Source organism: Methanobacteriaceae archaeon (assembly GCA_030656015.1).
Taxonomy (GTDB): domain Archaea; phylum Methanobacteriota; class Methanobacteria; order Methanobacteriales; family Methanobacteriaceae; genus UBA349.
The window spans coordinates 346,028-461,370 of the sequence record JAUSNX010000004.1 but is presented as its reverse complement, the minus strand read 5'-3'; the positions used below and the strand labels follow the sequence as shown (position 1 = coordinate 461,370).

General features: G+C 32.9%; 110 protein-coding genes and 1 tRNA gene (2 of these 111 running past the window's edge). 64 read left to right on the top strand and 47 right to left on the bottom strand.

Annotated features, from left to right (window positions below):
• The 8 genes from Q7I96_05405 to Q7I96_05370 all read right to left on the bottom strand — a co-directional run.
• On the bottom strand, nt 1-1,092 hold the 5' portion of the coding sequence (locus Q7I96_05405; protein MDO9627050.1) for a 2-oxoacid:acceptor oxidoreductase subunit alpha. It extends 33 nt beyond the left edge of the window; the window shows 1,092 of its 1,125 coding nt (coding positions 1-1,092); it begins with the start codon at nt 1,090-1,092; its stop codon lies beyond the left edge, outside the window.
• The gene (locus Q7I96_05400) at nt 1,085-1,291 is read right to left on the bottom strand and encodes a ferredoxin family protein (GenBank protein ID MDO9627049.1); all 207 of its coding nucleotides are present in this window, start codon (nt 1,289-1,291) and stop codon (nt 1,085-1,087) included. Before Q7I96_05400 ends, Q7I96_05405 begins: the two co-directional genes overlap by 8 nt.
• Nucleotides 1,292-1,552: 261 nt before the next feature.
• A complete protein-coding gene (locus Q7I96_05395) occupies nt 1,553-1,921 on the bottom strand; it encodes a dihydroneopterin aldolase family protein (GenBank protein MDO9627048.1) in 369 nt (122 codons plus the stop codon).
• Between the two features lie 134 nt (nt 1,922-2,055).
• Complete coding sequence (locus Q7I96_05390) at nt 2,056-2,778, bottom strand: class E sortase (protein ID MDO9627047.1); 723 nt, start codon at nt 2,776-2,778, stop codon at nt 2,056-2,058.
• Between the two features lie 223 nt (nt 2,779-3,001).
• Complete coding sequence (locus Q7I96_05385; protein ID MDO9627046.1) at nt 3,002-3,916, bottom strand: hypothetical protein; 915 nt, start codon at nt 3,914-3,916, stop codon at nt 3,002-3,004.
• Nucleotides 3,917-4,024: 108 nt separating this feature from the next.
• Nucleotides 4,025-5,434, bottom strand: a complete 1,410-nt coding sequence (locus Q7I96_05380; GenBank protein ID MDO9627045.1) for a DUF515 domain-containing protein — start codon at nt 5,432-5,434, stop codon at nt 4,025-4,027.
• Nucleotides 5,424-6,152, bottom strand: a complete 729-nt coding sequence (locus Q7I96_05375; GenBank protein ID MDO9627044.1) for an archaetidylserine synthase — start codon at nt 6,150-6,152, stop codon at nt 5,424-5,426. Before Q7I96_05375 ends, Q7I96_05380 begins: the two co-directional genes overlap by 11 nt.
• A gap of 213 nt (nt 6,153-6,365) precedes the next feature.
• On the bottom strand, nt 6,366-7,034 hold the full coding sequence (locus Q7I96_05370) for an archaetidylserine decarboxylase (GenBank protein ID MDO9627043.1): 669 nt from the start codon (nt 7,032-7,034) through the stop codon (nt 6,366-6,368).
• Nucleotides 7,035-7,879: 845 nt separating this feature from the next.
• Between Q7I96_05370 and Q7I96_05365 the strand changes: the two genes are divergently transcribed.
• The 14 genes from Q7I96_05365 (at nt 7,880) to hemA (ending at nt 21,416) form a co-directional block, all read left to right on the top strand.
• The gene (locus tag Q7I96_05365) at nt 7,880-8,509 is read left to right on the top strand and encodes a hypothetical protein (protein MDO9627042.1); all 630 of its coding nucleotides are present in this window, start codon (nt 7,880-7,882) and stop codon (nt 8,507-8,509) included.
• Nucleotide 8,510: 1 nt separating this feature from the next.
• The gene (locus Q7I96_05360) at nt 8,511-9,584 is read left to right on the top strand and encodes a rod shape-determining protein (GenBank protein MDO9627041.1); all 1,074 of its coding nucleotides are present in this window, start codon (nt 8,511-8,513) and stop codon (nt 9,582-9,584) included.
• A gap of 282 nt (nt 9,585-9,866) precedes the next feature.
• Nucleotides 9,867-10,496, top strand: coding sequence for a ribonuclease HII (rnhB, locus tag Q7I96_05355; GenBank protein MDO9627040.1), 630 nt, complete (start codon nt 9,867-9,869; stop codon nt 10,494-10,496).
• Between the two features lie 356 nt (nt 10,497-10,852).
• Nucleotides 10,853-11,692, top strand: a complete 840-nt coding sequence (locus Q7I96_05350; protein ID MDO9627039.1) for a MotA/TolQ/ExbB proton channel family protein — start codon at nt 10,853-10,855, stop codon at nt 11,690-11,692.
• Nucleotides 11,693-11,806: 114 nt separating this feature from the next.
• Nucleotides 11,807-12,202: a biopolymer transporter ExbD gene (locus Q7I96_05345; protein ID MDO9627038.1), complete on the top strand. Its 396-nt coding sequence runs from the start codon at nt 11,807-11,809 to the stop codon at nt 12,200-12,202.
• Between the two features lie 112 nt (nt 12,203-12,314).
• Nucleotides 12,315-12,917, top strand: coding sequence for an IMP cyclohydrolase (locus Q7I96_05340; GenBank protein MDO9627037.1), 603 nt, complete (start codon nt 12,315-12,317; stop codon nt 12,915-12,917).
• Nucleotides 12,918-13,003: 86 nt separating this feature from the next.
• Nucleotides 13,004-13,765: a coenzyme F420-0:L-glutamate ligase gene (locus Q7I96_05335; GenBank protein ID MDO9627036.1), complete on the top strand. Its 762-nt coding sequence runs from the start codon at nt 13,004-13,006 to the stop codon at nt 13,763-13,765.
• Nucleotides 13,766-14,028: 263 nt separating this feature from the next.
• Entirely contained in the window at nt 14,029-14,934 is a 906-nt protein-coding gene (cofD, locus tag Q7I96_05330) for a 2-phospho-L-lactate transferase (protein MDO9627035.1), read from the top strand.
• Nucleotides 14,931-15,683: a GTP cyclohydrolase IIa gene (locus Q7I96_05325; GenBank protein ID MDO9627034.1), complete on the top strand. Its 753-nt coding sequence runs from the start codon at nt 14,931-14,933 to the stop codon at nt 15,681-15,683. The genes cofD and Q7I96_05325 overlap by 4 nt, the downstream gene beginning before the upstream one ends.
• A gap of 251 nt (nt 15,684-15,934) precedes the next feature.
• On the top strand, nt 15,935-16,645 hold the full coding sequence (locus Q7I96_05320) for a tRNA-dihydrouridine synthase (GenBank protein MDO9627033.1): 711 nt from the start codon (nt 15,935-15,937) through the stop codon (nt 16,643-16,645).
• A gap of 270 nt (nt 16,646-16,915) precedes the next feature.
• Entirely contained in the window at nt 16,916-18,511 is a 1,596-nt protein-coding gene (gene atwA / locus Q7I96_05315) for a methyl coenzyme M reductase system, component A2 (protein ID MDO9627032.1), read from the top strand.
• Nucleotides 18,512-18,789: 278 nt separating this feature from the next.
• Nucleotides 18,790-19,263, top strand: coding sequence for a methanogenesis marker 9 domain-containing protein (locus Q7I96_05310; GenBank protein ID MDO9627031.1), 474 nt, complete (start codon nt 18,790-18,792; stop codon nt 19,261-19,263).
• A gap of 159 nt (nt 19,264-19,422) precedes the next feature.
• Nucleotides 19,423-20,187 carry a bifunctional precorrin-2 dehydrogenase/sirohydrochlorin ferrochelatase gene (locus Q7I96_05305; protein ID MDO9627030.1) on the top strand — a complete coding sequence of 255 codons (765 nt, stop codon included), beginning with the start codon at nt 19,423-19,425 and terminating at the stop codon, nt 20,185-20,187.
• Nucleotides 20,184-21,416: a glutamyl-tRNA reductase gene (gene hemA, locus Q7I96_05300; protein ID MDO9627029.1), complete on the top strand. Its 1,233-nt coding sequence runs from the start codon at nt 20,184-20,186 to the stop codon at nt 21,414-21,416. Before Q7I96_05305 ends, hemA begins: the two co-directional genes overlap by 4 nt.
• Nucleotides 21,417-21,556: 140 nt before the next feature.
• On the opposite strand, the gene Q7I96_05295 is transcribed toward hemA, so the two are convergent.
• Nucleotides 21,557-22,279, bottom strand: a complete 723-nt coding sequence (locus Q7I96_05295) for a DUF4013 domain-containing protein (protein ID MDO9627028.1) — start codon at nt 22,277-22,279, stop codon at nt 21,557-21,559.
• A gap of 197 nt (nt 22,280-22,476) precedes the next feature.
• A complete protein-coding gene (locus Q7I96_05290; GenBank protein ID MDO9627027.1) occupies nt 22,477-23,601 on the bottom strand; it encodes an AAA family ATPase in 1,125 nt (374 codons plus the stop codon).
• A gap of 374 nt (nt 23,602-23,975) precedes the next feature.
• On the opposite strand from Q7I96_05290, the gene Q7I96_05285 reads away from it, so the two are divergent.
• From Q7I96_05285 to Q7I96_05270, 4 genes are read left to right on the top strand one after another with little or no spacing between them, the layout of a single operon-like run.
• Nucleotides 23,976-24,245: a hypothetical protein gene (locus Q7I96_05285; protein ID MDO9627026.1), complete on the top strand. Its 270-nt coding sequence runs from the start codon at nt 23,976-23,978 to the stop codon at nt 24,243-24,245.
• Nucleotides 24,246-24,303: 58 nt separating this feature from the next.
• Nucleotides 24,304-26,337 carry a ferrous iron transport protein B gene (gene feoB / locus Q7I96_05280; protein ID MDO9627025.1) on the top strand — a complete coding sequence of 678 codons (2,034 nt, stop codon included), beginning with the start codon at nt 24,304-24,306 and terminating at the stop codon, nt 26,335-26,337.
• Nucleotides 26,334-26,516, top strand: coding sequence for a DNA helicase PriA (locus Q7I96_05275; GenBank protein ID MDO9627024.1), 183 nt, complete (start codon nt 26,334-26,336; stop codon nt 26,514-26,516). Before feoB ends, Q7I96_05275 begins: the two co-directional genes overlap by 4 nt.
• A gap of 2 nt (nt 26,517-26,518) precedes the next feature.
• Nucleotides 26,519-27,247: a metal-dependent transcriptional regulator gene (locus Q7I96_05270; protein ID MDO9627023.1), complete on the top strand. Its 729-nt coding sequence runs from the start codon at nt 26,519-26,521 to the stop codon at nt 27,245-27,247.
• Nucleotides 27,248-27,512: 265 nt separating this feature from the next.
• Here Q7I96_05270 and Q7I96_05265 read toward each other — a convergent pair whose 3' ends face one another.
• From Q7I96_05265 to eif1A, 7 genes are all read right to left on the bottom strand, one after another.
• The gene (locus tag Q7I96_05265) at nt 27,513-28,346 is read right to left on the bottom strand and encodes a TIM barrel protein (protein ID MDO9627022.1); all 834 of its coding nucleotides are present in this window, start codon (nt 28,344-28,346) and stop codon (nt 27,513-27,515) included.
• A 163-nt stretch (nt 28,347-28,509) separates the two neighbouring features.
• Nucleotides 28,510-29,523, bottom strand: coding sequence for a phosphorylating glyceraldehyde-3-phosphate dehydrogenase (locus Q7I96_05260; protein ID MDO9627021.1), 1,014 nt, complete (start codon nt 29,521-29,523; stop codon nt 28,510-28,512).
• Nucleotides 29,524-29,860: 337 nt separating this feature from the next.
• Complete coding sequence (locus tag Q7I96_05255; GenBank protein MDO9627020.1) at nt 29,861-30,916, bottom strand: DNA topoisomerase IV subunit A; 1,056 nt, start codon at nt 30,914-30,916, stop codon at nt 29,861-29,863.
• The gene (top6B, locus tag Q7I96_05250) at nt 30,909-32,483 is read right to left on the bottom strand and encodes a DNA topoisomerase VI subunit B (GenBank protein ID MDO9627019.1); all 1,575 of its coding nucleotides are present in this window, start codon (nt 32,481-32,483) and stop codon (nt 30,909-30,911) included. Before top6B ends, Q7I96_05255 begins: the two co-directional genes overlap by 8 nt.
• Before the next feature lie 324 nt (nt 32,484-32,807).
• A complete protein-coding gene (locus Q7I96_05245; protein MDO9627018.1) occupies nt 32,808-33,374 on the bottom strand; it encodes a KH domain-containing protein in 567 nt (188 codons plus the stop codon).
• 313 nt (nt 33,375-33,687) lie between these two features.
• Nucleotides 33,688-34,455: a serine protein kinase RIO gene (locus Q7I96_05240; GenBank protein MDO9627017.1), complete on the bottom strand. Its 768-nt coding sequence runs from the start codon at nt 34,453-34,455 to the stop codon at nt 33,688-33,690.
• 222 nt (nt 34,456-34,677) lie between these two features.
• Nucleotides 34,678-34,977: a translation initiation factor eIF-1A gene (eif1A, locus tag Q7I96_05235; protein MDO9627016.1), complete on the bottom strand. Its 300-nt coding sequence runs from the start codon at nt 34,975-34,977 to the stop codon at nt 34,678-34,680.
• Nucleotides 34,978-35,238: 261 nt separating this feature from the next.
• Here eif1A and Q7I96_05230 point away from each other — a divergent pair, with 261 nt between their 5' ends.
• The gene (locus Q7I96_05230) at nt 35,239-36,471 is read left to right on the top strand and encodes a molybdopterin-binding protein (protein MDO9627015.1); all 1,233 of its coding nucleotides are present in this window, start codon (nt 35,239-35,241) and stop codon (nt 36,469-36,471) included.
• 217 nt (nt 36,472-36,688) lie between these two features.
• On the opposite strand, the gene cobK is transcribed toward Q7I96_05230, so the two are convergent.
• The 3 genes from cobK to Q7I96_05215 form a co-directional block, all read right to left on the bottom strand.
• The gene (cobK, locus tag Q7I96_05225) at nt 36,689-37,498 is read right to left on the bottom strand and encodes a precorrin-6A reductase (GenBank protein MDO9627014.1); all 810 of its coding nucleotides are present in this window, start codon (nt 37,496-37,498) and stop codon (nt 36,689-36,691) included.
• The gene (locus Q7I96_05220; protein ID MDO9627013.1) at nt 37,499-40,015 is read right to left on the bottom strand and encodes a calcium-translocating P-type ATPase, PMCA-type; all 2,517 of its coding nucleotides are present in this window, start codon (nt 40,013-40,015) and stop codon (nt 37,499-37,501) included.
• Nucleotides 40,016-40,295: 280 nt separating this feature from the next.
• Nucleotides 40,296-40,679 (bottom strand): UPF0146 family protein, encoded by a 384-nt coding sequence (locus Q7I96_05215; protein MDO9627012.1) that lies wholly within the window; start codon nt 40,677-40,679, stop codon nt 40,296-40,298.
• A 19-nt stretch (nt 40,680-40,698) separates the two neighbouring features.
• Here Q7I96_05215 and rimI point away from each other — a divergent pair, with 19 nt between their 5' ends.
• The 8 genes from rimI (at nt 40,699) to Q7I96_05175 (ending at nt 50,923) form a co-directional block, all read left to right on the top strand.
• Complete coding sequence (gene rimI, locus Q7I96_05210; protein ID MDO9627011.1) at nt 40,699-41,193, top strand: ribosomal protein S18-alanine N-acetyltransferase; 495 nt, start codon at nt 40,699-40,701, stop codon at nt 41,191-41,193.
• Nucleotides 41,194-41,408: 215 nt separating this feature from the next.
• Nucleotides 41,409-42,491, top strand: coding sequence for a glutamine-hydrolyzing carbamoyl-phosphate synthase small subunit (gene carA / locus Q7I96_05205; protein ID MDO9627010.1), 1,083 nt, complete (start codon nt 41,409-41,411; stop codon nt 42,489-42,491).
• Nucleotides 42,492-42,624: 133 nt separating this feature from the next.
• Nucleotides 42,625-45,810, top strand: a complete 3,186-nt coding sequence (gene carB / locus Q7I96_05200; GenBank protein ID MDO9627009.1) for a carbamoyl-phosphate synthase large subunit — start codon at nt 42,625-42,627, stop codon at nt 45,808-45,810.
• Nucleotides 45,811-46,062: 252 nt separating this feature from the next.
• A complete protein-coding gene (locus tag Q7I96_05195) occupies nt 46,063-47,757 on the top strand; it encodes a PKD domain-containing protein (GenBank protein ID MDO9627008.1) in 1,695 nt (564 codons plus the stop codon).
• Nucleotides 47,758-47,971: 214 nt separating this feature from the next.
• Nucleotides 47,972-49,138, top strand: a complete 1,167-nt coding sequence (locus tag Q7I96_05190; GenBank protein ID MDO9627007.1) for an amidohydrolase family protein — start codon at nt 47,972-47,974, stop codon at nt 49,136-49,138.
• A 4-nt stretch (nt 49,139-49,142) separates the two neighbouring features.
• Nucleotides 49,143-49,574: a universal stress protein gene (locus Q7I96_05185; protein ID MDO9627006.1), complete on the top strand. Its 432-nt coding sequence runs from the start codon at nt 49,143-49,145 to the stop codon at nt 49,572-49,574.
• Between the two features lie 70 nt (nt 49,575-49,644).
• On the top strand, nt 49,645-50,481 hold the full coding sequence (locus Q7I96_05180) for a CBS domain-containing protein (GenBank protein MDO9627005.1): 837 nt from the start codon (nt 49,645-49,647) through the stop codon (nt 50,479-50,481).
• Nucleotide 50,482: 1 nt separating this feature from the next.
• Nucleotides 50,483-50,923, top strand: a complete 441-nt coding sequence (locus tag Q7I96_05175; GenBank protein ID MDO9627004.1) for a hypothetical protein — start codon at nt 50,483-50,485, stop codon at nt 50,921-50,923.
• Between the two features lie 141 nt (nt 50,924-51,064).
• Here Q7I96_05175 and larE read toward each other — a convergent pair whose 3' ends face one another.
• From larE to ercA, 6 genes are all read right to left on the bottom strand, one after another.
• Nucleotides 51,065-52,117, bottom strand: coding sequence for an ATP-dependent sacrificial sulfur transferase LarE (gene larE, locus Q7I96_05170; GenBank protein MDO9627003.1), 1,053 nt, complete (start codon nt 52,115-52,117; stop codon nt 51,065-51,067).
• Between the two features lie 185 nt (nt 52,118-52,302).
• On the bottom strand, nt 52,303-52,947 hold the full coding sequence (locus tag Q7I96_05165; protein ID MDO9627002.1) for a TfuA-related McrA-glycine thioamidation protein: 645 nt from the start codon (nt 52,945-52,947) through the stop codon (nt 52,303-52,305).
• A 214-nt stretch (nt 52,948-53,161) separates the two neighbouring features.
• Nucleotides 53,162-54,361: a YcaO-related McrA-glycine thioamidation protein gene (locus Q7I96_05160; GenBank protein ID MDO9627001.1), complete on the bottom strand. Its 1,200-nt coding sequence runs from the start codon at nt 54,359-54,361 to the stop codon at nt 53,162-53,164.
• A 39-nt stretch (nt 54,362-54,400) separates the two neighbouring features.
• Nucleotides 54,401-54,991 (bottom strand): site-2 protease family protein, encoded by a 591-nt coding sequence (locus tag Q7I96_05155; protein ID MDO9627000.1) that lies wholly within the window; start codon nt 54,989-54,991, stop codon nt 54,401-54,403.
• Between the two features lie 171 nt (nt 54,992-55,162).
• Nucleotides 55,163-56,650 (bottom strand): PAS domain S-box protein, encoded by a 1,488-nt coding sequence (locus Q7I96_05150; protein ID MDO9626999.1) that lies wholly within the window; start codon nt 56,648-56,650, stop codon nt 55,163-55,165.
• Nucleotides 56,640-57,800 (bottom strand): alcohol dehydrogenase-like regulatory protein ErcA, encoded by a 1,161-nt coding sequence (gene ercA / locus Q7I96_05145; GenBank protein ID MDO9626998.1) that lies wholly within the window; start codon nt 57,798-57,800, stop codon nt 56,640-56,642. The genes Q7I96_05150 and ercA overlap by 11 nt, the downstream gene beginning before the upstream one ends.
• Before the next feature lie 205 nt (nt 57,801-58,005).
• On the opposite strand from ercA, the gene Q7I96_05140 reads away from it, so the two are divergent.
• From Q7I96_05140 to Q7I96_05120, 5 genes are all read left to right on the top strand, one after another.
• Nucleotides 58,006-58,470, top strand: a complete 465-nt coding sequence (locus Q7I96_05140; protein ID MDO9626997.1) for an HIT family protein — start codon at nt 58,006-58,008, stop codon at nt 58,468-58,470.
• 122 nt (nt 58,471-58,592) lie between these two features.
• Entirely contained in the window at nt 58,593-59,603 is a 1,011-nt protein-coding gene (locus tag Q7I96_05135) for an aminopeptidase P family protein (GenBank protein ID MDO9626996.1), read from the top strand.
• A 392-nt stretch (nt 59,604-59,995) separates the two neighbouring features.
• Nucleotides 59,996-60,928, top strand: a complete 933-nt coding sequence (locus Q7I96_05130) for a type II secretion system F family protein (GenBank protein ID MDO9626995.1) — start codon at nt 59,996-59,998, stop codon at nt 60,926-60,928.
• Nucleotides 60,929-60,937: 9 nt separating this feature from the next.
• Nucleotides 60,938-61,129 (top strand): class III signal peptide-containing protein, encoded by a 192-nt coding sequence (locus Q7I96_05125; GenBank protein MDO9626994.1) that lies wholly within the window; start codon nt 60,938-60,940, stop codon nt 61,127-61,129.
• 118 nt (nt 61,130-61,247) lie between these two features.
• Entirely contained in the window at nt 61,248-62,660 is a 1,413-nt protein-coding gene (locus tag Q7I96_05120) for a lactaldehyde dehydrogenase (protein MDO9626993.1), read from the top strand.
• A gap of 210 nt (nt 62,661-62,870) precedes the next feature.
• Here Q7I96_05120 and Q7I96_05115 read toward each other — a convergent pair whose 3' ends face one another.
• Nucleotides 62,871-63,596 (bottom strand): tRNA-binding protein, encoded by a 726-nt coding sequence (locus Q7I96_05115; GenBank protein MDO9626992.1) that lies wholly within the window; start codon nt 63,594-63,596, stop codon nt 62,871-62,873.
• 366 nt (nt 63,597-63,962) lie between these two features.
• On the opposite strand from Q7I96_05115, the gene Q7I96_05110 reads away from it, so the two are divergent.
• From Q7I96_05110 to Q7I96_05095, 4 genes are all read left to right on the top strand, one after another.
• Entirely contained in the window at nt 63,963-64,286 is a 324-nt protein-coding gene (locus Q7I96_05110; protein MDO9626991.1) for a PRC-barrel domain-containing protein, read from the top strand.
• Nucleotides 64,287-64,539: 253 nt separating this feature from the next.
• Nucleotides 64,540-65,304: an aspartate dehydrogenase gene (locus Q7I96_05105; protein ID MDO9626990.1), complete on the top strand. Its 765-nt coding sequence runs from the start codon at nt 64,540-64,542 to the stop codon at nt 65,302-65,304.
• A gap of 84 nt (nt 65,305-65,388) precedes the next feature.
• Nucleotides 65,389-66,213, top strand: a complete 825-nt coding sequence (locus Q7I96_05100) for a tRNA(His) guanylyltransferase Thg1 family protein (GenBank protein MDO9626989.1) — start codon at nt 65,389-65,391, stop codon at nt 66,211-66,213.
• A gap of 132 nt (nt 66,214-66,345) precedes the next feature.
• Nucleotides 66,346-66,777 carry a Mov34/MPN/PAD-1 family protein gene (locus tag Q7I96_05095; protein MDO9626988.1) on the top strand — a complete coding sequence of 144 codons (432 nt, stop codon included), beginning with the start codon at nt 66,346-66,348 and terminating at the stop codon, nt 66,775-66,777.
• Between the two features lie 144 nt (nt 66,778-66,921).
• Here Q7I96_05095 and serA read toward each other — a convergent pair whose 3' ends face one another.
• Nucleotides 66,922-68,493: a phosphoglycerate dehydrogenase gene (gene serA / locus Q7I96_05090; protein MDO9626987.1), complete on the bottom strand. Its 1,572-nt coding sequence runs from the start codon at nt 68,491-68,493 to the stop codon at nt 66,922-66,924.
• Nucleotides 68,494-68,766: 273 nt separating this feature from the next.
• Between serA and Q7I96_05085 the strand changes: the two genes are divergently transcribed.
• From Q7I96_05085 to Q7I96_05075, 3 genes are all read left to right on the top strand, one after another.
• Nucleotides 68,767-69,102, top strand: a complete 336-nt coding sequence (locus Q7I96_05085) for a heavy metal-binding domain-containing protein (protein MDO9626986.1) — start codon at nt 68,767-68,769, stop codon at nt 69,100-69,102.
• A gap of 138 nt (nt 69,103-69,240) precedes the next feature.
• Nucleotides 69,241-69,990: a hypothetical protein gene (locus Q7I96_05080; GenBank protein ID MDO9626985.1), complete on the top strand. Its 750-nt coding sequence runs from the start codon at nt 69,241-69,243 to the stop codon at nt 69,988-69,990.
• A gap of 72 nt (nt 69,991-70,062) precedes the next feature.
• Nucleotides 70,063-70,581, top strand: a complete 519-nt coding sequence (locus tag Q7I96_05075; protein ID MDO9626984.1) for an N-acetyltransferase — start codon at nt 70,063-70,065, stop codon at nt 70,579-70,581.
• Between the two features lie 140 nt (nt 70,582-70,721).
• Here Q7I96_05075 and Q7I96_05070 read toward each other — a convergent pair whose 3' ends face one another.
• Nucleotides 70,722-71,729 carry a transcriptional regulator gene (locus tag Q7I96_05070; protein ID MDO9626983.1) on the bottom strand — a complete coding sequence of 336 codons (1,008 nt, stop codon included), beginning with the start codon at nt 71,727-71,729 and terminating at the stop codon, nt 70,722-70,724.
• Between the two features lie 19 nt (nt 71,730-71,748).
• On the opposite strand from Q7I96_05070, the gene Q7I96_05065 reads away from it, so the two are divergent.
• The 15 genes from Q7I96_05065 to Q7I96_04995 all read left to right on the top strand — a co-directional run bounded on the left by Q7I96_05065 (nt 71,749) and on the right by Q7I96_04995 (nt 87,522).
• Nucleotides 71,749-73,047 carry a tRNA(Ile)(2)-agmatinylcytidine synthase gene (locus tag Q7I96_05065; protein ID MDO9626982.1) on the top strand — a complete coding sequence of 433 codons (1,299 nt, stop codon included), beginning with the start codon at nt 71,749-71,751 and terminating at the stop codon, nt 73,045-73,047.
• A 137-nt stretch (nt 73,048-73,184) separates the two neighbouring features.
• On the top strand, nt 73,185-74,636 hold the full coding sequence (locus Q7I96_05060; GenBank protein ID MDO9626981.1) for an MmgE/PrpD family protein: 1,452 nt from the start codon (nt 73,185-73,187) through the stop codon (nt 74,634-74,636).
• Between the two features lie 298 nt (nt 74,637-74,934).
• Nucleotides 74,935-75,846, top strand: coding sequence for a peptidase (locus Q7I96_05055; protein ID MDO9626980.1), 912 nt, complete (start codon nt 74,935-74,937; stop codon nt 75,844-75,846).
• 145 nt (nt 75,847-75,991) lie between these two features.
• Nucleotides 75,992-76,834: a fumarate hydratase gene (locus Q7I96_05050; protein ID MDO9626979.1), complete on the top strand. Its 843-nt coding sequence runs from the start codon at nt 75,992-75,994 to the stop codon at nt 76,832-76,834.
• A gap of 339 nt (nt 76,835-77,173) precedes the next feature.
• Nucleotides 77,174-78,022, top strand: a complete 849-nt coding sequence (locus Q7I96_05045) for a citryl-CoA lyase (GenBank protein MDO9626978.1) — start codon at nt 77,174-77,176, stop codon at nt 78,020-78,022.
• Nucleotides 78,023-78,381: 359 nt separating this feature from the next.
• On the top strand, nt 78,382-78,696 hold the full coding sequence (ahaH, locus tag Q7I96_05040) for an ATP synthase archaeal subunit H (GenBank protein ID MDO9626977.1): 315 nt from the start codon (nt 78,382-78,384) through the stop codon (nt 78,694-78,696).
• Nucleotides 78,697-78,707: 11 nt separating this feature from the next.
• Nucleotides 78,708-80,681: a V-type ATP synthase subunit I gene (locus tag Q7I96_05035; protein MDO9626976.1), complete on the top strand. Its 1,974-nt coding sequence runs from the start codon at nt 78,708-78,710 to the stop codon at nt 80,679-80,681.
• 5 nt (nt 80,682-80,686) lie between these two features.
• A complete protein-coding gene (locus tag Q7I96_05030; GenBank protein MDO9626975.1) occupies nt 80,687-81,172 on the top strand; it encodes a V-type ATP synthase subunit K in 486 nt (161 codons plus the stop codon).
• 13 nt (nt 81,173-81,185) lie between these two features.
• Complete coding sequence (locus Q7I96_05025) at nt 81,186-81,809, top strand: V-type proton ATPase subunit E (GenBank protein MDO9626974.1); 624 nt, start codon at nt 81,186-81,188, stop codon at nt 81,807-81,809.
• Nucleotides 81,810-81,824: 15 nt separating this feature from the next.
• Entirely contained in the window at nt 81,825-82,982 is a 1,158-nt protein-coding gene (locus tag Q7I96_05020; GenBank protein MDO9626973.1) for a V-type ATP synthase subunit C, read from the top strand.
• Nucleotides 82,979-83,302, top strand: coding sequence for a V-type ATP synthase subunit F (locus Q7I96_05015; protein MDO9626972.1), 324 nt, complete (start codon nt 82,979-82,981; stop codon nt 83,300-83,302). The genes Q7I96_05020 and Q7I96_05015 overlap by 4 nt, the downstream gene beginning before the upstream one ends.
• Complete coding sequence (locus Q7I96_05010) at nt 83,299-85,053, top strand: ATP synthase subunit A (GenBank protein MDO9626971.1); 1,755 nt, start codon at nt 83,299-83,301, stop codon at nt 85,051-85,053. Before Q7I96_05015 ends, Q7I96_05010 begins: the two co-directional genes overlap by 4 nt.
• 2 nt (nt 85,054-85,055) lie before the next feature.
• On the top strand, nt 85,056-86,456 hold the full coding sequence (locus Q7I96_05005; GenBank protein MDO9626970.1) for an ATP synthase subunit B: 1,401 nt from the start codon (nt 85,056-85,058) through the stop codon (nt 86,454-86,456).
• A gap of 29 nt (nt 86,457-86,485) precedes the next feature.
• Nucleotides 86,486-87,130, top strand: coding sequence for a V-type ATP synthase subunit D (locus Q7I96_05000; protein MDO9626969.1), 645 nt, complete (start codon nt 86,486-86,488; stop codon nt 87,128-87,130).
• Nucleotides 87,130-87,522, top strand: a complete 393-nt coding sequence (locus Q7I96_04995; GenBank protein ID MDO9626968.1) for a DUF22 domain-containing protein — start codon at nt 87,130-87,132, stop codon at nt 87,520-87,522. The genes Q7I96_05000 and Q7I96_04995 overlap by 1 nt, the downstream gene beginning before the upstream one ends.
• Before the next feature lie 230 nt (nt 87,523-87,752).
• Here the strand turns inward: Q7I96_04995 and Q7I96_04990 are convergent, their stop codons facing one another.
• Complete coding sequence (locus tag Q7I96_04990) at nt 87,753-88,187, bottom strand: hypothetical protein (protein ID MDO9626967.1); 435 nt, start codon at nt 88,185-88,187, stop codon at nt 87,753-87,755.
• Between the two features lie 586 nt (nt 88,188-88,773).
• On the opposite strand from Q7I96_04990, the gene Q7I96_04985 reads away from it, so the two are divergent.
• Nucleotides 88,774-88,923: a hypothetical protein gene (locus Q7I96_04985; GenBank protein ID MDO9626966.1), complete on the top strand. Its 150-nt coding sequence runs from the start codon at nt 88,774-88,776 to the stop codon at nt 88,921-88,923.
• A gap of 47 nt (nt 88,924-88,970) precedes the next feature.
• Here Q7I96_04985 and Q7I96_04980 read toward each other — a convergent pair whose 3' ends face one another.
• Both Q7I96_04980 and Q7I96_04975 read right to left on the bottom strand, forming a co-directional pair.
• Nucleotides 88,971-90,161 (bottom strand): ATP-grasp domain-containing protein, encoded by a 1,191-nt coding sequence (locus tag Q7I96_04980; protein ID MDO9626965.1) that lies wholly within the window; start codon nt 90,159-90,161, stop codon nt 88,971-88,973.
• 265 nt (nt 90,162-90,426) lie between these two features.
• Nucleotides 90,427-90,498 (bottom strand) — tRNA-Gln (locus Q7I96_04975).
• Nucleotides 90,499-90,888: 390 nt separating this feature from the next.
• On the opposite strand from Q7I96_04975, the gene Q7I96_04970 reads away from it, so the two are divergent.
• Nucleotides 90,889-91,053 (top strand): hypothetical protein, encoded by a 165-nt coding sequence (locus Q7I96_04970; protein ID MDO9626964.1) that lies wholly within the window; start codon nt 90,889-90,891, stop codon nt 91,051-91,053.
• A gap of 108 nt (nt 91,054-91,161) precedes the next feature.
• Here Q7I96_04970 and Q7I96_04965 read toward each other — a convergent pair whose 3' ends face one another.
• The 9 genes from Q7I96_04965 to Q7I96_04925 form a co-directional block, all read right to left on the bottom strand.
• Nucleotides 91,162-91,794, bottom strand: coding sequence for an exopolysaccharide biosynthesis protein (locus tag Q7I96_04965; protein MDO9626963.1), 633 nt, complete (start codon nt 91,792-91,794; stop codon nt 91,162-91,164).
• 418 nt (nt 91,795-92,212) lie between these two features.
• A complete protein-coding gene (locus tag Q7I96_04960) occupies nt 92,213-92,692 on the bottom strand; it encodes a hypothetical protein (GenBank protein ID MDO9626962.1) in 480 nt (159 codons plus the stop codon).
• Between the two features lie 275 nt (nt 92,693-92,967).
• On the bottom strand, nt 92,968-93,165 hold the full coding sequence (locus Q7I96_04955) for a hypothetical protein (protein MDO9626961.1): 198 nt from the start codon (nt 93,163-93,165) through the stop codon (nt 92,968-92,970).
• 118 nt (nt 93,166-93,283) lie between these two features.
• Complete coding sequence (mcrD, locus tag Q7I96_04950; protein ID MDO9626960.1) at nt 93,284-93,727, bottom strand: methyl-coenzyme M reductase operon protein D; 444 nt, start codon at nt 93,725-93,727, stop codon at nt 93,284-93,286.
• Nucleotides 93,728-93,920: 193 nt separating this feature from the next.
• Nucleotides 93,921-95,069, bottom strand: coding sequence for an aldo/keto reductase (locus tag Q7I96_04945; protein ID MDO9626959.1), 1,149 nt, complete (start codon nt 95,067-95,069; stop codon nt 93,921-93,923).
• Between the two features lie 277 nt (nt 95,070-95,346).
• Nucleotides 95,347-95,802: a DUF1284 domain-containing protein gene (locus tag Q7I96_04940; protein MDO9626958.1), complete on the bottom strand. Its 456-nt coding sequence runs from the start codon at nt 95,800-95,802 to the stop codon at nt 95,347-95,349.
• Nucleotides 95,771-96,433, bottom strand: coding sequence for a biotin transporter BioY (locus tag Q7I96_04935; GenBank protein MDO9626957.1), 663 nt, complete (start codon nt 96,431-96,433; stop codon nt 95,771-95,773). The genes Q7I96_04940 and Q7I96_04935 overlap by 32 nt, the downstream gene beginning before the upstream one ends.
• 354 nt (nt 96,434-96,787) lie before the next feature.
• A complete protein-coding gene (gene phrB / locus Q7I96_04930) occupies nt 96,788-98,164 on the bottom strand; it encodes a deoxyribodipyrimidine photo-lyase (GenBank protein ID MDO9626956.1) in 1,377 nt (458 codons plus the stop codon).
• A 104-nt stretch (nt 98,165-98,268) separates the two neighbouring features.
• The gene (locus tag Q7I96_04925) at nt 98,269-99,225 is read right to left on the bottom strand and encodes a DUF1722 domain-containing protein (protein MDO9626955.1); all 957 of its coding nucleotides are present in this window, start codon (nt 99,223-99,225) and stop codon (nt 98,269-98,271) included.
• Between the two features lie 414 nt (nt 99,226-99,639).
• Between Q7I96_04925 and Q7I96_04920 the strand changes: the two genes are divergently transcribed.
• The gene (locus tag Q7I96_04920) at nt 99,640-101,085 is read left to right on the top strand and encodes a histidine kinase dimerization/phosphoacceptor domain -containing protein (GenBank protein ID MDO9626954.1); all 1,446 of its coding nucleotides are present in this window, start codon (nt 99,640-99,642) and stop codon (nt 101,083-101,085) included.
• Nucleotides 101,075-102,169 (top strand): histidine kinase dimerization/phosphoacceptor domain -containing protein, encoded by a 1,095-nt coding sequence (locus Q7I96_04915; protein ID MDO9626953.1) that lies wholly within the window; start codon nt 101,075-101,077, stop codon nt 102,167-102,169. The genes Q7I96_04920 and Q7I96_04915 overlap by 11 nt, the downstream gene beginning before the upstream one ends.
• A 90-nt stretch (nt 102,170-102,259) precedes the next feature.
• Here Q7I96_04915 and Q7I96_04910 read toward each other — a convergent pair whose 3' ends face one another.
• The 4 genes from Q7I96_04910 to Q7I96_04895 form a co-directional block, all read right to left on the bottom strand.
• The gene (locus Q7I96_04910; GenBank protein ID MDO9626952.1) at nt 102,260-103,129 is read right to left on the bottom strand and encodes a tyrosine-type recombinase/integrase; all 870 of its coding nucleotides are present in this window, start codon (nt 103,127-103,129) and stop codon (nt 102,260-102,262) included.
• A 360-nt stretch (nt 103,130-103,489) separates the two neighbouring features.
• Nucleotides 103,490-105,019 (bottom strand): ATP-binding protein, encoded by a 1,530-nt coding sequence (locus Q7I96_04905; protein ID MDO9626951.1) that lies wholly within the window; start codon nt 105,017-105,019, stop codon nt 103,490-103,492.
• A 218-nt stretch (nt 105,020-105,237) separates the two neighbouring features.
• Nucleotides 105,238-106,377 (bottom strand): DNA primase DnaG, encoded by a 1,140-nt coding sequence (gene dnaG / locus Q7I96_04900; protein ID MDO9626950.1) that lies wholly within the window; start codon nt 106,375-106,377, stop codon nt 105,238-105,240.
• Between the two features lie 108 nt (nt 106,378-106,485).
• Nucleotides 106,486-106,902 (bottom strand): toprim domain-containing protein, encoded by a 417-nt coding sequence (locus tag Q7I96_04895; protein ID MDO9626949.1) that lies wholly within the window; start codon nt 106,900-106,902, stop codon nt 106,486-106,488.
• 480 nt (nt 106,903-107,382) lie between these two features.
• Here Q7I96_04895 and Q7I96_04890 point away from each other — a divergent pair, with 480 nt between their 5' ends.
• The 5 genes from Q7I96_04890 to Q7I96_04870 all read left to right on the top strand — a co-directional run bounded on the left by Q7I96_04890 (nt 107,383) and on the right by Q7I96_04870 (nt 111,139).
• Nucleotides 107,383-107,673 carry a DUF211 domain-containing protein gene (locus Q7I96_04890; GenBank protein ID MDO9626948.1) on the top strand — a complete coding sequence of 97 codons (291 nt, stop codon included), beginning with the start codon at nt 107,383-107,385 and terminating at the stop codon, nt 107,671-107,673.
• A gap of 5 nt (nt 107,674-107,678) precedes the next feature.
• Nucleotides 107,679-108,491 carry an RraA family protein gene (locus tag Q7I96_04885; GenBank protein ID MDO9626947.1) on the top strand — a complete coding sequence of 271 codons (813 nt, stop codon included), beginning with the start codon at nt 107,679-107,681 and terminating at the stop codon, nt 108,489-108,491.
• 118 nt (nt 108,492-108,609) lie between these two features.
• A complete protein-coding gene (locus Q7I96_04880) occupies nt 108,610-109,698 on the top strand; it encodes a UPF0104 family protein (protein MDO9626946.1) in 1,089 nt (362 codons plus the stop codon).
• A 212-nt stretch (nt 109,699-109,910) separates the two neighbouring features.
• Complete coding sequence (locus Q7I96_04875; GenBank protein MDO9626945.1) at nt 109,911-110,210, top strand: Gar1/Naf1 family protein; 300 nt, start codon at nt 109,911-109,913, stop codon at nt 110,208-110,210.
• The gene (locus Q7I96_04870) at nt 110,207-111,139 is read left to right on the top strand and encodes a transcription initiation factor IIB (GenBank protein MDO9626944.1); all 933 of its coding nucleotides are present in this window, start codon (nt 110,207-110,209) and stop codon (nt 111,137-111,139) included. The genes Q7I96_04875 and Q7I96_04870 overlap by 4 nt, the downstream gene beginning before the upstream one ends.
• A gap of 182 nt (nt 111,140-111,321) precedes the next feature.
• On the opposite strand, the gene Q7I96_04865 is transcribed toward Q7I96_04870, so the two are convergent.
• Nucleotides 111,322-113,235, bottom strand: coding sequence for a glycosyltransferase family protein (locus Q7I96_04865; GenBank protein MDO9626943.1), 1,914 nt, complete (start codon nt 113,233-113,235; stop codon nt 111,322-111,324).
• A gap of 123 nt (nt 113,236-113,358) precedes the next feature.
• Nucleotides 113,359-114,402 carry a hypothetical protein gene (locus tag Q7I96_04860; GenBank protein MDO9626942.1) on the bottom strand — a complete coding sequence of 348 codons (1,044 nt, stop codon included), beginning with the start codon at nt 114,400-114,402 and terminating at the stop codon, nt 113,359-113,361.
• 570 nt (nt 114,403-114,972) lie between these two features.
• Here Q7I96_04860 and Q7I96_04855 point away from each other — a divergent pair.
• Nucleotides 114,973-115,343, top strand: the beginning of a protein-coding gene (locus tag Q7I96_04855; GenBank protein MDO9626941.1) for a sulfite exporter TauE/SafE family protein. It continues 460 nt past the right edge of the window; the window shows 371 of its 831 coding nt (coding positions 1-371); the start codon lies at nt 114,973-114,975; the stop codon falls past the right edge of the window.

Here is a 115,343-nt window from a genome sequence, read left to right as displayed (position 1 = left end):
AGGTTTATGAATTTCCCCACCTATTTTAGGCATTAATTCAACTTCAGCATTTCCTGCAGCAACTCTCTGAACTTCATAGAACATCTGCCCCAGATTCATCTCTACCACAATTATTTTTTTAGCAGTTTCTGCAGCCCTTTCTATGTGTTTTTCTGGAAATGGCCATGGTGTGTCAATTTTCATGTAACCCGCTTTGATACCTTCTGCACGGGCTTTTTTAACGGCTGTTGCTACTGAACGCGATGGTGCACCGTAACAAATTATTATAACATCTGCATCTTCGCAGAATTCTTCTTGCACCCGGACAATGTCGTCTTTATTTTTTAATATTTTGTCACAGAGCCGATTAACCAGTTTAGAATGGCCGGATGGATCTGAAGCGTCAGGGTAACCTTTTTCATCGTGGGTGAGGCCGGTTATGTGGAGATTGTAACTTTCTCCAAAGGGACCCATTTTAGATGTTCCATTTGCTTCTGCTTTGTAAGGTAAAAATTCATTAGGATCTTCCTCGGGCATTTTCCGGCTTACTATATCAACCTTTTCAGGTATGATTATTTTTTCCCTCATGTGGCCCACTATTTCGTCACTCAAGACGAATACTGGAACTCTATACTTTTCTGCTAAATTGAAAGCTTCTACAGTAAAATCAAAGCATTCTTGAACTGATGAAGGGCATAGGGCAATAATTTCGTAGTCTCCATGGGAACCCCAGCGGGCCTGCATCATATCACTTTGAGAGGCCATGGTAGGCTGTCCCGTAGATGGAGAACCTCTTTGAACGTTTACTATTACTAATGGCGTTTCGGTCATGGCAGCATACCCTATATGCTCTTGCATTAAGGAGAATCCAGGGCCCGATGTGGCAGTCATTCCTTTAACTCCACTCCAAATGGCCCCAATAACTGCTCCAAGAGCCCCTATTTCATCTTCCATCTGAATAAAAGCTCCACCTTCTTTAGGTAAGAATAATGCCAAGTCTTCCGCTATTTCTGTTGAGGGTGTTATGGGATACCCTGCGAAAAACTTACAACCTGCTTTTATAGCTCCTCGGGCACAGGCCTCATTTCCTTGAATGAAATATTCTTCACTCATCTTTTTCATCCACCTTTATAGCTTGGTCTGGACACATTAATGCACATAAATTACAATGTGTACATTTGTCTTGGTTTTTTGGGACAGGAATGCGTACTCCTCGCTTGTCCGGCGTTTTAGAATCTTCATAAACGTTTTTTGGACAGAACTCTGTGCATATGCTGCATCCCTTGCATAAGTTTGGGTCTAATTTAATCATACCAATCTTTCTCATTTTTTCAATTACTAATTTAGATTAGACTTTTAAATTTAAATAACTTTTCAAAATAGGATTATATTTTTAAATAATCTATGAATTTCATAGTTAATGATATTCTATTGAATATCATAATTAATAAAAATAATTAAAAAATCTATTTTATTTAAAATGGAAATTAAATAATAAAATAACTCATGAAATGATTTAAATTTTTTAAATTATTATTACTTGGTTTTGAATAATTTAATAAAATTAGTTTAATCAGTTAATTTGCTCTATATACATGAGTGGATATTTTAGGTCTTCTTCATATTGCATTCTTACTAGTGCTCGGATTCCTTTAAATTCCGATACAATCTTCACATCTAGCATATCTCCACTGAGTGAAACATAATCAAACTTGGTGTTCAATTCTTCTAATTTTTCTTTATTTATTTTGACTATGACTCTATTTATGCAGGGTTGCAATTCAAGAGATTTTTCCATGGATTTTTCCAGTGTTTCAGCATTTTTAATACTCACTGGAGTTCCTATAAACTGATGAAAAAGCGCACCCATGCTTATACCGCCTTCAAATATGGCCCGTTCTCGGTGTGAAATATTGCTAAAGTATTTTGTATCGACATCAATGGCTTTTGTGTGTTCCATTATGTTCACCTATCAATTGTTTACATTTTAAATATTAAATAATAAATTAAATATTGGGTTTAAAGTATTGAAAATTTATTATATCTCACTTAATTGAGTTTATTGAGGTTAATTTATTAAATTCCAAAAATATTATTTATACTTGTTAGTTGGGATGAAATAAAGTCTGCTGGAATAGGAAATACGTATCCTAATGTTAAAAATAGCGTTAAACCTATGGTTACCAATAATAGAATTATTTTGTCATCTTCTACAGGATAAAAATAGGTTAATGTCAATCCGGATAATAAAAATCCTAGGATTATTAGTAGGCCATAGTAACTTTTAGGATTGTCTTGGGTGCTAGTTTTTTGGAACGGGGCTATTTTTTTTAAATCAGTTTCTACAATTAATCGTTGTTTATCTGATCCAATTGGGGTGCAAGTTATTAAAAATAATTTTTGGCCCTGTTCTACTGAAATTCGATAAGATGCAGAAACCACAAAAGATCTTTTTACAGTGTATTCTACATTACCTATTCCTGGCCAATCTAAAAATACACTGCTTCCATTTTTTAATTTATCTAAACTGTAAAAAGGGGAGCCATAAAGTGTTCTATGGCCAAATATAATTACTGTACCCTCCCCGGGGGCAGATGATCCTGGTTCGTGGTAAACACCATAAGATACAGATTTATTATTTAATTTTTGATTGACATCAATTGATGGAATAGAAACCATGGGAACACTAGTTAAATTATTTTCAACCTCAATTTGAGATGCATAATAACTCACATCAATTAAACAATAAAGCGAGATTATAAACATTCCTGCTATGATAAAAATAGTTGATAGTTTCATTTTACATCCCAATTTGTAACAAAATTTTTATTATCTTGTTTTTAGTCGTTCTATTATAAAAATTTAACAAATTCAGAATAGCTGTAATTTCAATTCATTTTGTAATAAATAAAAAGAATATATTGCCTCTAAAATTATTCATTTTAGATTAATTAATTTAGATTCTTAAAAATAAAAAATAAAAAAATTAATTAAAGCAAATAAAAAAATTATTTGCTCTCAATTATCTCATAAATCTTGCGTATGCAACTCCCGCCACTGCAACAAGAGTTCCAACTACAAATAGCCCATATGGGACACCAGTTGTTTTACTAGGTACTGTGGAATCACCACTGGACCCACCAGAATTAATTAATGCAGATGAAGCCTTTGCTGTTGAAGAACTGCTAGTTTTAGGCCAGACATAGGTGTATGAAAAGTCCTTATAAGTGTCTGGATTCATCACAACATTCCAAGCAGCAATACCTCCGCTGGCTAGGCTTGCATCATCAATAAATGCATCTGGACTGCTGGATGTTAATTTTGAACCAGTAGGTGCTATTGGTGCCCTCACAATCCCATAAACTTTTTTATCATCATAATTGGTTACTCTGAAATGGAAATGTCCTGTCCATTTTCTTATATCCAGTGTTGGATTTAATATTTCCAGTTCATTAGGTTGGAACCATGACCCCTCTAATCCTGGCTCATTTATTAATGGCCAGTAAGTTTTGTTAGTGGACTCTGCATTCATGATATAAGTTGGTATGCCGCCCATCATACCGGTGGCATCCAATTTGAAGCTAACCGTTTTTGTTTCCCCGGCTTTTATTGGCCATCCATAATCTCCCCCTAACTCTGGAGATCTTGATTTAACCATTTTAACCGCTTTTGGATCAGTCCAATCTATAAGCCATTTAATAGTGCTGTTATCTGTTAAACTACCTTGATAAACCTGACTCATTTTAAAATACTGGACATGGTCATTGGTATTTTTAACAGTTACGGTTATGGTGGCAGTCAAATGAGAAATTTTGTAACTGGTAGCAGATGGATCTTCACTAACCCATGTTTCTGCGGAAGATGTTCCAAAGGAAATTATTCCTGAAAAAGCAAAAATTGATATTATTAACATTATGCAGATTTTATTGATATTCATTTTCATGACCCCTTAGTTAATACTCTTTTAGTAATAATAATATAATTTATTAAAAATAAAAAAGTTTTGGTTGAATTTGCATTATGAATTCAACCAAATTTCCACTTATTAACCATATATGCTTAGTAGCTCTTTTGTCATCCAGTTAGGTGCTTGCTGTGTTGGAAGTGTCAGAATCAAACTTTCTGAGCTTTGGATCAACAAAGATACATCTTCTCTTGGAACTTCTAAAAGAACGAGATATGTGGTATCTAAATCTCCTAAATTGGATGAACGTTCATAGTCTGAGAGCTTAATTCCATAATTTTGCAGTAATGCTGATGTTTGTGCTTGATTAAATCCACCTGCTGCTGCTGCTCTGAGTAATTGTTCTACATCCGTGGCTGATGTTTGTTGATTTGAACTAGTTGAACTAATATCGTTCATAGTCAATGTTTGACTATTTAACAGACTAGCATCAATAGTACCACTGTCCTTTGCTCTTAAAATTGCTAAGACTGTTGCCCCACTTATCTTAGGAGTATCTGAATTGGTAGTTGTTGTTGCTGGAGTTGTAGTGTTTGTACTATTATTTGCTGCTGCAGGTGCAGCTTCAGCAGCTGTTTTCACATAAACATCAACCATATTTCCAACACTAATCAAACCACCTGCTGCTTGCAGTCTGGAAATCATTATTGGAACTGCAACAGTATCGGGGGTTTGAATTTCCATATTTGCCAGCACGGTAGCATCTGCCTGATTAACAAATGTTTGGGCATCGGCAACTTTCATTATAACCTCTTTTTGAGAGGCGGGTGCGGCTGTTTGATTTGCAGCAGTCACTGATTGACTGGCATCCGTAGAATAAACCACCATAACTCTTCCAAAAGGATCTTTTTTAGTCTTTATCTGCTGCGTTTGATAGGTTCTCCAGGACTTCGTAGCTGGGCCAAGCACATCAACGGCTAAAACTTCTTCGGCAGTAGTTCCAGTATTAATCTGATTCAAAAGATTTGTTTTCTGGGGATCAGTAGCTAAAGGACCTTTGAAATAAGCATCAACTTCACCTAGTTTGACATCTTTAGCACCTTGCAGTGTTTGTTGATATGGTGAATAAACTAAGAAATAATAAAGCGAAGCTATTAAAACAATTAAAATGACTGCAAAAACAACAGCACCTATCAAAGTTTTTTGATCGTCATCAGGTATTCGACGTCCAAAACCACCAGTACTAATTCTCGAGGCACCACCAGATCTTTTAGGTGGCCTTTTAGGATCTCCTTTAACCTTTAGCTTAGGAGCATTAGGTTTATTTACAGGCTTTGGTTTTATTTTGGGCTTGGGCATAGGACGGGGCATTTTCTTGGGGCCTCCGCTAGGTGCTGCCGCTCCCTTTTTCTCACCATTTTTTCCAGACATTTTACCGACCAGATCTTTGATTTTGCCTCCCACGTCAGCCGACTCTGTTTCGTCGGGCTTCCTCAGATCTGGAGGTGTATCCTTACTATTTTTTTTGTTACCTTTCAACTTATCTAACATGTGGACCACTTTTTAGATTTGTGAATAAGGCCATAAACGGCATAAATATGATGTAAATCAAACTTAAGATGAATAACGCCTTCGCGGGGATATTCATAAGATAAATTTGAATGTTTTGAGGCATGCAAACAGATAGTATTAGAATCAAGATTATTCCTGCAGTTTTTACACTTGTTGGCTTAAAATATTCAATGGTACTTATCATTAATAAAGATGATAATGTCATGATTATTAGAGCAACATCAGTTGTAAAAAGGCCGCTGAGATAAAATGATGACAATACTAATGCAGTTGCTGGTATGGGAAGTCCCACAAATTTATCTCTGGTGGTTCCAATATTTGAAATCACGTTGAACCTAGAGAGCCTCAAAATACCACATATAACTATTAAGAGACTTACTATTATATTAATGTATCGTATATCCGCGGTTAAAGTGGCCGAATACAAAAATATTCCCGGCGCAACACCAAAGGATATTACATCACATAATGAATCAATATTTTTTCCAAATCCACACTCATCATCTCTATTTGTTTTTCGTGCTACCCAACCATCAAGGGAATCGAAAATTACTGCAAGTAGTATAAATTGTGCAGCAATTACTAATTCACCATTCATGGCCATAATTATTGATAAAAAACCAAAAGAGGCATTCGTGATGGAGAAAAGATCTGGAAGAGATACATAATCTTTCATTCGAGTAGTATCTAAACTCATTTTTCTTGCCTCATCTTTTTATTATAAATATTATATTTATTTTAATATTTATTAGTTAATGTTCATCAATTTAAAAAATTCTCACTATTTTAACCATATTTTTATTAATATCGGATATAATTCCACCTATATTTTATTCCTAATTGATTTATGTAGTAAAAATTTATAGAATTAATATTTAACTTAATTTAATCAAAAATATGATTTAATAATTTAATCTGCTTTTATGAAGCGACCCATAATTGTTTCAGCGGCTTTTGGCCGATCACCGACTTTAACCATTACTTCAAAGTTTTTCTCAGGAACAATTAAATCTACACGAGATCCAAACTTTATCATTCCTATTTTGCTCCCTATTTCTACATAATCTCCTATATTAACATATTGCACAATTCTCCTAGCTACAAATCCTGCAATTTGAATAACACCAACCTTACCATACTCCGTTTCTATTACAATTAAATTTTTTTCATTTTCAGTAAGAACACTTTTTCTAGCTATCTTAAATTTGCCCGGACAATACTTAGAATTAATTACTCTACCCGAAATAGGAACTCTGTTCACATGAACATCAAATGGGGACATGAACGTACTAATAAGAATTCCTTTTTCGTTTTTTTCAAGTAATAGATCCATAAGTGGGTCGTCATATACTAAATTGTCAATACGGTCTATTTTTCCAGTTAAAATTTTCCCATCGGCAGGTGCGACAACAATGCCTTTGCCATGAGGGGTTTTTCTTTTAGGGTCTCTGAAAAATTGCATGAAAAATGCGATTATGGAGAACAGAAAGAAGGTGATTAAAAAATAACCCAGTAAAAATGGTAAAACTGAAATTGTAAGGAAAATACTTGCCTTTTTGAGAGTTCCTTCAACGAACATTATTTATCACCAGAAAATGTGTGCTGACTTATTATAATAATCAGCACTAAATAAAAGTCATATAATAAACTAATTTGTTTAAACAAATATTAATAAATTATTAAATTATTTAAGAAGATTATATTTAGGGTCATTTCTAATTACAAGTTAATTATTTGTTTTTATCAATGAAATGAATTATGGATTATTAATTATATAATTATGGATTATAAATATATAATAAAATAAAATAATTAAATTCGCAAAGATTATCTTAAATCTAATGAATAATGTTATTTATATCTTAAATATTATTTTTACATCTTTTAGTTATAGCAAATTCTTGGGAATATGCTATTTTATGATGATTTGTGAATAAAAAATTGTATTCATATCCTAGTTTCATCTAAAATCACATTTCTATCAGTAATCGGCCAATATTTTATCATATCAAAGTATATATAATTATATGTTGAATATTTAGTATAGATAAAAATTATTTTTTGCCGAATATGTTATCTATTAAATAAGAAATATGGATACATTTGGGAATAAATATAAATAATTAGATTATTTAAATGAATTAATTATTAGATTGGATTTAATTGATTTATTTGCTATGATTTAAATGGTTTGATTGATTTAAATGGTATTTAATACTTAAAATTTAATACTTAATAAATGGAAATGAATCAAATTATATTAACGATTGTCAAAACAACTAAATCTAAAGGGATTCATTTTAATTAGTATAAATTGATTTATGAAAAGGATATATATTTTGAATATAATATTTTTGTAATTGGTAAATTTGTGATAACCGATAAAATATTTATTGATTACCATGAACAAAAGGCGTGGTATTAATGATTGAAAGTAAAATAAAAGTTCTCCGAAAAGCAGCACAGGTTTCCACCACCCAAAGTTCTGATAATATTTGGTGTGTAATTGCTGGAAATGAAGAAATGGTTAATAATGTAGCATACTCTGCTATTTCTTCTAAAGATCGGGTTAAAATTTTGTTCCGAGAACATGTGGACTTAAAAGAGTCATTTGTAAGAAAAAAATTTGATTTTATTATGTTATATGGGGATACTGATAAAATAAGGGAATTAAGTTTAATTTGTAAAGAAAATGGTGGTGCTTATCTTAAAATTGCCCCGTATTATGTAAAAAATGAGCCAAATCTCCTTTTATTAGCTGGGCCAGATAATGCCATTAAGAAATTTGCAGGTGATGCTGAAAAAGGCCAAATTGAATTCTCTTTTATTTTAGAAGATACCACTACGGGTTTTATTGAAACTGATGTTTATTTAACTGACCATTTACCTCAAATTATTAGGGATGTTGTAGATCCACTATTTAAAATGACTGACGTGGGTTTATCTACGATTCTTATATCTGTAGAGGAAAAAAATATTGAAAAAATCAATGAAGTGGCCAAATCTAACAAGGTATTCGTTGTAGAATTTAATAAGATCTTAGAGGAGGAATAATATGTTTTCATTTGGGAAAAAGAAGGTAGAGCAAGAAGATAGAAAAAAAGCCCTTACCAGTACTTTAGGTATTGATTTAGGTACTCTTAACACTGTGGTAGCAAAACCATCTGGTGATAAATTTGACTTATATAAAATTCCTTCAGTTGTAGCAGTTAAAAAGGATGATCCTTCTTATGTGCTAGCTGTGGGTGAAGAAGCAAAGTCTATGCTGGGAAGAACTCCTGAAGACATTGTGGCAGTAAGACCTTTAAGAAAAGGTGTTATTGAAAGTGTAGCACAAGCTGAAGCACTTTTAGTTTTTGCTATGGAAATGGGCTCTGAAGAAGATACGACCAGTATTGATAGGATTGTTATTGGTATTCCTGGTGACGCTTCTGAAGTGGAACGCAACGCTGTTGAAGAAATTGGACGAAAAGCCGGGGCCAGTTATGTTCTTGTAATTAGTGAAGGCCTTTCTGCAGCCATAGGCGCCGGTTTACCTATCGCTGAAGCTGCAGGAACCATGGTAATTGATATTGGTGCTGGATCCAGTGACTTGGTTGTTATATCTTTGGGTGGAATAACTGATATAGAAACCATTCGCTGGGGTGGGGACGATGTGGATGATAACATCGTAGACCAAGTTAAACAGAAATATGAAGTTGAAATAGGCATTCACGAAGCTGAAAAAGCTAAAATTAAGGTTGGAATGGTTCATTCAAACGCAGATCTAGAAATAGAAACAACCAGCTTAATTGGTAAGTGCATGAAGACTAACAAGCCTAAAGAGATAGAAGTTGATTCAACCATGGTTGCTAATGCTGCGGAGCCAATTGTAGTGAAAATTGTGGAAGCATTGGCTGCTGTTCTGGAAAGGTTATCTCCTGAGTTAATTTCCGGAGTATACAACAAAACAGTTGTTGTTGGAGGAACATCTCAATTAAAAGGTCTTAAAGAACGAATATTTGAAGAAGTAGGAATTCCAGTAGAAATTTCCAATGACCCTATGACTGTAGTGGCCAAAGGAGCGGCTATTGTGGCTGCTGAACCTCGTGCTTTAGAGCCTGAAGTCAGATTAAAAGCAATGAAATAGATTTAATCTATTTTTAACTTTTTTTTAATTTTTAATAAAATAAATTTAAGAAAAATTTAATTAATTCATTTCAAATATTTTTTTAACTTATTTATCTTCCGAAATATTATATTTAATATTAATTAATATTTCAGAAATTTTATTTATTCAACTGTTTATTAAGTAGACTTATTAAATTATAATAAGCTTAAAGAATTAGTATTATATTTATAATGTATAATTAAGTATTCAATCAATAATCCAGATATATTCTAGAATTATTATCAAAAGCAGATGAAAAAAATGAAGATTTTAGGAATCGATGAAGCGGGAAGGGGTCCTGTGTTAGGCCCTTTAGTTGTATGTGGGGCAGTTATACCTCAAGAAAAGATAGCTATTTTGGAGAGAATGGGAATAAAAGATTCTAAAAAACTAACTCCTTCCCGAAGAAATGTTTTAGCCCGTAAAATAAGGAAGATGGCTGATTGTCATGTTGTGAAAATAACTGCTCAGGATATAGATAATTTACGGGCCAAGGATGTCAATTTAAATGAAATTGAAAAAATTGCCATGATGAAAATTATTAACATGGCCCAAGCCGATTCGGTTATTATTGATTCTGTAGATGTTGATCCGGCAAGACTTACCCGTCAAATTAAGGAAGTTGTAGGTGATGAAATGGATGTCATGTCAGAGCACGGGGCTGATGATAAATATATTCCTGTGGCTGCGGCATCCATTGTGGCTAAAGTCGAAAGAGATATTGAAATTGAAAAATTAAACCGACAATACAAAAAAATGGGGGGTATGGGTTCTGGATATCCTAGTGATCCAAGAACAAAGGCTTTTTTACAGAAATTTGAGTATGATGAGCTTCCAGATTTTGTTAGAAAATCATGGGCCACTGTAGAAAAACTTAAAAACAAAAAATAGTTCATATCGGATAAATTATAGTAAATAATTAAATATTAGCTTTTTAAAACTAGTTTAATGTATTTTCAACTATTAAAAACCAAAATTAAATATTTATAAAACTTTTTAAATCAACCATAAAAACACTATTTTTAAATACTAATTTATTATAGCATCATCTATCTAAAATATTAAATAAATCTAAAAAATGAACTTTATCTGAAATCATTATAAAATTAATTAATTTATCTTTAATATTTTTTGAGATATTAAGAAGATTATTTAATGAATTATTAGATATTAACCGGATTATCTTAAAAATTAAAATCAATAAGAATAACTGATAATGAATAAATTAACTCATTAAAGGAGATATTATGATATTCGACTTCTTTACCAGTACTTTTGGCACCATTTTAGAAATGTTCAAAAATGGGGGAATAATAACTTATATTATTGCTATAATTGGAATTTATGGTCTTATTACATCTCTTGAAAAGATTCACTATTTAAGAAAAATTTCTAAAGCAAGTACACCTCAGATTATTAACACGGTCAATGATGCGATGGAGCGCGGCGGATCACTGGAAGCTCTAAAATCTATTGGCCACTATCAAAATCCAGTTTCTAGAATAATTTCTGAAGCTCTAAAAATAGGATATAGAAATAAATCTGAAGTTGAAGATGCGATGGAAAGGGTTTTCATCGTTGAAATGAGTGTAATGACTAAGGGTTTAAGCATGCTGAGGACCATGATCGAGATTGCTCCTCTTTTAGGCCTTATTGGTACGGTAATTGGTATATGGTACACTTTTAAAGCTATGGGTATTGGTGGAAACTCTTCAGGCATGGCTGAAGGAATTTACATATCATTAATTACAACTATTGCTGGTTTAGCCGTAGCCATAACATTATTGCCTCTTTATTCTTATATAACTGGCCTAATTGAAAAAGAGATGGATAAAATTGAATTGGCAAAGAAAATGACTAATTGGGGATATGCTACTGTGAGATTAATGGTAGATACTGATATTCCTTGTGCAGTGGATGCTCTCCGGGATTCTGAAGGTATTGTAAATGTCAAGGAAATAAATGAACCTGAATCTAATATATGGCTTGCTTTTAAACCAAGTATGCTGGAGAAAAGTATCAACAATATCATTTTAGAAAAATGCAATGCTAGTGCTGAAATCGTGGAAAGTAAATTAAAACAATAGTAATAATAAAAAAGTGAACTACAAAAATAAATTTTGATGAATAAAAGTTAATTAATAACTTAATTAAATATTCAAAAAAACTAATGTATTTTATAATCATTAAAAGGGGTTCAAATGGCAATAGACGTTGATAAGTACCGAAAAAAGCTTAAAGGAAATAATCCTCGCTTCAATATGGTGCCTTTCATTGACATTCTTTTTACTATATTGATATTTGTAATAGTTACTAGCAGTTTTCAAGCAGCAGATACTTCTTCATCAGGTAAACCTCAGCAAACAGAAAGTATGGGTCCTTCCGACTATTATCTTATACCTGTGGCTGGATTAGAAACAGTAACTGTAAATGGGGTTAATGTGTCCAATTTAATTAAAGATAGCTCTATTGCAGTACATACTCGTGTAATTGATGAGGGGGAGATCATTATAAAGCCTAAAAATAAGATGATTATCATTACTACGCCTCCAGGCATGTCTGTGAACGAGGCGGTTAAATCTCCTAGTAATATATGATCTTCTAAAATAATTCAATTCAGATATTTATTAAAAATTAAAATTTATTTAATTAAGTTTACTTTAATTTGCATAATGTTTTTACAATTTAAGTAGAGTAATTGGTGAAAAAATGTATCTTGGTAGAATTTTATCCGTCGGAAATAATGATAATGGGTCTTATGTAGCATATAGGGTTTCAAGCAGATCTTTTCCAAATAGAATGGCCAAATCCTTTGAAGATAGGGTGGCCATCATTCCTAAAGAAGGACATGAAAAGGATGTTTTTGTAAATCCTTACATAGCATATAATTGTATAAAAATAGTTGATGATATTGCTGTTGTTTCTAATGGATCTCATACTGATGTAATTGCAGATAAGATTTCTGTAGGAATGAATATTAGAGATGCTCTGGCATTATCTTTAATGACTATGGACTATGAAAAAGACGACTTCAATACTCCAAGAATCGCTGGAGCAGTTACTAAATCTGGCGAAGCTTATATTGGTATTGTTACTCACGAAAATTTGATTGTTGAGAAAGTTCCTGAGGGAGAATCATGTTACATATCTACTTATGAACACATTAAACCCAATAAAGTCGAATTTGAAGCATCTAACTCTCAAGAAGCCTCAGAATTCATCATGAATAAAGGCAAATTTGAAGAATTCACTAATCCGGTAACTTCTGCAGCGGCCTTTTTAGGGAATAAATGGGAATTAAGTTCAATTTAACTAATTCCTCTAAAATATTGCTTTATTTAATTGATGGGAAAGTAAAATACAATAATTATAATAAAATACTTTTTAACGGTGTTTCAATGCAAATCCAATTAATAGGCCTTACTGAAATTCCTCTGGTAAATGAGGGAGATAATTTGCAAGAGTTAATTCTTAAATCCACTAACCTGCAGGGAATAACTCTGAATGATGGTGATATTCTGGTAGTTGCTGAAACATTAATCTCTAAGGCTGAAGGGAATTTTATTGATTTAGAATCCATTGTTCCAAGTACCAAAGCTATGGAGCTGGCTGAAAAAACAGGTAAAGATCCAAAACTAGTTGAAGCAATAATTCAAGAATCCAATGAAATTATTAGAGTAGGGCCTGATTTCATCGTATCTGAGACTAAACATAGTTTTATTTGTGCCAATGCCGGAATTGATGAATCCAATGTGGATGAAGGAAAAGCCACTCCTATACCCATTAATCCTGATAAAAGCGCATTGCAATTGAGAAATAATCTTGAGAATAGTACTCAAAAGGATCTCGCAGTAATTATTTCAGACACCCAGGGTAGGCCTTTCAGAGAAGGCGCGGTTGGGGTTGCTATAGGTGTTTCTGGAATAAATTCGCTCTGGAATCGTCAGGGTGAAATTGATTTATATGGTCGGGAACTTCAAACCACTCAAATAGCAGTAGCAGATGAATTAGCTGCTTCAGCATCTTTAATAATGGGCCAGGCCGATGAAGGAATACCTGTTGTTATTATAAAAGGATATAATAATTTTAATAATCTTAGGAATGTAGTAGATGGGGCTAAATCTCTGATAAGGCCTAAAAAATTTGATGCATTCCGTTAAAAGTTAATTATTTTTTATAAACTCAATAAAATAGTTAATAATCTAGAAAATCAAATGAATGAAACAATAAATTTTATATTACATTCAATTTCTATTACAATATACTCTTGATTGAAATTATTAGATTTTATTTAAATTTTGTAATTTTAGAATATTAGAATTAAAATTAGAATAATGGAATTAAAACTAATACTAAAATAACAATTTCTAGATTTAACAATAAGAAAAAATATTAAGATTAATTTTAAAAAAGAGAGATTTAAATGATCACAGTATTATCTGGTGGCACGGGAACTCCTAAATTAATTCAAGGAATCAAAGAGACTATTAATCCTTCTTTAATTAATGTGGTAGTAAATACTGTGGAAAATGATTATTTCTCTGGAGTTTATGTAACTCCGGATATTGACACGGTTCTTTATACTCTATCAAATTTAATAAACGATGAAACCTGGTATGGGCTGAAAGATGATACATTCATTACTAATGAAAAATTAAATGAATTTGGTTCTCCAGAGCTGTTGCGAATTGGAGACCAGGACCGAGCTTTGAAAATACAAAAAACAATGCTTATAAAAAATCATTCTCTCTCCCAAGCAGTTGATATTCAAAGAAAAGCCCTTAAAATCAAAGCAATGATTCGACCCATGAGTGATGAGCAATCTGAGATTAAAATTCTAACTCCTCAAGGAGAAATGAGTTTTCATCAGTTTTTAATTAAAGAAAAAGCTGAACTGGATGTTTTAGAAGTGGTTTATAATTATGTGGAACCGGCTCCGGGAGTAATAGAATCAATTGAAGAATCTGAAATAGTGATTATTGGGCCTTCAAACCCGATTACTTCTATAGGTCCCATAATATCAATGAATGGTGTGAAAAAAGCACTGAAAAAAGCTTATGTCGTGGGAATTTCGCCCATAATTGGTAATTTGCCAGTTAGTGGCCCCGCGGCTAAATTTATGGAAGCAGCGAACCTACCTGTCTCATCAGTAGGTGTTTGTTCCATGTATGCAGATTTTTTAGATAAGTTTGTTATTGACCCTGATGATACACTTTTAGAGAAAGAAATAGAAAAACTAATAAAAGAGGTCACAATAACAAACACCAAGATGAGAAACATTGGGGATAAAGTTATGTTAGCCAGAACAGTATTGAGTGGAATATTATGATACAAATGACTCTAATTCAAATTGACAACTACGGCCCTTGGACAGTTACTCCAACTCCAAGAGCCGAGGCAGATCTTCAGATTTTACAATCAGAACTATATGCTGATTTGCAAAGACAGTTTGCTGCTAAGCAAGGGCTGGTTTTTTTCACCCGCTTTGACAACATGCTGGCCATAACCAATAATGTGGATGTAGAGGACCATCTGCGCATACAAAAATCTATTGGTAATCGATATCCCGTAACCATTAGTATGGGTGTTGGTGCAGCAGAAACTCCTTATGATGCTCAGCGAAATGCCACACAAGCTCTTCAAAATCATGGCGGGGCTCAATCGGAAGAGCGAAAAGAAATTCTAGCTATTGATGGCTTGGTTAATAAAGAAGATAGCTTTGTTCAAATAGCTCACATAGATATTAATGGAATCACAGATTCCTTAACAGATATTATTCCTGCTTATGACACTTCATTTATCGTTAATAGGGTTCAGCACTTTTTAATGAAGAAATTAATTGAAAAAGGATCACTTCTCTTCTTCATTGGTGGAGACAACTTCATGTCACCTTGTAATGGACTGGAACCAGAAGGACTACTGACCATAATTAAAGAAATCGAAGATGAAATAAATGTTGCCCTAAAAGCAGGCGTTGGAAAAGCCCCTAATGCTGAAAAAGCAGCTAATTTGGCGGATTTAGCTCTAGAAGAGATTAGAAGTGGTTTTACAGACTTGGTTCATGTAATGAAGGAGTAATAAATATTATTTATAATAACTTAAGTTTTCATTAATTCATTACTTAAACTAAATTTTTTTATAATTATTATTCAGTACTTCTAAGAACTACTGATTTAATACCCTGTCGATAGAATTAATGAAACAATTAATAACTGAATAAAATGTTATTTTAATTAACTGAAATCCAATAGCCATTAATTTTTTATTCAATGGTTATTAAAAGGTAATATTAACTGCAAAGGATTGATTATATTAAAGTTTTGGCTCCCATGGCAGGAATAACTGATGCAAAATTCTGCCTTAAATTAATTCCTTTCGGTTTTGATATGGTTACCCTAGGTGGATACAATATTGACTCGCCCACTATCACTGCTGGTGAAAAAATTCTTCAAAGAGGAAGGCCAGAATTTTCAATAAATGAAGAAGATTATTTTGAGGTAATTTATAATCAGGCCAAGGAGATTAAGGAAAATTGGAATGGATTAGTTTCTGTAAACTTGCGTTCTACTACTCCAGATCCGATTATCGAGATTTCAAGAATTAAAGAAGTTGATGTGGTCGAAATAAATGCGCATTGTCGTCAAAGTGAAATTACAGAAATAGGATGTGGCCAGGCCATGCTGCAAGATTTGGAATTTTTAGAAGAATTTTCTGCAGAAGTAGTAAAAAAGTCTTCAGCAAAGGTTTCGCTTAAATTCAGAGCTAATGTTATAAATTTAGATAATTTAGCAATAGTTAAGGCTGTCGAATCGGCCGGATGTGATTTTATCCATATTGATGCCATGAAGCCAGGATTTGACTATGCTGACTTGGACATTATTCATGAAATAAGTCAGAATATTGAGACATTTCTAGTAGGCAATAACTCCATTATAGATGTCGATTCTGCCAAAAAAATGTTATCTGCGGGGGCCAATGGTATATCTATTGCCCGAGCAGCTATGGGTGGCCGAATTAATTTTGATTTATCCAAAATTTAAAAATTTTTGAATTTTGCCATTCTGATTTAATAAACTAAGACCAACTTTTCACAAAGCTCAATTCATTAATTATGAATTCTATAATTTACAATTAAAATATTTAATCAATATAAAAATTTACACTTTACGATAAAATTTAAAAAGTTTATTTAAATAGATTGACTAAATTAATTATGATATAAAAAATAATATTAAATTTATTTGGAAATAACGAAATAGAATAGGATATCAATCTATTATCTATTACTATTCATTGAAAAAGGTGGTAGTATGTCTTTTATAGTGCTAGAAAACGTTACAAAAACGTTCAATGACGTCGATGTTTTAAAAAACTTAAACATAACCATAAATGAGGGCAGTGTCTTGGGTATTTTAGGTAGAAGTGGTTCAGGAAAATCAGTACTCATTAATATGCTCAGAGGAATGAAGGATTATAAACCGGATAAAGGAAAAATTATTTATAATGTTGCTATTTGTCCTGATTGCTTGAGGGTGGAACCTCCTTCATTTGATGAAAAGGATTGCGAGTGTGGTGGCAAGCTACATGTAGAAAGTGTTGATTTTTGGAACTGCGATAGAAAATTCTTTGCAGCAATCAAAAGGCGAATATCTATTATGCTCCAGAGGACTTTTGCACTTTATGAAGATGATACTGTTATTGATAATGTAATGAAGTCAATAGTTGGTGGAGAGGATGAAGAAAATACTTATTTCGCCTTAGAATTATTGGAAATGACTCAGATGACTCATCGAATCACTCATATTGCTCGTGATTTGAGTGGTGGGGAAAAACAAAGAGTAGTTCTTGCAAGACAAATGGCCAAAAGACCCATGTTATTTTTGGCGGATGAACCTACTGGAACATTGGATCCTAAAACTGCGGAATTACTGCACGAAGCTCTAGTAGATGGTGTAAAAGATAAGGGAATTACTATGGTTATCACTTCGCATTGGCCAGAAGTAATGAAAAAACTTTCTAATCATGTAATTTGGCTTGAAAAAGGTGAAATTATTGAAGAAGGTGCTCCTGATGATGTGGTGGCTAAATTCATGGCCCAAGTTCCCCTTCCTGAGAAAGGAGAGGAATTTGAAGTAGGCGGACCTATAATTGAGATGAAACAAGTCAAAAAACACTATTATTCCATTGAACGGGGAGTAGTAAAAGCAGTGGATGGTATTGATCTCGAGGTTGATCAAGGGGAGATATTTGGTGTAGTGGGTCTTAGTGGGGCTGGAAAAACAACATTATCTCGAATTCTTTTTGGATTAACCGAGCCCAGCAGTGGGGAAATATCTGTTAAACTTGGTGAAAATTGGATTGATATGACTCAAAAAGGCCCATTAGGCAGAGGCAGGGTTATGCCTTATTTGGGAATCCTTCATCAGGAATACAGTCTTTACCCTCACCGTAATATTTTAGGAAATCTTACCGAAGCAATTAGTTTAGAATTGCCTGCGGAGTTCGCGAAAATGAAAGCTGCCTATGTACTAAAAGCCGTGGGATTCGAAGAAGATTATGCAATGACTATCTTAAGCAAAGATCCAGATGAATTAAGTGGTGGGGAGAGGCACAGAGTTGCTTTGGCCCAAGTTTTAATTAAAGAACCTAATATTGTCATTCTGGATGAACCAACAGGCACTATGGATCCTATTACTCGTGTTCAGGTTACAGATTCTATTATTAAGGCCCGTGAAGAGCTTAATCAAACATTTTTAATTATTTCCCACGATATGGAATTTGTTTTAGATGTTTGTGACCGGGCCGCTTTGATGCGAGGCGGAAAAATACTCCAAATTGGTAATCCTAAAGATATTGTTGAAGAATTAACACCTCATGAAAAACAGAGTATGCTTACTGAGGAATAATCCATAGGATAATTCGTTTAATTATTTTGAACCAAAAATTTAAAATAATATTTTAAAATAATTATTGGAATTATCACTTTTTTATTATTTAATAAATTTTTTGGATGGCTAATAGTAAATTACTAAACTTATAAATTATTTAATAATATAAATTAATTAAATTTTGTAAATTTAAATTCACAGATAAATGTCTTGAATTTTAATATTAATTAATGAATTTACAACTATCTTAACCGAATTAGTTAAAAATAGTTATTAAAAATTTGGAGGATATTAATATGGTATGGGATGATGCACCATCACACGTTTGTAGAGGCGGTGACAAAAGGGCACTAAGTTTTTGCTGCCCTCCAGTGAAGCCGTGTCCCATTTTATATGCCCTGGAAGACGCGGGTATCACACCTCAAGATTATATCGGAATTAAAGAAGAATTTGGAAAGAAAACAAGGCTAGGAGAAGGTGAAGGGACCTGTTTCGGTTCACTGGTATGGTGTTGTAAGCCATCTAAGCCCTGTCCTTTAAGGGACATGGTCATGAGGCGTATTGACATGAGTACTGATGAGTTCTTGGAACTTAAAAAACAACTTTCTGAAGAACTAGTTGGAAAATCGGATTTTCTAGATGAAGACGGTGTGAAAGCACTAGCAGACACATTTAATGTTTCTGAAGAAGAAGCTTTGAAAGTACTTAAAGAATGTGGTAATGATATTAGGACTGCTATGAAAGTTCTTAGAATGAAAGATGCTGAATAAATAATGGGACAACGCTCTTATTTATTTCATTATTTTCATTATTATTACCCAAATGAATAATTTGCAATTAATATTGGGTTCATTATGAATAAGAGTTAATTTATAGATAATTAAATATTATACTCAATGAAGATGAATATTTAATAATAGGAGATTTTTATGACCTGGACTCCCCTTTTTCTTAAAACTGACAAAATGAAGGTCCTAGTATTGGGTGCTGGGGAAGTTGGTGAGAGAAGGGCGTCCCGTTTTATTCAAGCGGGTGCTGAGGTAATTGTTACTGGGGGAAAGATTTCAGATAATCTTCAAAAACTGGGTGCAATGACCAAACCAATTAATGAGATAGAAATTCTGGTTGAATGGGCCGATCTGGTTGTTCTGGCCAGTGGGGATAGTGAAATGAATAATAAAGTTGCAAGTCTTGCAGGAGAAAAGCTTTTAAATCGTGCAGACGCTCCTTTAGAAGGCAATGTTATTGTTCCCACTACATTTTCTATAGCTGATGCTCAAATATCCATATTCACTGGTGGAAAAAGTCCTTTAATGGCCCGTATGCTTAGAAAGAAGATACAATCCATCATAACTCCGGAAGATATATTAAAAATTGAATTACAGGATTATTCCAGAACTAAATTAAAAGAATGTGTTGTAAATCAGAAATTAAGGCGAGATTACCTTTATCAAATTTCTAATAACCCTGAAATTAATAAATGTCTTAAAGAAAATAATTTAGAAGAGGCCATTGATAATGTTAATTCTTTTATAAGTCAACTTGACGATTCTGATTTAAAAATAAATAATCATGGCAATAGTTCTGAAAATCCAGATGAATTATATAAGAGTCAGAACTCTAAGAACCAGAATTCTAATAAAAAGGGGCCTATGAATCAGAAATCTAAAAATATTGGGGAGGACTCTTTTTGATTTTAAATATTAGGGTTGATCATAAAACAGCAGATATTCAGACTATGGAAAACTCAATATCTTCTCTTGATGATTTATTTAACTATTTAAAGTCAAACTATTTAGTTAAAGAGTTTATTTCAATAAAAACCTGCAACCGCGCGGAGTATTATATTTTTGTCAGTTCTTTTCATGATGATTCTAATTATTGTAGTCTGGAAGATGATTTAAAATCTGGATCTTTTATTAAAGAGGGTTTGGTAATTGAAAAAGATCAAAATGCTATGGAACATCTTTTAAGACTATCTTCTGGTTTAGAATCAATGATTATTGGTGAAGATCAAATTTTGGGCCAAATAAGGGATGCTAAAAGAAGAGGAATAAAAGAAAATACTTCTGGTTTAATTTTAAATACTATTTTTACTAAGGCTATTCATGTAGGTCAGGCCGTACGGAAAAAAACTCACATTAATCGAGGATGCGTTTCTATTGGTTCCGCAGCAGTTGAACTGGCAGAAGAAGTTCATGGCAATCTCAAATGTAAAAAAGTTCTGGTGGTAGGTGCTGGAAAGATGGGAACTCTGGTGGCCAAGGCATTGGTTGAGAAACATTTGAAGGCTATTGTGGTCGCCAACAGGACTTATGATCGGGCGGTAGAATTGGCCAAAGAATTAGGTGGTTATGCCATTCATTTTGATCTTCTAATGGAATTTATGGCTGATGCTGATGTTATTATAAGTGCTACTGGTGCCCCTCATCCTATTTTAACTTATGAAAAAGTGAAGGATGCCGTACCTCCAGAGCGAAGAGAATCTTTAGTAATGGTTGATATTGCTAATCCTCGTGATATTGAAGATAAAGTGTCGGAATTAGGGGTTAAAGTATTTAATATAGATAATTTACGCGGAATTGCAGATGAAAACCGCAAGATGCGAGAAGAAGAGGCTAAAGAAGCTGAAAAAATTGTTCAGGAAGAATTAATCCTTCTTGAAAAATCTCTTAAACACATTGAAGTGGAGCCACTAATTTCACAAATACGCCGTGAAATGGAGCTAATTAGGACAAATGAAACTCAAAAGGCCATTAATATGTTAGGTGATCTCAATGGCAAAGAAAAAGTTGTTGAAAATCTTACCAAGTCAGTGGTTGATAAAATCTTCTTTGATGTAGTTTCTAATATTAAACAAGCTGCTGAAAATCAAGATGATGAACTAATTAAAGCTTGTGAGCTTATTTTTAAACGAAATTAATAATTTCATTTTGGAATTATATTTTAATTAGAATAATATGTATTCAATTTTATTTTTAAAATTTTAATTGGATATTTTTAATTAAGCAGAAATTAATTTGATTATTTACAAGCTAGAATACTTACATTAATAATTTCATTTTAATTATAACGGTCCATAGTACCTAAAAAGCGACTGGTCAAAATAGCTAAATATGGTGCGATTATCATTTCCAGTATTGTACTACCTATGGGATCCATATATCCTCTTATTTCATCCACCACAAATGGTTTTAATATCACAAATATAAGTGCAGTTAAAAAACACACTACTAAAAATTTTTTCAACCCTACATTCTTTATTTTTCTAAATATGCCTCTATAATCAAATGCTGATTTTAATTTACCTTTATTATGGGCCATATTCAGTATTGCTGCTTGTAAAATTATAAAAAATATGATTCCAATTACCAAGGAAAGTAAAAACAATTCGAGCGGAAATTTTACAGAAATATCATTCCCCAAATAGATCAATGTCAACCCTGCGGAAATGACAAATAGCACTGCAGGAATGAACATATAACTGCCAACTACTAAAGAATCTTTGAGCCCGTGTGTAAATAATTGTAGCAGATTACTAAATGGTGGTAATTTATCTGATCCATCTACAGAGGACTCTATTATTCTGAATAAATAGCCGGCTTCTATGAAAACTAAAATAAAAAATGCAACTAAAAATATGTAATTAAAGAAATCTGGCATTAACATGTCGGTAGTTTGATCTAATAGGTCTATATCCACGAATATTATTCCTAATAAGATAAATTTTGTCCAGTCTGAAGCTGCGAACTTACTGGCATCTAAAAATAGTTCCTTAATGCTCATATAGTCATATTTATTTTAATGATAAATATTTTATTCTAAAAAGAATATGAAATTCAATTAAGTTGAATTAATTAATCAAATATTAACCAAATTAATTAATTTATAATCAATATTTTAATTCAAAAACTTTTTAAAAAAATTAAAAATAAATAATTAAAAATAAAGATGGGATGAAAATAATGGTTTTTAAGGGATGATTAAGCAAACATTCCCTTAGGTTCGTTCTTTTCGGTCTGATAATTTTTAAGAGCATATTCGACGTGCTTCATTTCCACTACCTCTTCATCATCAGATATGGCTTTATGAAGGGAATTTTTTAATAGTTTTTCTTTAATATCTCTTCCAGACATTCCTTTGGATAACTGGGCCAGCTTTTCCACAGAAACCTTTACTTCCAGAGGCATGGAATCAATATTGTTTTTGATTATTTCCTTTCTTTCTGGTTCTTCTGGAAGTTTAAATTCTATTTCCTCTTCAAATCGGCTTCTAATAGCATAATCTAAAACGGATGGGTTGTTGGTAGCACCTATGGTAACTACACCGTAGTTTTGTTTAATACCGTCCATTTCAGTTAAAAGTGCATTCACCACTTCTGAAACATCTCCTCGCAGGGATTGGTATTTTCTATCCAGACCTACAGCATCAATTTCGTCAATAAATATTACTGAAGGCGAATTTTTAGCTGCAATATCATATAATTCGTGTATTTGGCGGGCACCATCACCCACATGATCTCCAATAAGAGTAGTGGCCTTTATGAGGTATAATGGGACTTTAAGCTCATTAGATAATGATTTGGCCAGCATAGTCTTTCCAGTACCGGGTGTTCCAAAAAATAGGACATTTCTAGGGGCCCATTCTTTGAATTTTTCAGGATCCTGAAGATACTTCATTATTATTTTACATTTAGTTTTGGCTTGTTCTTGGCCTACCACATCATCTATTTTAAGTTGAGTTTCTATTTTCTGAATATCATCAGAATCTTTTAAAACATCAACTAGGAGTATAGATGTATTTTCAGTTATTTTTGACTCGTCAGGATGTGCTTTAATAACTTTAAAAGCATAATCTGGCAGTAATTTTTGATCAAAAAGATAAGATCCTTCTTTTGCAGTAAATCCTTCCCACTGGTCTTGTGCATATAACTCAAAGAGTTCTTTATCGAAAACTTCTATTTTAGGAGTTTCTACTAAATTACAAATGAATGGATAACCTACTGGTTGGAGAACAACCACTTTAGCCTCTTTTTTAGGTTCATTAGAGGCAATTAATAATTTGTTTTCTGTTATATGTGAATCGTAAACTATATTGTTAAATTTCACTGCATCACCTTAAATTTAAAAAAAATTGATAAAAATAATTTAATTTATTATAATTTTAAATCAATAAACTGGATTTTAGTTTCTAAATTTTAATTTCTATATACTTGATTTTTAATAAAATCATTATGACTTTAAATACATATAATTCTTTTTGAATATTCATTTTTCAAATCATGATTAATTTCTATTATGAAATAATTATGAATTCGTTTTTTTTTTTGATTTCAAAGTTTATATATTCTTTTAATTTTTTGCTCAACCTAAAAAATTTTTAGGTGAACCTAAAATTTTATATATGATGATAATCCACTTAAATTAATGAAAGTTTAGGCAAACCTAAATTTAAATTTCTATTAGTCTGATATTGGTGAACAATGAATGATGTAAACTATAAAAAAATGGATATACCATTCACTCCGGTTGTAAAAACGCATGCTAACATGGAATTAAGTATTTTAAATAGAGAGCGTGTGGCCAAAACTAATTGGACGGCTGTTGAAAATCTTCAAGAATTTTTCGATGATCTGGGCCATATGGTGGCAGAAGAAGCTTCCAGAGAGGCATCTAAAAATGGAAAAAACATTATTGGTCCTGAATATATGAAAAAAGCTATTCAAACAGTAATATGTGAATATACTCTTTAAATTCGTTAATAAATTCTATTTTACAAATTATTTTAAAAATATTAGGAGAAATACTTTAATGTGGACAAAAAATATCAAAAATTGGTTTAAATCGAATAAAAAGGATCAAAAGGATTTTAAAGAAAATTCGAAACTGAAATCAAAATTAGATTCGGTTAAACCAAAAAAGATAGTTTTGCTCGGTAATCCAAATGTTGGTAAGAGTATGCTTTTTAACCAATTAACTGGTTCTTATGTGACTGTATCCAACTATCCCGGTACCACTGTAACTGTTGATCGTGGGAAATTTAATATTGATGGAAAAAAATTCGAAATAATGGACTCTCCAGGGATGTATTCTTTAAGTTCCATCACTGAGGAGGAAAGAATTTCCAAGTTAATGCTATTGGAAGAAGACAATGACATTATTATCCATGTAGTAGACTCAAAAAATCTGGAGAGGATGTTAACATTAACTTTACAACTAATTGAGGCAGAATTGCCTATAATACTAGTATTAAACATGATGGATGAGGCTAAAAAAGTTGGAACTATAATTAACCATTCGAAACTAGAAAAACAACTTGGAATACCTGTAGTTCCTACTACTGCTGCTACAGGACATGGCTTAGATCTTCTTAGAGAAATGATAGGTAATTATCATAAAAAAGACAAAATTTTCTCAGTAGAATATAATACAGTTTTAGAAGCGGCTGTTAATAAAATTAGTGCATTAATCCATAATAAATATCCTATTTCTAAGCGTGCATTATCATTGTTGTTATTACAAGAAGATGGGGATGTAAAAAAATTAATTAAAGAAAATAATGATTCTAATTATGAAAAAATAATGTTAGTGGTAAAAGAAACTACTTCACAATTCAGAATGCCACTTAATTATCTTTTTAAGCTCAGATTACAAAAAAATGCTACAGAACTGGTTTCTTCAACATTAAAAACTGAAAAAACAGATAAATTATCTTGGGGCGAAAAGATTAGTCGGTTAATGATAAATCCTGTGACTGGAATACCTATATTGCTGGTAATAATGTATTTTGGTCTTTATCAGTTTGTAGGGGTTTTTGGTGCTGGAGATCTGGTGGACTTGGTGGAATCCACTATATTTGGAGAATGGATAAACCCTTTCGTAACCAACTTTGTGCTTAATTACATCCCATTTACAGCAATCCAAGAATTATTGGTAGGGGAATATGGTATCTGGACATTGGGTGTGACTTATGCCACAGCTATTATATTGCCTATTGTAGGCACATTCTTCCTGATGTTTTCTATAATGGAAGACAGCGGATATCTGCCTCGTTTAGCTATGTTGATAAACCGGTTTTTTAATTTAATAGGACTCAGTGGGAGGGCGGTTATACCCATGGTGCTGGGTCTTGGTTGTGGAAGTATGGCTACCATGGTAACCAGGACTTTAGAAACACCCAGGGAACGGACCATAGCCACCATACTTCTGGCATTAACCATACCTTGTGCAGCTCAGTTAGGAGTAATATTCGCGGTTCTATCTGGACATCCTTCTGCATTGTGGCTTTGGTTCGCTATAATGTTATTATTATATGTAATAATTGGATTAACAGCTTCAAAATTATTGCCTGGTGAGAATCCAACGTTTTATATGGAAATTCCTCCTTTAAGACTACCCAGACCAACTCAGGTACTGAAAAAAACTTATACTCGCCTAATATGGTACTTTAAAGAAATAATTCCTTTATTTATACTTATAAGTATTATATTATGGGCTTTAAGCTTAACTGGAATTCTAAACATGATGATTGCACTGATTGCGCCGGTGATTACAGCCATAGGATTGCCTATTGAAACTGCTGAAACATTCATACTTGGATTCTTCAGGCGAGATTATGGTGCAGCAGGATTGTATGATATACAGAGTACTTTAACTGGGGTACAGCTATTAGTTTCTGCAGTGGTACTAACCCTTTTCATGCCTTGTGTGGCTCAGTTTATGGTAATGACCAAGGAAAGAGGATGGAAAATTTCGTTATTAATTGCAGTTTTCGTTGTTACCTTTGCATTTACCATGGGATTTGTCCTTAACTGGATATTAACCACTTTGGGGGTAGTTTTATGAAATGTGCTCTTTGTGGACATGATTTTGATGAAACTAAAAGACTGGAAATTTGTCAGGGATGTTTAGGATATGGTTGTAAGAAAATCAGATGCCCTAATTGTGGATATGAAACTTTACCTGACCCAGAAATTGGTTCAAAAATAATTAAATTCTTAAAAAGGCTTAAAAAGGAGGCTTAAAAATGAAAATAAGTGAACCTGGAGAAGAATTACTGGAAAAAATATGGGTTTTCATGGAAGACAACAATTTAGAATATGGTTTAAACCATGAAGATTTAGAATTATCTCCTGAAATGGAATTATTCATTAATAAAGATGGATTATATGACGAAAAAGTTGTTGAAGAGCTCAAAAATCTAAAATTAATAGAAATTCAAGATGAAAAAATTAAATTGACTCCACAAGGATGGGAAGAATCTAGAAATATTATTCGAAGACACCGGCTGGCAGAAAAACTGCTTCACGATGTTTTAGGTATGACTGGGGAAGAGATGGAAACCGCAGCATGCAATTTTGAACATATAATGGAAGGAGGGGTAGAAGAGAGTATATGTACTCTTTTATCCCATCCCCATAAGTGTCCGCATGGGAAAAATATTCCTTCCTGTAACTGCCAAAATGGAATATCTCATGCAACCAATTCCTGTAAATGTAATGAATCGGTAAAAAAAGTTTTAGAAAAATCAGTTTTGCCTTTAAATAAAATTAAAAAAGGAAAATCGGGTAAAATTGTTTATATTCAATCTCACAAGCGTGAAAATTTAAATAAGATACTGGCCATGGGTGTTTTGCCAGGGAGAAAAGTGGAAATTATTCAAACTTACCCATCATATGTCTTTCAGGTGGAACACACTCAAATGGCTATAGATCGTGAGATTGCAGAGAGCATATATGTGGGTAATATAGTGTGATTAAATCTTATTATCCACTTTATATTAGGTATATTCTCAGATTAACCTTCTAAAATAAGTTTTTTAATTAATTATTTATAATGGGCTTTTAGAATATACTCCACTTAAATCCGCTCAATTATATCAATCTAAATTCTAAAAGCACATTTTATTTTCATAATCATTAATTTTCTTTTTAATTCAATCATAACTATTTATTTCTATAATTTAAAGGATTTAATCGAGTTTAAACCATCAAAATAGTTAGAATAGATATTAAATATCTTTATAAAATATTATTATAACACGATTTTAATATTAGAGCATCCTGATCTATCAATGGAGTCTCACAGATGATAGTGGAATTCCATCCAGCTTCATTTAATGTTTCTAAAAGTGGTTTAACTGGGGGCCCATATTCTTTTTCTTCCAGGGTATGATGCTTCCTCTCCCCGGCATGCGTATATTCAATCTTGGTGAAATGACAGTGCAGTCTTTTAATGGACAGTTCTTCCTCTAAATAATCTATTATTTTCAGGTAATCATCTGCATTTTTAATGCTCCCTTCACCACGGGCATGTATATGGGCAAAATCAATGGTAGGGGCAAAGTGATCAAAATTTTGACATATCTCAACAATTTCTTCCAGATTACCTAGCTGGGATTTTTTGCCGGTGGTTTCTGGAGCAAAGGTGAATTTTTTAATTCCTAATCCATCTAATTTTTCTAAAATATCTGCAATGGCCTTTTTACATATATTCATAGCTTCAGATGGTGTGTATTTAGTGTAAAACCCTGGATGGAAAACTATTCTGTAGGCTCCCATCCATTCTGCGGCCCGGGCCGATTGTACCAGCCGATCAATGGACCGTTCAATAACTTCTGGATCTTGGGAGGATAAATTGATATAATATGGAGCATGCATGGAAACCCGTATTTTATTTTCCTCAGAATTTTTCCTAAGTTCTTTTGCAGAATTTTCACCTATACGCACACCATAAGTGGCCTGATATTCATAGGCATCCAGTCCTTCTTGAGCAATATAGTTGCAAGCATGCACACTTTTTCCTTTAAAACCAATTGGATTTCCTGCTGGGCCAAATATTATTTTATCACTCATTAAATCACATTTTAGTTTCATTAAAAATTTATTAGGGGTTAATTAAATTTATTAAGTATTTTTTAGAATATTGAAAAAAATTATAAGTTTAATTTGATAGATTGGAATATAAATAGGGTAAAAATAGGTAAAAATGGATAATAAAAAAATTATATGGGGATTTTTATAAAATATCCATAGCTTTATTGGTTTTTTCAATGGATTTATTATTATCTTCTTCCATTTCAAGCATGGCCCGTATAGCATCCACATTTTCTGGAACAACATCAGATTCCTGGTGAACAGCCTGCATGTAGTATAATTCTCCGTCAACTACATTCAAGGACTCTTGCCAGACTGGAATTTCAAATAAATCATTCCTGGATCGGCCTAATTCTTTGGCATATTCCATTACTTCGGCGGTGGATCCAATACCTTCGCTGGCCTTAACTAAAAGCACTCTTGATGTGGCTTCCAGTTTAGCAATGATTTCATCTACTTCCACCGGGTTTTCCAGTTCAACCATGATATTGTGTTGATGCATCAATGTGGTAGGGACTAATAATGCCATAGTATTAATATTAACACCATACATCACTGTTTTTAAATCAGGCCCGTGGTGAGAAGGTACTGTTGGTGGGTTAGGGACCACAGCATTTATCGGCCCTTTATTAATCTGGGAAGGATCTCCGCCCCGGCGAACCATTACTGCTCGAACCTTTTTAATTCCACATAATTCATTGATAGGATTTAAAGTCCGGGTAAGTCCGGTGGTATTACAGGAAACCACGCGAGTATAATCTTTTCCATAGGAGTCTGAATAATTTGCAAATGAATTAAAGGATAATCCTACGTTATCGTGCTTTTCTCCGCCCTGGAAGATGGCTTTTAAGCCTAATTCTTTGTATTTTTCCAGATTTTTAGCACCAATCCCTTCTGGTGTACAATCTACTATGATGTCTGATTCAGCCAGCATTTCATCCACAGTACCGCTTATTTCAATCCCTGCATCCTGGAAAAGTTTTTCTCTTTCAGGAATGCTTATGTAAAGATTGTATCCCTTTTTCACGGCCATTCGGGCCTCAAAGTCAGGTTTGGTTTTGGACACCCCTATAATTTTCATGTCGTCTTGAGCAGATACTGCATCAGCAACTCTTTTTCCAATGGTTCCATATCCATTTACTGCAACAGATTTCATTTAATTAACCTCCCTATAAATTAAATTAATTTCACGCAACTTTTATTTGAAGAAATTAATTTTTTTTAGTTATTCTAACATCTTATTTTACTTTAAAGACTATTGATTGAAACTCAATATCTTAAGCTAAAGACGGATAATAAGTTTCACTTTAAATATGTTTAGTTATAAGAATATCTTGTATTGTAACTTTTATAAACTTTTTTAATTGTTTTTAAGGATTTTAAAAAACTGCTATAAAAATTACAATTTGAATAATTATGATAATTAAAATCAAGCTAAAAAATTAAAAATTAAAATGGCCAGTTAAGGCCAAAAATAAAATCAAAGCAGGAGATTATTCCAGCTGCTCCAATTTTTCTGGGAAGTAGGTATCTACTACGTATTCCAATCCATATTTGGAGAAAGATTGCTGTTCTGCCTTTTTACCGATTTTGAGCATTTTCTTAATTTCCATTTTCCAGGTTTCATCCCGGTAGCGAGGGTCCTTGAGAAGCTCTTTTAAACGGAGAACATCAATGTCTTTTAAGGGGTCGGTCGGAAGGTCGTATTTTATAATGTCACTAGCAGTAACTCCCAGAAACTTGGCATCTGGAGTGGCCAAGTCGTGATTTACATGGGCCAGTTTAGCACTTCCAGAGATAATAACCTGGGCTATGTGAAAACCCCAGGGGTCTCCGTCGTTACAAATATAAACTGGAAGGCCTAATTCATCATTTACTCTTTTAAGGAACCTTCTCGTTGCTCTAGCAGCCTGACCCTTTAATCCCACAATCAGTGTATCAAATTTTTTGTAAGCGTTTTCTTGAACCATTCGGTGGAACATCCCCATGGTTTCCACAGCAATAACTCTTTGTACGTTATGGTCCACAAGTTCTACTTCATTTATGGTGGGAGAAATGGTATAACCTGATTTTCCAGACCTAAGAGCGTTAATTTCGAGATCGTCTTCTTTTATAGTTAAATCTCCATAAACTGATGCTCCATCTTCTTCGGGCATTAGGCCCAGGTCTTCTCGGGTCATTCCTAATGTTACTTCCAGATCTTCACCTACAATGTTAGATTCGTCCTGAGTTCCAAATTCAACTTCCCATCCTTCAGAAACGTAATAAAGCTCCCTTAAAGTAGCTGTTTTTTCTCTCTCAACTAATTGCTTACAGAAATTGGCCATGTAAACCATTTGACCAATTTTTTTTATTTGTTTTACATTTCCCAGAGAACGTTGACCATAACGATCTCCTAGCACGTAATGTCTTTTGTTCTCGTCGTAAACGATGTTGGAAGTACCACGGGACGGTACTTTTACTGCAGGGACTTTGTTTTGAGCTACATCTTCTATGATGGTCTCTCCCAGACTTTTAAGCTTGTTAATGGTGATTTCTTTCCTAGTCATCATCTATGGGTTCCCCCAATAATTCTGCCAGCGCTCGGCGAGTAACTTTGGCCAGAACGGGTTGATATTCTGGTACATCTGTTTCGGCTAGTAAAGCTGCTTCTTTTAGAATAACGGGCACATATTCTTCGAAAATCTTGGAACGCATGGCCTCTTCTTTTTCAGCCTTTTTAGCTCTCAGGTATTTTTGTAGTTTCCGGGCCACGGTCATGGCGGTTTGTCGGACTTCGTGCAAGATTTCTGGTTCTGGAGCTACACTTTGTTTACCTGTGGATAAGTAAGGCACCTGGGTTGAAATAATATTTACAAATATGGTTATGGGAGCACTTTCCATATCTCTTATTCCATATCTCTTCCAGTCAATACTCTTTAAACCTTCAGTTATGGCACAACTACCTTGATCAAATGATAATGGGACTCTATTGGCAAAACGCATGATTTCTGCTTTGCGTTGTTCTCCAACCATTCTTCCAGAGTCTCCACCATATGCTATACCGGCTTCTATAATAAATGCCACTCCTCCACGGTAGGTAACAGGCTTTCTACTGATAGCAGATACAAATTCAGGGTTTAAAATTTCTATAACACCTTTTTCAATTTGTTCTTGACCAATTGGTATTAAACCAGATGTTGGTGGTGCCATAAAGTCCATTTTAGTAAATAAATCCACTATTTGTTCTGCTTCCTCCCATTTCATATCCTTCGGCCTTTTATTAAGGTCAATACCAGTCAATTCTTGAATCTCATTTACTCTTTTAGTGGACATTCTGGAGAGTGAACTGGTTAGCAGACTTCTGAATCGGCGCTTGTCGGTGTGCTTGGCCATGAATATAAGATCGTCAGCCGTAACACCTTTAGGGTGAGGAAGAACTTCTTTAGGTAATGGTGGAATAACAGCTGAGGCTCGATTAAATATGTATTTATGTCCAGTTGGATCTCTAAATACGATTTTTGCGTGGGGGTTAGCAATCATGGTCCTTCTGATGTATTCAAAAGCACCTTGTTCTGATAAAGAGTAAGAAACGTCTTTAAAGTGAAGTTCCAAACAAACACCAGTGCTCTTAACATCTACTTTTTTTCTCTCCAGCACAAGACCCTTATTTTTCTTTACATCCATCTTAAGGGTCATTTGAACTCCCTTAAGTTCTCCGTTCTCTTTGTAACCAGAAATAACTCGTGCAGGTTTTCCGGTGGTCATTTGGGATAACAGTACACATCCACTGCACCCTAAACCTTGTTGACCACGAGACTGGATGTTTCTAAACTTAGAACCAGCAAACATGGTACAGAATACTTTGGTAACGAAGTTTTTAGGTATCCCTGGCCCATTATCAGTATGTCTTAAAACATAATGGTCTTTATCCAACCTTTTAAGGTCAATTTTTATTTCAGGGAGTATTCCTGCTTCCTCTGCTGCATCAAAACTGTTGGTTATCAATTCGTGAAAAACAATGGTAAGGGATCTTATCTTACCAGAAAATCCAAGCATCTGCTTATTTTTTCTGAAAAATTCAGATGCGGTTAATTCTTGAAACTCTTCAAAGAGTTCTCCAGCTTGTCTCTCCAAAATTACCCTCCTTGTATAGTGATTTATTTGGAATCTAAAAATATAATTGAGATATTGATTTTAATGATTGGCTTGATTAATATTAATTGAAATACAAAACAATTAATCCTAAAATATAATCTTTAAGTATTAATATTTTACTTATAAATCCCTAGTTTTTTCTGAAAATTACAAAAATATCTCAAAAATTTATTGTTAAAATGTGTAATATATACTATTCTATTTGTTACATATATACCAAATGGTTTCAAACATGATAAATTTGCTATCTATAAAAAAATCATGGCAGATTCATGAAATTAAATCCGCCAAGGTATAATTAATTTATTTTAAATTGATGGTGTCATGAAAATGTTTGAGTTTCATGTCCTGTTTTTTCTTTTCCAGGAAACCATACACTGACTTGTGCCGGGAGCCATTTAAAATCATTTCAACGGCTTCTTTAGCAATCAATAAATTTTCAAGGTCCCCTATTATGGAAACAGTCTTCCCATATACTGACATGTCCACTCCAGTCATTTCGTGTATTATTTGTCTTGTAATACCGTCTCGACCAATAATTCTACCTTTTTGCCTAGCCAGAGCCTTTTTAGATTTCCCTACATACTCAGTGAGTTTTATTATGTCTAGAGCCACATCATCTTTTAGTAATCTAAGGGCAATCTCTGGATTAAATCCTCTTCCAATGGCCTTTACTATACTGCGTGTTTTCCAAGGTAATAATGGGTCTTCAAGGTCCTCTTGCGGAATTATGGTTACAGTTCCAGCTTCACTATCTATGTCCAATGTGGTCTGGGTTAATTTTTCTATATGTTGTTTTACTTCTCCTTTTTTCCCAATTAAAACCCCTACTCGCTCGCGGGGTATTTTGAGATATTCAGTGGTGGTCATAATTTCACCTCGTATTGATTTATTAGTTTTTAGTTATTATTCACTAGGAATAATTGTTGATTAAATATTAAAGTCAGTATACGACTATTTTATAAAATTTAAAAAGTCGTGACCGAAATTATTATTTAAACAAATCTATTATAAAGCTTTCTAATATTTTTTAGAAATATTAATAAATGGAATTTGTTTAAGAATATAATTGATTTTAAAATGACATTTTAAAAGGAATTTAATTATATAAATAATTTAAAAATTTTTGAATTGAATTATAAAAATTTGAATTATAAATAGGAATTATTTTAAAAAATATTAATTATCCCATAATTTCTTTTTTAACATCTTCAAAAGAAGCTGAGGCTCCAAAGCTTTCGAAATTTTTTAATAAATTTTCTATATCTCTATCTAGAAGTTCTCGTGATATGGGATGATCTAAAACCATAGATTGTGAAACATCAATTATAACTGGGTTTTCTTGATGATTGAGAATATTAAATATTGAAAGATCGCCATGAACTAATTTAGCACCTTGATACATTTTTTTTAGTTCATCAATAACCATTTCAAGCATTTGTTCTGGATCTTCTGGGCCCTGGTCTCTTAAGGTGGGGGCGGCATTACCGTCTTCATCACCTATAAATTCCATTATTAAAACATTATTTTTGGTTATTATTGGTTTTGGAACGTTCATACCTGCTTCTAGACATCTACTAAGATTTCTAAATTCTTTAGTTACCCAAGCATCTACTAATTGCCTTTTATTAGTTGTTCTAACCTTAAATCTAGGGTCACCTTGTATATAGTACTGCATTTTCTTAAAATCAGAGGTAGAAATACGGTATACTTTAACCGCTACAATATGGCCATCTTCATGAACCCCTTTAAATACATTGGCCTCTTTACCAGTGCTTATGGCTCCATTTAATATATTTAAATAGTTACTATTGGCCAACTTATAAAGCGTTTCCATTGTTTTCCGATCAAAGACTTCACTACTGACTCTACGATCTTCCACACTTTTAATCCGTTTTTCGGCTAGCATCTTCCGTAAACTAGCATCGGCCTTAGTTACCTTAGGATCCATTAAATCATCCTTATTTATTTTTGTCATATTGGTTTACTGCTTAAAAATGAATTATGTTAAATTATTAGTATATTATTAAATTCATGATATTAATTACGGATATTATATTTAAAATTAAGATTAAAATTAGCAAGTATTATTCAAATAAATTAAGCATTAATTAGGATGTAATGGGTTTAGGGATCTCCCTAAATTCCATCAAGCTAATTATTAATTAAATGATTAAAGGTTCAAGTAACCTCTTTTTTCAAGCCAGTTAGCTTCAGTTCGAGTATATCTCCAGACTATATCGGCTTTTTCATCGCTTTGGAATTCCCATGGTTTTATTAGAACTACGTCTCCTTCTCGAATCCAAATCCGCTTTTTCATCTTTCCAGGAATTCTACCTAATCGAACTTTACCGTCGGTACATCGGACTCTTAGTTTTCCGTGACCTAAAATCTGTTCTACTACGGCTGGAATTTCTCCTCTTCGTGGAGTTCTTACTCTTCTAACTTCTTGTGGTTCATATCCTCTACTCAAATACTCTCCTCCTAAATGAGATTAATTGCTTATTTTTCATTAAATATTATAAATCTTCTTGAGAATCAGATTTAATTAAATATAATATAATTATAAGGTGTCAACCTTTATATAATGATTTATAAAATTAAAAATATATTTATAGTTTTATATTTGTTTATAACTATCATTTAATCAATTGTATAATTAATTAATTTATTATAGAAATTATTTTAAGAAATTATTTTATTAAGAAAAATATTCTAAACGAAGGCATTTACCATGGTTAATGAATTTTTAAAGATAATCGAAGTTCCAGAAGTTGAAAAAATTTTAGAAAATCTTTTTAATAATCTTTTTTCAATTCAAAAATCAGAATATGTTGAATTGGAAGGTGCTCATCACAGGGTTCTTTCTGAAGATATTTATGCTACAATTGATTTACCCCCCTTCGACCGGGCATCTAAAGATGGTTATGCAGTACATGCACCTGATACCTTTGGAGCTAGTGAAGAAAATCCAGTTGTTTTAAATCTTTTAGAAGTAATTGAGGCTGGTCAAAAACCCCAAAAAGAAATTAAGCCCGGATTTTGTTCAGTAATAAATACTGGTGCACCTCTTCCTAAAATGGCCAGTGGCGTGGTTATGGTTGAATATACGGAAATAAAAGACAATAAAGTTTATATCTATCGCCCAGCTACGCATGGTCAGTTTATAACTAAAAAAGGGACAGATATTAAAGAAGGAGAATTACTTCTATCTTATGGTACTTTCATTAGCTCCGACAAAATGGGAGTTTTAAGTGCTATGGGATTGAATAAAATCCCGGTTCAGGAAAAAATCAAGGTGGCCATAATTTCTACGGGTAAAGAACTGGTTAATTCTGGCCAGAATTTGAAATATGGTCAGATATTTGATGTAAATTCTTATTCTTTACAAAGTGCAGTACTATCTTGTGGTGCAGAGCCATTATGGTTAGGTGTTGTCCCAGATAATTATGAGGGATTAGCAGATTCCATTAAGAATGCTCTAAAAGAATGTAATATAATTTTAACTTCCGGCAGCACTTCGGCGGGCACTGGAGATGTTTTAAAGCAAGTCATTGAGGACATGGGTGAAGTATTGGTGCATGGTATTTCAGTTAAACCAGGTAAACCAACAATTATAGGAAAAATAGATGAAAAAATTGTAATTGGCCTTCCAGGATATCCAGTAGCTGCTTTAATGATATTCCAAATATTTTTAGCTTCACATATTCGTCAGTTGGGTGGTTTACAATCAGATGATTCTATTAAAACAGTAAATTATCCTATTGAAGGAAGATTTTACTCTTCTAGAGGTAGATTACACTACGCCCTTGTAAAAATAATTGATGGTAAAGTTCATCCTATTTTAAAAGATTCTGGTGCTATAACAGCTCTGGCTGAGGCCCAAGGTTATATTAAAATCCCCAAAAATGTGGAAATTATAACTGAGGGAATTGAAGTTGAAGTTGTGCTCTTTGACAGATCCTAAATATTATTTACTTTTTTAAATTTTACTTAAATTTTGTTTTTTATTTTTTTTAAAGCCTATTTTTCTATTTTTGTTTATTAAAATAATAAAAAAATATTTACTGAACCTTTTTTTAAATTGAATAAGTAAAACAACAAACAAAAAAATAAAAAGAATATGAGATGCAATTAAATAAAATCAAAAATGAAATCAGATGAAAATATTATTCAATTTCTTTTTAAAGCTTTTTCTGAAGTTCTTTAATGGTATTGACCACTGAATTTTTATTTAATTCTTTTATTTTGGGCCTAATTATCAATACCACTTCAAGACCTAGCTCCAGAGCAGCATCTATCTTACCGGGAACTCCTCCAGTTTCTCCACTTTCTTTGGTGATAATAACTCCAACATCATATTCCCTCATCAACGCCTGATTGAATTCTTTAGAGAAAGTGCCTTGCATGGCCACAATATTTTTTCCAGAAATCCCTATTTCCTCACAAATACCAATGGAAGTAGTATTGGGTAAAACCCTCACTATTAATTGGGTTAAGGGAACACTTTTTAGAATTGATTTTATGGTAGAAACACCGGCCAGATGTAAAACTTTCTTTTCATTATTTTTTATAATGCTCTTGGCAAATTGGCCGGCTTCCTCAAATGAATTGACAATGTGGATCCCTTCAACATTAAAATAATTAATTGAAGGCCTTTCAAAGCGAATATATTTAATTGAAGCCTTTTTTGATGCATTGATGGCATTGGTGGTAGCCTGGGTTGCGAAGGGGTGGGTAGCATCTATTAAAATTTTCACATCTTTTTTTTGAATTAAATTTACAAGTTCATCTGCCTCAAGTGGTCGAGATATGACCTCATCTGCCCCTGCTTTTTTAGCTAGAATGGCCCCATAACTGGTGGTGGTGGAGGCCAAAATATTAAAATGTGTTTCTTCATTAGAATTGCTTTTGAAAGAACTTTCATTGTTTATAGAAAGCATTTCAATGATTTTAATAGCATCTTTTGTCCCGGCCATCACCAAAATATTCATCTAATCAAACCTTGCCACGATTTTTTCACTAATTAATATAATACTGGCCACCAGAACTATTAAAACCCAGTCAAACCCAGATATGGCAGTTGTTTTAAATATACCTTGTAAGAATGGTATATAAATGACCATTACTTGCAATAAGAATGATGATGCCACTGCAATTAATAGGAAACGGTTGGAAAATCCAGTTTTGGATTTGCAGTTAAATACATTGAAAATCTGGAACATTACAAATACGGTAAATGCTATAGTTGTAGCTCTAATGGTGCTCACTCCAATAGAAAGCTCGTAAATGTAAAGAGCCAAAGTTCCTATGGCCATTACTATTCCCGTAAAAATGATCCTTAGCATTGTTTTTCGAGGCAGTATATTTTCTTTTTCAGGTTTTCTGAGCATAATTCCCTTTTCTGCTGGTTCAACACCTAATGACTGGGCAGGCGGCCCATCCATGATAATGTTGATCCATAAAATTTGTATGGGATTAAATGGGATGGGCAGGCTCATTATAGATGCAGAAACTATGGTTAAAATAGCTCCTACATTGGTGGAAAGCTGGAATTTAACAAATCGACGTATATTGTCATATATTGTTCTACCTTCTTCTATGGCATGTACAATGGTAGCGAAGTTATCATCCTGTAGTATCATGTCTGAGGATTCTTTGGCCACATCAGTTCCACTGATTCCCATAGAAACACCAATCGATGCTTTTTTAAGTGCAGGGGCGTCATTTACTCCATCACCAGTCATGGAAACTACGTTGTCTTTGTTTTGAAGAGCTTCTACAATACGCACTTTTTGTTCAGGGAAAACTCGAGCATATACTTCCACATCTTCCACAATTTCTGCAAATTCCTCATCAGAAAGTTTTTCCAGATCATTTCCAGTTAGAACTTTCCCATCTTTTAAAACTCCTATTTCTTTGGCAATGGCGGCAGCAGTATCTCTATGGTCTCCTGTGATCATTACCACTTTAATACCTGCTTTTTTACAAGTGGCCACAGCTTCAGCTGCTTCTTTTCGTGGAGGATCCATCATACCGGCCAGCCCCACTAAGATTAGATTACTTTCCAGAGTTTCTTTGTCTTCTAAATCTTCATCCGGTGCCACCTTCCGGTAAGCCAGTCCTAGAACCCTTAGAGCTTCTCCAGTCATTTCTTTAAGACTGTTCATGAAGTTTTCTTTATCTGCTTCAGTTAATTCCCGGACCACTTCATCCTCTTCGATGTATTTACACATACTTAAAACGATTTCAGGAGCCCCTTTAGTGTAAAGATAAATTTCTCCACCTTTTTTATTCAAGGTAGTCATTCTTTTACGGGTACTGTCCAGGGGAATTTCCATTATTCGAGGATAAGTTTTTTCCAGTTCTTCTCGTGAATAATCTTCCTCTTCAGCATATACTAACAAAGCACCATCAGTTGGGTCTCCAATAACTTTTCCATTGGATAAACTGGCATTATTACACAACGCACATACTTCCAGTGCCCTTTCTGATGAATTTAAGCGAGCATCTCTTACAGACATTTTATTTAAGGTTAAAGTTCCGGTTTTGTCAGTACAAATTACGGTACAGGATCCCAGAGTCTCCACCGCCAGCAGCTTTCTGACCACTGCATTGACCCTAGCCATTCTTTGCATTCCTAGAGCTAAAGTAAGGGTTAAAATTGCAGGCAATCCTTCAGGAACTGCAGCCACCGCCAGAGATACGGCGGTTAAAAAAGTCTCAACCAGCGGAACTCCTTTGGCCAGCTGTAGGATGAATACTCCCACACAAACCACTATGGCAATCAACCCCAGCATTTTTCCCAGGCCAGAAATCTTTTCTTGAAGGGGGGTAGCTGTATCTTCACCTTGTAACATTTCTGCAATTTTTCCAATAGAAGTTTGCATTCCTATTTCTACCACTGCACCGATTCCTCGCCCAGATATAACGTCTGAATCCATATAAGCAATCGTTTCCCTTTCATTTTCGGCCTTTTCTTCATCATATGTCTTAGAAACCGGTAAAGATTCTCCAGTGAGTGATGATTCGTCTATTCTAAGGTCATAACTTTCAATTAAACGAATATCTGCAGGTACATTATCTCCTTCTTCAACAACTACTACGTCTCCTCTTGTAAGTTGGGAAGCAGGAATTTTTTCTGTTTTACCGTCACGAATAACCACGGCTTCACTTGATATAAGTCCTTTTAATTTTTCCATGGCTTTTTCAGCCTTGTTCTCCTGCAAGAATCCTACAGTAGCATTTAAAATAACTACTAACAATATTACTACTGCATCAATGGCATCTCCTACAAAATAGGCTGCCACTGCGGCCACTATTAATAAAATAATTAATATGTCCATAAATTGCAGCAGGAACTTTTTTACAGGTCCGTCTTTTTTTTCTTCCACTAACTCGTTAGGCCCATATTCTTGGGTCCTTTTTTGAGCCTCAATTGAGTTTAAACCGTTTTTAGTGGTATTAAGTTCTTTTAATGTTTTTTCAATGCTCTTTTTTTCCCATTTCATAATTAACACTCTTTAATTGGGGATATTAATTGATAATAGTCAAATTTAAAAAAATATTTTTGATTTTATTTATTTTGATTTCCAGATTTCTTTAATTATTAATTTATATTGTTTATATAATTAATTGATAATATTATCAAGTTATTTGATATTTTAGGATTTATTTGTATTAATTAACTTCTAAGTATAGGTTCTATATAAAAAAATAGCAAAATAAAAAAATTGTTTTATTTATCAAAATAAAAAAAACATTCAATTAAATAAATTCAATAAATATAACTTAAGGATAAACATAAAAAACGGCCTTTTTATAATTTACTAGTCGCATTTTCTGCCGGGTATTTATAGTGTCTCCACTTAGAGGTTTAATAATCAATATAGCACCTATATTCTGAGCTAGATCCATAATTGTTTGGTGCAGTTCCATGGGGGGCCTAACTGAATAAATAATACTAGCACCATCATAAACTCTTAAGTTTGGCTGGGTTATATCATCCTGAATTATATCTCTATGGGAAGGTTTAATATCAGTTAAAATAATATTCATTTTAGAATGTTTTTGAAGGTTGGCAGCAACTTCCAAAAATTTGCCTGCCCCCACCTCTACTATTTTATCAGAGGGAGTACATTGGTTTATAATATATGATGCAAGATCTTTCCACATGCTATCACCGGAGATAGAAATGATTATAAGGGAATTCAGACTTTCAGACCTTAAAAAGGTCGTAGAAATCGAAGAAATGTCTTTTGACGAACCATACCCTCCTAGCATCTTGAAAGATATTTTCAATCTTGGTGCAGGATTTTTAGTGGCTCAAGAAGATAATATAATTGTAGGGTATATTATATTTTGGATTAGATTTGAGGATGAAGGTCATATCATTTCTCTGGCGGTGGATAAAAAATACCGTCGTAACTGTGTGGGTAAGAAACTTTTAGGAATGTCCATAGAAATGTTTCAGAAATTTAATATGAAAAACATTAAATTAGAAGTAAGATATGAAAATAAAGGGGCCATTAAATTTTACAAAACCATGGGTTTTTATGAAGATAAAATAATGCCCGGTTACTATGAGGACGGGGAAAATGCAGTTATAATGAACTTGCCACTGGAAAAAGAACTTTCCTATTCCAAGAATAAATCTAGGAGCAATAAATCTAATAAATGGATGGATTAATATCTGAAATAAAATATCTGAGATTTTAATAGTAGAGATTATAACTAGGAATATAACTAAATATTAACTAATGAATTAATTAAATTATAATTATTATAAAAAATACATACTACTAAAATACTAATTATTAGATTATTTGGATTATAGTCCACTGAAATTCATGTCAAATATATTAAAAATCAAATTATCTACTACTTATCAATTATGGTGATTAAATGGTAAAAGAGGCAAAACTTGCTTTAGAGGACGGAACTATTCTCACAGGAGAAAGTTTTGGTTATGAAACAATAAAAACAGGAGAAGTGGTATTTGCCACTGGAATGACCGGCTATGTTGAATCCCTCACGGATCCTTCCTATAAAGGCCAAATTTTAATGACAACTTATCCATTGCAGGGTAACTATGGTATAAGTCCTGAATGGTATCAGTCAGAAAGTATTAAGGCCGAAGGATTCATTGTAAGGGAAGAATGTATTCATCCTTCCCATAGTCTTTCTGAGAAGGGATTGTCTGACTTTTTATCTGAATTTAAAATTCCAGGAATTGGTGGAATTGACACTAGGGCATTAACCATCAAAATAAGAGAAAGAGGAACCATGAAAGGGGCATTGGCCACAACTGAAGTCTCTGATGAGGAATTATTAGAAATGGCTATTTCTCAAAAAGATATCACTGAAATTGATTTGGTGGATGAGGTTTGTGTTAAAGAACCAAAAATCTTTGGAAAAGATTATCCTGAAAGAGTTGTTATTGTTGATTGTGGAATAAAAAACAACAGTATCAATGCTCTTTTAAAAAGAGAAGCGGGAGTAGTTGTTTTACCATATAATACGAATATTAAAGATATTCTGGATTACGATCCTGATGCAGTTCTCATATCAAGCGGTCCGGGAGACCCTAATCGGGTTAAAGATGCTATAAATGTTATTCCAAAGCTTGCTGAGCGATTACCTGTATTTGGTATATGTTTGGGTCAGCAGTTAATTTCTCTGGCATTTGGGGCAAAAATTTATAAGATGAAATTTGGCCATCGGGGAACTAACCAGCCGGTTAAGGATTTAAAAACTGGAAAAGTATCTATAACTTCTCAGAATCATGGTTTTTCTGTAGATCCAGATTCTATTACTAATAAACCTATAAATGTCACTCAAATTAACTTAAATGATGGTACCGTCGAGGGAATAGAGCATGAAGAACTACCGGTAAGTAGTGTGCAGTATCACCCAGAAGCAGGGCCTGGCCCGCATGATACCGACTATGCATTTGATAGATTTGTCAAAGTTATGAGGGATTACTAGGTTGGAAAAACCTTTATTAATCTTTATATTCAGATTAATTATCATTTAATAAACTAATTTATTAAAATTCCATAATTATATTTCAATTAATCACTTAAATATGAATAAAAATTATAAAAAACGGGGATCAGGAATGCCTAAGGATCAAAATATAAAAAAAGTACTCATAATTGGGTCTGGACCCATTCAGATAGGTCAGGCTGCTGAGTTTGATTATTCTGGCTCTCAAGCGTGTAAATCATTACAAGAAGAAGGTATTGAAACGGTTCTGGTAAACAGTAACCCGGCCACTATCATGACTGATATTGACATGGCCGACAGTGTTTATGTGGAACCATTAACACCAGAAATCGTTGCTAAAATCATTGAAAAGGAAAAACCAGATGCTGTTTTACCTACTATGGGTGGACAAACTGGACTCAATGTAGCCACGGGACTGGAAGAGATTAATGCTCTGGAAGGAATTAAAGTCTTGGGATCTACTGTAGAAATCATACGAAATGTAGAAGATCGGGACTTATTTGATATTTTCATGAAAGAACTCAATGAGCCAGTGCCCAAAGCTAAAGCTGTTAAATCACTCGATGAAGCCTTAGAAGCTGTTAAAGAGATTGGCTATCCAGTTATTGTACGACCTGCTTTTACACTAGGTGGTACTGGTGGTGGGGTGGCCTACAAGGAAGAAGAACTAATTGAAATAGCCACTCGCGGACTGGATATGAGTTTTATTAGCCAAGTACTCATTGATCAATCTGTTATGGGCTGGAAAGAGTTTGAATATGAGGTGGTACGGGACAAAAATGACACCTGTGTTATTATCTGTAATATGGAAAATATTGATCCTATGGGAATCCACACTGGAGAGAGTATAGTAGTAGCTCCTTCCCAGACCCTGAGTGACGTGGACAACCAGATATTAAGAAATGCATCCATTAAGATTATAAGGGCTTTGAAAATCGAGGGTGGATGTAACATACAGTTTGCCTTTAACCCGGAAACCCGAGAGTACAAAGTAATTGAAGTTAACCCTCGTGTGAGCCGGAGCAGTGCCCTGGCTTCTAAGGCAACGGGTTACCCTATAGCCAAAATTTCAGCTAAAATCGCCATTGGAATGACCTTAGATGAGATCCAAAACGACATCACCAAGGAAACACCGGCTTCTTTTGAGCCCACATTGGATTATGTAGTGGCCAAGATACCGCGTTGGCCCTTTGACAAGTTCAAAGGCATAAGTAAGAAAATTGGGGTTCAGATGAAGTCTACTGGTGAAGTAATGGGCATTGGACGAACTATTGAACAATCACTTCACAAAGCTATCCGTTCTTTAGATATTGGCCGATACGGATTTGAAGAGGTTTCTTTTACCCGGGACGATCTGGCCAATCCTACTGATGAGCGAATGTTTCAGGTTTACACTGCCTTAAAGCAAGGAACAAGTGTAAATGAAATTCACCATATTACTCAAATTGACAAATTTTTCCTATATAAAATATTGAATATTATTAATTTTGAAAAGCAATTAAATGCTGATTCTATTAAAGACCCTAAATTGATGCACAAAGCCAAGAAAATGGGTTTTGCTGATGCTGAACTTGCTGTAATAACTGGCCTGGAAGAATCAGAAATTAGAAAACTTCGAAAAGATGCTGGAATCGTGCCTACATATAAAATGGTAGATACCTGTGCTGCAGAATTTGAAGCTAAAACTCCTTATTATTATGGTACGTATGATATGGAAGATGAAGTTCCAGTTTCCAACGAGCGAAAAATTGCTATTATTGGTGCTGGCCCTATAAGGATTGGACAAGGTATTGAATTTGATTATTGCTGTGTACATGCCTCTTTAGCCCTTAAAGATGAAGGGATAGAAACTATAGTCATTAACAACAATCCTGAAACGGTTAGTACGGATTATGATATTTCTAGCAAGCTCTATTTTGAACCACTCACCTTGGAAGATGTCATGGGCATAATGGATAAAGAAAAACCAGAAGGAGTAGTAGTGCAATTCGGAGGGCAGACCTCCATAAACCTAGCAGTGCCATTGGCTGAAGAAGGCGTTAAAATTATGGGAACTCCTCACGAGAGTATTGACCGGGTTGAAGACCGAGAACAATTTACTCATGTATTAGAAAAGCTGGAAATACCTCAGGCACCTTATGGAATTGCTAAATCTTTTGAAGATGCTCGAAAAGTCGCTGAAAGAATAGGATTCCCAGTTCTGGTGAGACCATCTTATGTTCTAGGTGGTCGGGCCATGCAAATTGTCTATGATGATGACGAACTTCGAGAATACATGAAAGAAGCCGTTAAAATTTCTCCAAAGCATCCGATTCTGGTGGATAAATTTTTGGAAGATGCTATTGAAGTTGATGTGGATGCTCTCTGTGATGGGGAAGATGTATTCATTGGAGGAATCATGGAACACATTGAAGAAGCGGGAGTTCACTCTGGAGACTCAGCTTGTGTTATTCCACCACAAAGTATCCCCGAAGATACTTTAAACACTATCAAAGAATATACTCATTATTTGGCCCTGGAATTAGGGGTTGTAGGATTAATGAATATCCAATACGCTGTAAAAATGGACTCTGATAATGAACCGAAGGTTTACATATTGGAAGCCAACCCACGGGCCAGCCGTACAGTACCCTTTGTTAGTAAAGCAGTTGGTATTCCGCTGGCCAAAATTGCAGCCTTGCTCATGATTGGCAAAAAACTGGGTGATTTAGGACTTAAGGATGAAATTAAAATCAACCATGTGGCAGTAAAAGAATCTGTTTTCCCATTCATTAAATTGCCAGAGTCTGATTCAATTTTAGGTCCGGAAATGAAATCTACTGGGGAGAGTATGGGTATTGATGACAACTTTGGTCTGGCTTATTATAAGTCTCAGCTTTCAGCCAACATGGATCTTTTAACTGAAGGAAAAGTCTTTATCAGTGTTCGGGATGCAGATAAGGATAAGATTCAGGATATTGTAAAGAAAGCTGACGAACTAGGATTTAAAATTGTTGCCACTGTGGGAACAGCTAAAGCAGTGGAGGATGTGGCTGATATTGAAGTCATAAGGAAGGTTAGTCAAGGATCTCCTAATATACGAGAATCTATATTAGATAAAGAGATTGGTCTTATAATAAATACTCCGTCTGGAAAACAATCTGCTGATGATGGTTATCTTATCCGTAGAATGGCTGTGGAATTAGGAATACCTTATGTGACAACTTTAGCTGGTGCTCGAGCTGCTTTAAATGCTATTGGAGAAGTAAAAGATGGAAAAATTGTGGTTAAGTCACTCAATGAATATCATAACCTCTAATTCTTTTTTTAAAATTTATTCGTTATTTAAAAAACTTTTTTAAGATTATTTTTTTATCTCTTTCATGTTTATACTGCACTGAAAAATTTCTGATTGTTTTTTGTGAACAATCTCACATTAATTAACTGAAATATATTATATTGGTGAATAAATAGAATTATATACAATAATTTTATATACTCGTGAAAAAAATGAAATTAAAGAAAAACTTAATATTAATCAATTATTTAAAAATCATGGGGAGGTAATACTATGGATGGAAAAAATAAGAAATTTAAAGGTTATTTACTTTCTTTTACTCTACTAGCTTCGCTGTTAGTGTTCGGTTTGGCAATTGTACCAACTGCACAAGCCCACATAGTTATTATCGGATCCCCCAGTTCGGATTTACCTGCTGATTACTTAACTGATGCTAAAGAAATAGCTACGGCACTTAAGGCCAAAGGATATACTGGAGACAAATTAGTTGAGCTTTATGGTCAACAAGCAACTTCAACTAACATTTTAAAGGCCATGTACAATGCCGATGCGGTTATTTATGTTGGCCATGGTGGATATCAATCTGGACATTATAATGGAAATGGTGGGACTTCAACACCTCCGTATTCTCTGGTCGGATACGCTTCCAAAAGTGATACTTCTGGAAATGAATTTATTTGGGGAACTGGAAATAATTTAGACAAAATGATGCAAGGTTGGAATGGTCAGCAATTCACTGCACCATTAAAATCAAATAGTATGGCATTTTTATTCCATGCATGTTTTTCTACTGGCTATGTGGGTGAAGATCCATGGGGTAATCCTATTCAAGTTGCTAATCCCGTTCCAACTATATACAACTTCGCATCCATGTTTACAGGAGCCGGTGCTAATTATTATGCTTCCGCTTATTTCGGTGGAGATATAATTGATACATTTTTAAGTGGTGCAAAAAACTTTACAGATGCTAATAATAAGATAAATTCAGTTGAAAAACTCACTAAAAGCTATTACTATACTGATGCTAATGTATGGAGAAGTAATGATGGCTCTGTAGCATTTATGGGTAATTGGTCTTACAAGTTCCCAAGTGTTTCTCAAATTAGTGATTATAACTCTGTAGCTGCTGCTGCTTGGTATGCTGGTGATAAAACTAAATTACTAGTTTCTGCATTTACGGCGGCTCAAAATTATATCCCTACTGATGTCACATTCAAAGAATACTCTTGCGATGTGCTGGATACTATTGTTAAATGGACATGGGACTTTGGAGATGGTAGCGACCCTATTGAGTTCCATAATACTACAAATCAAAGTGTACTCCATAATTATGGTTCATTTGGGAACTATAATGTCACTCATACCGTAACTAATAGCAAAAATCAAACTTCAACGGCTGTTAAGACAGTTAGTGTTCAAAATAGAGCTCCTATTAGTGGATTTATAGTTTCACCATCTAATCCTGCAGTTAAAAGTCTCGCCACTTTTACTTCAACTTCTTATGACCCTGATTATAATGACAGTATAACTTCTTGGTACTGGAATTTTGGTGATGGGGCCATAGCATCAGGGCAAACTGTGAAACATGCTTTCTCCAAAGAAGGTTATTTCAAAGTTTCTTTAACTACAAAAGATACTTCAGGAAAATCAAGCGCAATTTCAAAAACAATTAAGGTAGGAAACCCAAAACCAGACCTAGTTATAACTTCTATCAAAAGATCTGGCAGCACTAGATACATTACAATAAAAAATCAAGGTACACTAACATCTAGTGGATCTTATGTAAGAATATGGAATGGTAAATATTCCTATAAAAGATACAAACAGGCCTACGTCAAAACACTGAATCCAGGTGCTTCTACAAAGGTTAAAATAACCAGATTCTACTACTATCATGGAAAGGCTAAAGTGGACTACTACAATAAAATATCTGAAAAGTCAGAAACTAATAACGTACGAAGCTTCTAGAACTTTTTATTTTTTTATTTTGCAGTTTTAAATATTTCAAATTGTTTTCTATTTATAAAAATCAATCAAATTTGAAATAATTTTATTTTTAATTAAATTTTATCCAATTTAAATTCAAATTATTTAACCATAAGAATACATAATATCTCTAAATCATTTAATTTAATCACAATCTATAAAACAACTAAATTAAGTCTAAAACTGGTTTGATTCCATGTTAGTCGTAGAAAATGGCCTAGTACTTACTGGAAGGGGTTTAAATCCTGAAAAAGTGAATATAGCAATTGAAGATGGTGTGATATGCGAAATCACTCCTGAAAAAATTTCAGCATCTGATAAAATTGATGCTAGTGGCTGCATTGTTCTACCATCATTTATAAATGCCCATACTCATATTGGGGACGCGGTGGCCATGGATGAAGGTGATGGAAAGTCCATAGATTGCATAGTAAAGCCCCCTCATGGCATTAAACACCAGATTTTAGAATCAAGTTCTTCACAAGATTTAATTCAATCTATGAAAAATGCCATGTGGGAAATGCTTGATACTGGAACCACGACTTTTATTGATTACCGGGAAGGTGGAATTGATGGAATTAAATTATTGGAAAAGGCCTCAGAAGATATTCCCATTAATAAAATTGTTCTGGGCCGAGATCCAATAATTTTTGATTCAGAAGCTAGTGAGAATGAAGTTCGATCAAAATTGAAAAAGCTCTTAAAACACTGTGATGGTATTGCTCCCAGTGGATTTGGAGAAATAACTGACGAAACCTCCAAAATAATCGTTGAAGAATGTGAAAAACAGGGTAAAATTGCTTCTATTCATGTAGCCGAACACGAAAAAGTTCAAAAGGATTCAATTGAACTTACTGGGAAAAGTGAAGTTGAAAGGGCTGTAGAAAGCGGATTTAAACTTTTGATCCATCTTACTTATCCTCAAAAAAGAGATTTTAATGCAATATCTTCTATTGATGCATCTATAGTTTGCTGTTCACGGTCAAATGGTACGCTTTCTGTTGGGATACCTCCTATAGCTGACATATTAGATAATAAAATCAATATACTTTTGGGAACTGATAATTTAATGTTTAATTCTCCAAACATGTTTCGAGAAATGGAATATGCACTTAAAACTTCTCGTGGATATTCTAAAAAATATTTATCACCTTCAGATGTCCTTAAAATGGCAACTACTAACGTTTCTAAGGCCATAGATATTGATTCTGGACTTATTGGACTTATAAAAGAAGGTTATGTGGCAGATATTATGCTGGTTAAACAGTTATCTAAAAATCCGTGGCTTTCTATTATCAATAGAACTGAATCGAAAAATATAATATGTTTAATTAGGAAAGGTAAGATAGTATATATGAGGTGAGCCAATGTACAAAAAAATTCTATTACCTACCGATGGTTCTGAATATGCTAATAAAGCTACCGAACATGCTTTATGGATTGCTAAGACTAGTGGTGCTGAAATAATTGCTTTGAGTGTAACTGATACGTCTTCTTTAATCGGTCTTCCTTTAGATGATGTAATTGTCAGAATTAAAGAAATGCTTCATGAAGAGGCATCTAAATCATTGGAAAATGTTTCTAAACTGGTTGAAGAGTATGATGGGGATATTAAAATAACTTTAAGAAATGAAGATGGCTCTCCTGCGGATGTAGTTTTAAAGACAATTAAAGAAGAAAAAATTGATCTGGTGGTTGTTGGAACTTCTGGAAAACATGGTCTTGATAGATTCCTATTGGGAAGTGTGGCCGAAAATGTTGTTAGGTCATCTATTTGTCCAGTTTTAGTTGTTCATTAAATAATATAAATTACCGATTTTTTTTAATTTATTTAATTTAACATATTAATAAACTGTAGTTGGTGTAATAATGCTAGTAAAAGACATTATGTCTGATGAAATTCACTATGTAAAAGTTCCCGGCAATCGTGCTAATGCAATGAGTCTTATGCGAAAGACCAATGTATCTGGAGTGCCTGTTGTCAAAGAAGGAACTAAAAAACTTGTTGGTATAGTAACTCGTTCTGATCTGGTTGGAAATCCTGACGAGGAACAAATAGCGCTTATCATGACTAGAGATCCAGTCACTACCTCTTCTGATGAGGATGTACGTGAAGTGGCTTCTAAAATGATTGAAAACAATATACGGAGAGTTCCAGTAGTTGATGATGATGAACTAGTGGGTATTATAACAGCATATGATTTAATAGCAGATGCACTATCTCAAATTGAAATCAACGATCCTGTGGAAGGTTACATGGTTAAAACAATTCCTACCACTTGGGAAATGACTCCATTAAGTACAGCCTTCGAAATTATGCGTTTTTTTAATTTAAAAGTACTCCTTTCTCTAAATAAAGATGGGAAATTAACTGGTGTGCTCACGGAAACTGATTTTATAAATGAAAGTGAAGTTGTATCTGAGAAAACAGTCCACAATACTTCTGTAGGCACAGAAGGTGACAAATGGTCTTGGGACAGCAAAAGTGTTCTTTATGTTATTAAAAACCATCTCAAATTTTCTGATAAGGACGTTAAAGATGTTGCCACATCGGATATGGTTACAGTTAACACCAGAACGTCTGTATCTACCTGTGCTTCAAAAATGAAACAGAGAAACATAGAACAAATACCAGTAACCAATTTAGAAGGAGAATTAGTTGGTCTGGTAAGGGCTACAGATCTTATTAGGGCATTAAATGATTAATATGGAAGATTCAGTAACTTTATCAAATTCACCAAGTCTGAGAATAACTGCTTCGCATGGTGTAATTAAACTAGCTGCTAAAAACAAGGGTGAAGTTTCAATTAAAAATATCCAGTTAAAGCTTCTATGGGGATATTGCTGGTGGCAGGGCCTTTCTGAGGTAGAAACTTTTCTAGAATTATTTGAAAATGCCGTAAAAAAGGTTATTTATGATGTCTTACCTAATCATGAGCTTTTAATTGATTATGACATTGAAACTAATGATAGTTTGGAAGAATCATCTATAGTTATTCTATCTTTCAATGAAATTGGCGCCGATCAAATAAGTTTTGAATTGATTGGAGATGTTTTGGCATTAGAAGGTCCAGATGATAGAGGGTCCTTTTCTAAACTAACTAGTTTCAGAAGAAAGATTAAAGAAAATGTAAGGAAGACACTATAATTCCAATAGATTCTTAGTTTTAACTAACAATTCTTCACTCTTTTATATAGAATTTAAAAGTTATTTTTTTATTATTTCAACAAAATATAATTAATTAATTAATAATTGCTGTTTTTTTTTAATATTCAATATGATTTAAAATTAATTTTGAATAATTCTTCTAATTCTAGGCAAAACCTTTATTAGAATTTTTTCAGCATCTTCCGGGTCCTGGACCTTCCGGGCCACAATTTTGCCATTTTTAAAAACGGTCAAATTCCTCCCTTCAATTTCGCACATTGCAATCCCCATTGATTCTGAGCACTTTAATTTACCCAGACTTTCCAACTGTTTACAAGTGTTTTTAATGTCAATTTTATAGGGAAGTTCAGTTTCAAACATTATTTTATTTTTCTCGTCCTTGCAAGGTTTGTAAACTACGAGATCCTTTTTTTCTTTCTTTGCACTGCCAATGTCTAAAGTTACTCTTTCAAAACCCACGGCCTTTAATTCAGCATCAATATGCTTTAAAACGTTTGAATTTAGGATTGGTTCAATATCTACTATCTCAATTTGAGCCACACCTTTTTGATCTCGAACTCTTACAATATCATTTTTAGAGAGAGTTTTAACTAAAGATTCAGCATAAGATATCCGGTTGATTTTTTTGGTACTTATTTCATCCCCAGTTGATATTCTAGTGGCCATACAAGTTGTGGACACGGAATAATTAATGTTATTTTCTTTTAAATAATTTAAAACATCCTCGTGACTTATTCCAGCTTTTACCAAAGGACTTATAATATTTTTTTGATAATTAACCATTATTCCGGGCCTATCTTCTAGCAGATCGCTGATATTAGTTCCATCAGCGATTATGGGAAAATTTCTCTCTTTAGCAATTTCTTCTAACTTGCCATACATCTTATTTTTGCATATAAAGCATCGATTAGAATTATTAGCCTTAAAATTGGGATCTTGCATAAAATTTTCTATTACCACCTCATGCGATAATCCTATTTCTTCTGCAATCTTTTTAGCACTATTTATGCAGTCTTTAGGTAGCACTCCATTATCTACTGTAACTAAAAGGAACTCTCCAGTGACTTTTGAGGCTATATTGGCTAGTAATGTGCTGTCGGCCCCTCCTGAAAATGCAATCATCATTTTCTGATCTTTAAGCTCTTCTTTAACTTGCCTAATTTTTTCTGTCATTTCCAAGAAAATCACCGTTTATTATTGAAATGTTATCATTAATTTGTTATATTGATATTTTTACTATTTTTTATTTAGATTAACTATTTTTCAATATAATTACTTAATTTAAAGTTTTTTAAGTTTTAAAATGATTATATTTGGATTATACTCGATTTATAAAAGATATAATCTTTAATTTGAATCTATAAGTTATTTTTAATGTATTTTAAAACTTCTATGGCGTCTTTTCTTTTAACGTCATATTCATGTTCTTGAATATATTGTTTTAGTGACTCAATAACTTTTTCATCAAGATTAGATTCTTTAAAAACCTTTTCATAGGTTCTTTTGGGGTAGAATATGGATTTGGAAATATCTAGTAATTTTTTAAGTTCCTGCTCAGATAGAATTCCTGCATCTCTGGCCTTTTTTAAATTGTAATCAATACTAATCAATGAATCTGAAAGTTGTTCATGTGTTCGGGGATTTAAAATCACCGCCACATCATCGTCTGATTCCACGGCACCGCTTTTATACTGCTGATAAACATAACCTATTCCAATCATTCCCAATTCATCCAGCTCAGAAGCCCTCAAAGCACCCATACTAGAACCACCCACCACCACAATTCCTTTATTAAGTGCTTCCAGTATTTCTCTGTGTGAAACTGCGGGTTGTTGGTGGAATACTCCGTCAATTATTCCAATTACATCTGGCGATTCTGCAATAACCTCTAAAATATCTCCTCGTTTTATAGGATATCGATATTCCGCTTCTAAAATCTCAGATGCTTCTTCTATACTAATGGAAGGCCCGGTAAAAATTATTATTTTCTTTGAAGCAGTCATATTCCCTCTCAATTAAATTAATAAAATATTATTATTTAACTAGTTTGAAAATTTTAGTTAATATAAATTTCAATTTTCTATAACTAATCTTCTAAGTAACAGATTCTCAAAAAATATGAAAAAATTATTAAATTAATTATTAAAAAAATAGATGAAATGAGAAAATAAAATTAATCTTGCCTATAAAATGATTTTAAAAAACTAAATTTAAAACTTAGATAATTTTACAGACCCTATCTCCAGCTCTTTCTGGATCTACGGAAAATACTTCCATTCCAGGAATAATCACTCTTACTACTGGAACATCTACTTCTTCTCGAGTTAAATCCACGAAAAATACATCTTTAAGCCCGCATTTTGCAAGTTGTTTCATCGTGGTTTCAATATCTTCTTTAAAAGAGTTAGAACACCTATTTTTAATACTTTCTAATTCTATGAATTTTTCACCCTCATTGAACCAATGGCCATTGATTTTTTTCATTCGTTCATATCCTGCTTTTCGCATGAAAACGGCACGGGAAGTGTCTTCTCTGGTACCATGGATTTGGGTGGCTCTGCTTTGGGCAACTTCAGTAATGGCTCTTATTGCTGCAATTTCTGGATCTAGATGAGTTCCAACACCCATAGTTAAAAGGGCAGGGTCTTTTAAAACGTCATCGTCAGCAACAGCAGCGATAGTAGGGACCTTAACGTCTGCAGTTAAATCAATAAGTTTTACTCCAATTCCAGCATCTTTAAATTTACCTAAAAGATCAATAATAATAGAATTTTCACTCCTAGATGCGTCAATTTCCACTTTATTTTTATGGGCTTCAAAAATACTCCAAGCATCTCTTTCAATTACCTCTGTCATCCCATGAAAAACAGCCTCTTCAACAATATTTCCGGAAGCCAGGCCGTTTGTATTAGATTTAAAGATACTTGATGTATTTTTTGAACGATAGGGGTGATATGCTGCATTGGCTGGAATTAAAACCTTTTCTTCATTTTTGATATTAACGGATTCTATCCATTCCAGCTGGGTATGACTGGGATTGCTTTGCAATCGCCGGGGTAAAATAAGTAAAGATGGTTTTAAGGCCTTTTCAAGCTCTTCATAGGTTCCTTTAATTATTTTTTCGCTATCGCAGTCTTTTTTTTCAGCAGAATACCTTTCAAAAGCTTCCATCATAGCGGAAGCTTTGGCCTGCTCTTTAGTGGCCCCTTTACCAGCATAAATACTCACGGCACCGTCCTGAGCAGTAGGCCTTATTGCAGAGAATACTGGTATTCCTATACGATCTAAATGTGTTATTTCAGTTACACGGGTAACTCCTGCTAGTTTTAATTTACTTTCAACCTTTTCAATGGTTTGAGAAGGGTTTATAGCACGATGAGTGCAACTAAAATATTTTACAGGTACATTTGAAAACATGAGGTCACCGTTTTTAGAAATAATTAATTTGTAAGTTTATTAGAATAGGTGGATGTACTGATTAAATGTCATAATAAATGCTACTGCAGCAGTCAATACCCAAATTATAGGATTCCAACGCAATATTTTTGCTCCATCTAATACACTAAATGGAATTAGATTAAATAAAGCTATGAAACTATTTATACTGAATCCAATGAATCCAATAGTTTGTAAAATAGGTGAAGCAGATGAAATACTTAATAATCCCAGAAATATCAGTGCCAGTGCAATGTTGGTTAAAGGCCCGGCCAGGGATATCTTTCCATTTTGTTCCTCAGAAATATACTCTCCATGAATATAAACTGCTCCGGGAGCAGCAAATATAAAACCAAAGTACGATGTAATGATGGCCAGTACTAGTCCTTCTGCCCACAGCTTATATTCTGCCCAGAATCCGTAGTGTATGGCTACAAATTTATGGGCCAGTTCATGCAGTACAAATCCAAGCCCTACGGCGATTAAAGTAATAGGAAACAAATTAATTGCTAAATTAATGTTTCTTCCGCTTAATATGTAAGCAAATACTCCAGCTATTACTAGCATGGAAATGAGAATATCTCTAATTTCGCTTGAACTAAATTTTACCATAATTAATAGAACCTAATTTTAACATATAATGATTTCTATTACCATTCTATTAAAATAAAATTTTTTTATATTAATTCAATTATTAATTAAAAATAATCTAAATTAAACAATATAAAACTTAACCAGAACAATAAAATTGAAAAATGGAATTTATTATGTTATTTTCAAATTCTATACTTTATAAACAGCTTCATTAAAACTAATTAAGAAGCTGCTGCCTTCATTACTTTTTATTTCTAAAGAACCATCTAATTGTTTTACTAAAGTTTTAACCAGTTTAAGGCCTAGAGAATCACTAATATTCATTTTTTCTAGGTCAAAACCAACTCCATCATCAGAAATTGACAGAACAACATTTTCTGAATCCTGATTAAGAGATATACTTATTTTTCCTTTATTTCTATTTTTAAAAGCATGCTTCAAACTATTGCTCACCAGCTCATTTATTATTAGGCCGCAGGGGATGGCAGTTTCTATTTCCAGGTTTACATCCTGTAAATCCAGATTTAAGGTGATATTGCTGGCTGGGGATGAGTATGAATTAAATAACTGACTGGTTATGTTCTTAATATATTCCGCAAAATTTATACTGGCTAAATTTTCAGATTGGTAAAGTTGTTCATGGATCAGGGCCATGGATTTCACTCTTATCTGACTTTCTTTAAAAATCTCAAGATCTTTAGGATCTTTAATATGATATGATTGTAAATTTAAAAGGCTGGATATTATTTGAAGATTATTTTTTACTCTGTGGTGAATCTCTTTTAACAAAACATCTTTTTCTTCTAATGACTTGATTATTTGTTCTTCTGCCGTTTTTCGAGCAGTTATATCCATTAGGGAAACTAAACTTTTGTCAGTTCCAGGTATGATTGCTATGGTAGCAACCACATATTTCAAATCACCATTTTTATTGAAACCAATGGTTTCATATTCTTTTGGTGCCAGCTCTATCTTATTTCGGCGCATTTGATGATATTTTAAAGTTTTAGATAATTCTTCAGGATGTAAAAAGTCTTTAAAACTTTTTTTACCTTCAATTTCTTCTCTTGAATAACCGGTAAGGGTTTCAAAACCAGTATTTACACGAGATATGATGGTGTCTTTTTCTAAAATAACCGTGGCAGATCCAGTATTTTCAAAAATAGTTCTGTAATAATCTTCTGATTCTTTCAAGGCTTTTTCTGCAGCAATTCGGTCTCTAATGTCTCGGGCAACCATTACCGAATATAAAATTCCACTAAAATAGACCATACGGGTGCTGACTTCCATAGGCATGAGTTCATTATCTTTTTTAATAAAAAAAGCTTTGAATTTTAATTTTTCTTTAGAAATAGGATGTTCTGGACTTGAAAAAATATTAATAAACTTCTGTCTGTCTTCTGGAGCTACAATATCAATAATGGATGTTTTAATTAATTCTTTAGCTGAATAACCTAATTGTTTATAGGCTGATTGATTCAAATCAGTTAATAAAAATGATGAAACTTCAACTAGAAAAATAGCATCATTAGTTTGATCTAAAAGAGTTCTAAATCGCTCTAATTCGTTTAAATGTTCTTGTAATTCTGGATAGTAACTTTTTTTTATTGATTTCTCACCTAAACCAATAATTTTTTCCCTAAGCGTGGACCATTCATCTGGAATATCAGAGGGCATTTTTAAGAATCTCCACAATGTTTTCTACAGATGGCTTTCGGGGGTTGGTGACTACGCATGGGTCATTAATGGTATTTTTAGCCAGATGAACAATATACTTTTCTTCTAAGCCCATTTCACCGAGATTAAAATCCATTTCACATAAAAGTTTCAGTTCTTTCAATTTATTTAGTAGAGCTTCTTTTTTAGCATTGATATCTAAACCATTAAAGTTGATTCCCATGGCTCTACCAATTACAATGTATCTTTCAGGAGCTGAATAGAAATTAAAATCAATCACATATTCTAAAACGGCAGCATTACACTCTCCATGAGATAAATCTACTATTTCTCCTAAACTGTGGGCAATAGCATGTACCAGGCCTAAACTAGCATTTGAAAATGCTAAACCTGCTTCTAAACTACCCATCATCATGTTGCTTCTAAATTCTAAATTTTTAAGATCATTAAGCACGGGAGAAATATTTTGGTTTATTATTTTTATGGAGTCCAGAGCATGTAAATCAGTTATCTGTGAGCTTGCATTGGATACATAGGCTTCTATAGAATGTATCAATGCGTCAAAACCAGTTACACTAGTCAAATGGCTATCCATAGTTAATGTAGTAAATGGATCAATTAATGCAATGTCGGGGACAACTGTTTTACTTACAATGGCCACTTTTAAATTTTCTTCAGAATCTAAAATTATTGCAAACTGTGATACATCTGCAGATGATCCGGCTGTAGTGGGAATACAAATTAATGGGGGTGAGGGCACTGGAACTTTATCTACCCCTTTAAAATCTAGAATGTGCTTTTTATTGGAACTAACAATTCCAATGCCTTTTGCACAGTCCATGGGGCTTCCACCACCTAAGGCAATAATAAAATTGCATTCCTCACTTGAAAATACTTCTGCACCTTCCATGACCTCATAATCTCGAGGATTTGGTGTTACATTGGAGAATATTTCATATTCTAAATCTTTTTCAGTTAATGTATAACTTAATTCATCAACCAGACCAGTTTTTATTATCCCGGGATCAGTAACAATTAATATCTTTTTAGCTGCTAAGTTTTTAGCATATCTACCCGCAAAAAGGCGTGCTCCATCTCCAAAAATAAATTCAGGGGTTACAAATTTTCTAAGTTCTAACTGAGGAAGCATTTAACCACTCACAATTATTAAATTCATTATTAAAATATGTCAAAATGGATTTTAATTTATTATTGTTATTAAGGTTGGTTTTTAATTATTATATAATTAATTACAATAAATTCGGAAAATAGGTCTAAAATTTATAAATTATTTATAATTGTCAGGGTATATACATTTAATATAACAATCTTAATTATTTTAGGGGATTTTAATAATGAATGAATGTGAATATTGTGCAATTGACGGGTTTTACGGCAAAAAAGTCCAAGAAACTGAATACTGGATAATTTTTTTAGCTCCCAGTCAGCGGTACTTAGGTACTTGCGTTGTCTCACTTAAAAGACAGTGTAGAGATTTAATGGAATTAACTGCTGATGAATGGGTAGAATTTGGGAAAATAGTTAAAATAATGGAAAAAGCACTGGCAGAAATATTAAACCCATCTTTATTTAATTGGAGCTGCTTTAAAAATGCAGCCTTCAGAGCAAAAAATCCTAAACCTGAAATTCACTGGCATTTCATTCCCCGATATAAAGATTCAGTAGAATATCATGGAATTACCTTTAAAGATCCTGATTTTGGATATGTGCCTCAGCCAATTGCTCGTGAAATCCCTTCCGAGGTTATGGATGATTTATTTGATTTAATAAAATCTGCTATGGATAAATATTCCATTTAAAACAGCGGCATGGATTTTATTATATCCTAACTTTATTTAATTTATTTAATGGTGAATTTAGTAATTAGCACGAACATTCAGCAGTATATTAAATTCACTGGAGTATTATTGGAGATTTTAAAATGGATTTTGATATTATTAATCATAAAATGGAATTGGAAAATATTCAAACTTTATTATTTTTAAAAAATGAGAATATTGCATACTTATCTGGTTTCAGTCCTTCCAGTTTTTCAATGGTTCTTTTTACAGAAGAACCTATTCTTTTCGCATCAAAAATGGACTTAGAAGAAGCAAATATTATTTCTAAAATCCCTGTAGAAGAATTTAAATCTTTTAAAGAAATTAAAACACTTTTAAAGAAAGATGGAATTAAAACTGTTGGTCTGGAAAGTTCTGTTTCATTAGGAACATGTAAAAATCTCAGAGGGGATTGGAAAATAGTCATTAGTGACATTGTTAACCAATTAAGGATGATTAAAACCCCTCAAGAAGTTAAATATATTGAAAAGGCCATAAGCATTGCTGAAATCTCTATAAAATCATTAAAATTACAAGGAAAAGAATGGGAAGTTGCCAATCAAATCAATCACCATATGAAATATAATGGTTCTCAAAAAGAGGCATTTGACACCATAGTTGCATCTGGCGCTAGATCCAGCCTTCCTCACGCAGAACCTACTGAAAATAAAGTTGAAGATAATGTTTTAATTGATTGGGGAGCTAAGTGGAATGGTTACTGTTCAGATTGTACTCGAACATCTGTTTCTACAGAAAAACAAGAAGAAATTAGAGAAATTGTTTTAGAATCTCAAAAAGCAGGTATAAATGCAATTGCTCCAGATGTACTGGCTTCAGAAGTAGATAAAATAGTTAGGGATGTAATTTCTGATTATGGGTATGGTAAAAATTTTATTCATTCCACGGGTCATGGTGTGGGATTAGAAGTTCATGAAGAACCTTCTTTATCTTTAAAGAGTGATTCAAAGCTAGAAAAAAACATGATCGTTACTGTAGAGCCTGGAATATATTTTGAAGGTGAATTTGGAGTTAGAATTGAGGATATGGTTCTGGTGAAGAAAAATCCTAAAATATTAACTAAATTGCCAAGTAAATTTAATTTTGAATGTTAATTATTAAGTAAGATTTACCTCCTAACTAATATTTAAAAAAGTCTTAAAAATTAACATCTTTAAAACAATTTTATCTTATTATTATCTTTTTTTTTTAATTATGAGGATTATAATTAATTTACTATTTTAAGAATAGATTTTTGATTTATTTTTATAAGTTGATTAAAAATTGAATACAACTAACACTGAATATAAATATCATGTCATCAAAAAAGTAATATAATACTAGACTATAATAAAATTAAGTACAAAGACTGATTAAAAATCTAACTACGATTAATTATAACCTATAATATCCGTTTAATAACGATTTCACAACATTATTCATTAAATTTTTTAAATATAACTCAAAATAATAATTTTCATAATTAATAAATTGAAGGTGTATAAATTTGGCCATTATTCCTCAAGCATTAGCACCAGTTTCCAATATTATTGATAGTATAGTTCCAGATAGGTTTCAAATTAGACTTCAAGAAACTTTAATCAGAAGTGGGATGTACGTTAAATCCGCGGACATGATTACATTAGCAGGTATGGCCAGCATATTTTTGGCAATAATGGCATTTGGTTTGGCTTTTTTTGTTGGTATTGATCCAATTATACCTGCTATTCTTGCGCTTTTTATCCCACCTTTATTGATGGGGGGTTATATATTTTTAATGATGGAACGGCGGGTTGATGCCATTGAAAAAACAACTCCTGATTTTTTAAGACAAATTGCATCACTTTTAAGGGCTGGTGTCGGATTAGAAACTGCTCTGGAGGATGTAGCTAGGCACGGGGGAGGGCCACTCAATAGTGAGCTTAAAAGAGCAGTTATTGAGATAAAAATTGGACGTACTTTTGATGATGCTATTTTATCTATGGGTGAACGACTTCAATCTAAAAATTTAGATAGAACTTTCAGAATGATATTGGAAGGTAAGCGTGCGGGTGGTAGTCTATCTGATGTTATAGAAACTGTTGCAGAGGATTTAAGGGCAGTTATAGCACTTCAAAGGGAGAGAAAAGCTAATGTAATGATGTCAGTAATGTTTTTAATTATCGCTGCCATAGTTGCTGCCCCTTTTGCTTTAGGAATGATAACTGTTTATTCTAGCTTTATTGAGTCATTAGGGAAATCTAATCCTCTTTTAGGGGCCTCAATAATTGCTTCGACGGGATATATTATCATTCACTCTATAATCGCAGGATTATTGATTGGTGTTATTATGTATGGTAGTGCCCGTAAAGGTATTAAATTTGCCATACCTCTCGCTATAGCTGCTTATGGTATATTTTATGTTGTAGGAAAATTCGCATATCTTATTGTCGGAACTTAAGGTGAAAACATGAAAATTGTTATTGATGAGAAGGCACAGGGATCTGCAGAGTTGATTTTACTCTTCGGTGGAATAATTGTAATAGCTATTGTAGCGGCTCTTTACTACAAAACTTATTTGAGCGGATTAGGTAATGAAATAGCCAATAACGACCTTAATAATCTTACTAACGCTATTAATGGCCTTAATAATAAATTTTAGATAAAATATTTTTATTTTTTTAAATTAAGAGTAATAATCTTAGTTTAATTATTACAAAAACGCTTTTTTATTTTTTAGTATTTAAATATGGTTTAAAACATTTATTTGAGGAAATTCCATGAAAATGTTGATTAATGGGAATTTTGTTGATTCCAAAGAAAAAATTGATGTAATAAATCCTTTTAACCAGGATTTAATTGATCAAGTTCCAGCTGGAACTCCAGAAGACGTTAAAAAAGCTATTAACTCTGCTTATGTCATGAAAAACGAATTAAAAAATTTTTCTGCCAGAAAGATTTCAGAAGCTTTGTATGCTTGCGCATCAGATTTATCTGATGATTTAGAAGAATTTGCAAGATTAATAACTATGGAAACTGGTAAACCTATTAATGCTGCTCGTGATGAGGTTAAGCGATCTATAGATACAATTAAGTTGTCTTCTGAGGAATCTAAACGTATATATGGTGAAACTGTGCCTATTGATGCGGGTATTGGGGGCAAAGGATTCATGGCATTCACTTTAAAAATCCCTCTGGGTGTGGTAGGAGCCATTACTCCATTTAACTATCCGTTAAATCTTGCGATTCATAAAATTGCACCGGCGCTTGCTGCTAAGAATACAGTCGTTGTAAAGCCATCGGCACTAGCACCTTTGACTGCTTTGAAAATGGCAGAAATCATAAATTCTCATTTTCCAGATGGTGCATTAAATGTGGTAACTGGCCGAGGAAGCATAATTGGGGATGAATTAGTTAAAAGCGAAAAAATCGATAAAATTTCATTCACGGGAAGTGTAGAAACTGGAAGAATGATTTCCCAAAGAGCAGTAATGAAAAAAATCACACTGGAACTGGGAGGTAATGACCCTTTAATTGTTTTAGAAGATGCTGATATTGGAAAAGCAGTAGAAGCTACAATACGTGGTTCATATCTTTACACGGGCCAGGTTTGCATTGCTGTTAAACGTTTAATAGTTGATGAACCAGTTGCTGATGATTTTGTGGAGATGCTCCTTAAAGAAACTAAAAAACTTAAAATGGGAGATCCATTAAGTACTAAAACTGATATAGGGCCACTAATTAATGAAAATGCAGCAAAAGTTGTTGAAAGAATTGTTTCAAATTCTTTAAAAGAGGGAGCAGAACTTTTAATGGGTGGAACTCGGAATGGGAACTTTTTTGAACCTACAGTTCTGGATCAAGTTACCTCTAACATGAAAGTGGTCCAGGATGAAACATTTGGACCTATTTCACCTATAATTCGTGTAAATGGTATTGATGATGCCATTAATGTGGCCAATGATACTAGATATGGTCTGCAGGCCAGTATATTCACTGAAAATATCCACCATGCTTTGAAAGCGGTTCAAGAAATTGAAGCGGGTTCGGTTATGGTTAATAAACAATCCACTTTTAGAACAGACAATATGCCGTTTGGTGGCTTTAAAATGAGTGGTATGGGTAAAGAAGGAGTAAAATATGCTGTGGAAGATATGACTAGAACTAAACTAGCTGTTTTGAATACGAGATAATATTTTTAGTTTTTTTCTCCATATCTCTTTTAAAAATATATTTATTTAATTTATTTTCATTTTTCATTTTTACTAATTAATTATTTTAAGAAATGAATAAATTAAAATTATTTAAAATAAGTATAATATAATTTAAAATGGATTAAACAGAATTTAACTATTGAAATCAATTTAAAAGAATAAATAAGGATAAAAATATAATATTATTTGTTAATTTTTCAGGAAAGATTCTATCAGGTTTCGGGTTTCATTTAAAGCTTCAAGTGGTATTCCATGAGGCATTTGTCCTAATTCTCCTTCAACATCTTTTAAAATACCTTCACCCGCACCTAAAAACATTCCTTCGCTGCTTATCCCCATGAATGTGCTAGGTGGAAGCATGGAAATGGCTACACGATTGTTTTCTTTTACTTCCATATCATTGGTAACTACCGTAATGGCCTTATCACCTAGATTGACGTTACAAATCATCAAGCTATCTGCCTGAGGATGTTTACCAGCACTCATTATTTCTCCCACAACAATATCGATTCCAATAATTGGATCATTTATGGGGCCTAATGAAATCCGTTTTTCCAGACCTAAAAAAGTATTCAAGAAAAACTTGACCTTAGTTATGCTTTCTTCTGTTTTTTCCTTTTCATCTTTGGTGGCCATATCTAGAAACTTTTTATTCCAGTCTGCCCCACCTAAAAATTCCTCAATTTTAGCAGTTTTTTCTTTGATAGTTGCTATATGTGGAGATTCTAGTAGGTCTTCTGGTTCCATATATGAATAAGCAACAGCTTGAAGTTCTCTACTTATTTCCTTTGCCGTATCTATGGCCGGTCTCTTTTTCCAGTGTCCTTTAAAACTTTTGCCGTCGACAGTTCTTACAAAAAGATCAATAGATTTTTCTGCGACTAATAATCGGTAATCTTTGCTGGTGTCCCACATATTATCACTTTAATTAATTCAAATTTATTTATAACATGAATTCAGCTATAAATAATTCTAAATATTTATTAATTGTACTTAATTTCATAAATGAAGTTATTAAATAGAGAATTTATTAAAATTTATTAAATAAAATTCACTAAACTCAAGAATCAATTTCAAATATTTATTTTACTACTATTTCGATATATTTTTTGACTATTAATAGATAGTTATTGAATTGATTATACGAATAGTCATTTTCATCCTTTCAGTACTAAAGTATTTAAGTTATTAAGTGATAAAATATCTTATAATTAGAAATTTAACATTGAACAGCCTTTCTTATTAAACTTGAAGTGAATTTAAAAATCTGGCGGTGGAAAAATGGTCGAATTGTCCAATCTTTATGGTCTAGACATATATACAATTAGGGGAAAGTACGTGGGAAGAGTTCAAGATGTGGTTCTCAATATTAAAAAGGGCAGAGTTTCCAATCTTAAAGTTAGAGCCATGAGCCCAGACAAAAAGAATGTAGGGCTTAAAGAAGTTATAAAAACCAGCATAAGAATGGTTCCAGAAGCTGATGAAATCAGGCCTCTTAAAGAAGAAGGGGTAATGGACATTGCTTATGATCGGGTTCAAGCAGTAGGGGATATATTGATTATAACTCCAGATTTGCCTGCTGAAAAAGCTCCGATTTCTCCATAATATTCATATAATCTTTTTTAGTTCTCTTGAACTTAAATTGAAGTTTTAATAATCTTTTTTTTATTTATTTAAGTACATTTAGGTACATATTATTTATCAGTTAATTAAGCATTAATAGCAGTTAAATGGTAGTAACTGCATAAATTTTTTAAGATGAGTTTTAAATATTATACTTTTAAAATATTATTATAAATTAGATTTAAATTCTATTTAATAAGAAAATCATTCTTTTATTAAATTACAAGGTTATTCAATGATTGTTGGAATAGTAGGATGCGGAGCCATAGCTAATATTATTACTAATTATGCTTTGGAAGGAAAACTGGGTGTCGAACTCAAATATTTTTATGACCGAGATGTGGAAAGGGCTGAAAATCTTGCTTCTCAACTGGACGGAAGGGCTGTTTTAAAAATTGAAGATATGCTGGATCATGTGGATCTGGTTATTGAAGCAGCGGCACCAAAAGCTGTGGCTGAGGTCGTCCCTGAAATATTGGAAAAGGGTAAAAGCGTCATAATAATGAGTATTGGGGCCTTGATGGATTCTGATGTAAAAGATAATCTTGAAAATCTGGCTAAAGAGAATAATGTAAAGATTTATGCTCCATCCGGTGCCATTGTAGGTTTAGATGGAATCAAAGCAGCATCAATCGGAACCATTAGAAAAGCCACACTGACTACAAGAAAACCACCTAAATCACTGGGAATTGATATATCTGAAAAAGAAACTCTTTACAAAGGTAAAGCATCAGAAGCAGTTAAAAAATTTCCAGTAAATATCAATGTCGCGGCTGCATTAAGTATTGCTTGCGGTATGGATGTGGATGTGGAAATCATAGCCGATCCTGTGGTTGATCGCAATGTTCATGAGGTTTTAGTAGAAGGAGACTTTGGTGAGTTTAGAACCACAACTAAAAATATTAGATGTGCGGTGAATCCTAAAACCAGCGTGCTGGCTGCATATTCTGCTATTAAACTGCTTAAAAGTTTAAATGAACATTTTATTGTAGGAACTTAGTTAAATGGTTGACTTAAATCCGTTTTTGTTAATTTTACGAGAATTTATTGGTAGATATTAATTAAATTGGTGGATGTTTGTTTTATGAAAGAATGTGAAATGTTCTCTAGTCTAAAGGTCCCTTGTGGCTCTAAAATATTACTTAGGCTGGATGGAAGAGGTTTTTATAATTTATCAAAACAAATTGGCCTTAAAAAGCCTTACGATCCTTTTTTCCTGGATGCTATGGTGAATACTGCCACTGAAATCTTTAAAGAATTCAGCCCATCATTTATTTACACATTTTCTGATGAATTTAATATACTGTTGGCAGATATTCCATTCTCTGGAAGAATTGAAAAGTTAAATTCAGTTTTTGCCAGTTTCACAGCCAATTCATTTTATTCTAACATCATTAAAAATAAAATATCTCAAAGAATATACCAAAATAGTGAGAATAATAATAATAATAATAATAATAATAATAATGCAACTATAATTGGGAATTTGGAAATAGAAGAAATCTTCAAAACATTAAAAACGATTTCTTTTGACTGCAGAGTCATCCCATTATCTTCTGAAATGGTTTCTGAATATTTTAAAGGCCGCCAAAACGAAGCCTGGCGCAACTGCATCAATGGATATATTTATTGGACTCTTAGGGATGAAATGAATAAAGAAAAGGCCATGAAAATATTAAACGGCCTCAAAGCAGATAAAATCCACGATATCCTTTTTGAAAGGGGAATTAATATTGCAGAAGTTCCTGTATGGCAGCGAAGAGGAGTAGGCATTTATAAAGTTGATAAAATAGTGAATGGTTACAACCCTTTGTCTAAAGAATCAACCACATCTTCAAGAAGAGTGATTAAAGTTGATTTTGACCTTCCTAGATTTGATAATGAATTTTTTCATAATTTCATTGAATAATCAATCCTTTTAAATAGAAATATGTGCTTAATTAATTGTGAGATGGAATAATACCTCTTATAGCTGATAATTTGCGGTTAATCAAATTTTAAATCATTATAAATATTTTTATTTTAATTCAAGGATGAAAAAATGAGCAGACTGGACAATTTTATTAGTTATTTACTGGGAAATGACAAGCAGAAATATGAATCGGTGAATATTGATTCTGAAGTTCTGGATGAAATTATGGAAATTTCCAAAGAATCTTATCCTAATGAGTTTGTGGCCCTTCTCCAGGGTAAAATAAAAGATTCAGTTCTCCATATAGATGGCCTAATATTCCTTCCAGGTGAAACATCTTCTGAAGGTGCAGTAATGAAAATATTCATGCTTCCACCAATGTCCGGGTCTATTGGTTCGGTCCATTCCCATCCAGGTTACAGCAACCAGCCTTCTCAGGCAGATTACCATTTCTTTGCAAAAAATGGCCTTTTTCACATGATAATTGCTGAACCATATAATGTTGAAAATATTGCTTCTTATAATTCATTTGGTGAAAGAACTGATTTTAATACGGTTTAACTGATAAAATAGTATAATAAAATCGAATTATATTTATTTTAACTATTAACTATATTGAAAATAAAAAATAAGTTTAAGCTATACTTAATAAAATACGAGTTTGATTCTTTTTAAATAAAAAAATAAAAATATAATAGAAAATATTTAGAGATACATGGAAACAGCATCTTCAACATGTTCTAGTTTAGTAACTTCTTTTATTACATCTTCAGGAACGGTTTGGTCCACTTTAAGCACCATAACAGCTTCTCCACCGACTTCTTGGCGTCCAACTTGCATGGTAGCAATATTTATTCCATATTCACCCAGTTTTGTTCCAATGGCACCGATTGTTCCAGGTAAATCCTGATACTTGGCAATGAACATGGTTCCTTCTGGTTTGACATCGACCCAGTAATTGTTGATTTTAATTATTTTAGGTTCATCAACATAGGTTCCTTCTACTAGGTAATCACCTGCATCCGTTTTAACATGTAATACAATAATGCAGCGGTATCCTTCAGATTCAGATCTTTTACCTTCAGTAATTACCAGACCTCTCCTTTTAGCAATGGATGGAGCATTAATCATATTTACCGGTTCATTTAAAATAGGATTTAAAATTCCCTGAAGTATGGTTCTGGTTAAAATGTCCTTTTTAGGCATATCTGCCAGTTCGCCGCAGTAAGTAACATTCATTTCATGTATATTTCCTGGAGCGGCCTGTACTACAAAACTTCCCAGTTTTTCAGCCAGGTTAAGATAAGGTTTTAATCCGGTGTAAGTTTTAGAATCAAGAACAGGCATATTTAAAACATTTCGAGCTGATCCACCTTTAAAAACTTCTATAATCTCATTAGCTACTATTAAAGCAGCGTCTCTTTGTGCTTCGGCAGTTGAAGCTCCAATGTGGGGCGTAACTACAATATTGTCCAGCCCTAAAAGTGGGCTTCCTTCTGGCGGTTCTTTTTCAAATACGTCTAAAGCTGCACCACCAATTTTGTTTTCAGTTAAGGCGATATAAAGGGCGTCTTCATCAATTATTCCACCACGGGCACAGTTAATTATGAAAGCACTATCTTTCATCATTTCAAAGGCATCGGTAGAAACTATATGTTTGGTTTCAGGGGTTAAAGGTACGTGAATGGTTATAACATCTGATTCTTTAAATACAGTTTCTAAATCTACAACTTCCACACCTAAGTCTTTGGCCACTTCTTCGCTGATATATGGATCGTAAACCATAGCATCCATTCCAAATGCTTTGGACCGTATAACTACTTGTGATCCAATCCGACCCATACCAATAATTCCCAGGGTTTTGTTATTGAGTTCTAATCCCATGAATCTACTTTTTTCCCATTTGCCATCTTTAACAGACTTATCAGCAATGGAAATCTTTCTAGACAGGGAAAGCATTAATCCCATTGTCTGCTCGGCTACCGTAATGGATGTAGATTCTGGAGCGTTTACTACCATAATTCCCTTTTCTGTAGCGGCTTCTACATCCACATTGTCCACACCTACTCCTGCTCGAGCAATTATCTTGAGATTTGGGGCGTTTTCAATTACCTCACGGGTTATTTTAGTTCTACTTCTTACTACAATAGCGTTGAAATCTTTAATAACTTTAACCAGTTCTTCTGGTGTAATGCTGGTATCAACTAATACTTCAGCAACTTCTTCAAGATCCGAAATTCCTTTTTCATTAATTGAATCCGCAATGATTACTTTCATTTTATCCATAATTTCACCATAACAATTTTATTCTCTACAACTTGTTTGATTTAGACTGCATTTAAATATGGTGACTGAATGTAGGATCTATCATTAAATTCTATGATTTTGTATGTGGTCTTATTAATTAAATTTAATAAAAACTAGTCCTAAAGAATATAATATAAATTAAATACTAATAAAATAACCGAGGAAGATTAAAATAAGGTTATTATAAAAATAAAATGTTTTAATTCAAAATTCAATTTAAAAATTATTAGGGGAGGAATAAAATTGAGAACTGAAGAATTTATTGTGTCCAGTGCTAATCATGTGCCGGGATTTGAAATTTCAGAAACTAAAGGCTTTGTATATGGTCTTACTGTTAGAAGTAGGGGATTAGGGGGCCAAGTTGGAGCGGGAATCAGGTCCATGTTTGGTGGAGAAATAAAAGAGTATGTTAAAATGATGGAAGAGTCTAGAAATGAGGCCCTAAATAGAATGATTGCGCATGCAGAAGAATTAGGTGCAAATGCAGTAATAAGTGTTCGTTTTGACTCTGATGAAATTTCCAATGTAATGCAGGAAATTTTAGCTTATGGCACGGCAGTTATTGCTGAGAAGAAGTAAAAAAATGCTTTTTGGGATTATAGGATTAAAACTTATTTTAATTTAATTTTTAATAAATCTTAAATAATCTATCTTAAATAATCTAATTATTAATCTATTTTAAAAGTATCTTTTATTAACAATTCTAATGGTAAAATCATGTTCAACGATTATATTAAAATAAAAGACAAAAAAATACCTCAAACTTCTCTGGGGACTGCTCCTTTCATTGGAATGCCTTATTTTGGCCACAGAGCCCGTTTATATCAACTGGATTTTCATAATAGTTCTGAGAACATTCTAAAAATCATGAAAAAATCTCATGAAATGGGTGTTCAGGCCATTCAGCTAATTCCAGAAGAACCGGTAATCCGGGCTTTGAAATTGGCCCAAGATGAAGGAATAAAATTTGATATATGGGGCACAGTTAGAAAAGATAATTTAGAAGAAGATATTCAACTTTTATCAAGTCTGGAAGTTAGTATAATGCTTTTAGATGAATGGGTAACTGATAAATCCGATATTGATTTTATTGAAGAATCATTGAATAAAATAAATGATGAAAATGTAATATCGGGCATTATAACAGCTTTACCTAAGGAAACCACACCTAAACTAATTGATTCGGATATTAAGGATTTATTTGACATTTACATGATTCCAGTTAACAAATTGGGCTATATGATGGATTATCCGGTTTTCATGCATGAAGAACGGGCCGAACTAGCAAAATTACTTAAAAAACTGAATAAAGTAATCATAGCCAATAAAATCCTAGCAGTTGGAATTTTAAATCCTGAAGAGGCTATTGATTTCCTTAAAACTCTGGAATATGTGGATATGGTTACAATGGGTGTCGCATCAGAAAAAGAAGCTGAAGAAACATTTAATTTGCTTTTTAACAAATAATCTGGATAATAAACGTTAAATTTATAATAAAGAAACTATTAGAATATATATTCAATTTTAAGGGGGCTATAAATGATAAAATATCGTCCAGAAAAAGATAATGATCATGACGCAATTTTTGAAACTAACCAACTCGCATTTCCTGAAGATAATGAGGCTCGCCTGGTTGACATGCTCAGAAATTCTGAAAGCTATGTAAATGGGCTTTCTATAGTGGCTGAGAAAGATGGGGAAGTTTTGGGACATATATTATTCACCAAATTAACTATAGAGTCCCCAAAGGGTGATTTTGTTGCTCTTTCCCTAGCACCTCTTGCAGTTAAGCCGAATTTTCAGCGACAAGGAATCGGTTCTGGTTTAATTAAGGAAGGAATTAAAAATTGTAAATCATTAGGATATAAAGCAATCGTGGTTGTTGGTCATCCGGAGTATTATCCACGATTTGGGTTTTCTCCTGCTCGAGAAAAAGGTTTAGACGCACCATTTCCAGTCCCTGATGAGGCTTTCATGGTCTATGAACTTGTTCCAGGATATTTAGATAATATTCAAGGAATGGTTAAGCTCGCTCCTGAATTTGATGAATTTATCTAATATTTAAATACGATTTAAACTGTTATTAGTGGATATCATCTAAAATAGATTAAAATTAGTCTAATAATGTTTAAATAAAAATTAATAATTTATTTATTTAATAAAGAAAATTATAAAATTAAATTTAATAAATTCGGATCTTAATTACATTCTTTTCTTTCTTTAATCATCTTTAAAAATTCGGCGGGGGTTTCTATTTCTCCCATTTCCCAGCCGTGGACCACGGGTATCCCATCCAAGGATTCCTTAATTTTCTCATTATCCAATATGAAAACAGAACTGGATCCAGTAATAAGTGAAAGATCTTTTAAAGTTATGGCCATCTTTTTTAGCGTTCTTTGTTTTCGATTTTTTTCTAAATTGGTTATGAGTGGTGTTTCAACATTTTTTGAAATCTGGTTATTGTTTTCCAGTTTGGCCAAAGCATCAAAAGGAGTTTTCTGAGTGGGAATAATACCAAAACCCAATTCAACTAGTTTTTGAGGTTGAAATTCATTCATATTAATTTTATTATCATTTAATGGAGATTCATTTGATTTGCCAATATTTAATTCTTTTAATGAATCAGGGACCTTGAATAAATCAATAGAAAGGGTGATTTTAAGATTTAAAATGTCTTCCAGCATCATGGCGGTTTCAGGACAGGCCCTTACAATTCCATGTTCGTATTTATAAATGGTTTCTCTTGATACATGGGCCAAATCAGCTAAATCTTTTAGAGAAAGATTATAATCTTCACGAACTTCCTTTAAAACTTCTCCATTTATCTGGACATAATATCCACCACGATCTGCCAGAATTTCAGGATATTCTCCTTCAATAATCATGTTTTTAAGGGTTTCCAGACCAATAACTGGTATGCCATGCCTTTCATATACCACATCTTCTTCCAAGTGTTCACTTTTTGATTTAAGGCCTACAATCAAGGGGGAGGCCATAAAACTGTGTGATATCTTTCTTATTTCTTGGGCCTGGACGCCATTTATCCCATCTATATTAACTAAAACTTTTAATAGTAATAGCAATAACTTTCTTCGAGCAACCATGTCAAAGCAACTTCGCTCATAGATATGGGAAGTTTCAAATCCATTGTTGGCTAGAAGTTCGTTAATTTCTTGAAGGACGTGGCCCCGTTTTACATTAATCATAAAATAACCGGTGAAATCGATGAATGAATTATATGTTGGTATAGATGATACAGATTCCCCAGAAGGAATGTGCACTACTTATATAACTTTTGTAATTATCAATGGACTTAAAGATTTTGGTTTTGAGATTGCAAGTTATCCTAGATTAATTAGACTTAATCCATTTGCCAGATTCAAAACCAGAGGCAATGGTGCAGTTTCATTTAAATTAATTGTGGATTCTCAGTCAAAAAAAGATGAGGCCAAAAAGATAATTTTAGATGCCGTTAAAAACCTATCCAAAATGGATAATGAAAATACAAATCCTGGTGTGGTATTTTACGAAGGAAGAAGTATTAATGGGCAAATGGTAATGGATAATCGCCTTCCAGTATTTGCTACTCGCGCAATAAAAGAAATTTTAACCATTAAAGAAGCTGAAAAACTGGCCCAGGATATTGGTGCTGAAATTCATCAATTTAAAAAAGGTAGGGGAATTATTGGAGCTCTAGCAGCCATAGGTTGTTATTTGAGGGATAGTACCTTTGAATTACTGGCCTACCGACTACCTGAAAATTATGGTAGCCTGAGGAAGATCAATCCTGAATCTGTGGTCCTAATGAATGAAAAAACATATCCTCAAACCTTTGATAACATTGATCAAGGCTACATGGCCATAGAACCACACACCCCTTGCCCTATTTTATATGGAATTAGGGGAGAAAGTCCTGAAGCAGTTCTGGAGGCCCATAATTTAGTTGAATCACTGGAACCTATTGAAGGATATTTTATTTTCGAAACCAATCAGCATACGGATATGCATCTTCAAAAAATCAGTAAAATCTCTGATATGAAACAGTTTGCATGTTATATTATAAATGGATTAGTAAAGGATAACCCTCGCGTCATTGAAGGAGGCCATATCTTTTTTACATTAGAGGATTCTTCTGGAGAAATAGAATGTGCCGCTTATGAACCAACTAAAGGATTTAGAAATATTGTTAAAAAACTAATTCCTGGTGATAAAGTAGAAATATATGGTGGTATTGGTGCTCAAGAGACTTTGAACATAGAAAAAATTAGAATAATGGATCTAGCTCCACTTTTTAAAGAAGAAAATCCATTATGTGATTGTGGTAAACGAATGAAATCCGCAGGTGCAGGTAAAGGATTTAAATGCACTAAATGTGGTAATAAATTAAGAAATGGCCAAAAACTGCGAATTGAAATTTCAAGAGATATTAATGAAGGTTTTTATGAAGTTCCACCATCAGCTCGACGTCATTTATCTAAACAATTGATTAGAATGGCTAAAAAATCACATGATTGTATTTATTAATATTTTTTTCTTCTTCTTTCATTTTGATTATTTTTTTAAATTTTCAACTTATTTTTAAATTTTCTAGAGTAATGCCTCCTTATCATATGCTAATAAAATAGTAAAAATTATATTTACTCATGCAGTTAGTTTAATCAATGATTACTAGAGAACTAGCAAATTTTATTGTTTCTTTAAAATATGAAGATATACCTGATTCAGCAATAGAAAAGGCCAAATTATGTTTTCTGGATTTTTTAGGTGTTTCACTTAGAGGCTCTCAAGAGAAAAGTAGTTCAATTGCCTTTGAAGTTCTTAATCCTTATTTTAACTCTAATTTTGAATTTAAATCAACTATTATTGGCCATGAAAATGGAGATGCTCTCAATGCTGGGTTTTTAAATGGGATTTCGGCTCATTGTCTGGATCTGGATGATGGGCATCGTTTAGCTCAGCTGCATCCAGGTTGTACTGTGATTCCTGCGGCCCTGGCCCTAGCAGAAGAGAAAGATAAAACTGGAAAAGAATTCTTAAAATCAATAATTGTGGGATATGAGGTAGCCATAGTGCTGGGAAAAGCAATTAATCCTTCACACCGCAGTAGTGGTTTTCATAGTACGGGAACTATAGGAACCTTTGCTGCGGCTGCTGTATCATCTAAAATTCTGAATTTGGATTTGGAAAAAACTATAAATGCTTTAGGTCTGGCTGGAACCCAGGCCGCAGGTCTTCTAGAATCGGATCACGCCGGTACCATGGGTAAACACCTTCATGCAGGTAGAGCAGTTCAATCTGGGATGATATCTGCTCTTCTATCACAAAAGGGATTCACCGGTGCTGAAAGCATAGTGGAAGGCAAAGAAGGATTTTTCAAGGCTCTTGGTGGTGAAGAAGTTTTTGAGAATTCTATTAAAATAGCAAATCAGATTAATTCGGAACTGGGTCAATTTCATATTCAGAATGTTTATTTAAAGAAATATCCAGTTTGCAGGCATTTACATTCTACCATTGGCTCTGCAGTAGATATTTTGAATGAAATAAATATTTATGCTATTGAAAATCAAAAAATCAAGAAAATAACCGTTCAAACTTATAAAACGGCAGCTGAACATGATAATTACTGTCCTATGACTTTAGAATCTGTTCGACAGAGCTTACCTATCAGCCTGGGCATTTTGCTGAATAAAGGTGATTTAACACTAGAAAATATTGAAGAGTTTGAAAGTAATCTGGAGTTTAAAAATAAAATCTTAAAAATTGCAGATAAAGTTGAAATTCAGGTTGATAACAAATTAAATAATCTTCAACCTCAAAAAAGGCCTGCGAGAGTTATAATTGAATTTGAAAAAGGATTAAAAATGGTTAATGGACTCAATAATTATAATCTCTATAATAATACTAATACTAATAATACTGATGGGATGAATAATTTGATTCTTGAAAAGACTACATTTTTACCTAAAGGAGAGCCTGAAAATCCTTTCACCAAACAGGAGATTTTTGAGAAATTTTACTCTTTAAATCCTGATTTTAAATCATTTAATCTAAATTCAATTGATCATATACCTTTGCTTAAAATAAGAGATTTTATTATAGATTTAAAAAAATAACTACTTTTAGGCACTTATTAATAAATGTTGAAAAATAGGTTAATATGTTCATTAAATGCTTAAAATCTTTTAATCCCCAATATTCTCTCTAAATAAATTTCATTTACATTTTATATTAATAGAACTATTTGATGGATTATTACAACCAAATATTTTATATAATATATAATTAAAAATCCAATTTCCTAATTAATATAATTAAAATAAATTAATTACAATACTGAACTTAATATATTTATTAAATCACTTTTAATTAAATCTCATACCTAAATTGAATAAACTAAATGGCGGTGGGATATTGAAAGATACAAAGGCATTTTTAGAAAAAATCGGGATAAATGGGGATATTAATAGTAATTACACATCTCATAAAAGATTTAAAGATGATGCCCAATACAGATTCGAAGTTCCGGGGATTCAAAAACCAGTTGCTATGGAATCTCTAATTGATGCCATGGATGAATTTCAGGTCTTAGTGCATCGGGTTACTCAGACCAAAGGAATAATGCTTTTAACGGACTCTGAAATAGAAAAAATGACGGATCTTGCAAGAGAAGCCAAACTTGAACTCTTTTTAAGTGTAGGGCCTAGAGCGGTCTATGATACCAGTGCTTCTGCCCAAACCAAAGAAGGGGCCAGGATTGGATATCGATTAAGAGGATATAATAATCTTTTATATGCTATTGAAGATGTAAAAAGAGCAATTTCTCTAGGAGTTAGGGGAATTGTAGTTTATGATGAGGGCCTTTTATGGACCCTAAATCAAATGCGAAAAGAAGGTGATATTCCAGAAGATGTTCACTTTAAGATATCCGCCCATACTGGCCATGGAAATCCCGCTTCAGCCAAACTTTTAGAAGAAATTGGGGCTGATTCATTTAATCCAGTTAGGGATCTTCAAATTAATATGCTGGCATCGCTTAGGGACGCTATAGATATCTCTATAGATGTTCACACCGAAAATCCTAAATCTTCTGGAGGATTTATACGTCATTATGAAGCTCCAGATATTATTCGAGCTGTTTCACCGGTTTATCTCAAGACTGGAGGGGCAGTAGCAGGTCATCATGGCTGGGACACTACAGAGACACAGGCCCGTGAAAGGATTAGACAAGTGTTTTTAGTACAATCCATGATTTTAAGATATTATCCTGAAGCTAAAATGTCTGGTAAGGGCCCATCTGATCTGGCGATACCTGTTTTGAGGTAATAGATTAAAAAAAATATTTTTGTCACATTATACCTTAATTATAATATAATGTGAATATAATATCGAAAATTAAAAACATTAAAGCAATATCTAAGTTTTTAAATTATAATATTTTTAAGTATAATATTTTTTAAGGAACGAGTACATGGATTTGATTAATAAAGTGAAGGAAGCGGTCATTGAGGCCAGCACAACTTATCGCCCTGATCAGATAGATGCCTATGAAATGGCACTTTCTAAAGAGACTAATGAAAATGCTGCTTGGGTTTTAAATATCCTTATGGAAAATGCAAAAATTGCTGAGGCTGCAAAAAGGCCTTTATGTGATGATACTGGGATTCCTCATGTTTTAATTGAATTGGGAGATGATTCAGAACTTCCCGTTGCTTTTTTAAAGGATATTGAATCCGGTATTGAACTTGGATTACAGAAGCTCCCTGCAAGGCCCATGGCAGTTAAAGGGAATGATATTCAGCGAATTGAACAAACTCAAGGCCTATTTGAAGATCCGGGAAAACTAATCTCACCTGCAATCTTAATGGATTCTATTCCCGGAAAGCAAACCAAAATTCATATTTTAATGTTAGGTGGTGGGCCAGAAATAAGAGCCAGTACTTATAGAGTTTTCCATAAGCGGGATAATAGAAAAGTATTTGAGGAAGTTGTAACATGGTTCAAATCAGAGGTTCCAATGTTAGGTTGCACTCCATGCATCCCGGCAGTGGGCATTGGCAGGACTCATTTTGAAGCAACATCTTTAATGATTAAAGCAATGGCTTATGGGAACTTAAATAAACAGTCTGAAATTGAAAATTACATTACAAATTCTCTTAATGGGACTCAAGTTGGCCCACTTGGACTGGGGGGAGGTTCAACGGCTTTAGGGTCTTTTGTAAAAATTGGGCCTCAAAGGGCTAGTGGAGTGAGGATTGTTTCCATGAGGCCTTGCTGTTGTGTAGAGCCTAGAAAGGCTTTGATCAAAATCTAAAGCTCTTAAATTTCTCTTAAATTAATTAAATCCTAATCAATTACCTATTAAAACAATATAGAAGTATAGTATAAGTAGGGTAGAGCATAATTATATTTTTAATGATTGTATCTATTTTATACTTTGTAATACGATAATATGATGGATTAATTCAAGTTATTAGACGTATTAGATTTTTATACTGAATTATAAACCTACATAAACTTTTAAATAATTTCATATTAATAATATGGTCTTTGGATTTATTTGGTGATAAAATTCGTTTTATCATTAATTATCTATAAAAACAAGTGAATAACTGTGGATTATATTGATATTCGCCACAGGATGTGGTAAGTCATGGCAATAGGAAGAGAGTCACTAGAGAATGTTTTCAAGGTTAGCAACCCTAAATGGAGAACTTCCATAACAAAGGTGGAACCTAATCGCATAATAACAAGAGGATATTCCCAAGAAGATTTGATTGGTAATGTGTCTTTTTCAGAGATGGTTTATCTACTGATAAAAGGTGAAATGCCATCTAAAAAAGAATCTAAAATGCTTGGTTCGGTACTGGTTTCATTCTGTGATCATGGAGTGACCCCTCCCAGTACCCAAGCGGCAAGGATGATTGCTTCAGCAGGATCTCCAGTCCATGCTTGCATTGCAGGAGGCCTTTTAGCTTTCGGTAAAAATCATGCTGGTGCTATTGAAAGATCCATGAAGGCATTTCAGGAAGCTATTCGTCGATCAAATCATGAAGAAGATATTTTCATCACAGCTAAACTATTTGTAGAGGATTACCTAAAAAAAGGTATTAAAATTCCAGGTTTTGGCCACAGATACCACAGCGAAGATCCCCGAGCGGCCAGGCTAATTGAAATGGCCAAAAAACAAAATTGTGATGGCCCTCATACTAAATTGGCCCTAGCGGTTCAAGAAATACTCTTAGAAATGAAAGATATAAAAATGAATATTGATGGTGCCAATGCAGGTATACTATCTGATATGGGCTTTGATTGGAGAACCGGAACCGGAATATTTATGATTGGTAGACTACCTGGTTTAATATCTCATGTTTATGAAGAAAAGGTAAGAGAGCCTGATTTTAGAAAATTTTTTGATTTAGATGAAATATACTATGATGGAATTGAAGATAGAAATGCTACGCCTGCTAATGATTTAAATGTGAGAAATGCTGGAGATTAAGTTTTTATTAACATAAATTCCATTAAATTTCAATTCTTTAACATTATAACCTAATATAATCCTTATAAATTCACTTAAATATAATCATAGATTTATATTCTAAGATTCACGATTAAAAAATTCATAAATAATATATTTAATTAGAAAAAGTACCTTATTCATTTATTATTAATTTAAAATATTTTATTTAGAATATTAAAATCATTATTTACCTATAAAAAATTAAAAAAATGATAAGAAGTGAGAAAAAGACAACGGTTAATAGTATTTTTAGATTTTATACGATTTCATTCATGAAAATTAAATAGTAAAAGATAAATATATCTGCAAATATATTTTGCTATACCATGGTGGTTCAAATGATAACAATATCGGAAGCTATTACTACGATAAAGAAAGCTGAAAATGATGCTAATAAACTAATAGAAGATTCAAAATTAAAATCATCTGAAATGATCGATGAAGCCAAGGCTAAATCCGCGGAAATGATGAAAACAGCCAAAAATGAGGCTCAAGAGCAATCTGAGACTACTATTTCTGAAGCAGAATCTAATGCTAAAACTGAAGCTGTACACATATCTAATCGCGCCCAAACAGATGTGCAAAAAATTAAAACACAATCTGAGGGTAAGGTTGCCGAGGCGGCCAATATTATTATAAAAAGTGTTTTGTAGTTGTGAGTACCATGTTCTTGCCAGCAAGGATGCGTAAATTAAAAATAATAACACTGGATCAGTACGCTGATTCCACCGTGCGCTCGCTGCACGAGGAAGGTATCGTACAGATTCATGATATATCTGAACGTATTCAGCAAGACGCAGAATGGGCTCAAATTCTAAAACCTTCTAAAGTAACTCCACAAACTGGAAAAATAGCTTCTCTTTTAATGAAAACAACTGGACTAGCAGACTTTTTAGGAACAGCCGTTCCTAAAAAAAGTATGATGCAAACAGTTAAAGGATTTATTAATCCTCCTGTTTTTGAAAAGAGAGAAGTTGAAGAACTTGATACGGATGGCCTTGTTTCTAAGGCAGAATCTGTTTTAAGCCAGGTAGAGTCGCTTACTAAGGGTATAGAAGAAAAGCTCGCTGCTCTTGACAGTGAAAAAAGTGAGATTGAAACCAATCTAAGTGTGTCTGAAAAATTAATTAATTTTGATGCTGATTTATCAGAACTAACTAGTTCTGAATTTGTCTCTATAATGGCAGGTAAAATTTCACTGGAAAGCTATGATAAGTTCCAAGATGAATCTGCCAAAGTTACTGATGATTTGATAGTTTTAGAAGCCAATGGCGATGCTAAAACTGAAAAAACTATTATTATCATAACTTTAAAAAAATATGGTGAAGATATTGCCGGAATATTGAGAAGAATCGAATTCGAAAGATTTGAGATTTCTGGCTTGTCTGGTAAACCAAAAGATATAATATCCAGTTCAAATTCAAGATTGGAAGCCATTGCTCAGGAAAGAGACGCAGCAGTTATGGAACTGCAAGAAGTCTCTGCTAAATGGGAAGATGAGCTTTTAGTTTTAAAAGAACAACTGGAAATCGAGAAAGAACGGAATGAAATATTCGCTTCTTTTGGAGAAACAGAGAAAACTGTAATGTTTGAAGCATGGGTTTCAGAGAAAAAGCAGCAAACTGCTTTAGATGTGATCGAAAAATCCACTGACGGACATTCTGTTGTAGAATCTGAAGATCCAGAAGATGAAAATGAAGTCCCTGTTTTACAGGACAACCCGCGCTTTGCTAAACCTTATGAAAATTTTGTGGAGATGTATTCTCCTTTAAAATACAATGAAATTGATCCAACTATTTTAATGGCTATTATATTCCCATTTTTCTTTGGGTTCTGTCTTACTGATGCGGGTTATGGTATAATTGATGCCCTATTGGGGTATGTTTTGTACCGAGGATTGGGTAAGGTTAATCCATTTATGAAAAACTTTGGAATTATTCTAATTGCTTGTGGTGTATGGGCCTTTATTTTAGGAATGGTTACTAATGGTTTCATTGGGGATTTCTTCCCTAGGTGGTTCTTGGATGGCGCAGCAATCCCAACTACGATAGCCTCCCTTGATGCATTTGTGAACCCACAAAACATTCTGATTTTCGGATTAGTTGTAGGTCTTATACACATCAACATGGGTCTAGTCATGGGTGCCATAAACAACATTAGAGCAAGTGACTTTAAGGAAGCTTTAGGAACTCAATTAGTCTGGATCATTTTAGAATTAGGTATTGTACTATATTTCTTTGGTGGCATGTTTGTTGGTGGCCCAGTTATTTTACTGGCATTAATAATATTACTATACGCTAATGGGCTCTTTGGATTGCTGGATGTTTCCGGGTTTTTGGGCACGGTTTTATCTTATGCCCGTCTTCTGGCCTTGTGCCTTTCCACAGGTGGAATAGCTTTCACAGTTAACATTTTAACTGGATTAAGTTATGAAATGATACCTATTATTGGAATCATATTAGCTCCAATCATATTTATTGGAGGACACATTGCAAACCTTGCTTTCCAGAGTTTAGGTGCATTTATAAATTCATTACGTTTACATTATGTAGAATTCTTTTCCCAATTTTATATGGGTGGTAAAATTAAATTTGAAGCTTTTCGCGCTGAAAGAAGTTTCACGAAAATAAGGAGGTAAAAAATATGGTTGAAGTAGCTTTAGGAACAGCATTAGCAGCAATCGGTGCCGGTGTGGCAGTAGGATTTGCTGGATTAGGATCAGGATTAGGACAAGGTATAGCAGCAGCAGGTGCTGTAGGTGCAGTTGCCGAAGATAATGACATGTTTGCTCGTGGTATTATCTTCTCTGCATTACCAGAAACTCAGGCTATTTACGGGTTTTTGATTGCTATTCTTTTACTGGTATTCTCTGGTTTACTGGGTGGGTCCGACTCACTAAGTGTTACCGCAGGATTAATAGCAATTGGTGCAGGTGCAGCAATAGGATTTGCTGGTCTTGGTTCTGGTATGGGTCAAGGTATTACTGCCGCATCATCTGTAGGTGCCGTAGTAGAAGATGAAGACATGTTTGCTCGTGGTATTATTTTCTCAGCTCTGCCTGAAACTCAGGCTATTTACGGGTTTTTGATTGCTATACTGCTCATGGTATTCGGCGGAATCTTAGGATAGGAGGACAATTAAAATGAGCTCCGGGGCAGATAAAATTGTCTCCAGCATATTGTCCGACGCTCAGAGTAAAGCTGATGTTTTTATCCAGGACGCCCAGAAAGAATCTGATTTGATTCTAGAAGAAGGCCAAAAAAAGGCCCAGGCAGAAAAGGAGAAAATATTGGACGAAGCTAATAAGCAGTCCAATATGAAATATCAGCAATTAATCTCAGAAGCAAAAATGAATGCTCGTCGGGCAGAATTGGAGGCCAGAGAAGAAGTAATTGAAGATGCCTTTAAAAAGGCTGAAGAAGATCTTACCAAGATCGCATCTTCCTCTTCTGATGAATATAAAAAATCACTGGTGGAAATCGTCAAAGAAGCAACTTTAGAAGTTGGTGGCGGAGAAGTGATTGTTCATCTAAAAGCTGATGATGTAGAAAAAATAAAGGACTCAATTGACACTATTGCAAAGGACGTTGAAGCTCAAACTGGTATTAAAACCACTCTGGAAATTGGAGAGAACATAAATACTATTGGTGGGGCTGTTGTTAAAACCAAAAATGGAGAAATTGAGGTTAATAACACTATAGAGTCTAGAATGTCAAGGTTTAAGAAATCTCTACGTTCAGAGGTTGCTAAAGTTCTATTCAATTAATAGGGGAGATAATGCATGGCTGAAAGCATAACTGCAATTGTATCTGCACTAGGTTTTCCCTCTGTAGAAGCTTTTATAGCAGTATTACTTCTGGGCGGAGCAATAATTGGTGCTATTGTTGTAATAGCAACCATTAGGCCACTCCTGGATTTGTTTCCATATGCTTATCCCAATGCTAGAGTTAGAGCCAGAGTTGGACGTTTATTCTCAGAAAAACAACTCTCTGAAATCCTTGAATCTGATAACCTGGATGAAGTCCAGAATTATCTTCGGGGTTTCCCAGAGTACGCGCAATATGTGGATAAATATCCTTTGGAAAAAGCACTGGATACTCAACTGGCAGACACTTATGATTTAGTGGCTCGAATTGCACCTGGTGATATAAAGGGCGTATTCCGAGCATTACTAAAGAAATGGGATATTAGGAACATTAAAAGTGTAATTACTGCTAAAGAAGCAGGTTTAAACTCTGAAAAGACTATGGAATTATTAATACCTTTCGGAGACCTTAAAAACGATTTAGGACAATTATCAGAAGTAAATTCTGTAACTGATATTATAACAGCCTTAGAAGGCACGGATTATTCTAAAATTTTAGAAGATGCACTTCCAGCATACCAGAACACCCAAATGGTTCTTCCATTAGAGGCTGCTTTGGATAAATATTATTTGGAAAATCTTTTAAGAGCATCTGCCAATCCTGCTGATGATAACGGCAGTTTAGTTCACACCTATGTCGGTTCTCAAGTGGATATAACCAATTTAAAGATTATCCTCAGAGCAAAAGTTGATGGTTTAAAATATGATGATATCAGTCCTTATATGATTTCTAATGGTTACCAAATAAGGGATTGGAAACTCAAAGATTTAATGGAAGCTGAAGATGTTAGTGCAGTGGTTAGTGCCATGGAAGGTACTGATTATGCACCAATACTATCTGAGGCTTTAAATGGATATAATCAAACTGGTTCCGTTGCTTCATTTGAAAAAGATTTAGATATTTATCTAACTAAAATGGCTAGAAACTTCGCAGTTAAAAAGCCATTTGGAGCAGGGCCCATGATTGGCTTCTTAAATCGAAAAGAGAATGAAATAAGGAATTTAAAAGTTATTGCTCGTGGTAAACGGGAAGTAAATTTCCCTGCTGCTAGGATTAAGGAGATGTTAGTGTGAATTCATCCATTGCTGTAGTTGCTGATGTGGACACTGTGACTGGCTTCAAATTAGGAGGCATTAAAGAAGGTCACGTGGTTGAAACTTCACAAGAAGCAGAAGAAACTTTGGGCAACATCATAAAAGAAAAAGATGTTTCCATAATCATAATAACTGAAAAAATTGGTGATGAAATTAGAGATTTCATTGATAGATTCACCAAATCAAATACATTACCCATGATAATAGAAATTCCAGACAAATCTGGCCCGTCTGATAGGGCTGTCGACCCGATGGGAGATCTAATTAAACGAGTTATTGGGGTTGAGATGGTAAAATGATTACTGAAGGAAAAATTATTAAAATCGCGGGTCCTGTTATCGTCGCAGACGGGATGAGAGGAACACAAATGTATGAAATGGTTAAAGTGGGTAACGACAAGCTTATTGGAGAAATCATTGAGCTTGAAGGAGACACTGCAACCATTCAGGTTTACGAAGAAACTGCTGGACTAAAGCCTGGTGAAATGGTGGAAAGTACTGGAGGACCATTATCTGTGGAATTAGGCCCAGGTATTATTGGATCTATCTTTGATGGTATCCAAAGACCTCTGGAAACTATTAAGGCAATATCTGGGGATTATATCGAAAGAGGAGTAGATGTACCATCCCTTCCAAAGGACAAAAAATGGACTTTTAAACCAGTAGCTAAAGCAGGTAAAAAAGTTTTAGGTGGAGATGTCCTCGGAGAAGTCCAAGAAACATCTGCGGTTCTTCAAAAGATTTTAGTTCCTCCGATGATGGAAGGAACTTTAAAAAGCATTGTTGCTGAAGGTGAATACACAGTAGTAGATGATATTGCTGAAGTTGAAACAGCTAAAGGAACTGAAAAAGTTCAAATGATGCAAAAATGGCCTGTAAGGAAAGGAAGGCCATACAAATCCAAACTTGACCCAGATATACCTCTGGTAACTGGTCAAAGAGCACAAGATACCTTTTTCCCTGTTGCTAAGGGAGGAACAGCTGCTATACCAGGTCCGTTCGGATCAGGTAAAACTGTAACTCAACAGCAACTAGCTAAATGGGCTGACGCAGACATAGTTGTTTATGTAGGATGCGGTGAACGTGGTAATGAGATGACTGAGGTACTTAAAGAGTTCCCAAAACTGGAAGATCCAAAAACTGGTAAACCACTCATGGACCGAACGGTTCTAATCGCTAACACTTCTAACATGCCTGTGGCTGCAAGGGAAGCATGTGTATACACTGGAATCACTATTGCAGAATACTTCCGTGATCAAGGTTACGATGTAGCTCTAATGGCTGATTCAACATCACGATGGGCAGAAGCTATGAGGGAAATTTCCGGAAGGCTAGAAGAAATGCCTGGTGAAGAAGGATATCCAGCATACCTCGCTTCCAGATTAGCTCAATTCTACGAGCGAGCTGGACGAGTAACTACTGTGGGAACTGAAGATAAAACTTCGTCTGTTTCTGTAGTTGGTGCAGTATCACCTCCTGGTGGGGATTTGTCTGAACCAGTTACTCAAAACACCCTACGTATCTGTAAAGTATTTTGGGCATTAGATGCATCTCTAGCAGATAAACGTCACTTCCCTTCCATTGACTGGTTACAAAGTTACTCATTATATGTGGACAGTGTACAAGGTTGGTGGGCTGGTAATGTAGGTGATGAATGGAGAGAAACCAGAGATCAAGCTATGATCCTCCTCCAGAAAGAATCTGAACTTCAGGAAATTGTGCAACTGGTAGGGCCAGATGCTTTACCTGACCGGGAAAGAATTACTTTAGAAACCAGCCGTATGATTAGGGAGGACTTCCTACAACAGAATGCATACCACGAAGTGGATACTTACTGTTCTCCTGCTAAACAATATCAAATGCTCAAAACTATTGTCATGTTCCAAGATCAAGCAACCGCTGCCCTGGAAAGAGGAGCTCCTTCTGCAGACATCATTAACATTCCGGTTAAAGAAGATATCGGCCGTATGAAATTCATTGCTGAAGATGAATTTGAAACTGCTGTAAAGGAAATCCAGGAAAAAATTGTCAAACAATGTGCTGAGGTGTAAAAATGAACGTAAACATTAAAACAAGGGAATACACCACAGTTACTGAAGTAGCCGGTCCTTTAATGATTGTTGAAGGTGTTGAAGGTGTAGCTTACAGTGAAATTGTGGAAATCGAAACACCCAATGGTGAACACCGAAGAGGACAAGTTCTCGAAGTAAGAGAAGATCTGGCTGTTGTACAGGTTTTCGAAGGTACCAGTGATCTAAACACTTCTACTACAAAAATCAGATTCACCGGTGAAACTGCTAAAATTGGAGTTTCCCTAGATATGATGGGCCGTATCTTTAATGGTACTGGTAAACCAATTGACGGCGGACCAGAAATCATACCTGAAAAAGAACTGGATATCAATGGTAGTCCCATGAACCCTTCTGCCAGGGAATTCCCTGCAGAATTTATTGAAACTGGTATATCTACTATTGATGGAATGAACACTCTGGTAAGAGGACAAAAATTACCTATCTTCTCTGGATCAGGTTTACCTCATAATGAACTGGCAGCTCAAATCGCCAGGCAAGCTAAGGTACTGGCCAAAGATGCTGAAGGCAGCGATTTCGCTGTAATATTCGCAGCAATGGGTATTACTCACGAAGAAGCAAACTACTTCATGAGGGATTTCGAACAAACTGGTGCACTAGAAAGAGTAACTGTTTTCATGAACCTTGCAGACGATCCTGCTATTGAAAGGATTATTACTCCTCGTATGGCTTTAACTACTGCAGAATATCTGGCATTTGAACATGATATGCACGTACTGGTTATTTTAACTGATTTAACCAACTACTGTGAAGCTCTACGGGAAATTTCAGCTGCTCGTGAAGAAGTACCTGGAAGAAGAGGTTACCCGGGTTACATGTACACTGATTTATCCAGTTTGTACGAACGTGCAGGCAGAATTGGTGGTAAAGAAGGATCCATTACTCAGATGCCTATTTTGGTAATGCCTCAGGATGATATTACTCACCCTATTCCTGATTTAACTGGCTATATTACTGAAGGACAGATTGTGTTAAGCAGAGAACTTCACCGTAAAGGTATCTACCCTCCAGTTGATGTACTTCCATCCCTATCTCGATTAATGAGTGGGGGAATAGGTGAAGGTCAAACTCGTGAAGATCACAGTGGTGTTTCTGACCAGCTTTACTCTGCTTATGCAGAAGGCCGTGATTTAAGAGATTTAATGGCAGTAGTTGGTGAAGAAGCTTTAACTGAAAGAGATCAAAAGTTCTTGAGATTTGCTGATGAATTTGAGAAACAATTCATTACTCAGACCAGGGATGAAGACCGTTCTATTCAAGAAACTCTTGATTTAGGATGGGCACTTCTAAGCTTATTACCTCGTGCAGAACTTAAAAGGGTTAGGGAAGAACACATACCTAAATACCTTCCTGACAATGAATAACCCCTTTACTATTTTTTTAGAGGGATAAAATGGCACAAGAAATGATTGAAGGGATCAACCCCACCCGTATGGAGCTCTTGAAGCTTAAAGATAGGGAAAAACTCGCTGTTAAAGGATACAGTCTTTTAAAAGAAAAGCGAAATGCCCTTATTATGGAGTTCTTTAACATTTTAGAAAGGGTAAAAGGATCCCGTGAAAATGTGGAAGAAAAGCTGAAAGAGGCTTTTGAAGATTTAACTGCAGCCCAAGTTATTATGGGTGATTTAGCAGTCAATAAAGCAGCTTTATCTGTAAAGGAATCTGTAAATGTTGATATTGGTTCCAGGAGTATTATGGGTGTAGTAGTTCCTGTAGTTGAGTCTAGTACTTCTCCAGAGAGAACTGTTGTGGAAAGAGGTTACGGCTTCGTGGATACTTCAGTTAAACTGGATGAAGCTGCTAAAAAGTTCGAAGAGTCCATTGCCCTCATTATCGAACTGGGAGAAATAGAAAAAACTATTATTCTTCTGGCCGGTGAAATCGAGTCTACTAAACGTCGTGTAAATGCGTTGGAACATATTATTATTCCGCGTCTTGAAAACACAGTCAAATATATTGAAATGAGACTTGAAGAGATGGAAAGGGAAAACTTCGTGCGATTGAAAATGATTAAAAAATCCATGGAGATGGAGTAATGGTTCGAATACTAACTCGTTTAGGTGCGGTTAAAAAGGACATTAAAGAATATGAGGATGAACTGGTGGACTTTAAAATTGGCACAATCTCTGGTAATCTCAGAGCAGTTATTGCTGATGAAGAAGTTGATTTTAAATCTGGTGAATCAATACCTGTTAAAATTAAAGATATCCCTATTCCAGCCAACTACATTTTCTTTATTTCGGCATATGCATCAAACAGGCAAGGCCATACCCTAGCTGTTGGTGAAGAAACTCCTTTACCTATAAGTTTGGATAGACATGTAGATCATGCTATGTTCGTAGCTGCTGTAGATGGATCTATAAAAAAGAATGATCTTTTAGGAGTAATTATTCTTTTACCTGTGGAATTAACCCACCCATCTATTTAATCTCCAAATCTCCTATTTTTTATTCTATTTTTTTAAAATTAATATGCTGTTTTTGACTTATTTAATTTAAATTATAATATTGAAAAATTAGGAAAATTGCTATTTATTTTGTGATTCGAACTAATTAATTACTAAAATAAAAACAAAATAAAAATATATATTAAAATTGGTTTTATAAAAATACTAAAAAAATAGCATTATAATTAATTTATTTTCTGGAAAATGAATTTTTAGTAACTATTACCTAAAAATGATTTCATAGATCCATAAACTTCTATCATTACGGCTTCTATCTGTTCTAATAGATCATCAATAGTTATTTTTACATCATTATAACTTTCAATCTTACCCTTTTTTTCAGATTCAAGCTTTTTCATGGCTTTGGCCCGCATGGTAGCCGGCGACTTATTTCCTTTTAACAATTTCCTTTTTCTGGAATTATCTACATTTTCTATAGAAAATTCTTCTCGAATACTAGTTCGCATACTTAAATATTGAACTTCTGTAGAACGTATATCTCCTCTGATTTGCTCTTTCATATTTATTAAAATTTCTCGCTTTTCTTGAAGCTTTAAAATAGTTTTTCTAGATTCTGCAATAGAAGACATTTCTATCTCGAAGTCAATCAGATCGACTATAATTTTATTATAATCATTAATATCCATACTATATTTCCTCAATAATATTAATTTGTTTCAATTGACGGTTTAAGATCTTTAAAATAAAATCGTGCTGTTATTCATTTATGACATATGGTTTAAAAGAAATTTAATTCATTTTTTGATCTTTTTTGAATTAATTTATTTCTTTTTTTACAGGTTAGATTGTATTTTTATCCTGTACTTTCCATGTATAAAAATTTGGACACTAATATATATAAAATTAATTAATAATTAGTTCATAATTTTATTTAATGAGCAAGATTTTGATAAATCAGATTGATTATTTAAAAAACAAATTTTTAGCTTAAATTAACATATTCCTAACCAAAGACGGAATCTTCAAGGCTACTAAGATGAACGACTGTATGTTAATTTTTTAATAGTAATTTATAAAATAAATATTTTTAATTATTTTGAAAAAAAATGTTTAAATAACATCAATTATAATTCAATAGATAGTTTAAAAGAGTTAGCCTGAGAAATTTTTCCAAAAGGAATAAACTAATAAAAATATGATATTGAATTAAAAATTAATTTTGAATATTTATTCAATATTGTTGTTTTTAATCTTATTATTGAGCTGATACATGTGAGTAAAGATCCCATAAAAGAATATCTTAAGGACCCCGACAAAAAAGCAAAATATTTCCTTGCAATTGTAGTTGTAAGGATTATAGTAACGTTTCTGATGGTTATTGGTGTGTTTGTTCTTATTTTAAGACTTTTAGGCATAATTTAAGAATATTCTTTTTAATTTTCTCTTTTTATTTATTTAATAATCTTATTTTAAATATTTTTAATCGAATAAATATTTTCTTTAACTTTATTTCGAAGGTAATTAACCTTATTAAGGGCCTCGTCATATGTTTCTCCAGTTTGGAGAATGGTTACTAAAGGTTCTCCTTTTTCTATAATTGTATGTTCTTTAGGAATATCATAAACGCCAGGAATATTTATCTTACCAACTAATGATTTTTTTGGGGCGTAAATAATCTCTTTAACAGAATACTTTTCTACTTCAGGAGATTTTATTAACTCTCCTTCGCAAGCTTTTTTATGAGCATCTATTAAATTAATACCTAAAGATGATTCGGCACACTCGAAAGTTCCCTGAAACCGCGGATTTACTTCTATAATATAAATTTCTCCATTATTAATTATCATATCCACTCCATTGGATCCAATTAATTTAAGATATTTCACTACTTCCTGCCCAATTTCTTTTATTTGGTTGTCATCTCCGGGATAGGGCGTTATATTCCCACTATAAATAAATTTATTTCCTGATGAATCATTTTTATTAATGATCTGTGAGCTGCTGATTATGGATAATACCTCTTTTTTGGTAGATATGGCTGAAGAACTAACTTCGATACCAGAAATATATTCTTGCAAAATGAATTTTTCTTTTATGATGCTATTTAAATAATTATTTTTATCTCTATTATCTGACGACTCAGGATCCTCTGAAACAGTATGTGGCCTAAAAGAATTAAGATGGGATATACCATAACCTCCGGAACCATAAACTGGTTTAATTAGATAATCTTTTTCAGTGTTTTGATTGTTTATTTCCCAAGCTTCTTCTAATGAGGATAATAAAAATGTTTCTGGCAAATTAAAATGTTTCCTAATTTTTTTATATAACCTGTATTTATTTTCAATATTTTCCACATTTTTATTCCCTAGAACTTTAGATGAAGGGAAGTTTTGAGGTGAAATTCCAGCACATGGCATGATGTAGTCAATTTCATCTATCCACTCGGAACATAATTCTCTAAGTTCGAGTGGCCTATATGATTCTTGAAAATAACCACAAGAATAATATGGCTTTTGCTTCAACATGCACTTTTTATGATGGTAAGAATTAAAATCTGAGGTGCAAAAGTAGCTGGCAGAATATATCTCGTATCCTAACTCATATGCAGACTGGGCCAGAGGGCGGGTATTAACTCCAACAATGAGTAATTTTTCCATATAATTAACCTTAGAAATCTATAATATATTTAAATTAGTTTTATCGTTCTAATTATTATTTTATTAGTATTTAGATTTATTATAATGATTATAATATTATTTTAGAATTTCTACTTTAGAATTTCTAAAAATTTTTCAATATCCATTAAAAAATTTAGTAATCGTTATAATTTTTTATTTATGGAATCTTATTAATAAAATTAGTAAATATGATTTTAAAATAACTTCAATTAAAAATGAGAATATAATTAAATTAAAATAGAGATAGTCCCGAGCGGAGTCGAACCGCCGTCGCCGGTTCCAAAGACCAGCAGGATTACCACTACCCCACGGGACTATACGGGTTTTTGGTAAAAACTGCCCCTTAAATAGGGCAATCTCAATGTTTAATGGACTTCCTATTTATACTTATCGGTTAATGGCTTATGAATAAAATTGTTTGCTTGTGTAATATTCATTTTAATTATCTAAACACTTTAATTTAGTTTATAAAGGCAAAAAATTATTTATTTATACATTTTAAGAGAGTATATATTTTAATTTGGAGTATAATATGTTATTTTATCATTTATTGCGAAATTCTATTATAAAAAATCCTAAAAACAGCATGGATTAACTAGCCAATAGATTTTTTATAGGATTAATTCAATTATTATACTATTTTAATCTAATATTTTTAATCAGGTTTTTAAATATAATAAGTATAATAACTCATGGAGGACAAAAAATGAGCATATTTCTGATTATAAGTGGCATTATACTAGTTATAATATCAATTCTTCTTTTAATAATGACAAAAAAACTTCCAGAAGGCGCAAAGAGATCAAACTATCTGGTGGCTATTTTTTGCACTGCTTTAGCGGCCATTGTTTTAGTAATGGGTATTATATAAATTTAAATTAGAATTATAATGATTAGTGATTTATCTAACTTTTTATTAATTTTTTTATTATAATTCAAATAAACTAATTTGAATTTATTTTATAATTTTATTTATTGTTCATCCGGTGATAAATGAAAAAACAGAAACAATTACATCCCATCCTAAAACGGCTGTAAATGTGAAATATAATGTAGTAACTGTTGCTAAAATATATCCCGTCAATATTAAATATCCATCACATTCTAAAGAACCTAAAGCCAAAAATAATATGCTATATGCTGGTAAAAAGTCAGTGAGGGGCACTGGGAGAGGCAATATCAATAAAAGTGAGCAAAATCCCATTATTGCTGCATTAAATTTGTCTGTTCTGGATCCACTGCATAAAACAATGAATTTAGGATTTATAAATTTTTCTATGCGCCCCATAATGGGGATAATCCCATTTAAAATATTTTCCAGATTGTTTTTAGATATCTTATAATTCATAATCCTTTTTGGAAGTAGCATATGCTTGTTAAGAATGATACTCACACAGATTACGAATATGGCCAGGCCAAATGGAATACTACTTCCGGGAATTGATACTGGTAGCAAAAAAGGTCCGGTTAAAATGATGCATGTGAATAATTGACCTTCTTCTCCAATTATATCTAAAAACTCTTTTAATGTGGCCCCATCATCGTGAATTTGAGATGGAATTTTTGATATCCTTGATGAGAAAGTTGTGACACAATGATTTTTTTCTTGCAATTAATGCCCTCTTTATTTTAATAGATTAATAATTAGAATAAATAGGTCATTATTAATCTTTATTGGAACGATTTTTATCTGCTCATAATATAACTGTTTTAAATTAACATTTGAACGATAATTCTTAAAATAAGATTTAAACCTAATATTATTGGAATTAGTTTTATTAACTAAAATACCTTTCTTCAGCTTTTTTTAGAGGATAGCTCTTCATAGGATATATTATTTTTTATAACCTCTCTTGAAGATTATCTGTTAAAATATGTGGGAATCATTAGAATCATTATCATAACTATCTCAAAATAAATTATAAAAAAAAGTTCAAATATTGTTTCCAATATTTGATGAGGGAATTTTTAAGTTTTTTTCCATTAGATCCGTTATTTTTATTTGCTGCGGAGTTATTTTATAAATAAATCTAATTTAAGGCAGGCAATAATAGGTAAAGGGTCATCACCCATAGTAAAATTGTTAATATTGGTCTTAAAAGGGTGTTAACCACGAATTTCTCTTTCAAACCAGTATAAAAATGATTCATTGAACTGAAAGTGAAAAATACTAGTAAAACCATGTAAATTCCAAGATAAGCATAGAAACCCCAGTTTAAAAACCAAGCAAATATCATGGTAACTGTGATGGCCACAAAGTGCATTCTGGACTGTCTGCGCCACGCTTCACCTTGGTCACCATAACCCGCTACCTTTCCACCACCTTCTCTAAAGAAAATACCTTCTATTGAAGTGAAACCTGCTAAAAATACTGTGCTTAAAATTGCAAAAATAGAAAATTGTAACTGAGGATTATTATTGCCTAAATAAAATGCGAAAAATATCCCCAAGGCTACACCAGCCCAACGCATTATTTCCAAAAAACGGTTTATTTTAGTACTTGCCGTCATATAATGACTCCCTAATTAATATTCCATATTAATAATCTGTTCTAATAATCATAAGTAATTTTTGAAATAATCCTTCTTATTTTAGGCCCTTTTATTATTTTTCATTTATTTATCCGACCCATATGTTCGCTAAACTGAACTATAACGAATATAGTTTTTTTTGGAGCGGGGGTTTAGAAATAATTTAAAAACATTATTTTCTAAATTACAAATATTAACAAAAAATATTCTGGATTTTTAACTTATTAAAAATAAATTTGCTGGTTATAAGACCTTCATGGCTCCAGGCCATAGATCAATAGTCCCAATATAAAACCAATTATTCCAAAAGCAAGAAGGGCCATTAATGATGAATTTAAAACTGCAGAAAGCAAAAGTTGGTTGCCGATCATTCCCCAAATAAAAAAAACTAATCCACCCAAAACAGCAAGCAATAAACCTATTTTTATTGAATATTTTAAACGGCCTAGCATTGATATTCCATCCTAGGCTCAAACAGGCTTAATAATAAAATCTTAACTAAAATAAATTCAAATAAACTCATATTATCAATAATAAAGTCAAATAAAAGAAAAAAATTAATAATTTATTTTAAGATTCTTTTTTACTCCTTAAAATAGTAGCTCGTTTACTCAAATGTGCTGTTTGATCAGTTAAGCCTACCATTTCGTCTGGAATTTCATCTAGCTTTTCACCATATTTCAGGTTATCACTAACGGTTTTTTCTTTTCTTATAAAAGTTCCAGCATAGATGTCAAAACCAAAAGGAAGGTGAGGTTCACTAACTTCTTTTACTTTCTCAATAACAGCTTCATCAGATATTTCCATCAATATTCGGCCGGTTTTAACTTGTAAATCTATTTCTTCACCTTTAACGATGATTACTCTACGATCTGGATGACCTATTTCTGATTCAGGTAGGCGCTCTCCTTGCAAAACCATCCTATGGATGCCTTCAATTTCATTTAGTTCTCTTAATAAATTTTCAGTAGTATCAGCACTTAAAATTCGGTATGGAAAGATTTGTATATCCACTTTATCGCCTCTAAGTTTTTGTAAAGTTTAACTATTAGACTATTGTATATAGCATATTTGATTTATAAGTTATTTGATAATGTTTTCTAAATTTTAGTTTTAAATTAAAATAAAAACATTATTTATCATATACTCGAAATTAATTTTAAATTATTATTCAATACTAAAAAATAAAAATTAAAATAAATTGAATTCAATTCTCTTTTTCAAAAGTTTCCCTAACTTCTTTTAGTTTTTCAACTATGGGAATCATTTGAGGACACATTTTTTGACATTCTCCACACATATTACATGCAGAAGCTCGTTGCCGTTCAGTTAAAAGGGACATATATTGCATTTGAAGGGCCTGTGCATCATTGAACATATAGGCATGGTTTAAAATATCAAAATTTTTAGGAATATCTACTCCTTCTGGGCAAGGCATACAATAACCGCAGGATGTGCATTCTACTTCTATTTTTTCACGATAACTCATTCTAACTTCTTTAATGATTTCTTTGTCATTTTTTGTGAAAGAATTGGCTAAGCCGTGCAGGGCAAAACCCATATTCTCTTTAATTTGCTCTAAGGTTGACATTCCACTAAGAACAATATCAACTTCTTCGTAGTCCCAGAGATATTTCAAAGCCCATTCTGCAGGAGCTTTAGGTTTATCGGCCAGATCCCAAATTTCCTGTACTTCTTCTGGAATGTTTTGAGTTAAACAACCTCCACGCAGAGGTTCCATTATAACTGTTCCTAAATTCTGACTTTTAGCATATTTAAGGCCTTCAACTCCAGCTTGATAATGTTCATCCATGAAATTAAGCTGAATCTGACAAATATCCCAGTCATAAGAATCAATAACCTCAAAAAATAGATCTATTTCACCATGAAATGAAAATCCAGTGTAATTAATCTTTCCTTCTTCTTTTGCATGGTCTAAGAATTCAAAAACATTGTTATTAATTAGGTTTTCCCAGTAATCTGGTTTTAAAGAGTGTAAAAGATAAAAATCTAGTTTTTCCATCTTCAAAGCTTCAAGCTGCTGATTCAAATAGTTTTCCATATCATTCTGACTTTCAATTAACCAGCTAGGCATTTTTGAGGCAATAAATGTATCTGCAATGTAATGGGGATGTTTTTCAAAGAAATCTCCCAGGAACTTTTCACTTTTCCCATTGTGATAGGGATATGCGGTGTCAATGTAGTTTATTCCATTATCTAAAGCATATTTTAGCATTTCTGATGATTTTTTCTCATCAATATTGCTATAATCATCATTTTTAACGGGTAAGCGCATGGCTCCCATTCCTAAGATGGACACATTTTCATTTGTTTTACCTAATTTCCGATAAAGCATTTTTTTATTTCCCCTTTGATTTCTGGTGATTGTGATAATTCATTTTCTGAAATCGCATTTAAACAGTTTCCTTAAACTAATGCAATTAATATTTTTAAATTAATTAGATATTCATTATTATTTATATTAATATTTTTAAATGAATTCTAAATTAAAATAATCTTGAATTTAATAAAATTAAATAAATATTTTGTAAATATCTTTAAAACTATAAATTTCTATAATCCTAAAATCCTAAAAAAACCAATAATGAAATTCAAAAAAAATTATTTCAATTTTAAATAAATTTTAAATAAAATAAGCAGTCTTTATTCCAAGAGCAATGGCCACAAATATTTTTTATTTGAGAAAAACTAATAATCTCGTTTATTGTTCTGAGAATATCTTTATAAATGTATTCTTGACCACATTCTAGCTTTAACAAATTTATAGTCAAATCATCCATTTCTTTAATTCTTTTTTCAGATTCAGGGAATTGTGAGCAAATATTTTTCTCTAATCGAGTTTTCTCTAGGTGTGGACAGTGAGTGCAGATGTCATCGCCATGATTAATAACTTTTATTTTTTTAGATATGACATCCGGTAGGCCTTCATTTAAAAAATATATGATTTGATTCATATTATTTATAAAATCTGCACTGTAACCTTTTCCCTGAAATCCCTGGATGCAGAGGAGATGATGTGCTCTGATACGAATGGTATCAGAATACTCTCCAATTTTTTGACTGTTCAATATCTACTTCTCCCTCAAAGGGTTCTTTAGGCATTATAACTTTGGTAAATGCAGAAGCTCCAGCAACTTTTATTAAATCCCCAATAACAAATGGAATTAATCCCATGGCCAGTAACTGCCAGATTCCAGGGAAACTTCCAGTAGTTGTAGACATCCATAGTCCCAGACCAACTAGTCCCGGCACGTAAATTAAAACGAAGCTGGCAAATATCATGAGTCCAAACATAGTGGTGAAACTTCTTGCTCTGATGTATTTATCTGCAAAATGGCCTAAGAAAAGGGAAGCTAATACAAATCCAATCAAATAACCTCCGGTGGCACCTAAAGCAATTCCATATCCTCCGGTCATTCCTGCAAACCATGGAACGCCTAATATTCCTATACCAATATACATAATCTGGCTTAATCCTCCCCAGTATCTTCCTAGGACTATTCCAGCTATTAAAACTGCGAATGTTTGGGCGGTTATTGGTACGGGAGTCCAGGGCAATGGAATTATTATTTGGGCCATCATTCCAGTTATGCAAGCCATGAAAAATGCCATAACTGCTTTGTAAGCCAATGATTGATGACTTCTCCATTTAAAAAAGTCAAAACGTTTTTTATAATAATTATTTAAAGTTACGTTCAATTCAAATCCTCCAATATTTTGGATGCTGCTTATTCAATTCATTTAATTAGCTAATAATTTTTCCAAAATTTTTATCAAATTCATTAGTAATTTAGAAATAGGAAGAATATACTTCCTTAATTAATTAGGTGACAGTATTATAAAAACTTTATTTTAAAAATATATCAATTGATAATAATTCTGTTATTCTGTAGTATGAATTAATAAATTAGAATATTATTATTATTATTATTATTATTATTATTATTAAATTTTAGAACTTACTTGAAAATAATATAAAAAAAACTAAAAATAAACTCAATAAAGAAACTGATTAAATATTAAATATTGGGATATTATTGGATTAGATAGTTTCTAATTTTGTTCTAGTTGATTAATGCGATCTACATATTTTTCTATTTTGAACTTTCTTTTCAATCCATTGGCATTCATGTAACGAACCTTTCCAAATATTTCTCTTTCCTTCCAGGCCCTATCATGTTTTCCAAAACACCATGCAACACCAGTATACCCATTGGGATCTCTTCCATCAATTTCATATTTGTCATTTAAATACACTGCAATATCATATGCATTTCTAGGATCATTAGTCCACTCTAAGATTTTTTTACCCCAATACATCCGCATATAACCGTGCATTTTTCCAGTAATAATCATTTCCTTTTGAGCGGCATTCCAGTAAGGATCGTGTGTTTTAGCGGTTTCAAGCTCTTCTAAAGTGTAAGTATACTCCCTAATATCATTTCGATGTTCCAACAATGTTTTTTTGGCCCAATCTGGTAAACAGTCAAATCTATCGTAATTATCATTGTAATGGGCCAAATTCATACTTAATTCTCTTCTTATTATTAATTCTTCCAGGAATGAATCTTTACCAGGACTTTCTATTTTAGAAACTTCCAATGCTAAATATAATGGTGAAATTTGGCCAAAATGAAGATAGGGACTCATATTTGAAAGATAATCTTCTGCAGGGTCATTTCTCAAGTCTTCAAATTTGTCGATTTTATTTTCCACAAAGGAATGAAACAAATTCAAAGCATTTTCAGTACCTCCTTGGAAAATGCAGGGACTTATATCATCCTTTAATTTCAGGTTTTTAATAGATTTTTCCAAGCTTTCAAGGTCGAATTTTTTAAAATCTTGGCCTGAATTTGATTTTAAATCAAAATCTAAAGAACTTTTTTCAAGCAACCGTTCTTTAAGCGGAACCATAAAATAATCTAATTCGCGATGAATCTTTTTTCTAATGGTCCCGGCAGAATATTCTTCTTTAGGGGACGTTGTTTTAATGGGTACTATTACATTAGATTCTAATTGGATTAATGGGCATTTAATATTGGAATTGACTTTTTCTAGCCATTCTCTCTGAATTTTCAAATAGCCCATATCGGTAATTATCAATGAAGCATTTCTTGAAAGTTTAATAGCTCCTTTCGCAGAATTCTCCTGTAATGTAACCATATTGATGTTTCTTTTTTCTAAAGATACTGCAGTTTCTTTTAAACCTTGAATTAAAAAGCAAAAATGCCTATAATTGGCATTGGGAAAATCATTGTTAATTCCAAAATAAGTGATAAGTGGCTTTTCCAGCTCATTAGCTTTTTCAATCGCATATTCTAATGCATGATTGTAATGACTTCTAGGAGATGCTTGCATCCAGTAAAGAATATAATCTCCTTTTTGAATGGGATTTGAATTCAAAAATTCTATTCTCTCATTTTGAATCAATATTTAACCTTCTTTTTTTAATTGTGTTTTAATTTATAAAATTCAATTATCTAGCCCAAATAAGATGATTATCTAATTTATTATTATTATCATCATCATCATCATCATCGTTGGATTGTTGTGACTGGCATTAATTCTGGAGGGTATGGTTGAAAAAAGGACTGTTTAGTTAAATAATCTTGTTCAAATCTAATTACCCAGGATTTTAACAGATTAAGACATACTAATAGTGGCATTATTCCTTGCCGGTATTTTTCAAGGGAATCTAGGAAAAATAGTTTTTCCTCGTGATTAAGTTTATCTGATACGTATCCAAAAACATGCATTAGTACATTAATATTTGAAGGAATTTCTGGAGGTTTTTTGAGAATTTTACTTAACATATAACCATAATTTAAGAATAAATCATCATTAGAATAATTTTTCTGATTACCAAGCATTTGGCCCATTTCTTTAACTATATTTTGATTGTAGGCCATTAGTAAAAACTTATTTTGGCTATGGAAATCAATTAATTCAGAAACTTTTTGACTTTTTTTCACATTTCTGAAGTCAGATAAAGTGTAAATCGCGGTTAAAAAATCTTCTCTTATTTGTAAATTTCTTAAACGCCCTTCATCCTCTACAGGAGTATATGGGAATTCATTAAAAATAGAATTTGCAAAAAGGCCTATGCCATCTGTTTTTGGGCGAGAATTTCCGGGATGTGGATAGACTCTAACCGCCTTTACACCACATGAAGGAGACTTATTTTTTAAAATAAAACCATCCATATCTGTTAATGAGCTTAAAAAAGCGCTGGAAAATTCTTCCATACTTTGAGTTAAATTGAGATCCTTGGAAGGCTGTATAAGATTTATTTCTCCATTTATTTCCACTAATCTAATGGGGTCTCTTGGTATTCCTAAGCCGATTTCTACTTCTGGACAAACTGGAATAAAATTAATGTAATTCTTTAACTGTTTAATAAAGGGGCTGGCAATTATAAGTCCATTATAACGGCAAGATTCAAATTCTATACATTTACTGACTACTAAATTAGGGGTTTGATATTTTTTCAAAATAACTCCTCCTCAATTTTAAATGTTGGTTAATAAATCAAATATAGTTGAAATTAATTAGTAACAATGTATATGTTATTACACAATTAAATAATAATTCATTCCTAAATGTTATTTATTATTAATATTTATTTAAAATTCAATATATAATTATTTAAATAACTTAATTAAAAAAATCAATTAGACTAAAATAAATTAATTAAAAATTAAATTAATTAACTAAATTCAATATATTTAAGATGAGTCATCGAAATTATTTAGTAATTTAACTATTAAGTAAATCCTTAATCATTAACAATAGATATGAATTACGGAAAATAACTAGGTGATGAATAGTTCATAATTATCTTTTAAGAATTAGAATTAAATCGATTCATATAGCCTTTTTAATAAGAATAAAACTAATCTGAGACCATGAAAACTTATAATATATTGATACTGGAGGATGTTCCATTTGATGTGGAGTTAATGGAGCGTGAAATAAAAAAATCAGGTATTGATTTTAATTCAAGAACAGTTGAACTTGAAGAAGATTTTTTAAGAGAAATAAATGAATTTAAACCTGATTTAATTTTAGCTGATCATTCGCTACCTCACTTTGATGGTATTTCTGCCATGGAAATTGCCAAGGAGAATTGTCCAGAAGTACCATTTATATTTGTCAGTGGAACTATTGGGGAAGAATTTGCAGTAGATGCTCTTAAAAACGGTGCAACAGACTATGTTCTAAAAAGTAATCTTTCTAAAATTGTTCCAGCAATTAAAAGGGCCATAGAAGAGGTTAAAGAACAACAAAAACGTAAAAATGCTGAAGAACAACTGATAAAAAGTCACTGGCAGCTAATGGAAGCCCAAAAAATAGGCCATATTGGGAGCTGGGAATGGGATATTCATTCAGGAACTATGGATTGTTCGGATGAATTTTATAGAATTTCTGGTATTGAAAAAGAAACTTTTAATGCTAATTTTGACTCTTTCATGGATAGAATTCATTTTGATGATCAGAAGTCAGTTTCTGAAAGTATAAACAATTCTATAGATAATTTAATGCCTTTTTCTGCAGAATATAGGATATCTCGACCTAATGGTGATGTTAGATTTGTTTCGTCCCATGGCGAAGTTATTCATGGAGATCATGGTGAAGTTTTACGAATTATCGGAACTGAACAAGATGTTACACGTCGTAAAATTGCAGAAGATAAATTAAAAGAATCTTTAAAAGAGAAAGAGTTACTTTTACAGGAAATACATCACAGGGTAAAAAATAATTTACAAGTTATTTCCAGCTTACTTAGACTTCAATCTTATCATATTAATGATCCAGAGGCTTTAGAAATTTTTAGAGAAAGCCAGAATAGGGTTAGTTCTATAGCTCTGGTGCATGAAAAATTATATCAATCTCAGGATATGGGATGTATTGATTTTTCAGATTATCTAAAAAGTTTAACTGGTGATCTTTTACATTTTTTCCCTACGGACTCCAGTAGAATAAAATTAAAATTAGAATTAGATGACGTTAAATTGAATATTGAAACTGCTATTTCTTGTGGCCTTATTGTTAATGAACTTTTGACCAATTCACTTAAACATGCTTTCAAACCATCAGAAAATGGGGAAATTTTCGTGGGCCTTAGTAAAGACCGGGAAAATAATAAAATTATCCTTAATGTAGCTGATGATGGTCAGGGTTTACCTTCTCAATTGAACCTGGATAAAATCGATAGTTTTGGTTTAGAATTGGTTCAACATCTAAGTAAGCGAATAAATGGTGAAATGGTTATTGATAGATCTAAGGGGACTAGATTTAAAATTAGTTTTCAGGAATTAAATTACAGGGGAAGAATACCTAATGGCAAATGAGAAAATAATTATTGTGGAAGATGAAGAACTAGTTGCCCAGGATATAAAATTGATTCTGGAAGATTTAGGTTATCATGTTCCAGCTATTACTCCATCTGGTGAAGAGGCTCTTCTAAAAATAGAGGAATACTGCCCGGATTCTGTTTTAATGGATATCATGCTGGAAGGTGAAATGGATGGGATTGAAACTGCTCAGAAAATTTCTGAAAGGTATGATATTCCTGTTGTTTACCTAACTGCATATAGTAATAAAGAAATTTTACAAAGGGCCAAAAAGACAGAACCTTATGGATACATACTTAAACCTTTCAAAGAAAGAGATCTTCAAATTAATATTGAAATGGCATTGTATAAACATGAAGCCCGTAAGAGTCGTCTTCAACTTATCCAGCAAAAAGCAATCAATAAATACTTAGAAAAATCTCTGAATGAAAAAGAGACATTAATGCGTGAAATTCACCACCGAGTTAATAACAACCTTCAAATTATTATCAGTCTTCTTTCGCTACAATCAAAATATTTTGAAGATGAACGGGTACATGATTTTTTCAAGGATTATGTCAACCAGCTCAAATCAATGTCTATGATACATGAAAGAGTTTATCAGTCTGATGATTTATCTAGCATAGATTTTAATCATTATCTGGTTGGTCTAGCTTCTCAGTTATCCAGTTCTTATAAAAAAGATCCAAATATCAATATTACTATTAATTCCGATGATGTTTTTCTCAATGTTGAAACCGCAATCCCTTGCGGACTAATTATCAATGAAATTCTCAGTAATTCCCTAAAACACGCTTTTTTAGATTTGTCTGAAATTGAAAAAGGAGAAATATTGATTGAGCTTCGTTCTGATAAAAGAGGTAGATATGCTCTTTTCATAAGTGACAATGGTGTTGGAATACCTTCTGATGTTGAATTCCCTTGTAAAGGATCTTTTGGATTTAGAATGGTTAACACACTTATTAATCAATTAGGCGGTTCTGTAGAATTTGATGGAACTGAAGGTACTTCTTTTAAAATTAATTTTGAAGAATTAAGATACACTGAACGGGTAAAATTAGATTATAAAGATGATAATTAATTTATTTATTTTTATTAGTTATTTATTTCAATGTTTTCTAAAATAATAAATTTTTAAAATTAATTTAAAAATTAATAAATACATTTTATTTTAATGAAGCTTGGCCCGATCATAAACATTCCTAAGGGTTTGCATATCCACACTGGTATATATTTGGGTTGTAGACAGGTTGGAGTGTCCCAATAATTGCTGAATAGCTCTAATATCCACTCCGTTCTTTAACAGATGGGTTGCAAAAGAGTGCCTTAGAATATGGGGGGTAACTCTCTTTTTTATGCCGGCCATTTCAGCATAGTTTTTTATCATCATCTGAACATAGCGAGGAGTTAAATTATTTCCGAATCTATTCAAAAACAAGTGTTCTCCTTGATGGAACCTAACTTCTATGTAAGTATCAATTAATACTTGGGTTTCTTCATCAAAAAGCACAATACGATCTTTTTCACCCTTTCCTCGGATTCTAAGTGTCCTATCCTCCAAATCAACGTCATCAATTCTTAATGAAACTAGTTCGGATACTCTAAGTCCTGAAGAGTAAAGTAATGCCAGTATTAATCTGTTTCTGAGTTTATTGCTGGTTTGAAGGGCCGAATCTCCCTCTTTTGGCCCATCACAGTTCACTGCATTGATTAATTTTACTACTTCGCCCTCATTGAGGGATTTAGGTAGAGATTTGGTTCTTTTAGGTGTTTGAACATCCTTTAAAAAATCAATATCATTAAATTCTAAAAATTTCTTAACCACAACTGTAACCAGGTAAATATAATTTTGAGAAACGTTTTTTTCTCTTTTAAGGTATTGTATATATCTTTTGAATGACCTTAAAACTCTTCTATCATCATAAAGATCTTTTTCAGTTAATAAGAATTTATAAAAATTATTTACGATTGATTTATATGTTTTAATAGTATTCCTTGAATAATTTCTGATTTCAAGTTCTATAAGATACTCTTCAATCATATCTGGAAAATCAAAGACCTCTAGAACTGTTTTTCTCTCTCCATCACTAGACTCTGCAGGAAAATTCTGCTGAAAACTTCCAGAATCTACTGTAGATGCTCTGCCAATTTGTTGGGAATAGGGATTCATCATATCAGACATTTTTATTTATTCTTACAATATTCCATAACACTCATATTCTCATTAAATACCTTTTTAATGTATTTATTCATCAAAAAGTGTATTAGTTTAATATAATATTAAATTCAAATTACTCAACTTATTCTTATGCAATGTTGAACTATTTGATTATTTAGATGGGCTATTGTAGTTATAATATGTCTTTATATTATTTTTTATAAATAACTTTTCCTTAAATTTCTACATATAACTACGGTCAACGTTTTCATTTTGATATTTCTTATTGTGAGGATTAACTGATTGCTGGGAGCTAGTTAAATCTTTTTGCAATGCATTTTCATAAGTTTTATATCGTTGAATAATTTGATCTTCAATGGATATGGCCTTTTTAGCAGCTAGTTTCATATGTTCTTGGGTTATATATGGATTTTTGTCCATAACTGCCATATCTCCCGCCATTCTAATTACTCCTCCTAAATCTCTTAATCGGAGGGTAAATGCATCATCTTTATCATCGATAACTTTAGCTCGTTTTTCGGCTTCTTTAACCAGGACCTTAATAGCGTCTAATGTAGCATGGGGGATTTTTCCATCAATTTCTATTTCTTGAGCGACAAATTGGGCTAATTTAGCTTCATTTTCTTCATTAATAGGCATGGTGGTATTCATTAAGATTTCATATCCTTCTCCATGGATACGTGATCTTAATGGGGGTAATATGTGCTTTAAATCAACTATATTGCAAGCTCCTACAAAAATAAAATCACATGGAACATTTTCTACTCTGACTGAACTTCCTGCACTTTGCGGATTTCGCCCTACAATTGGAAAAACCTTGTCTTGCATGGCACTAAGAATAAATCTCTGCAAGTGGGAGATATGAACTACTTCATCTACAAATAAAACTCCTTCATGAGCTTCATGAATTGCTCCGGGAACTACACGTTCATAAGGCTGAGTTCCAAGATCCGGATGTCCTCCATATGGATCGTGTCTAACATCTCCTAGTAATTCTGTTTCACTAGCACCGGTAGCTTGGATGAAGAATTTTCTTTTAAGAGGAACTACCACGTGCATGGGTTTTTCATCTACTAATTCTCTTCGTTTTTCCAGGGCTTTTTGATCAAGAACTTTGATCTGGTCTCCTCCCAATCTCTCATAAATTACTACCTCTTCTCGACCATTTATTTCACGAGTAGTAGTTACTCTATCTTGAGGAATGTTTACTGGTCCGGAACTCATTTCAAACATGCCTAAAAGGTCTCCCAAATGTTTTCTTCGGGTATTAATATGTGAAAATTTGTCCCCTCCACAATTAGGGCATATACTTTCATATACACTATTATAATCTCCACAATGCATACATTTAAATCCTAATCGTTCCGAAACAGCATTTGGGACATTTTTAGGATCTATAAATTCTCCTTCTGCTTTTTCAATAGCTATTTTATCTGCTATGATTTCTTTTCGAGTTTTAATTTCTATAAAAGGACGTTCTGGTCTCTCAGGGTTGTGAACGGCACTTATTTCCTCAGAAGGTTGATTTAAATGAAAAGAAATGGCCTGAGCAATAAGAGATTTTCCAATTCCTGGCGGGCCTACTAGTAAAAGATTTCTTCTTTGCTTTGCTGCAATTTTAACGACTTGGATAATATCTTCATGTCCTATAACCCTTTCTAGAGGATCTTTAGGAATAATAATATCTTTACTGGTTTCAATATTTTCCGGATTGTTTTTGATATTTATGTACATCTTGATGCCTTCTTGCATTATTTAGTACAATTTATCTATAATTTCCTTCAAATTTACTCATAATAATTTTTATTAAACTTTGAATGGAATTATTATAACAGTTGGAATTTAATTTTGAATTTAGCTATTAAAAAATTATAAAAAAATAAAATTTGGAAGAAATCTTCCGTTTTTGTTTATAATATTCTTTTTTTAAAAGAATATTTAATATAAGATTATAAATCTTATTTATTAAATTAGCGAGTAATTAATTTCACTTTTTCAGGCTTTTTGACAATTTCCCCAGATCGAATGGCAACGATATGTTTAATACCTTTCTCATGGGCAATATCAAGAAGTCTCTGACTAACTACACCGTCAAAAACTACAGCGTAGGGGTGGTTATTAATTCTTTTTAATTCATCGTATAAATTTTCTACTTTAACTTCTTTTAAGATGTTTAAAGCATCATCTAATATCTCAGCATTCCCAGAACCCTCTAATTCGTCCAAGATGTTTTTGAGAACCACCATTTTATCTTCACTCTTAGGTTCTACTTTAATGCCTAAATCATGTAACATTTGTTCTATAGGCATTTTATCTCTAAGAGCAACCATAATCTCATCTTTACCCAAATCTTCTACTTCTTTTCCTCTAGGAGCTCGAGTAACGTAATCAATTTCTCCTACTTGGAGAAGTTCTTTTAAAATCAGTTCTCCACCCCTATCACCGTCTACAAATGCAGTAACGGTCTTTTTACGGGTTAAATCGGCCACAGTCTTTGGAACACTTACGCCTTCCACAGCAATGGCATTTTTAATTCCATGTTTTAAAAGATTTAGGACATCAGATCGACCTTCTACTACTAGAATGGCGTCTGAAGTATGGACATTTGGGCCTGCAGGGAGTTTTTCATCCCCAAAATCGGTTATTTCGTGGATACGCATGGCCTCTTTCACTTCTTCAATCATTTTCAGACTTTCAGGAGTGACTTCATCCATCATTCCGGCATAAATTTCTTTTGCCCGGTCCACTACTTTTTTCCTTTTAACTGCACGAACATCTTCTACTTTAGAAACTTGAATATAAGCCTCGCAGGGCCCTACTCGGTTTATGGTCTCCAAAGATGCAGCTAATATGGCGGTTTCTACTCGGTCTAGACTGGAAGGTATAACAATTTCTCCTTTAGATCGACCTCCTCGGGAGGTGATATTTACTTTAATTCGACCTATTCTCCCAGTTTTTTGTAGTTCTCTTAAATCTAAATCATTACTTAAAAGCCCTTCTGTTTGGCCAAATATGGCACCAACCACGTCAGGCTTTTCCACGATTCCATTAGCATTAATTTGAGCGTGAATGAGATACTTAGTTGTACTTATTTCTTCTGCTTTTCCCATGTTAAGCCTCCCTAATTACTTAGATACTTGCAGGGATAATTTAGTTATCAATTAATAGATGATCTGTAATGTTTGATAATAAAACCCATTACAGATGGATAACAGTGATCACCAACAGCATCCAGAAGGATAAACATCAAGTTCCAGCTTATTAATATGTTTAGGAAGACTCTCTATGTCTTTGATATATTTACGGGTCATTCCCATGATTCTGCGCCTTATTTGCATATCTGGGTACGATCCCAAACCTTGAATATCTTTTGATAGTTTTTTAGCTAATTGATTTCCTTTTTTATCAAAATCGGTAAGAATAATTACTTGGGGTGATGATTCTGCCGCTAATTCGGCAATTTCAAAGAGATTTAGGGGAGATCCAGAAACTTTCATAAAATTAGCGTTAATTCCCAGTTCTCTAAGGGCTTTTTCGTCCTTTTTACCCTCTATTAATATTGGTACTCCTTGTTCACCATAATATTTTAATTCCTCGAGTTCTTCATTTAAACGTAATAATCTCCTAAAACTCATGTTAAATAAATCCTTTTGATGACTGTAATAGTATCTACCAAATATTATGCCTAAACTCATATATAAAATTGTAGATGTGTTAATGAAACTGAAAAAAAAGATTTAGGAGTGTATTTAACTTTAATTGACCATATTTAACTTTATTAAATCTTTAGAACTTTTTCAAGTTTTTAATTCAATTATAAAAATTTTTTAATAAAATTAATCATAAAATAATTATTCTTGTTCTTTACTTTGATAATGTCATTTAATTTAACAAATTCACTTATATTAATTAATATCTGGATTTATTTTATCCATTCAATTTAAAGTTGAGTTATCACAAAAGTTTAATTAAATAAGTTGAATTAGTTTTAAATCAGTAAAATTTACTAACATTAAATAATAAAAAGAGTAATTAATTAATTGTATCAATTAAGAAATATCAATTATATATAAATTAATAGAATACTTATTCATAATCATTTGGAGGAAATATAAGTGGCAAAAGGCCTAATTAGAATCGTTTTAGACATATTGAAACCTCATGATCCGATCATTCCTTACTATGCTAAATATTTAAGTGAATTGGGTGGTGTAGAGGGTGTAAATATAACCTTAATGGAAATTGACAAGGAAACAGAGAATATTAAGGTCACCATTCAAGGAAATGACCTTAACTTTGAAGAAATATCTAATGCTATTGAAGATTATGGTGGGTCTATTCACAGTGTAGATGAAGTAGTAGCTGGTCGCACCATGGTTGAAGAGGTTACTACGCCTCAGGACTGAATTTAATGTCAGCAAAAAATAATAAAGACCATAAAAATTCAAAAATCTCTCCTAATTCTTTGCTGAGGAAGTTTTCTGCTAAGAAAACAAAATCAAAAGTAGAAAATTTAGAATCAAATACTTCTAAAACGGAATCTCATAGAGATAAATCTGAAGATGAATTTACTAGTTTTGAAAGTTTTTTTGATGCTGTAAAGAAAGCCGCTGATTCAGTAAATATGGATAAAACTCTGGATTTTATTTCTACTCCTCAAATTTCAGATGCTTTACAAAAAATTAATGGATCTAATGGTGTTATACCTTATGTGAAATCTGTTAATTGTAAAAAAACATTTGGAAGAGTTTTAACTGTACAAACTAATGAAATCGATTGGGGAACTTCAGTTAAAGCAATAGATGAAGCTAAATGTGGTGAAATTCTTTTTATTAATGTTGAAGGCTATAAAACTGCGATTTGGGGTGAGTTAACATCTAAAGCGGCACAAAAGAAAGGAATTTCGGGTACAATAATTAATGGGGCTTGCAGGGACTTTGATGCCATTAAAAATATGAATTATCCTGTTTTTTCTAAGGCAATTGTTCCTAATGCCGGAAAACCTCTTTTAAACGGAAAAATAAATATTGACCTATGCTTTGATGGAATTGAAGTTAATTCTGGAGATTACATATTAGGTGATGAATGTGGTGTTGTTGTAATTCCTCAAAAGATTTTTGATGATGTAATAAAATCGTTATGGGAAATTAAAAATTCGGAAAAAAGGATAATTGCTCTAATAAATGATGGAAAATCACTATTAGAAATTTTAAAATTAAATTAATTATTCTTTATTAAAATATTCTTATTAAATGACGTTTTACCACTTTAATTTTACTAAAATTTGATTTGAATATGGAATATTATTATGCTGCGCATTATTATCGTTTACTGGTGATTAAATGTCTCCTATAGAAAAAGAGGTCGAACAAGAGGATGTTCTGGGGTTTATCCGAGAACATAAAAAGAAAATTATTCTTTCATTTATAGCTGCAGCCATAATTGTATTCATTGTTACTGCTCTTGCAGGATTGGATGGCATTATAAGCGCACTTCAAAAAACTAATTACTGGCTTTTAGGTATCAGTTTTATCTTAGAAGCATTTATAATGCTTGTATGGACTTTAAGATGGAAGCTAATACTGGATGTAATAGATGAATCACCTAAGTTTACTAGTTTAATGGTAATGCTATTCGCCAGCTTGTTTGGGAATAATATAACTCCTGGTGCTGCTGGAGGGGAACCATTAAGAGCATATATTCTAAGAGAAGTCAAAGGAACTCCTTTTGAGCTTGGATTCGCGTCTTCAACAGCGGACAGGGTTTTTGAATTTTTACCTTTTATCATTATATCGGTTCTGGCGGCAATATTGATTTTGACCTGGGATATTTCCATATGGACTCGGGTTCTGGTCACGGTTCTTATAGTTTTATGTATTGTATTCTTTAGTGTGATAATTTATGCTGGAATCAATAAAGAGATTGCTCAAAAAATCACTTTATCTGTGGCCCGCTCATTATTTCCTTTCTTTTTAAAACTCACTAGGAAAGAGATTACTTTCTTAGAAATAAGTGAAAAATTAATATTTTATATTAATAGATTTACCACCGGCTTTGCCATGGCTTTAAAAGATAAAAAAATTCTTCTAATTGGATTCTTTCTTTCTTTTGGAATGTGGGGCCTGGATATGGTCCGTTTTTATGTTTGTTTCTGGGCAGTTGGAATTCAACCTCCTTTACTTCCATTAGTAATTATTTATACAGTAGGAGTTTTAATTTCACTTCTTCCGCTTATTCCTGGATCACTAGGAATTAGGGAGGCAACACTGGTAGCACTTTTTGCAGTGGCAGGAATATCTGCAGATTATGTGGTTGCAGCTAGTATTATTGACCGTATAGGTAGTTATTTTATTCCCACTATTATTGGGGCTTTTGCAGCGGTGTATTATGGTAAAATCATCACCAGTGAAAAGAAACCTAAATCAGCATAGTAATCTACTTATAGTCCTTTATTTTTAATTATATTAACTTTGGGGTGTATTAATGATATTAAATCTTTTAATCAGTTACCACAAGGTTTTTAAAGGGAAAATTACTTTTAATATCAAAAACCTTCTTATATATTCCTATCGAAACATTTATATATGACTTATTGCGTAAAGAGTAGTTATATAAGAATATATAAAATTTTCGGTTTTAAATTATGAAGATTTTGGGAACTATTTCACATATCTCCAACAAGGGAAATATTATTGCAAGATCAAGCAGTACACCTGCTCTTGGATTAATTGTTTTCACTGACGATAAAAAGCGAATTGGTAAAGTACACGATGTTTTTGGTCCTACTAAAGAACCTTATATCACTATAAAGCCATTAAGCAACAGAGATTCTAAAAAACACACGGATAACACAAAGCATCTGGATGACCGCGTTGGAGCAGTTTTGTATATTTCATCAAAACCTGTGAAAAAATGGGGGCGTAAAAAACGAAAGAAAAAATGAAAAGTGATGTTTCTGAAGTTGAAAAGGAAACAAAATGCCCAGAATGCGGCTCTGAGAACCTTATTGGGGATTATGAAAGAGCTGAAATAGTTTGCGGTGGATGCGGACTTGTTATCGACGATAGTTTAGTGGACATGGGTCCTGAATGGAGAGCGTTTGATCACGAACAAAGGGACAAACGTACTCGTGTAGGAGCACCTATTACCTACACCATTCACGATAAAGGGCTTTCTACCATGATCGATTGGAGAAATAAGGATATTTATGGTAGAGATATTCCTGCCAGAAATCGGGCCCAATGGTACCGTTTGAGAAAATGGCAGAGAAAGATCAGAATTTCTGGTGCTACTGAGAGAAATCTGGCCTTTGCATTAAGTGAGCTGGACAGGGACTCTTCTCGATTAGGACTTCCTAGGAGTGTAAGGGAAGCGGCATCTGTAGTTTACCGAAGTGCTGTAGAAAACAAGCTCATTAGAGGAAGAAGTATTGAAGGTGTAGTTGCTGCATCATTATATGCTGCTTGTAGGCGTTGTAATGTGCCTCGTACCTTGGATGAGATTGCTGAAGTTTCTAGAGTAAGTAAAAAAGAAGTAGGCAGGACTTACAGATTTTTAACCAGGGAATTAGGAATAAAACTTCCTCCTACATCTCCAGTGGACTATGTACCTCGTTTTGCCAGTGAACTGGGATTATCTGGGGAAGTACAATCTAAGGCCATTGAAATAATTGAAAAGGCCATGGAAAAAGGACTTACTTCAGGTAGAGGCCCTACTGGTGTGGCTGCAGCTGCTTTATACATTGCATCTGTTCTCTTGGGAGAACGAAAGACTCAAAGAGATGTGGCAGATATTGCTGGAGTTACGGAAGTAACTATTCGTAATAGATACAAAGAACTCACGGAACAATTAGATATGGGTGTAACCTTATAATTTCACCCTAAAATATTATTTTTACTATTTTTTTTTATTTATAATCTAATTTAAAGTACTTATTTTAGATATTGGATTTTATGCTATTTTCAATTTAAAAAATAATATTCTAATTTAATTAATTTAAATTCACTGTTTAAAACGATTATTTAATTTAAAAATAAGTTTTAAAATTTAAAAACTTATTTGGCATATTTTTCAATAGAATTCTCTAATTCTTTGATCAAGGCCTTATTATCTCCACCATCATATTTTTTAAGATTTTTCTGGTATTTAGATAGTTTTTTGATGAATTTTTCCAGACTCTTTTTATTAATTTCTTCATAAAACTCTCCATAGCCTAGTTTATCAAGATAGATTGCATTTATGATTTGTTCAAACTGACCTTTGACAGGAATGCTGTAAACAGGTTTTTTTAGATACAAGGCTTCACTAATCAGGGTAAAACCACCATTAGTTATTATGGCCCGGGAATTTTGTAAATCACTGAAAAATTCATCTTCATTAAACATTTTAAATTCTAAATTTTGGTCTGTTTCGTTTTTATCAAACCCATATATTATGAATTTTTCTTTAACCTTTTTTAAAGTTTTAATTAATTTTTCATTTGATTTACTGGTTTGATAAACTAAAATGTGATTTTTATAGCTTGGCTTAAGCTCCATAATCTCCTTTCTAAGAACTGGAGGGTAAATAATTGTTTTTTGAGGGTTTTTTATTTCAGGATAGAAATAACTGATAATTATATGTCTTTTAGGCCGAACAATAAATGATTTCACGACGCTTTCAGCTTTCAGTTTGTCTTTTCTGTATTTATCCGGATATTCAATGTTACATTGAGTAATTACATGCATATTATCAATGCTTATAAGGGGTATTCTAAGTAACTTGCTTAAAAGACTGGCATAAAATTCAAAATCAGAAACAATAGCATTGGGTTTAAAATCTCTGGCTAATCTGTAGAGCAATCCTAAATTTTCTTTTAAATCTCTAGGGAGCCTTTTCATTGATTTCACGAATGTTTTTCTGTTTTGAACTGTGTTATTTTCATAAACTGTATTAAAACCATAAATCTCATACACATTTTCGAATTTTTGGGATAGATAGGTGTAGGCCCGGTTACTGGCAAAAATAAGAATGTCATATTTTTCAATTAGCTCTTCTATAATTACTCCACTTCTTATGGCGTGGCCCAGACCTTCTCCACAAACAGAATATATAATTCGTTTTTTAGGAGTCTCTACATTCTCAAGAACACCATTTGAATTTTCTGGAGTAATGGATTGATTTACATGATTTTTTTCAAGAGAATTGTAAGAAACAGTAGTTTTATTGGTTTCTAAGTCATTATAGGAGTAATTACCATCTTCCAGAAAGTCGGGGCTGTGTTCATCACTGTAACCAAAGGTATAATCAAGCTCGTCAGCAGTAATTTTTTTCCCCATAAAATCATAAACAGTACTTTTACTATATTTGTATGCTAGACTTACAAGGCCTTCTTTTTCTAATCTACGTATAGAAACTAGAACGTGTGGCTTTCTAAGTACTTTAAACGAACTTATTTTTCCAATTCGCTCTATATAATCACTATCTTCTCCAAAATCAAGGGATTCTTCAAATCCTCCCACCTGATCATGTAAATCTTTACGGGAAATTATCCCATAACATCCTGCACCATGTGGTTTAATTGATTCTACCATTATCATAAATCGATTAGCAAATTCATGAAGAACTTTGTCTCTTTTTTTATCAGAAAGAGGAATCATCTGAGTTATAGCAATTCCCAGTTTGTTTTCCTCAAATTCTTCTACTGAATCTTTTAGATAATCATTAGTTAAAATTAAATCTGAATCTAGAAACAAAAGAAGCTCACCATTAGCTTTTTTAGCCCCATTATTTCTTCCAAGTGCAGGTAAACCTCCCTCAGTAATAATGCAACCATAAGATTTGGCAATTTCACGAGTTTTATCTTTAGACTGAGCATCAGCAATTATTATTTCGTAATCGGCGTAACTCTGATCTTTTATACTATCTAAAAGTTGAGGTAAATACTCCTCTTCATTGAATGTAGGAATTATAATGCTGATTTTTGTCATTTTATCTTATCTCGTCTGGTTATTGATTAATTATTTATAAAACTACTTATAAAAATTTATAAAAATTAAATTATTAAAAATTATAAAATTTATTTTAAATATGATCAATTTATTTAATTCTTTTTAAGAACTGTAATATTTAAAATACGAGAAGAAATTCCAGCTTATGAAAAATCCTCGGCATTTACCTTCTAAAGTTTGTGCAAGGTCATTTAAAAGAATCATTTCATTATATTTTGGTGATATGTGGATTATTGTTTTTTCGCCTTGGGTTTGAACAGATAACACATCATAATCATTTAAATTGAGATTTTCACCATCACCAATAACTGTTACTTCATAATAATCAGTATTTGATCCAAAAACTCCTAAAATAACTCTTAGTATAATTAAAAGGGCAATAATTACTGTAGGTGTGATTAAATTTTTTGGAGAAAATGGCATTTTTAGGGAGTACATACCTAAAATTCCAGAAAGCCCTACCATTGCAGGAGTTGATAATAATCCACCATCTATTAACCCAATAAGTGTGTTAGAAATGGCAAATATTACTATAACTTGATGATAATCTCGCCGTTCTCCAATTGAAAATAGGCCTAATAAATAAACTAAAGGAAATATAATAACTATTAAAAGCCCGATGGATGGTAAGTACTGTAATAATGATGTTCCAGTATGTACGCCTGTAGGAACGGCGACAACTGAAGAGATAAATGGCCCAAGCACGGCTTTGAATATGTGGCTGTGGAGAATACTACTCGATGTGGGGTCAGGATTTAAGGAAACAAAAGCAGTGAATATGGAAACACCAAACTGCGATCTAAGCCATATTTCCATGATAATTCCTAAAGTATAAGTGAATAAAACTATTATTATGGTCCATTTAAGAAAATCATTACCTTTCCATTCTTTAAAATAGTTAAAATATGATAATTTAAGGCGCAAATATCCTTTACTACTGAAAAGAGGACTGATAAACATCATACTTCCCATCAATAAGAAAAATAAAACATCCTTCCCTTCGGAAGAACCCATTAAAAAAATTTGTGTCAATGGACGAATATAAATGTCTAAATTATCATATCTGAAGATATAAGCTCCTAATAGTAATAATAGGAGTCCAATTACATTAATTTTGTATTTATATAGGTCTGATTGAATTTTCAAGAGCTAACACCACAATAAAATATTGGAATTTAGTAAAAATAACTTTTATGGATAATGGAAAATAATTGATTTTGATTAGTAATTGTTATTAGTAAATTCTTTTTATCATTTTTTATTTAAATAGTTGAGTGTTATCAGTTTTTAATATTTTTAGGATTTATTTGTATAATTAATAATAAAAATGAGCAATCTCAATTTTTTATTTTAATTAATAAACTAATAGTATTGAAATTGATTTATCTTTAAACTTGAAATTATTATGGTAAAATAATTGATGATTCTCTTTCAAATACCATATCTGTCATTAAAAGACAAAATGTTGATAAATACGATTTTAACTCTTATGAACTCACAGATGAAGATTTTACTGATGAAATAATCCAGATAACATTAAACAATATTTGAAATGGATAAAATCGGATATTGATTTAATTTATTCCAATGTGGAAAAAGCTGATGAGAATGGCATCTTTAATGAATATTTGAATTTAAGCTGATTTTAATACTATATTAGTTATTCTAATTTATTTAATGGAATAAATTATATGATTCATAATTCTAAATAGTATCATGGAAATTAACATTATTTACATATTTATTTTAGCTTTAACTGGCATTGCGGTGGGTTTTTTCACAGGCCTCCTAGGTGTGGGGGGTGGATTTATTCTGGCCCCGATACAGTTTTTCTTGCTCCAATCTTTAGGTGTGGACACGGATACAGCTATTCGAACGGCTTTTGGAACTAGCCTGGCTGTAATGTTTCCCACAGCTTTAATTGGAGCCTATACTCACCATGAGAATAGTTGTGTTCTGATTAAACCAGCAATTTATTTAGGTTTAGCTGGTTTCTTTGGAGGAATTTTAGGGGGCTTTGTTGCGACCCATACTCCTGGTGAGATTTTAAAAGTTCTTTTTGGAGTTTTAATATTTTTGGTAGTAAT

What these genes read in the sequence shown, in the direction of transcription:
- Q7I96_05400 (MDO9627049.1), bottom strand. Translation starts at nt 1,291, where the DNA reads ATGATTAAATTAGACCCAAACTTATGCAAGGGATGCAGCATATGCACA.
- Q7I96_05390 (MDO9627047.1), bottom strand. Translation starts at nt 2,778, where the DNA reads ATGAAACTATCAACTATTTTTATCATAGCAGGAATGTTTATAATCTCG.
- Q7I96_05385 (MDO9627046.1), bottom strand. Translation starts at nt 3,916, where the DNA reads ATGAATATCAATAAAATCTGCATAATGTTAATAATATCAATTTTTGCT.
- Q7I96_05380 (MDO9627045.1), bottom strand. Translation starts at nt 5,434, where the DNA reads ATGTTAGATAAGTTGAAAGGTAACAAAAAAAATAGTAAGGATACACCT.
- Q7I96_05375 (MDO9627044.1), bottom strand. Translation starts at nt 6,152, where the DNA reads ATGAGTTTAGATACTACTCGAATGAAAGATTATGTATCTCTTCCAGAT.
- Q7I96_05370 (MDO9627043.1), bottom strand. Translation starts at nt 7,034, where the DNA reads ATGTTCGTTGAAGGAACTCTCAAAAAGGCAAGTATTTTCCTTACAATT.
- Q7I96_05365 (MDO9627042.1), top strand. Translation starts at nt 7,880, where the DNA reads ATGATTGAAAGTAAAATAAAAGTTCTCCGAAAAGCAGCACAGGTTTCC.
- Q7I96_05360 (MDO9627041.1), top strand. Translation starts at nt 8,511, where the DNA reads ATGTTTTCATTTGGGAAAAAGAAGGTAGAGCAAGAAGATAGAAAAAAA.
- rnhB (MDO9627040.1), top strand. Translation starts at nt 9,867, where the DNA reads ATGAAGATTTTAGGAATCGATGAAGCGGGAAGGGGTCCTGTGTTAGGC.
- Q7I96_05350 (MDO9627039.1), top strand. Translation starts at nt 10,853, where the DNA reads ATGATATTCGACTTCTTTACCAGTACTTTTGGCACCATTTTAGAAATG.
- Q7I96_05345 (MDO9627038.1), top strand. Translation starts at nt 11,807, where the DNA reads ATGGCAATAGACGTTGATAAGTACCGAAAAAAGCTTAAAGGAAATAAT.
- Q7I96_05340 (MDO9627037.1), top strand. Translation starts at nt 12,315, where the DNA reads ATGTATCTTGGTAGAATTTTATCCGTCGGAAATAATGATAATGGGTCT.
- Q7I96_05335 (MDO9627036.1), top strand. Translation starts at nt 13,004, where the DNA reads ATGCAAATCCAATTAATAGGCCTTACTGAAATTCCTCTGGTAAATGAG.
- cofD (MDO9627035.1), top strand. Translation starts at nt 14,029, where the DNA reads ATGATCACAGTATTATCTGGTGGCACGGGAACTCCTAAATTAATTCAA.
- Q7I96_05325 (MDO9627034.1), top strand. Translation starts at nt 14,931, where the DNA reads ATGATACAAATGACTCTAATTCAAATTGACAACTACGGCCCTTGGACA.
- Q7I96_05320 (MDO9627033.1), top strand. Translation starts at nt 15,935, where the DNA reads ATGGCAGGAATAACTGATGCAAAATTCTGCCTTAAATTAATTCCTTTC.
- atwA (MDO9627032.1), top strand. Translation starts at nt 16,916, where the DNA reads ATGTCTTTTATAGTGCTAGAAAACGTTACAAAAACGTTCAATGACGTC.
- Q7I96_05310 (MDO9627031.1), top strand. Translation starts at nt 18,790, where the DNA reads ATGGTATGGGATGATGCACCATCACACGTTTGTAGAGGCGGTGACAAA.
- Q7I96_05305 (MDO9627030.1), top strand. Translation starts at nt 19,423, where the DNA reads ATGACCTGGACTCCCCTTTTTCTTAAAACTGACAAAATGAAGGTCCTA.
- Q7I96_05295 (MDO9627028.1), bottom strand. Translation starts at nt 22,279, where the DNA reads ATGAGCATTAAGGAACTATTTTTAGATGCCAGTAAGTTCGCAGCTTCA.
- Q7I96_05285 (MDO9627026.1), top strand. Translation starts at nt 23,976, where the DNA reads ATGAATGATGTAAACTATAAAAAAATGGATATACCATTCACTCCGGTT.
- feoB (MDO9627025.1), top strand. Translation starts at nt 24,304, where the DNA reads ATGTGGACAAAAAATATCAAAAATTGGTTTAAATCGAATAAAAAGGAT.
- Q7I96_05275 (MDO9627024.1), top strand. Translation starts at nt 26,334, where the DNA reads ATGAAATGTGCTCTTTGTGGACATGATTTTGATGAAACTAAAAGACTG.
- Q7I96_05270 (MDO9627023.1), top strand. Translation starts at nt 26,519, where the DNA reads ATGAAAATAAGTGAACCTGGAGAAGAATTACTGGAAAAAATATGGGTT.
- Q7I96_05265 (MDO9627022.1), bottom strand. Translation starts at nt 28,346, where the DNA reads ATGAGTGATAAAATAATATTTGGCCCAGCAGGAAATCCAATTGGTTTT.
- Q7I96_05260 (MDO9627021.1), bottom strand. Translation starts at nt 29,523, where the DNA reads ATGAAATCTGTTGCAGTAAATGGATATGGAACCATTGGAAAAAGAGTT.
- Q7I96_05255 (MDO9627020.1), bottom strand. Translation starts at nt 30,916, where the DNA reads ATGACTAGGAAAGAAATCACCATTAACAAGCTTAAAAGTCTGGGAGAG.
- Q7I96_05245 (MDO9627018.1), bottom strand. Translation starts at nt 33,374, where the DNA reads ATGACCACCACTGAATATCTCAAAATACCCCGCGAGCGAGTAGGGGTT.
- Q7I96_05240 (MDO9627017.1), bottom strand. Translation starts at nt 34,455, where the DNA reads ATGGATCCTAAGGTAACTAAGGCCGATGCTAGTTTACGGAAGATGCTA.
- Q7I96_05230 (MDO9627015.1), top strand. Translation starts at nt 35,239, where the DNA reads ATGGTTAATGAATTTTTAAAGATAATCGAAGTTCCAGAAGTTGAAAAA.
- cobK (MDO9627014.1), bottom strand. Translation starts at nt 37,498, where the DNA reads ATGAATATTTTGGTGATGGCCGGGACAAAAGATGCTATTAAAATCATT.
- Q7I96_05220 (MDO9627013.1), bottom strand. Translation starts at nt 40,015, where the DNA reads ATGAAATGGGAAAAAAAGAGCATTGAAAAAACATTAAAAGAACTTAAT.
- Q7I96_05215 (MDO9627012.1), bottom strand. Translation starts at nt 40,679, where the DNA reads ATGTGGAAAGATCTTGCATCATATATTATAAACCAATGTACTCCCTCT.
- rimI (MDO9627011.1), top strand. Translation starts at nt 40,699, where the DNA reads ATGATTATAAGGGAATTCAGACTTTCAGACCTTAAAAAGGTCGTAGAA.
- carA (MDO9627010.1), top strand. Translation starts at nt 41,409, where the DNA reads ATGGTAAAAGAGGCAAAACTTGCTTTAGAGGACGGAACTATTCTCACA.
- carB (MDO9627009.1), top strand. Translation starts at nt 42,625, where the DNA reads ATGCCTAAGGATCAAAATATAAAAAAAGTACTCATAATTGGGTCTGGA.
- Q7I96_05195 (MDO9627008.1), top strand. Translation starts at nt 46,063, where the DNA reads ATGGATGGAAAAAATAAGAAATTTAAAGGTTATTTACTTTCTTTTACT.
- Q7I96_05190 (MDO9627007.1), top strand. Translation starts at nt 47,972, where the DNA reads ATGTTAGTCGTAGAAAATGGCCTAGTACTTACTGGAAGGGGTTTAAAT.
- Q7I96_05185 (MDO9627006.1), top strand. Translation starts at nt 49,143, where the DNA reads ATGTACAAAAAAATTCTATTACCTACCGATGGTTCTGAATATGCTAAT.
- Q7I96_05180 (MDO9627005.1), top strand. Translation starts at nt 49,645, where the DNA reads ATGCTAGTAAAAGACATTATGTCTGATGAAATTCACTATGTAAAAGTT.
- Q7I96_05175 (MDO9627004.1), top strand. Translation starts at nt 50,483, where the DNA reads ATGGAAGATTCAGTAACTTTATCAAATTCACCAAGTCTGAGAATAACT.
- larE (MDO9627003.1), bottom strand. Translation starts at nt 52,117, where the DNA reads ATGACAGAAAAAATTAGGCAAGTTAAAGAAGAGCTTAAAGATCAGAAA.
- Q7I96_05165 (MDO9627002.1), bottom strand. Translation starts at nt 52,947, where the DNA reads ATGACTGCTTCAAAGAAAATAATAATTTTTACCGGGCCTTCCATTAGT.
- Q7I96_05160 (MDO9627001.1), bottom strand. Translation starts at nt 54,361, where the DNA reads ATGTTTTCAAATGTACCTGTAAAATATTTTAGTTGCACTCATCGTGCT.
- Q7I96_05155 (MDO9627000.1), bottom strand. Translation starts at nt 54,991, where the DNA reads ATGGTAAAATTTAGTTCAAGCGAAATTAGAGATATTCTCATTTCCATG.
- Q7I96_05150 (MDO9626999.1), bottom strand. Translation starts at nt 56,650, where the DNA reads ATGCCCTCTGATATTCCAGATGAATGGTCCACGCTTAGGGAAAAAATT.
- ercA (MDO9626998.1), bottom strand. Translation starts at nt 57,800, where the DNA reads ATGCTTCCTCAGTTAGAACTTAGAAAATTTGTAACCCCTGAATTTATT.
- Q7I96_05140 (MDO9626997.1), top strand. Translation starts at nt 58,006, where the DNA reads ATGAATGAATGTGAATATTGTGCAATTGACGGGTTTTACGGCAAAAAA.
- Q7I96_05135 (MDO9626996.1), top strand. Translation starts at nt 58,593, where the DNA reads ATGGATTTTGATATTATTAATCATAAAATGGAATTGGAAAATATTCAA.
- Q7I96_05125 (MDO9626994.1), top strand. Translation starts at nt 60,938, where the DNA reads ATGAAAATTGTTATTGATGAGAAGGCACAGGGATCTGCAGAGTTGATT.
- Q7I96_05120 (MDO9626993.1), top strand. Translation starts at nt 61,248, where the DNA reads ATGAAAATGTTGATTAATGGGAATTTTGTTGATTCCAAAGAAAAAATT.
- Q7I96_05115 (MDO9626992.1), bottom strand. Translation starts at nt 63,596, where the DNA reads ATGTGGGACACCAGCAAAGATTACCGATTATTAGTCGCAGAAAAATCT.
- Q7I96_05110 (MDO9626991.1), top strand. Translation starts at nt 63,963, where the DNA reads ATGGTCGAATTGTCCAATCTTTATGGTCTAGACATATATACAATTAGG.
- Q7I96_05105 (MDO9626990.1), top strand. Translation starts at nt 64,540, where the DNA reads ATGATTGTTGGAATAGTAGGATGCGGAGCCATAGCTAATATTATTACT.
- Q7I96_05100 (MDO9626989.1), top strand. Translation starts at nt 65,389, where the DNA reads ATGAAAGAATGTGAAATGTTCTCTAGTCTAAAGGTCCCTTGTGGCTCT.
- Q7I96_05095 (MDO9626988.1), top strand. Translation starts at nt 66,346, where the DNA reads ATGAGCAGACTGGACAATTTTATTAGTTATTTACTGGGAAATGACAAG.
- serA (MDO9626987.1), bottom strand. Translation starts at nt 68,493, where the DNA reads ATGAAAGTAATCATTGCGGATTCAATTAATGAAAAAGGAATTTCGGAT.
- Q7I96_05080 (MDO9626985.1), top strand. Translation starts at nt 69,241, where the DNA reads ATGTTCAACGATTATATTAAAATAAAAGACAAAAAAATACCTCAAACT.
- Q7I96_05075 (MDO9626984.1), top strand. Translation starts at nt 70,063, where the DNA reads ATGATAAAATATCGTCCAGAAAAAGATAATGATCATGACGCAATTTTT.
- Q7I96_05070 (MDO9626983.1), bottom strand. Translation starts at nt 71,729, where the DNA reads ATGATTAATGTAAAACGGGGCCACGTCCTTCAAGAAATTAACGAACTT.
- Q7I96_05065 (MDO9626982.1), top strand. Translation starts at nt 71,749, where the DNA reads ATGAATGAATTATATGTTGGTATAGATGATACAGATTCCCCAGAAGGA.
- Q7I96_05060 (MDO9626981.1), top strand. Translation starts at nt 73,185, where the DNA reads ATGATTACTAGAGAACTAGCAAATTTTATTGTTTCTTTAAAATATGAA.
- Q7I96_05050 (MDO9626979.1), top strand. Translation starts at nt 75,992, where the DNA reads ATGGATTTGATTAATAAAGTGAAGGAAGCGGTCATTGAGGCCAGCACA.
- Q7I96_05045 (MDO9626978.1), top strand. Translation starts at nt 77,174, where the DNA reads ATGGCAATAGGAAGAGAGTCACTAGAGAATGTTTTCAAGGTTAGCAAC.
- ahaH (MDO9626977.1), top strand. Translation starts at nt 78,382, where the DNA reads ATGATAACAATATCGGAAGCTATTACTACGATAAAGAAAGCTGAAAAT.
- Q7I96_05035 (MDO9626976.1), top strand. Translation starts at nt 78,708, where the DNA reads ATGTTCTTGCCAGCAAGGATGCGTAAATTAAAAATAATAACACTGGAT.
- Q7I96_05030 (MDO9626975.1), top strand. Translation starts at nt 80,687, where the DNA reads ATGGTTGAAGTAGCTTTAGGAACAGCATTAGCAGCAATCGGTGCCGGT.
- Q7I96_05025 (MDO9626974.1), top strand. Translation starts at nt 81,186, where the DNA reads ATGAGCTCCGGGGCAGATAAAATTGTCTCCAGCATATTGTCCGACGCT.
- Q7I96_05020 (MDO9626973.1), top strand. Translation starts at nt 81,825, where the DNA reads ATGGCTGAAAGCATAACTGCAATTGTATCTGCACTAGGTTTTCCCTCT.
- Q7I96_05010 (MDO9626971.1), top strand. Translation starts at nt 83,299, where the DNA reads ATGATTACTGAAGGAAAAATTATTAAAATCGCGGGTCCTGTTATCGTC.
- Q7I96_05005 (MDO9626970.1), top strand. Translation starts at nt 85,056, where the DNA reads ATGAACGTAAACATTAAAACAAGGGAATACACCACAGTTACTGAAGTA.
- Q7I96_05000 (MDO9626969.1), top strand. Translation starts at nt 86,486, where the DNA reads ATGGCACAAGAAATGATTGAAGGGATCAACCCCACCCGTATGGAGCTC.
- Q7I96_04995 (MDO9626968.1), top strand. Translation starts at nt 87,130, where the DNA reads ATGGTTCGAATACTAACTCGTTTAGGTGCGGTTAAAAAGGACATTAAA.
- Q7I96_04990 (MDO9626967.1), bottom strand. Translation starts at nt 88,187, where the DNA reads ATGGATATTAATGATTATAATAAAATTATAGTCGATCTGATTGACTTC.
- Q7I96_04980 (MDO9626965.1), bottom strand. Translation starts at nt 90,161, where the DNA reads ATGGAAAAATTACTCATTGTTGGAGTTAATACCCGCCCTCTGGCCCAG.
- Q7I96_04970 (MDO9626964.1), top strand. Translation starts at nt 90,889, where the DNA reads ATGAGCATATTTCTGATTATAAGTGGCATTATACTAGTTATAATATCA.
- Q7I96_04960 (MDO9626962.1), bottom strand. Translation starts at nt 92,692, where the DNA reads ATGACGGCAAGTACTAAAATAAACCGTTTTTTGGAAATAATGCGTTGG.
- Q7I96_04955 (MDO9626961.1), bottom strand. Translation starts at nt 93,165, where the DNA reads ATGCTAGGCCGTTTAAAATATTCAATAAAAATAGGTTTATTGCTTGCT.
- Q7I96_04945 (MDO9626959.1), bottom strand. Translation starts at nt 95,069, where the DNA reads ATGCTTTATCGGAAATTAGGTAAAACAAATGAAAATGTGTCCATCTTA.
- Q7I96_04920 (MDO9626954.1), top strand. Translation starts at nt 99,640, where the DNA reads ATGAAAACTTATAATATATTGATACTGGAGGATGTTCCATTTGATGTG.
- Q7I96_04915 (MDO9626953.1), top strand. Translation starts at nt 101,075, where the DNA reads ATGGCAAATGAGAAAATAATTATTGTGGAAGATGAAGAACTAGTTGCC.
- Q7I96_04910 (MDO9626952.1), bottom strand. Translation starts at nt 103,129, where the DNA reads ATGATTGAAGAGTATCTTATAGAACTTGAAATCAGAAATTATTCAAGG.
- Q7I96_04905 (MDO9626951.1), bottom strand. Translation starts at nt 105,019, where the DNA reads ATGCAAGAAGGCATCAAGATGTACATAAATATCAAAAACAATCCGGAA.
- dnaG (MDO9626950.1), bottom strand. Translation starts at nt 106,377, where the DNA reads ATGGGAAAAGCAGAAGAAATAAGTACAACTAAGTATCTCATTCACGCT.
- Q7I96_04895 (MDO9626949.1), bottom strand. Translation starts at nt 106,902, where the DNA reads ATGAGTTTTAGGAGATTATTACGTTTAAATGAAGAACTCGAGGAATTA.
- Q7I96_04885 (MDO9626947.1), top strand. Translation starts at nt 107,679, where the DNA reads ATGTCAGCAAAAAATAATAAAGACCATAAAAATTCAAAAATCTCTCCT.
- Q7I96_04880 (MDO9626946.1), top strand. Translation starts at nt 108,610, where the DNA reads ATGTCTCCTATAGAAAAAGAGGTCGAACAAGAGGATGTTCTGGGGTTT.
- Q7I96_04875 (MDO9626945.1), top strand. Translation starts at nt 109,911, where the DNA reads ATGAAGATTTTGGGAACTATTTCACATATCTCCAACAAGGGAAATATT.
- Q7I96_04870 (MDO9626944.1), top strand. Translation starts at nt 110,207, where the DNA reads ATGAAAAGTGATGTTTCTGAAGTTGAAAAGGAAACAAAATGCCCAGAA.
- Q7I96_04865 (MDO9626943.1), bottom strand. Translation starts at nt 113,235, where the DNA reads ATGACAAAAATCAGCATTATAATTCCTACATTCAATGAAGAGGAGTAT.